This window comes from Pseudomonas syringae CC1557 (assembly GCF_000452705.1).
Taxonomy (GTDB): Bacteria; Pseudomonadota; Gammaproteobacteria; order Pseudomonadales; family Pseudomonadaceae; genus Aquipseudomonas; species Aquipseudomonas syringae_F.
Map to the genome: position 1 here is coordinate 1,818,588 of NZ_CP007014.1, position 115,343 is coordinate 1,933,930.

A 115,343-nucleotide genomic window follows, 5' to 3' on the forward strand; every position below is an offset into this window, starting at 1 on the left:
ACCGCCATGCGCTATGCCGACTGGGCGCTGGGCCAGTTCTTCGAGAAGGCCAAAAAAGAGCCGTACTTCAAGAACACCCTGTTCGTGGTATTGGGTGACCATGGATTCGGCAACAACAAACAGCTGACTGAAATGGACCTGGGTCGTTTCAATGTGCCATTGCTGCTGATCGGTCCAGGCGTCCAGGAGAAGTTCGGCCAGCGCAGCAGCATCGTCGGTACTCAGGTCGATGTAGTGCCTACCATCATGGGGCGTCTGGGTGGCCAGAACCGCAACCAGTGCTGGGGACGCGACCTGTTGAACCTGCCGGAAGGTGACAAGGGGTTCGGTGTTATCAAACCGTCGGGCAGCGAACAGGTGGTCGCAATCATCAATGGCAACCGCATTCTGATCGAGCCGACTGAAATGCCTGCCAAGTTGCTGACCTACACCCTGGGCGCCAATCCGCATGCCGAAGAAGTGCCTGATGCGCCTGACACCCAGGAGCTCAAGCGCAAGCTGGAAAGCTTCCTGCAGACGGCGACCAAGAGCCTTCTGGACAACACGGCCGGTGTCGAGGCCAGCAAGAACCGCAACTGACGAAGACTGACTCGCCGAACTGGCCAGTCATGCTACGGAAAAGGCCCTTGGCATTCACTGCAAGGGCCTTTTGTTTTGCCCGCCATCAGCTAGTGTCCATCGCTGATCCGGTGGAACGAATGCGCTGGTAAAAAGGTCCTTATCCCATAAGCCAGAGTGCCTGGCTTCGTTATGGAGGCATTGATGAAACAGTGGGCCATTTTGTATCTGGACAAGGATGGCGTGCAGCAGCGTCATGTGGCCGCTTTCGAGGCGCGCCCCAGCGAGGAAGAAGTTGCGCAATTGCTGCGCAAGGGTCTTTATCCGTTGACGGACGAACTGGATCTCAACGATCTTGACGGACGCACCGAAGAGCCTACTGTGAAGACGCTCAAGGACCATAACAGTGTGGAGATCATTTCCATTACAGAAGCGAGCTGATCCTCACCGATTAAAAACCTTTTCGTGCCAACCACTTGGCATACGGTCCGCGATAGGGCTAATCTGCAGATGAGGCCATTTTCAAATGGCCTCTGACATCCCGATACCGGGCCTGTGCGCAAGCCCTGTCTGGTCAGCTACATGCTTGATTCCCCACGCCGGATTATCTGTCGTGCGGTGACCACTCATCCCGTGGTCGCCCTGGAAGAGTTGAAACTCTATCTATCGTTGCATAGGAGGACGTTTCATGAGCACAGCCTATCAAGAGGACATCAGCAGTAATGTTCTGCGCCGCATGAAAGAAGGCGGTTTTGATTTTGCGCGAATCTATCCCATCGAGTTCTATGCCATTTTCCCGGACGAGGAACGGGCACGGCAGGCCGCAGAGCAGTTTCGCGGTGAATCCCTCAACACCCAGATAAACGTACGTGATGACGGTGCCTGGCACTTGCAACTGAGCAAAGTGATGTATGCGACGTACGACGGAATCGGTGATTTCGAGCAGGATTTTCAGATGGTGATTTCGCCCATGGATGGAGAAGTCGAAGGTTGGGGTGTCACTCAGGAGATCAGAAGACTGCACGCTTGATATGCGCTGTTTGAACAGGTTGAAACAGAGCACTGATCGGCCTGACCAGGATGACGTCCCGGTCAGGCCGTTTTGTTTTAAATACGTCGCGTGCGCGAATCCGGGCTTTTTTGCCACGACTTGTGTATCACCATGAAAATGTCGGCAAAAAAAAGCCACTCAAACGAGTGGCGCAAAGGGAAGTCTGTTTCGAGAGCGTTTGGTAACGTCGTGGCGGTTCAGGCCTGAAAAAGCTAACGCAAAGATGGCGTTGGGTGCCGTGTTTGCTCGGTTGCTGGCGATTGTGGCGAACTATTGCCGCGTGAGGAAATCAACTCTCGCTATGCTGATCATAGATTTCAAGGTTGAATGACGCATCTGAATGAGGCGTAAGAGAATTGGCTTGGGCGTTTAATGCACAGGAATGGTGCAGAGAATGCCGGTTTTTTATTCAAGTCCTTGATATCAATGCGTTTATGTCGGTGGCACGGGCCTTGCGATGGTCTTGGTGTCCACGGTGACAAGGAGTACGGCATGATCCGCACCTTTTATGACGAGATGTACGATGCTGGCGGTGTTGTTCGCCCGCATTATCGGGAGTTCGCCCGCTGGTTGGGTGATACGCCACCTGAGCTGCTGGCTCAACGCAGGCGTGAAGCCGATTTACTGTTTCATCGCGCCGGGATCACGTTCACGCTCTATGGTGACGAACAGGGCACCGAGCGGCTTATCCCGTTCGATACCATTCCGCGCAGCATTCCCGCGAGCGAGTGGCGCATTGTCGAGCGCGGCTGCATTCAGCGTGTGAAGGCCCTGAACATGTTTCTGGCTGATCTGTACCACGATCAGCGCATCATCAAGGCCGGGATCATTCCTGCCGAGCAGGTGCTGGCCAACGAGCAATATCAGTTGGCAATGCAAGGCCTAAATCTGCACCGTGATCTGTACTCGCACATTTCCGGCGTCGATCTGGTGCGCGATGGCGACGGCACGTATTACGTACTGGAGGACAACCTGCGCACGCCTAGCGGTGTGAGCTACATGCTCGAAGATCGCAAGATGATGATGCGTTTGTTTCCGGAGCTGTTCTCTGCGCAACGCATCGCGCCGATCGATCACTACCCGAACCTGCTGCTCGACACGCTCAAGAGTTCCAGCCATCTGGACAATCCGAGTGTAGTGGTGCTGACGCCTGGCCGCTTCAACAGCGCCTTTTTTGAGCATGCGTTTCTGGCTCGCGAGATGGGCGTCGAACTGGTGGAAGGTGCTGACCTGTTTGTAAGGGATGACCGGGTGTTCATGCGCACCACCGATGGCCCGAAAGCCGTCGATGTGATCTACCGTCGTCTGGACGATGCGTTCCTCGATCCGCTGGCGTTCAATCCCGATTCGATGCTGGGTGTGCCGGGCCTGCTGTCCGCCTACCGCTCCGGCAACGTGGTGCTGGCCAATGCCATCGGCACGGGGGTGGCAGACGACAAGTCGGTCTATCCGTATGTCACCGACATGATTCGTTTCTATCTGGACGAAGAGCCGATTCTCAAGAACGTACCAACCTGGCAGTGCCGCAAGCCGGAAGAGCTGTCACACGTGCTGGCCAACCTGGGAGACCTTGTCGTCAAGGAAACCCAGGGCTCCGGCGGCTACGGCATGCTGGTCGGCCCTGCAGCGACGGCCGCCGAGATTGAATCCTTTCGTGCGCGTCTCAAAGCCAAGCCACATGCCTACATTGCCCAGCCAACGCTGTGCCTGTCGACCTGCCCGACCTTTGTCGAGAACGGCATTGCCCCGCGACATATCGATTTGCGCCCCTTTGTCTTGTCCGGTCGCGAAACCCGCGTCGTACCTGGCGGCCTCACCCGCGTAGCGTTACGTGAAGGTTCGCTGGTCGTGAATTCGTCTCAGGGTGGCGGAACCAAAGACACCTGGGTGGTCGAGGATTAAGGATGCCTGCCAATGTTAAGTAGAACTGCCTCCGATCTTTTCTGGATGTCGCGTTACCTGGAGCGAGCAGAGAATCTCGCCCGAATGCTGGACGTGAGCTATTCGCTGTCGTTGATGCCCCAGGATGGGCGTGGCGACGGGCTGGATGAAATAGCCATGCCACTGCTGATTACCGGAACCCTGGAAACCTATATCGAACGTCATGGTGAACTGCATGCCGAGCGCATGCTGCATTTCTTTGCCCTGGACGCGACCAACCCGGCAAGCATCTACAGCTGCCTGGGCGCGGCACGTGCCAGCGCGCACGCGGTACGCGGCCGGATTACGGCGGACATGTGGGAGAACATCAACTCCACGTGGCTGGAAATCCGTGGCATCGCTCAGCAAGGCCTGACGCGCTACGGCATGAGTCGGTTCTGCGAGTGGGTCAAGGAGCGTTCGCACCTGTTCCGCGGTGCCACTTACGGCACCATCATGCGTAACGATGCCTTTCGCTTCATTCGTCTGGGGACTTTCATCGAACGCGCCGACAACACCATGCGCATGCTCGATGCCCGCTATGAGATGCTCGAATTGCGTGGCCCGCAGGCGAATGCCGCTGCCGACAACTCGGCGGCCGGTTACTACCAGTGGAGCGCCTTGCTGCGCGCACTGTCATCGTTCGAGGCTTACACTGAAGTCTATCGAGACGCCCCTGGCGCACGTCAGGTTGCCGAGCTTTTGCTGTTGCGTGCCGATATTCCGCGTTCGTTGCGCGCCTGTCTGGAAGAGATGGATGTCATCCTCGCCAGCCTGCCAGGCATCAACGGTCGCCCGGCACAGCGCATGGCGGCCGAAATGGACGCGCGACTGCGCTACACGAGCATCGACGAAATCCTCGATGAAGGCCTGCACGAGTGGCTGAACGAATTCATCCCGATGTTGGCCCAATTGGGTGATGCCATCCACATATCGTACCTGGAGGCTGCATGAGACTCTCTATAAGCCACGAGACCACCTATCACTACGATGATCAGGTGCGTTCGAGTATCCAGTACCTGCGCCTGACCCCCCATGACAGCGAGCGCCAGCAAGTGCTCAGCTGGCAGCTGACGCTACCGCGCCCGGTGCGGGCGCAGGTCGACCCGTTCGGCAATATCCTGCACGTGCTGAGTCTGGAAGAGCCGCACGAAGAAATCATTATCGGCGCGCGCGGGCAGGTAGAAATCGACGAAACCTGCGAAGCCGAGCATGAGAGCCAGTCGGCGCTGCCGTTCCTGCGCGTGACGCGCCTGACCGAGCCGGACGAAGCGATTCGCAGCTTTGCGGCAAAAGAGTGTCGCAAGCGCAACGACCGTACCGCACTGATTGATCTGATGCAGGCGTTGAATCAGCACATGACGTACACCCAGGGCGCGACAGAGGTCGATACCTGCGCGGCCCAGGCATTTGCCGGTCGCTCAGGCGTCTGCCAGGACCATACTCACGCGTTTCTGGCCTGCGCTCGTAGTCTGGGCGTGCCGGCACGTTATGTATCCGGTTATCTGTGCAGTGAGGACAGCGAGCATCTGTCCAGCCATGCCTGGGCCGAGGCATGGATCGATAACGCGTGGTACAGCTTCGATGTGACGAACCAGCTGGCGATTCCCGAGCGCCATCTTAAACTGGCCGTCGGGCTGGATTATCTGGATGCCTGTCCGGTGCGTGGCATGCGCCGTGGCGGCGGATCGGAACAGATGCACGCCAAGGTCGTGGTTTCACCCATGACCGGCACGCCCAAAGTGAAGACCAGGGTTCAGGCTCAAAGCCAGCATCAGTAGGGCGAGTGCTGCGCGGATTGATCTGAAGCAATCTGCGCATCGCTAAAGGGTCATGGCCGGACTTATTCCGCAGGGTCGTCAGAGGTGTCGTATAGCGCGTTATGCAACTCTTCGTAGTTGCCGCCGTTGATGACGCTGAAGTAACCCGCCGCCGTCAGTTTGTCCTGCGCCCTGTTAGCCTTGTTGTTATCGCTGCTGAAGATGACAAATACCGTATTGCGGTCGTTGAGTACCTGTTTCATCTGCTTGACCAGCCGCCCCTCATCGACCCGCACGGCGTTCAGCACAGTACCCGCCTCATAGTCGCTCTGGCTGCGCACATCCATCGCCAACTTGCCTTCTTTCAAGGCCGCCACCGCTGCAGCCTGATCCACAACGCCCGCCTGTGCAGCGAAGCTGCCTGCGAGTGCGCATAACGCTATCCATCCGCGCATAAGCCCGTCTCCCTTCATTCGAGTGGAAAGAGTGGCATAGTTGCACGCGGGACGAAAGCGTAGCGGATCAGCCAAACAATCGATTAAGGTTTGGCACGATCAGTAGTAGCGTGGTGGTAAACAGGATGAGTCCTGCCTGACGTACTTTAGAACGTTTGAGTTTGAGCATGGCTGACCGCCTTTTGTTTTTATTCCTGACGATTTAACGCGCCGTATGTTGCAAATAGATGGCGAGTCATCGATTGCTGACACGATTTAGCATTGAACAGACGGGGCCAGTCATCTGACCGCTCCCCCGAGCGCTGAAGGGTTTTTCGTCGCTCTCTCTGTTACAGATATAAACATAGAGCTGACGTGCGCTGGTCCATAGAACCGTTCGGCATTTAAAATTGCTTTATCTAAACGCCTGGTTATCAATATACCCATGCGTGGGGCTACAGCCCTTTGCTAGACACTTCCTGCGAAATTGACTGTTTTGTACCGTTCGTCCGAGTCAGAGTTGTCCTGCATCTTACGCGCGCGCCTTCTGTACGCTCGGCGCTGCTTGATTTAGCAGGGTCTTAAAGGCAGGCTTCGTAGGTTGGCTTTACCTCATTACTGTTTCAGGTCCTCATTTATGTCTTTACGCATCTGTATTCTGGAAACCGATAACCTGCGTCCGGAGCTGGTTGAGCAGTATCAGGGTTACGGACGGATGTTCGAATTGCTGTTTGCGCGTCAGCCAATCCCTACAGAACTGTCGGTATACAACGTGGTGCAGGGCGTTTACCCACCTCAGGACGAGCGCTTCGACGCCTATCTGGTTACCGGCAGCAAAGCCGACTCGTTCGGCACCGATCCCTGGATACAAACGTTGAAGGTCTACTTGCTCGAGCTTTACCAGCGCGGCGAAAAGCTGCTGGGTATCTGCTTTGGCCACCAGTTGCTGGCGTTATTGCTGGGCGGCAAGACCGAACGTGCCACTCAGGGTTGGGGTGTGGGTATCCATCATTATCAGCTGGGAACCGCCACGCCGTGGATGACCCCGAAGATGGACACGCTGACGTTATTGATCAGCCATCAGGATCAGGTCACTGCGCTGCCCGAGAACGCCACGGTGATTGCTTCCAGCGAGTTTTGCCCGTACGCGGCTTATCACATCAACCATCAAGTGCTGTGCTTCCAGGGCCACCCTGAATTCATTCACGAGTTTTCACGCCGCTTGCTGGACCTTCGTCAGGAAGCACTGGGCGAGCAGATTTACCGGCAGGGCGTCGCCAGCCTTGATCATGATCACCACGGGGCCACAGTGGCAGAGTGGATGATGCGCTTTGTGGCGCATCGCTCTACAACCAGCCCGAGCGTTTGAAGCTGGCAAACAATGCTCCGCAGCCACCGAAGATTACGCCGAGCACGATGAAGTAGCCGTAGTGCCAGGTGAGTTCGGGCATGTTTTCGAAGTTCATGCCGTAGATCCCGGCAATTGCAGTCGGGAACGCCAGAATCGCTGCCCAGCCGGCAAACTTGCGCTGCACGATACTTTGTCGTGACGACTCCAGCAGCAGACCGATTTCGATGGTCTGGCTGGCGATGTCACACAGGTTACCGAGGTCTTCCATCTGCCGTTTGACGTGGATCTCGACATCGCGGAAGTACGGCCGCATGTTCTTGTCGATGAACGGAAAACTGAGTCTCTGCAGCTCCTCGCCCACTTCTACCATCGGCGCCACATAGCGACGCATGCGCAACAGGTCGCGGCGCAGCGCGTGGATGTGCTGGATGTCGGACTCGCGCAACGCACCGCCGATCACGCTCTGCTCCAGCAGCTCAAGCTCGGCATGAATGGCTTCTGTCACCGGTTGATAATTTTCGGTGACGAAATCCAGCAGGGCGTACAGCACGAAGTCCTCGCCATGTTCCAGCAGCAGTGGTCTTGCTTCGCAACGCTGACGTACCAGCCCGTAGGACTTGGAGTGCCCATTGCGTGAGGTAATCACGTAGCCCTTGCCGGCGAAGATATGCGTTTCGATGAACAGCAGCTTGCCGTTATCGCGCACCGGCGCATAGGTCACGATGAACAGCGCATCGCCGAAGGTTTCCAGCTTCGGACGACTGTGAACCTCCATGGCATCTTCAAGGGCCAGTTCATGCAGGTTGAACTGCTCTTTCAGGCTGGTCAGTTCCTCTGCACTGGGTTGCTCCAGCCCGATCCAGACGAAATGGTCAGGCTTGGCGGCCCAGGCAGCACCTTCATCAAGAGTGATGTCCCGGACTTTCTTGCCTTTGCTGTAAACCGCTGCTGCAACAACTCGACCCATGGCGCTATCGCTTCTTCAATATGTCAGTGGCGCAAATGATCATGCGCGGTAGCTGATCAGATTGATCAAATGCGGATCAGTTCGCGGATAAACGAAAGCCCGCACAGGCGGGCTTCGGGTCAAGCGTCAAAGCAGGTGCTGTCGATCCTCTTCGATCGCGGCATCCAGTGTATCGAGCAATGCTTTTCTGGCCTTGAGCTTGGTTTTCCTGTGCGCGTTCATGTTGATCTTCTTGAACTGCGCCGCGACCGCCAATGCGGTACTTTGCAGCTCTTCGGCGCTGACCACCTTGTCCAGAAAACCTGCCGCCATTGCCGCTTCGGGATCGAACATTTCGGCGTTGATCACCGAGCGGTTGAACGCTGATTTACGCAGTCGGTCACGGGCCAGCTCGATACCGGCGTGGTGCATGGTCATGCCGATCTGCACTTCGTTCAGGCCGATGCTGAAGGGGCCCGCCACACCGATTCTGTAATCTGCAGACAGCAGCAGAAACGCACCTTTGGCGACGGCGTGGCCGGGGCAGGCGACAATGATCGGGAAGGGGTGCGACAGCATGCGTCGTGCCAGCGTCGAGCCTTTTGCGACCAGGTCAATTGCGGCTTCGGCGCTCGACGTCATGACCTTGAGGTCGTAGCCGCCCGACAGAATGCCCGGCTGACCGGTCAGAATAACGATGGCCCGATCTTTTTCGGCCTGATCCAGTGCGGCGTTGAACGCGACAATCACCTCTGGGGAGATGGCATTGACCTTGCCGTTGTTCAGGGTCAGCGTGGCAACGCCGTCGTCCAGATGGTACGAGACCAGATCACTCATGACGTGATTCCTTTATTGAAGTAGGCAGACGTTACTCATCCACAAAGATCAGGTAAAGCGCTGACTGGCCGGTCACTGAATGGCTTGCTGATCAATGGCCGATTCGCCGGTATACAAGGCCCCGGTCACGGCTGGATATCGTTGAAACCGCAATATTCTTCCCAGTCCATTCCCAGCGCCTCGGCCACCTGGTGATGCGCTTCCAGACGCATGCTCTGCAACTGCTCGGGCGACTCGGCAATCAGTTCCAGCGCCAGTTCCCATGGCTCAATGCCTTGATCTTCTGCCTCGTCTTCGAAGGCCCATTGCACTTGCTGCTTTTGCTCTTCAGGGCTCAGGCTGCTGATTTCATCCTTCAGGGTCGGATGCGTCGCGAGGTATTTCGCCAGCGCGGCTTCGTTCCACTCAAGTGCGTTCATGGCAGGTTCCTCAAACGGGTAGATGGCCGTACGCATCTCGGTGCGGCCTGAAAAGAACGCGTGATTGTGCGGGAGCAGAGGATTGATGTCAGCACCTGGACAGGTTAATCGCTAGAGTGTCAGAGAATCTGCAGCTATCCATTTGAGAGGACATCGACATGATCAAAGTCAGCGTGCTGTATGCGTATGAAGAGGGCGCACGTTTCGACCACGAGTACTACCGTGACAAGCACTTGCCGCTGGTGCAGAAACTCATGGGCGAACATTGCAAGGGCTACAGCGTCGATCGTGGCATTGGCGGTGCTGCACCAGGCTCAGACCCGCTGTATATCGCAATGTGCCACATCTATTGCGATTCCATCGAAGCCTTCGAGGCTGGCATGGGGCCGCACGCCAAAGAGATTAACGGCGACATCATCAACTACACCGATCTGATACCGGAGATACAGATCAGTGAAGTGCGCAAAGAGGTGAGAACGGCGTAACGGTTTATCGAGCGGCTTTCTGGCGAGCCGCGTCCTTGTGTGCAGACGTCCCGCCCGATGGGTCAAAGCACTGACTGTTATAGTTCGGGCTTCTGCATTGGGAAGCGACGCTGGGCGGTGGCGGGCGGTTGCGCTGATAAGCCTTGTAACGTTCTGTTTCGACCACCGTCACGTGAGCGCGACTGCTGACCTTCAGGTACTCGGTGGCCTTGAGGTTGGTCTTGTGGACATAGTCCAGCGGCTCTCCCTCGCGCAGAATCAACGGCGGGCCGGGCCGCTGCAGCGTGCTCTGTACGTTGCTGTCGCACGGAATGGACGCAAAGCTCACCTTGCCTTCAGGTGAAGTGCATTTGAATATTTCGCTGTGTGCTGTACTTGCGCCGAACACTGAGGCCAGCGCCAGCGTTATTGAAAGCCTTTTCATGAATCTCTCCCTAGATAGCGCAAGGCTATCACCTAGCGTCGAATGCTGCCACATCATGCCTTTGCGCGGGAAATGTCCGTTCGTCAGTCGCATTGCACGGCTGCGCCAGTCAGGTCTCTGACTATCAGGTTCTGAATTTTTTTAAATGGAGGCGCATATGACCGGCACCACGCCAGACAGCAAAAACGAGGGCAAGGATAATTTGGGTTTCGACGAAGAGTCGCCGAAGACCGAGGACCCGCAAGTCGACCCGACCGAGCCTGCCAAGACGCCAGCCACTGAAGGTGGTTCCAAGAACGATTATCCGCCGTACACACCTGACAAGTAACGGATCGTTTGCCCCCGGCAAGTGCCGGGGGAATCAAACGCTGTCGCTACACCCCGTTATTTATTCGCGTCCAGATATTCCAGCAAATCGTCCATTCGATCGTCACTGCCCATCCACCACAGTTTCATCCGGGTGCCGGGCACCACGTCGCTCGGGTCCTTGATATAGGTGCGCAGTTCTTCGCGGTTCCAGACCACTCCCGAGTTCTTCATTGCATCGGTATAGACGTAGCCTTCTTGTTGCCCGGCACGCTGCCCGACGATGCCATTGAGTTGCGGGCCGAATGCATGACGCGCGGAAGGGCCGATCTTGTGGCAGCCGGAGCAAAGGCGCGTAAACACCGCTTTCCCGGCCTCTGCATCGCCAGCGCCATAGGCAGTTGGATGTAGCGCCATGAACAGCGCAAATAAAGCGGTCTTCTTCATCGATATCCCAAAGCGGCCAGGCTGCGCAGCCAAAAATCAGCAGATTCTAGCGCATTCACAGGCGATCACTTGTTTACAGGTATCTGCTTCGACATCTCATCAAAGTCGCGTTTGTAGCTCGCCATCTCGGCTGCGCTGATAAAGCTCTGTTCAAGTGCCAGTTTTTTCGACCCGGCTTCGATGGTATCCAGTTGATGCAGGAAGCGCTTTTTCCGCTTGGCTTCAAGCTTTGTCCCGGCGTCATCAATAGACTTGCGAAGCTCCGTCGCTCGCTCATGGACGAAATCCTGGCCTCTGCGATCAACCGTCAATCCGTCGTTTTCGACATAGCCTTCCAGGCCGGTTTTTTTCAAGACCAGTACCAGCGCCTGATCAGGAGTGAACGTGCCCTTGAATTTTTTCACCTTCTTGCTGCTGTCTGCGCCCAGATTCACATTGATCGGGCAGCCAGAACGATGCGCCAGCTGTTGCAGTGCCTCATCCAGGCGTTGCGTCGGCATGTCATAGGCAACTGGGGTCATCTGGCAGGCGGCATAGGCTTGAGCCCCCGCGAGGCAAGTGACGGCGAGGGTCAGGCTTCTCAGGACTTTTTTCATGTTGGGAGATTTGTCATCCGGGTGATACGGCTTGGAAACCATTTTTCTGCAGGTTGGATCGGGCTGCAGATTGCCCGATATTTCACTGCCATCGCAAGGGCATGCCCTCAAATCGCAGACAAAGAAAAGCCCGCGATGGGGGGTAGCGGGCTTAAGGTCTTGCTGGGAATTGAGTTAACAATAAACCCGCGAACGTGAAAAAAGCGTGAACTGCTCGATACAATATCGAAACAAATTTAATCAAGGCTCACCATCCCAGTAATCGACGTTTTCAGTGATCCGCTGATTGGCTGTAAAGGCCCGCGTGCCTTGAATGGAAGCCATTGCCTGATACTTGCCCGAGTCCGGGTATTCACAGATTTCCGGCGACTCCCGGGTGCTGATCGACAGGTATTTAAGCGGAAACTGCGAGGTGTTGATGATCTGGTGCGGGTATTCCGGCCCGGCCGGGATGAACAGCACATCCCCCGCCTTGATGGGTAGCATTTCCCCCGCAACCCGCAGGCTGCCTTCACCCTCGACAATCACGAACATTTCTTCCTGGGCATGATGGAAATGGTATGGGCATGAACGCTTGCCCGGCGCCACGATATCAATCGACGCACCAAGCTTCCTTGCCGCCGTTCCAGTACCCAGCCGCGCAGCTGCGCTTTCATACAACGGCTCGCGAACCTCGTGCGCCAGTGTCGCATCGTTAAAGTTGCGGATCAGGCGAGAAGCCAGATCATGTGCTCGGTCATTCATAATGATGAGGCCCGGAAGGATTCAAGGGTGGGGATGCTGTCTCAGCAGGCTACTTTAGACCATGCATGGACCCTCGGTGACAGCGGGCGAGGGTGTACTAGCGTATTAGTGGCGAATCTTCAACTTGTACGATGAGTGCGGCTGGCGGGGCGTGCAGACCATATCGAGAATGGTTCTGCAAGCGAATTAGTGCGCCGGAGCGCAATTAATCATCTGTCGGACAGGCAATAGGTGTATGGTCGTCGAGTCTACACAGGAGTACCAGCATGGAAAATTTTGGTGAAAGACTGATCGAAGAGCGTCGTAAAAGCGCCCTGAGTCAGAGCGATTTCGCGACCATGGGCGGCGTCCGGGCCAATGCCCAGGCTAACTATGAAATGGGCAAGCGTAAACCCAAGCTGGACTACCTGGCCGCCATCGCCAAAGGCGGAGTGGATGTTCTTTATATAGTGACGGGTAAGCATGTGCCGATGAGTTCGGCAGGCCTGAATGTCAGGGAAGTTGAAGTTATTCAGGACTACAGGAAGCTCAATGATGGCGATCAGCGAGCCTTGGAGCGTATCTCGGCTTCGTTGCCGAAGCATAACAATGTTCCCGCCAGGCCGACGCTGAACCATCAAGTTTCCGAGAATGGAGCTTTGATCTGAAGCTTCAGACTATTACGCAATAGATCTTGAATCCCTCCTTCAATATCCGGCAGTTTGATTTTCCTCAATTCCTGTCATGCAGTGATTATCTCGCTTCCCTTCGTTTTGCCTGAATATGGCTCAGCTTGAGTGTGCGCTACGCCCATAAGTTTTCAATGGGCTGGTTTCTGCTGATCCCATATTCGTCCCATGAGCACTTTTTCAGACCCCAGAAACCACAAAACCCCTGAAATTCTTCAACGAATTCAGGGGTTTTATGTGTTTCAAATATGGCGGTGAAGGAGGGATTCGAACCCTCGATACAATTTCTTGTATACACACTTTCCAGGCGTGCTCCTTAAGCCACTCGGACACCTCACCGTATCTCGGTAACAACGTTGTGTCTGCCGAGGCGCGCTAATGTAGTCGAAAGCCTTTCCTAACGCAAAACTTTTTTTCAGATTTTTCATGTGGTTAAGCAGATAAACGCTTATTCGCCGGCAAAAGGTCCGACCGGGCAGGGCAGCCCGGTCGGGCGCGTGGGGCAGAGGGCCGCTTGCCGTGGGTGAATCAGGCGCTGAAGCCGCCGTCGATGGTCAGGCTGGCGCCGGTGATGTAGCCCGCTTCCGGGCCTGCGAGGTAGGCGACGAAACTGGCGATTTCCTCGCTTTTGCCGTAGCGGGGGATGGCCATCAGCGCCTTCAGGCTTTCGGCGAATTCGCCTTGCGCCGGGTTCATGTCAGTATCGACCGGTCCGGGCTGGACGTTGTTGACAGTGATGCCTTGCGGGCCGAGGTCGCGGGCCATGCCTTTGGTGAGGCCGATCAGTGCCGATTTGCTCATGGCGTAAACCGCGCCACCCGCGAACGGCATGCGGTCGGCGTTGGTGCTGCCGATGTTGATGATGCGCCCGCCTTCTTCCATATGGCGGGCGGCTTCCTGGCTGGCGATAAACACGCTGCGCACGTTGATGGCCAAGGTTTTGTCGAAGTCCTGCATGCTGAATTCGTTGAGCGGAGCGATGGCCAGCACGCCTGCGTTGTTGACCAGAATGTCGAGTCTGCCGAGGGTTTCAGCGGTGGTCTGCACGGCCTGGCGAATGGCTTTTTCATCGGCGCTGTCTGCATGGATGGCCAACGCACGTCCGCCGTTGGCATTGATGCTGTCCTGAATCTCCAGTGCGCTGACTTCGGAGTTGACATAGGTAAATGCTACCGCCGCGCCTTCTTTGGCCAGGCGGTTGACGATGGCAGCACCAATGCCGCGTGAGCCGCCTTGCACCAGAGCCACTTTGCCAGCGAGTTTAAGGTGTTCGATCATGATGTTCTCCTTTGCGCAGGTTTCGTACAGGCCGAAACGTATCGACGATTGCGACCAGAATAGACCCTGATTGCGATAGTCTTCCTGAACCAAAAGTTCGGACGGGTTTGTTATGGATATTCAGGACAACAGCGCGTTGATCCTCATCGACCTGCAACAGGGCATCAATCATCCAAAGCTTGGGCGACGTAACAATCCACAGGCTGAGACGAATGTGGTCGCACTGTTGGACGCATGGCGGCGCTCGGGGCGCCCGGTGATCCACGTCCGGCATTTTTCCACGTCACCTGAATCGGTGTTCTGGCCCGAGCAGTCAGGTGTCGAGTATCAACCGGCGTTCATGCCGCAGGCCGATGAGCGGGAGCTGAGCAAGCAGGTGCCTGACGCCTTTTGCGGGTCGTTTCTGGAAATGTGGCTAAGGTCCGACGGGATCAGGCAGGTAGTGATTGTCGGCGTCATTACCAATAACTCAATCGAATCCACCGCGCGCAGCGGTGGCAATCTGGGGTTTGAGGTCGTGGTCGCACATGACGCCTGCTTCACCTTCGATCAGCAGGATTTCTTCGGCACGCCGCGCAGTGCCGAGGAGGTGCATGCCATGTCGCTGGCCAATCTGCACGGCGAATACGCCACGGTCCTGTCCACGGCGCAAATCCTCCAGCGGGCGGCTGGCGAATAAGCGCCTGGTAGCAGGTTACTTGCGGGTCTTTTTCGGCGCAGCAGGCAGCGGCGCGAAAAGGGCCTGCAGGTCTTCGTCACGAAGCCGCCAGTCACCCGCGGTACGGCCGTCGAGCACGCCTGCGGCCAGCGCTGACTTTTCCCGTTGCAGGCGCTGGATCTTCTCTTCAACGGTGCCGCGCGCGATCATCTTGTAGACGAACACCGGCTTGTCCTGGCCGATGCGATAAGCGCGGTCGGTGGCTTGATTTTCCGCTGCCGGGTTCCACCACGGATCGTAGTGAATCACCGTATCGGCAGCGGTCAGGTTGAGGCCCGTGCCGCCAGCTTTCAGGCTGATCAGGAAGATCGGCAGTTTGCCGCTCTGGAAGTCGTGAATGGGCGTGCGCCGGTCGCGGGTCGAGCCGGTCAGCAGGGCGTAGGCGATACCGCGCTGCTTCAATTCTTCTTCGATCAGGCTGAGCATCGAGGTGAACTGCGAGAACAGCAGGATCTTGCGACCTTCGGCCAGCAGTTCTTCGAACATTTCCATCAGGCTGTTGAGCTTGCCGGAGGTGCCTTGCTTGCTGTTGACCGGCATGTCGTGATTGACCAGCCGCAGGTCGCAGCACACCTGACGCAGCTTGAGCAGTGCTTCAAGAATGATGATCTGACTGCGCGCTACGCCTTTGCGGGTAATTTCGTCCCTGACCTTCTTATCCATGGCGAGGCGCACGGTTTCGTAAACATCACGCTGCGCGTCGTTGAGGTCGACCCAATGGATGATTTCGGTCTTCGGCGGCAGTTCGGTCGCGACCTGTTCCTTGGTGCGGCGCAACAGGAATGGCTTGATGCGCGCATTGAGGTGGTGCAGACGATCCTGGTTGCCGTGCTTTTCGATGGCCGTGCGGTAATTGCTGTTGAATTCCTTGCTGTTGCCCAGCCAGCCGGGCATCAGGAAGTGGAACAGCGACCACAGCTCGCCCAGGTGGTTTTCCAGCGGCGTGCCGCTCAGGCACAGACGCTGACGGGCGTTGAGGTTGCGCGCAGCCTGCGCTGCCTTGCTGTTGGGGTTCTTGATGTACTGCGCTTCATCAAGAATCAGCACGTGGAAGGGCTGTTTTTCGAGCAGTTCCAGGTCTCTGGGCAACAGCGCATAGGTGGTCAGGATCAAGTCGTAATCCTGAAGATTGCCTGCGTCCTGATGGCGATTGGCACCATACAGCGCCAGCACCTTGAGGTCCGGGGTGAAATGCTCGGCTTCGTCCAGCCAGTTGGGGATCAGGCTGGTCGGCATGACCGCCAGCGCAGGGCGGTCGAGGCGTCCGGCCTGCTTCTCCATCAACAGATGCGCCAGGGTCTGTAGCGTCTTGCCCAGGCCCATGTCGTCGGCCAGCACGCCGCCGACTTCCAGCTCGCGCAATGACTGCATCCAGCTCAGGCCTTCAAGCTGGTAAGGGCGCAGTGTGGCGTTCAGGCCATCAGGCAGGCTGACCGGTGCGTCCTTGATGTTGATCAGCCGCTCGGCGAAATGGCGCAGACGGTCGCCGCCCTGCCAGGTCAGCGGCAGGTCTTCGAGCTGGGTCAGGCGCGCAGCATCGGCCTTGCTCATGCGCAGCGCGTTGTTGCCATCCTGGCGCCAGTAGAAATCACCCAGCGTTGCCAGTACCGGCTTGAGCCGGCCGTAGGGGAGGGCAATCTGCACCGGGCTGCCGCCGCTCTGGGTAAAGTGGTTGAGCTGCACCAGCAATTGTTCTTCATCGCCGCGCTTGGCTACGGCGGTAGGGCTCATCAGTTCGGGATGGCTGCGGATCAGGTTGATCAGGATCGGCAGCAGGCTCAGGCGTTCGCCGTTGACGATGATGCCCAGTTCCAGGTCGAACCAGTCGCGCTCGGTCTCTTCTTCGATAACCGCGTACCAGTCTTCCACCGGCGTGACATCGAAGCCGAACTCTTCCTGAATGTCGATTTCCCAGCCTTGTTCGCGCAGGCGCGGCAGGTCATCCAGCACGAAATGCAGCCAGGCCTTGTCGTTGGGCAGTTCGTACATATCACCAGCGCTGTCAGGCAAGGCCTTGCTCTGCCGGGTGGCGACCTTGAAGCCCAGATCGGCCAGCTCCTGGCGCAGCTGCCGCTCTTTCTCGCCCTGGCGGCGTATGCGCAGGGTTTCGGTTTCGGTGTGTTCGATGATGTCGCTTTTCTGGTTCACCAGGTCGCTGCCCAGCGAACTGACCAGAATGCTCACGTTGGTGGTGCCGACTGCGTAATGCTTGCCGTAGGCGAAGGCCAGGGCAGCGCGATGCTGCACATGGCGCTGCATGCGACCGTTACGCGGCTCGTAGGCGCTGAACTCGACGCTGGCCAGAATCAGCCTGGGCCGCGGTTGCAGGTCATCGATCAGGCGTTCCGGAAGCCTTGGCTTTTGCGCGATCTGCCGTTCGACGTGCTGCTCGATTTCTTTCTGGTGCGAACTCAGGGCCGCTTGCAACAACGGCCGGTTTTGCGGGTCCTGCAAAAACAGCAGCGCAGCGACACAGTGTTTGCAATCGTTGCGGACCGGGCAGGTGCATTTGCAGGTCAGGTAATTTTTGTAGCGATCCGGGTCCTTGAACAGCAGGGTCTGGGTATAGATTTCCAGGCCGGAGCCACGGCACGCGGTACGGATGATCTGCGGGCTGGAGTCTTCCAGCACGATGCGTTTTTGCCGGGCATAGTCGCGCCCTCGCTCAAGCGTTCGATCATGGAATAAGTCTGTCCAGGCCGAGGCCAGGACTTTTTCAAGAATGGACGACAAGTTTTAAAAAGCCCTACGCCGCAGCGATACTCAAAAGAAAGGGAGCGCCGCAGCGCCCCTTGCGTACGTAAAAAATCAAAGAGGAGAAACCTTGATCAGCAACGCCAGGCTGCCGTTGTCCAGATAGGTCAGCTCGCCATTTTTCACCCTGGCGGTCTGTTTCAGTCGCTCACTGCTGATGACCACGCCGTGTGGGTCCAGCTGATTGACCCAGAATTGTGCATCAATATCGGTAAAGCGTGCCATCGCCAGACTGACGGTGCCCTCGATGGGGAAATGCCCGAGTTTCTCTTCGCCGCTGGTCACGGCCATTTTCCCCGGCTCGGTGCCGATGTTCTGCTGCCAGGCGCGCTGCATCAGCACCTGATAGTTGCCGCTGCCTTGCAGTTTACTGGCCAGATCATTGAGCGCAGGGCTTCGTTCGCTGCTTGAGTCGATCTTCTGTGCGCCGTTGTCCCAGTTTTCCGGTACGCGTTGGCGTGTCGAGGCGGGCTCGCCGTTCTGGCGAAACAGCACTATCTCGACCTGATACAAACCCTCTGCGAACGCGGTCGGAGCGACCAGCGTCAGCAGCAGGAGCAATGAGCGAAACAGAAGCATGCGTGAATCCTTCAGGCAGTTTTCGGGGTCAGGCGCTCAAACAGCGCTTCGATGGTGTTGAAACGCTCTTCCGGGCGTTCCATGGGCACCATGAATTTGAACAGCGTGGCACCTTCGAATTTGTAGCGGTTGGGCTGGCTCTGGATCAGTTTGATCAGGGTCAACGGATCAACCGGGGTCTCCGTGGCAAACTCGATGCGTCCACCTTGCGGCCCGCCGTCGACTTTCTTGATGCCCAGTTGTTCTGCTTGCAGCTTGAGCAAGGTGATTCGCACCAGGTTCTTGGTCGGCTCCGGCAGCAGACCGAAACGGTCGATCATTTCGACTTGAAGGTCCTTCAGTGCATCTTCATCCGCCGCATTGGCAATGCGCTTGTAGAGAATCAGGCGGGTGTGTACGTCCGGCAGGTAGGCTTCCGGAATCAGCGCTGGCACGCGCAGGTTGATTTCAGGCCCGCCACCCAGTGGCTGATCAAGGTTGGGCTGTTCTCCCTTGCGGATCGCCTTGACCGCGCGTTCGAGCATTTCCATGTACAGCGTGAAACCCACGGCCTGGATCTGGCCGCTCTGGCCATCGCCGAGCAGTTCACCTGCGCCACGGATTTCCAGGTCGTTGGTCGCAAGCACGAAGCCCGCGCCGAGGTCCTGGGTGTTGGCAATTGCTTCCAGACGCTTTTCGGCGTCCGGGGTGATCTGTTTGCGGGGCGGCGTCAGCAGGTAGGCATAGGCCTGGTGGTGACTGCGCCCGACTCGACCGCGCAACTGGTGCAATTGCGCCAGACCGAACTTGTCGGCGCGCTCGATGATGATGGTGTTGGCGCTCGGCACGTCGATGCCGGTCTCGATGATGGTCGAGGCGATCAGCACGTTGAAACGCTTGTGATAGAAGTCGCTCATCACCTGTTCGAGATCGCGCTCGCGCATCTGGCCGTGGCCGATGCCGATACGCGCTTCCGGCACCAGTTCTGCCAGTTCCGACGCGCATTTTTCGATGGTCTTGACGTCGTTGTGCAGGTAATAGACCTGTCCGCCGCGCAACAGCTCGCGCAGCAGGGCTTCCTTGATCGTCGGCTTGTTCTGCTCCATGACGAACGTGCGCACCGACAGCCTGCGCGCCGGCGGTGTGGCGATGATCGACAGATCACGCATGCCCGACACGGCCATGTTCAGGGTGCGCGGAATCGGCGTGGCGGTCAGGGTCAGAATATCGACTTCGCTGCGCAGCGCCTTGAGCTGTTCTTTCTGGCGTACGCCGAAACGGTGTTCTTCGTCGATGATCACCAGACCGAGGTTCTTGATCTTCACGTCATCCTGCAACAGCTTGTGCGTGCCGATGACGATGTCGATCTTGCCCTCGGCCAGATTGGCGACGGCGGCGCTGACTTCCTTGGCTGATTTGAAGCGACTCATCACTTCCACGGTCACCGGCCAGTCGGCAAAGCGGTCGCGGAAGCTGTTGTAATGCTGCTGGGCGAGCAGGGTGGTCGGCACCAGAATCGCTACCTGCCGCCCGCCATGCACGGCAATGAATGCCGCGCGCATGGCCACTTCGGTCTTGCCGAAGCCCACGTCGCCGCAGACCAGCCTGTCCATTGGCTTGGGCGCCAGCATGTCGGCGCGCACGGCGTCGATGGTGGTCTGCTGATCCGGGGTTTCTTCGAACGGGAAGCCGGCGCTGAAGGTCGCGTAATCGGCTTTCGGGTCGGCAAACGCATAGCCTTCGCGGGCTGCCCGACGTGCATAGATGTCGAGCAATTCTGCAGCCACATCGCGGACCTGCTCGGCGGCCTTGCGTTTGGCCTTCTGCCAGGTTTCCGAACCCAGGCGGTGCAGCGGCGCCATTTCATCGTCGCTGCCGGTGTAGCGGGCAATCAGGTGCAGGTTGGCGACCGGGACGTACAGCTTGGCGTCCTCGGCGTAGGCCAGCATCAGAAATTCGGCGACCTGATTTTCGACTTCCAGCGTCGCCAGCCCCAGGTAGCGTCCGACGCCGTGGTCGATATGCACCACTGGCGCGCCTTCGCGCAACTCGGTCAGGTTCTTGATGACCGCGTCGTTGTTGCCACCGTCTGTGCGTTTCTCGCGGCGACGGCGCTGCATGACGCGCTGACCGAACAGCGGGCTTTCCGCGACCAGCGCCAGGGCCGGTTGCTCAAGCAGCAGGCCTTCGTCCAGCGGTGCGATGGTGATTGCCAGGCGATCTTTGCCGTCGACGAAGTCCAGCCAGCCGTCGACTGTCTTCGGGCGCAACTTCAGGCGTTCAAGCAGTTCCAGCAACACTTCCCGGCGTCCGGCGGATTCGGCGGTGAACAGCACGCGGCCGGGGAAGTCGTCGAGAAATTTTGCCAAGGCCGCCAATGGCTGGCTGGCCTTGGCTTCGATGGACAGGTCCGGGAGAGTCTGCGCCGGAAAACGCTCGCGTCCGGCGCCTGCGTCGACGTCCTGCTGGCTGGTAACCACACGGGGCCAGTTTTTCAGGCGCGCGAAGCAGTCTTCTACCGGCAGGAACAATTCGGCTGGCGGCAGCAATGGCCGGGCCGGGTCAACGCGACGCTCTTCGTAACGATTGCGCACGTCGTTCCAGAAGTTCTCTGCCGCTTGCTCGATACCGGGCAGCGAGAACACCTGAGTGTCCTGTGGCAGGTAATCGAACAGGGTCGAGGTTTCTTCGAAGAACAGCGGAATGTAGTACTCGATACCGGCAGGCGTAATGCCGCTGCTCAAGTCCTGAAAGATCGGGCTGCGGCGGAAGTCCACGTCGAAGCGTTCGCGGAAGCGGGCCTTGAAGCGCGTGACTTCTTCTTTCTGTAGTGGGAATTCACGGGCTGGCAGCAGTCGCACCGATTCGACCTTGTCGATGGAACGCTGGGTGTCCGGATCGAAGGTACGCAGGGTTTCGATTTCGTCATCAAACAGATCAATACGGAACGGCAGCTTGCTGCCCATCGGAAACAGATCGATCAGCGCACCGCGCACCGTGAACTCGCCGTGCTCATAAACCGTGTCGACATAGCGATAGCCGCTGGCTTCCAGGCGTGTGCGCATGGCCTCCACGTCGAGCTTCTGGCCGACATCCAGCACCAGGCTGCTGCCGAGCAGAAATTTGGTCGGCGCGAGTCTGTGTAGGGCAGTAGTGATTGGTACTACCAAAACGCCATGCACCAGTTCCGGCAAGCGATAAAGGCTGGCGATGCGCTGGGAAATGATGTCCTGATGCGGCGAAAACAGATCGTAGGGCAGGGTTTCCCAGTCCGGGAAGTGCAGAACCGGCAGCGTGGGTGCAAAAAACTTCAGCTCTTGCTCAAGCCGCTCGGCGCTCTGGCTGTCGGCGGTCAAAAGCAGGGTGAAGCGTTTGGCTGCGCTGGCGGCCTCGGCAATTGCCAGGCTCAGTGCAGCACCGGGCAGATTGCCCCAGTGTTGTTTGCCAGCAGCGGCAGAAAGATGCGGTAGACGCAGAACTGGCACGGAAGGTCAGGCTCCAGGCGTTGCGACAGGGGCGGCGATTGTAACGGGGGAAGGTAGTGGCTGTCAGTTTTCCGGAGTGTTGCCGTGTATTTACGGGCAAAAATTATGTAGTGCCGGATGATCTGACAGCCGCGCATTGCTCATAAACACTGGCGCGGTCATAATGTAGCCCCTTTTTTCAGCCCCTACATGTGGAAGGTTCCCGTGACTCAGAAGCCCGACCAGTGTCTTGGTGAATGGATTGATCGTGAAGCCCTTGCCGAAGCGATGATCCCTCTCATCGGTCAGCTCTACCGCAATAATAATGTGGTGAGTTCGATCTATGGCCGTAGTCTGATCAACCGTTCAGTCATCGCGATTCTCAAGGCTCACCGCTTTGCGCGTCATCGTCAGTCCGATGCGGTTGAGTTGTCCGTACATGAGACGTTCCCGCTTATCAAGGCGATGAGCGAGCTCAAACTGGGTGCCGCTTCGGTGGACCTCGGCAAACTGGCCGTCAAGTTCAAGACTGAAGGCAATGGCCGCACGCCTGAGCAGTTCGTGCGTGAGGAACTGGCTGGTGTAGTGGGTCAGCAGGGCGCCAACCCGCGTAAAGGCACCGATGTCGTGCTGTACGGTTTCGGTCGTATCGGCCGTCTGCTGGCGCGCATCCTGATCGAAAAAACCGGTGGTGGCGACGGCCTGCGTCTGCGCGCCATCGTGGTCCGCAAGGGTGCGGAAAACGATCTGGTCAAGCGTGCCAGCCTGCTGCGTCGTGACTCGGTACATGGCCCGTTCGACGGCACCATTACCATCGATGAAGCGAACAGCACCATCACCGCCAACGGCAACCTGATTCAGGTGATCTACGCCAAGAACCCGACCGAGGTGGATTACACCCAGTACGGCATCAAAGACGCACTGCTGGTGGACAACACCGGTGTATGGCGTGATGCCGAAGGTCTGGGTCAGCATCTGGCGTGCCCTGGCGTTGACCGTGTTGTATTGACCGCGCCGGGCAAAGGCAAGCTGAAGAACATCGTGCACGGCATCAACCACGGCGAAATCACCGCTGACGACAGGATCGTCTCTGCGGCGTCCTGTACCACCAACGCCATCGTGCCGGTGCTCAAGGCGGTCAACGACAAGTTTGGCATCACCAACGGTCACGTTGAAACGGTTCACTCGTACACCAACGACCAGAACCTGATCGACAACTTCCACAAGGGCGATCGCCGTGGCCGCAGCGCCGCGCTGAACATGGTGATCACCGAAACAGGTGCCGCCACTGCGGCCGCCAAGGCGCTGCCTGAACTGGCCGGCAAGCTGACCGGCAACGCGATCCGCGTTCCAACGCCGAACGTGTCGATGGCCATTCTCAACCTCAACCTTGAGAAGCCGACCACCCGCGAAGAAATGAACGAGTACCTGCGCTACATGGCGCTGCACTCGGACCTGCACAAGCAGATCGACTTCGTGAACTCGCAGGAAGTTGTTTCCACCGACTTCGTTGGCTCGCGCCACGCCGGTGTCGTGGATGCCGAAGCCACCATCGTCAACGATAACCGCGTTGTGCTGTACGTCTGGTACGACAACGAATTCGGTTACAGCCACCAGGTGGTGCGCGTGATGGAAGACATGGCAGACGTCAATCCGCCAGCGTTTCCGCAGTAAGCTTCAATTGCATGAGTTGTCCGGTCTGACCGGGCAGCGATAGAAACGGGCCGAACCCTGTGTAAACAGGCTTCGGCCCGTTTTGTTTTTGTAGCGTGTCATGAGAATCTGTCAGGCGATGTTTCTTGCGGCCAGGTCTGCGTCCTGGCATGTAAAGCCCTTATGGACAATGGGAGTGGTAAAGGATGAGCAGTTCGGCCATGGACGGTTCGCAGCAACACCTCAAGACCAGCTTCTTTCTGCTGTTTCTGACGATCTTCATTCCCTTCGGCCTCGGGCATTTCGTTTCCTACCTGTTTCGTACCGTCAATGCGGTGATCTATGTTGATCTGCAAGCTGACCTGAGCTTGCCTGCGAGCAGCCTTGGGCTTCTGACGGGTGTGTATTTCCTGACCTTCGCGGCCGCGCAGATCCCGCTCGGCGTGATGCTCGACCGCTACGGTCCACGCAGCGTGCAGGCACCGATGTTGCTGTTCGCGGTGGCTGGCTCGGTCATCTTCAGTGTCTCCAGTAGCGAGGCAGGCCTGTTGCTTGGGCGTGGTCTGATCGGGCTGGGCGTGGCGGGTTCGTTGATGAGTGCGATCAAGGCGTGTGCCATCTGGCTGCCGATCGAGCGCTTGCCACTCAGCACCGCATGCCTGCTGTCGATTGGCGGACTGGGCGCGATGGCCTCCACCACGCCGCTGCATGTGCTGCTGAGCTGGTTCACCTGGCGGGAGGCGTTTCTGATCCTCGCGCTGCTGACCTTATGTGTCGCTGGAGTCATTCATTTCAGCGTACCCAGAGCCTATGAGACCAAAAATACCCGATACGGCGATATGTTTGCTGCTGTCGGCCAGCTGTACTCATCCTGGGCCTTCTGGCGTCTGGCGCTCTATTCAGTGTGCGCGCATGCCATCTATATGTCGGTGCTTTCGCTCTGGATGGGCCCTTGGCTGCGCGACATGGCCGGGCTGAGCGATTCCGGGATGGCCAGCGTGCTGCTGTTCGGTGCGATTGCGATGGTGGCGGGGTCGCTGGCATTCGGCACAATCACCGATTATCTGCGACGCTACGGCGTCCAGCCGATCATGGTCTGTGGCACCGGCATGCTGATCTTCATCGGCTTTCAGGTGTTGATGGCCAGCGGTCTGCCGGTGTCGCCCTATCTGATTGCCATGGGTTTCAGCTTTTTCGGCACCTCGACCACCATGAACTACGCCATCGTGGCGCAATCGGTGTCGCCAACGCTGGCGGGAAGGGTGAGTTCATCCTTCAATCTGGTGGTGTTCGTGCTCGCGTTTTTTCTGCAATGGCTCATGGGGCTGGTGCTTAACCTGTGGCCAGCCGCGCAGGGTGCCGGTCACCCGCTTGCAGCCTGGCAGTGGTCGCTGGGTTTGATGATTGCCCTGCAATTGCCGGGCGTGCTGCTGTGGCTCAGCTTTCGGCCCTGGAAGCGTAAGGCCTGAAACGCAAAACCCCGGCCCGAGATACCCGGGCCGGGGTTTTTTTGCTTCGCAGGTACAGCGATGAGTCAGGTAGCGGAAGCCGCGACAGGCGCTTCAAGCTTCTGCCCACCCTTGCGGAACAGCACCAGCGTTGCAACCAGCCCCAGCACGGCTGCGCCGGTCAGCCAGATGCCTGGCGCTGCCTTGTTACCCAGCTCGTGAATCAGGTAGGTACAGGCCGCCGGGGTGAAGCCACCGAAGGTTGCAGTCGCCAGGCTGTAGGCCAGCGAGAAACCGGTGGTACGGACGTCGACCGGCATGATCTCGGTCAGCGCCACGACCATGGCGCCGTTGTAAGAGCCATACAGGAACGACAACCACAGTTCGACCATCAGCAGGTTGCCGAAGCTCGGGTGCGCAACCAGCCACGACAGGGTAGGGTAGGCGGTGGCGATGGCCAGTACGGTAGCGGCAATCAGCAGCGGCTTGCGGCCGATGCGGTCCGAGAACGCACCCATGATCGGCAGCCAGATAAAGTTCGACACGCCGACACAGACCGTGACCAGCAAGCTTTCCAGGTCAGTCAGGTTCAGCTCGTTCTTGCCGAAGGTCGGGGTGTAGGCGGTGATCAGGTAGAACGTTACGGTGGTCATGACCACCAGCGCCATGCCGCCGATCACCAGGCCGAAGTTCTGACCGATCGAGCGCACCACTTCACGCAAGGTCGGGCGATGAGTACGGGCTTCGAACTCTGGCGACTCCTCCAGCGAACGGCGGATGATGAAAATGGCCGGTACGATCAGGCAGCCGATCAGGAACGGCACGCGCCAGCCCCATTCACCCATCTGCTCAGGGCTCAGCCAATGGTTCAGGCCCACGCCGAGTAAACCAGCGAAGACCACGGCAGCTTGTTGGCTGGCAGACTGCCAACTGACGAAGAAGCCCTTGCGGCCCGGTGTCGAGATTTCAGCCAGATAGACTGAAACGCCGCCCAGTTCCACGCCAGCCGAGAAGCCTTGCAACAGGCGACCCAGCAGCACCAGCAGCGGTGCTATCACGCCCAGCGTCGCATAACCCGGTACACAGGCAATCAGCAGAGTGCCCATGGCCATCATGGCGAGGGTAATGATCAGTCCCTTGCGGCGGCCGTGACGGTCAATGTAGGCACCGAGGAAGATCGCGCCCAGTGGGCGCATCAGGAAGCCTGCGCCGAAGGTCGCCAGCGAGAGCATCAATGAAGCGAATGCGCTGTCGGAAGGGAAGAAGGTCTTGGCAATGGCCGTGGCGTAAAAGCCGTAGACCATGAAATCGAACATCTCGAGGAAGTTACCGCTGACAACGCGAAAGATCGCTTTGCCCTTACTGGTGGTGGAGGCCATTTAGTTACTCGCTCAGGCTCGTCGGCTTGGAGTCCGTTGTCGTTGTTATCCCGTTTACATCGCCGTTACGTGTGTGCGAATGGCGATGCACACTTGTAACAGTATGTGTAACAGTGCTCAAAAACAACCGTTTCGGCGATTTGCTATCAGTTAACTGACGCTTGACATCTAGGTGCAGTCGAGAATTGCCACTGCACATAGTGGCCATGAGCAGGAAGAAAAAATTCGCCAACCTGCAGGCTCGATGGGAACCATCCAGCCGTTGGCGACCACTTAGTACGTTGTTGTGTTTATCGAGCGCGGCGCTCGCATGTTCACGCAGGGCGCCGTGCACGCTTCTCCCGTCTTGCCCGCCGGCGCAGGTAAGTCGTTTTGAATGATTTTTTAGAGTGCGGGGCACGGATTTGCGCGGGTTTGGCAGAGTTGCAGGGTGCCTGATGTTACTGGCGTGTGGTGGTTGTGCTCAGGAGCGCAAGCTGGAAAGCTTCGGCGGACCGACCATGGGCAGTCATTATTCCGTTGTGTACGTGCGCAACGCCGGACAGCCTGACGCGCAAGTCTTGCGTCCGGAAGTCGAAGCGATTCTGGCCGAGGTCGATCACCAGATGTCACTCTGGCGCAGCGATTCGGATATCGAGCGTTTCAACGGCTTGCCTGCCAATAGCTGCCAGACCATGCCCGAATCGATCCTCAGGTTGGTCAGTGTCGGCGAACAGCTTTCCCGGGACAGTGACGGCGCCTTCGATTTGACGGTCAAGCCGCCGATTGACCAGTGGGGGCTGGCTGCTCATGAGGGCGTTGAGCCGATGCCGTCCACGTCACAAATGGCCCAGGCCCAAGGGCGGGTTGGCTATCGCAACCTGCAGATTGTCGGGCAGCAATTATGCAAGAGTGCCGCAGTCCAGGTTGACCTCAACAGCATTGCCGCCGGGTATACGATCGACCGCATCAGCCAGCGAATGGATGCCCTTGGGCTGCACGATTACCTGGTGCAGGTCGCCGGTGAAGTCAAAGTCAACGGTTTCAAACCCGACGGCTCGCCGTGGCGGGTCACACTGGACGCGCCCGGCGACGATGGGTATGGCGCGCAAAAAGTCTTCCCCCTGAACGGCTATGCTGTTTCGACCTCGGGCGATTACCAGCGTTACGCAGAGCGCAGCCCTGGGCGCACGCCCGATACGCTGGACGCCTTGACCGGCAAACCTGTCGACCATGCGCTGGCGTCGGTGACGGTCATTCATCCTTCGGCGCTGATGGCTGACGGTCTGTCCTCCCTGTTGCTGATTCTCGGCCCTGAGCGCGGCTGGAATTACGCGCAAGAACATAAAATCCCTGCTTTTTTTGTGATTCGTGCCGATAAGCGTTTTATCATCCGCAGCAACGCGTCGTTTGATCGTCTGGCCGTGGAACAGCCGCGCTGATTCAGCGTTCGAATCAGGTATTCCAGAAATTCGTCCAGACAAAAATTGGCCTTCGACGCGACCAAGGGTTAATGTTCGCCGCCTCGGTGTAGCGCTAGACTGCGCCGCGTGATTTAGCCAGAGATGCCAGAGTGGCGCCTCGGTCTGTTTAAGGAGTACGCATGGCTGTCTACAACTACGACGTAGTGGTACTGGGTTCCGGCCCTGCCGGAGAAGGCGCGGCAATGAATGCCGCCAAGGCGGGGCGGAAGGTCGCCATGGTCGACAGCCGTCGGCAAGTGGGCGGCAACTGCACCCATTTGGGCACCATTCCGTCCAAGGCTCTGCGTCACTCGGTCAAACAGATCATTCAGTTCAACACCAATCCCATGTTCCGGGCCATCGGCGAGCCGCGCTGGTTTTCGTTTCCGGATGTGTTGAAAAACGCTGAAATGGTCATCTCCAAGCAAGTGGCCTCGCGCACCAGCTACTACGCCCGCAACCGGGTCGATGTGTTCTTCGGCACCGGCAGCTTTGCCGACGAGACCAGCATCAACGTGGTCTGTCCCAACGGTGTAGTGGAAAAGCTGGTTGCCAATCAGATCATCATCGCCACCGGCTCGCGCCCATACCGCCCGGCCGACATCGATTTCAGCCACAAGCGCATCTACGATAGCGACACCATCCTCAGTCTCGGCCACACCCCGCGCAAACTGATCATTTACGGCGCTGGTGTAATCGGTTGCGAATACGCATCGATCTTCAGTGGTCTGGGCGTACTGGTCGAGTTGGTGGACAACCGCGACCAGTTGCTGAGCTTCCTTGATTCGGAAATCTCCCAGGCACTGAGCTATCACTTCAGCAACAACAATGTGATGGTTCGTCACAACGAAGAATACGAGAGGGTCGAAGGGCTGGATAACGGCGTGGTCCTGCACCTGAAATCCGGTAAAAAGATCAAGGCGGACGCCTTGCTGTGGTGTAACGGCCGTACCGGCAACACCGACAAGCTGGGGCTGGAGAACATCGGCCTCAAAGCCAACGGCCGTGGCCAGATAGAAGTGGACGAGGCCTACCGCACCAGTGTTTCCAACGTCTACGGCGCGGGCGATGTGATCGGCTGGCCAAGCCTGGCCAGCGCGGCGTATGACCAGGGTCGTTCAGCGGCGGGCAGCATGGTCGATAACGGCAGCTGGCGTTACGTCAATGACGTACCGACCGGGATCTATACCATTCCCGAGATCAGTTCGATTGGCAAGAACGAGCACGAACTCACCCAGGCCAAAGTGCCGTACGAAGTCGGCAAGGCGTTCTTCAAGGGCATGGCGCGGGCGCAGATTTCCGGCGAGCGGGTCGGGATGCTGAAGATTCTGTTTCACCGCGAGACGCTTGAAGTGCTGGGCGTGCATTGCTTCGGTGACCAGGCGTCCGAGATCGTGCACATCGGCCAGGCAATCATGAGCCAGCCGGGCGAGGCGAACACGATCAAGTACTTCGTCAACACCACGTTCAACTACCCGACCATGGCCGAAGCCTATCGGGTAGCGGCTTACGATGGCCTCAACCGGCTTTTTTAAGCAACTCCGGCCGGTGGCCTGAGCCGGCCGGGGAGACCGATTTCAGTGATTCCCGAGCGTGGCGGTGGCCAAACCGGGAAAGTCTGTAATCAGGCTGTCAACGCCGAAATCAGCGAGCCTGCGCATCAGTGCAGGTTCGTTGACTGTCCACACCGAGACATGCAGGCCCTGACGCTGTGCTTTCTGCAGGCGCTCCGGGGTACACAGCGTCCAGTTCAAGGCCAGAATCTCACAGCCGTAACTCTGCGCGACCTTCAGCGGGTCGAGCCAGGCGTACTCGGCCACCAGCCCGCGCGAAATGTCCGGTGTCAGGTCCAGGGCGGCGCGCAGCACTTCGCGGGAGCTGGAGGTGATGGTGACCTTGTCCAGCAACCCATGACGCTGAACCATTTCCCGGATGGCCAGCACGGTGTTGGCTGCGCGGGTACGTGAAGCGCTTTTGACTTCCAGCTGCCAATGCTCGAAATCACACTGTTCGAAGAGCTCTTCCAGGCGCGGGATGGGGCAGGGCGACACCCAGCCCGGTCCACCCTTGCGCGCATCGTAGGTCACCAGATCGGCAGCCAGGTGCTCGTTGACCTTGCCGCGCCGGTCGGTGGTGCGTTTGAGGGTCGGGTCGTGGATGACCATCAACTCTCCGTCCAGCGACAGGTGCAGATCCAGTTCACAGCGGCGCACGCCGTGCTTGAGACATTCCTGGAAGCTGACCAGGGTGTTTTCCGGTGCTTCGCCCTTGGCGCCGCGGTGGCCGTAGATAAGGGTCACGTTTACTCCTGGCCTGAAAGGCGTCCACTGCTGATATGAGATAAAACGGCCAGGGCATTCAATTCCCGGATGGCTGGCCTTGTTCCAGTGCCTGACGCCGCTGCTGGGCCTGACGTTGCAGGACGTGGCGCGCGAGCAACTGTCGCTGGGCGTCCGGCAGGTTGACGAATTCGGTGCTGATGTCGAAATGACCGTCGGCCAGTGCATCGCACTGGGAGACTCTGGCGCGCAGCATCAGGCCTGCAGCCTGAGGCATCAGCACCATCTTGATCGACAGCTGTTCGCCCACTGCAAAACCTTGTTGCGAATTGAATTGCATGCCACCTTCGGACAGTTTTACCGGCTGCGGAGCTCCGAGCTTGCCGAGCGCAGTGTGCGCGACGACCTCGCCCAGCAGGTCGATACGCTTGCTCAATGACTTGAGAAAACTGTTCAGCACCCGGTCGCGCTCGTCGAGCTGGCGCATCAAATGCTGCGATTCGAACTCGGCGACATGCAGCTCGCTGAGCAGGTCAAACAGCGTCGAGGTGTCCTGCATGGCATCCTGGCTTGCCTGGTCGGCGGCAGACAGGGGGTTAATTTCCAGTGCGACGCTGTCATTGATACGGTAGTATTCGCGGCGTCCTGCTTCATCTAATGTCGACATGGCGAACCCAAGCTAGCGGCGGTGGTCAGAGAGTTTCGAGTGTAAAGCTGCACGTCAAGGCCCGCCACACGGACGTCCTCATTCCTGCGAACAAAATCCTACATGTTCAGACCTCTTTTTGTATTTATCGGCACGCGCTACACCCGTGCGAAGCGACGCAATCACTTTGTTTCCTTCATCTCCCTGACGTCCATGATCGGCCTGGCCCTTGGCGTAGTGGTGATGATAGTCGTGTTGTCGGTCATGAATGGCTTCGATCACGAAATGCGCACCCGCGTCCTCGGCATGGTACCCCACGCCACCATCGAATCTGCTGACCCGATCACCGACTGGCGTGGCCTGGCCGCGAAGGTTCAGGAAAACCCGCAGGTGCTGGCGGTTGCGCCCTTCACCCAGATGCAGGGTTTGCTGACCCACGACGGCAAGGTGCAGAAGGTGCTGCTCAACGGCATCGACCCGGTTGAGGAACGCAAGGTCTCGATCATCGACCACTTCATCAAGCAGGGCCAGCTCGACAGCCTGTCCCCCGGCAGCTTCGGCATCATGATCGGCGACAAGGCTGCGGCCAAGCTGGGCGTTGGCATCGGCGACAAGCTGACCTTCGTCGCACCCGAGGTGACGGTGACGCCGGCTGGCATGTTCCCGCGCATGAAGCGTTTTGAAGTGACCGGCATCTTTCACGTCGGCGCCGGCGAGATCGACGGCTTTCTCGGGTTGACCAACCTGGACGACCTGGGCCGCCTGCATCGCTGGAAGCCGAATCAGGTGCAGGGGCTACGTCTGAAGTTCGATGATCTGTTCGCTGCGCCACGCACTTCGTGGGAAATTGCCCAGAAGCTGGGCGAAAACAACTTCTATTCCCGTGACTGGACCCGCACCCACGGCAACCTCTATCAGGCCATCCGCATGGAAAAAGCCATGATCGGCCTGCTTTTGCTGCTGATTGTGGCGGTTGCGGCGTTCAACATCATTTCCACGCTGGTGATGGTGGTCAATGACAAAAAGGGCGACATCGCTATCCTGCGCACACTGGGCTCCACGCCACGGCAGATCATGGCGATCTTCATGGTGCAGGGCACGGTGATCGGCGTGGTCGGGACATTGATCGGCGCGGCGCTGGGGATTCTGGCGGCGCTCAATGTCAGTGCCGCCATCTCCATGCTTGAAGGGCTGATCGGCCACAAGTTTCTCAACGCCGACGTGTATTTCATTGATTACCTGCCTTCGCAACTGATGGCCCAGGACGTGTTCCAGGTCTGCGGTGCGGCGTTGGTCCTGAGTTTCCTCGCCACCCTGTATCCCGCCTGGCGTGCTGCGCGCACCCAGCCGGCGGAGGCGTTACGTTATGAGTGAGTCGGGCATGTCTGATAAAGCAGTATTGAGTTGCCGCAATCTGGGTAAATCCTACGAGGAAGGCCCGGAGTCGGTGGTGGTGTTGTCTGGCCTGCAACTGGAGCTGCATCCGGGCGAGCGGGTCGCGATTGTCGGTACATCAGGGTCGGGTAAAAGTACCTTGCTGAACCTGCTGGGCGGACTGGACACGCCTTCCGAAGGCAGCGTCTGGCTGGCAGGCGAGGAGCTGTCGGCACTTGGCGAAAAAGCCCGTGGCCTGCTGCGCAACCGGGCCTTGGGTTTCGTCTATCAGTTTCACCATTTGCTGCCCGAGTTCACCGCGCTGGAAAACGTCTGCATGCCGCTGCTGATCGGCCGCACCGCGATCCCGGAGGCGCGTCAGCGTGCCAGCGCGTTGCTGGCGCGGGTCGGTCTTGGTCATCGTCTGGCGCACAAGCCTTCGGAGTTGTCGGGTGGCGAGCGTCAGCGCGTGGCCATCGCCCGTGCGCTGATCAACCAGCCAGGCCTGGTGATGCTCGACGAGCCTACCGGCAACCTCGACCACCACACTGCACAGGGCATACAGGACCTGATGCGTGAATTGAGCACGTCGTCGCGCACCGCGTTCCTGATCGTGACTCACGACATGAGCCTTGCCCGGCAGATGGACCGCGTTTTACGTCTGGAAAACGGTCACCTGGTCGACGCTTGATTCAGCGGCCCGGCGCTATTCATCGCGCCGGGTTATACATTTTTAAGACGCTATTTTCACGGTGCTTCGCGAATGTTCAGACCGTTACCCATCTTCATCGGCATGCGCTATACCCGCGCCAAGCGCCGCAAAAGCTTCATCTCGTTCATTTCGATGACCTCGATGATCGGTTTGGCACTGGGCGTGCTGGCCATGATCGTGGTGCTGTCGGTCATGAACGGTTTCCAGCGCGAAATGAGCTCACGGATTCTGGGCATGGTGCCGCATGCGGTAATCGCCGGTAATGCGCCGGTGGATGACTGGAAGCCACTGGCTGCTGCTGCGCTGAAAAACCCGGAAGTCACCGCTGCCGTGCCGTTCACTGACATGGAAGGCATGCTGTCTTACAAGGGGTCGATGCAGCCGATCCAGATCAGCGGCGTCGATCCTGCGCTGGAGCATGAGGTGTCGATCGTTACCCGGCACATTACCCGCGGCAGCATCGAGGACCTGAAACCGGGCGAGTTCGGTGTGGTGCTGGGTGATCTGACTGCGCGGCGCTTTCGCTTGACGATCGGCGACAAGCTGACCCTGATTGTGCCGGAAGTCAGCAGCGCACCGGGTGGTATCACGCCACGCCTGCAACGCCTGACGGTGGTCGGTATTTTCAAGGTTGGCGCAGAGCTGGACGGTTCCATGGGGCTGATCAACATTGCCGATGCCGCGCAGATGCAGCGCTGGCAGCCTGATCAGGTCCAGGGCGTGCGGTTGGCGCTGAAGGACTTGTACAAGGCGCCTCAGGTGTCTACGGCCATTGCCGCCGGGCTGGGTGACGGCTATCACGCCGATGACTGGACGCATACCCAAGGCAGCCTGTTCAGTGCGATGAAGATGGAAAAGACCATGATCGGTCTGTTGCTGCTGATGATCGTCGCCGTGGCGGCGTTCAACATCATTGCCACGCTGATCATGGTGGTCAACGACAAGGGCGCAGACATTGCGATCCTGCGCACCATCGGTGCCACGCCTCGTCAGATCATGGCGATCTTCATGGTTCAGGGCACGGTGATCGGTATTGTCGGCACGTTGATCGGAGGTGTTCTGGGCATTATTGCCGCCTTGAACGTCAGCAGTCTGGTGGGCTGGATCGAACGGGTCAGTGGTCAGCATATCTTCAGCTCTGATGTGTACTTCATCAGCAACCTGCCTTCCGAATTGCAAGGCGGCGATGTGCTGCTGATCTGCAGCGCCGGTTTCATTCTGAGCTTCCTTGCCACCGTCTATCCGGCCTGGCGTGCGGCGCAGATCCAGCCTGCGCACGCGTTGCGTTACGAGTAAGGCGGCAGCCTGATTGCGGGTCATTGCAGCGCTTTATTTCGCGTCGCAATGGCTCGCGGGCTGAAGCGGATTTTTCGCTGAAAGCCCGCTGCAAACCCTATAAACTCGCCGCGTTAATCCACCCGATCCAGGTATCGCCATGCATCCCGCAGCCGAACACTCGCCGCTGGGCAAGTCCAGTGAGTACATCGCTACCTATACGCCGTCCCTGTTGTTTCCGATCCCGCGCGCCGCAAAATGGGCCGAGCTGGGGCTGACCGCGCAGACGCTGCCGTACACGGGTGTCGATTTCTGGAACTGCTACGAGCTGTCCTGGCTGCTGCCGTCCGGCAAGCCGGTGGTCGCGATTGCCGAGTTCAGCATTCCGGCCGACTCGCCGAATATTATTGAATCGAAGTCTTTCAAGCTGTACCTCAATTCGCTGAACCAGACTGCTTTCGATGGCGTAGCACAAGTACAGACGACGCTTGAAAAGGATTTGTCAGCGGCCGCAGGCAAGCCAGTGGGCGTGCGTATTCGCAGCCTGGCGGAAATCGAAGGGGAGGGTGTCGCGGCATTGCCGGGTGTGTGTATCGACGATCTGGACATCACGGTCAGCAGCTACGACCGGCCGCAGCCTGAGTTGCTGCGCTGTGACGAGTCACAGGTGGTCGAAGAGCGCGTGCACAGTCATCTGCTCAAATCCAACTGCCCGGTCACCAGCCAGCCCGACTGGGGCAGTGTAGTGGTCGACTATCGCGGTGCGGCGCTGGATCACGCCAGCCTGCTGGCGTACATCGTCAGCTTCCGCCAGCACTCGGACTTTCACGAGCAGTGCGTAGAAAGAATCTTTCTCGACCTGCAGCGTCTGCTCAAGCCGGAGAAGCTGACCGTCTACGCACGCTACGTGCGCCGTGGCGGGCTGGACATCAACCCGTACCGCAGTACTGAAGTGCTCGACGTGGATAATCGCAGACTGGCGCGGCAGTAGATTCGTTCCGTGCCAATGCTCTGCACAGGGTCTGCATCCCTTGCGACGCAGAGCGTCGAGAATTACGTTCCCACGATAGCTCCAACTATCGTGCGACGCTCCGCGTCGCATGCCGTTCAGGACGCTCCGCGTCCTCTTGCGACGCAGAGCGTCGAGAAATGCGTTCCCTCGCTGGAGCGTGAGGAACGATAATCCCGACTATCGTGCGACGCGCTGCCTCCTCTTGGCGAGGCTGTGCCATCCACGCAGCGCCTGATCAAATCCCGATATTACCCAGCGTCTGTACGATGTTGCGCAGTGTGCCGGCGATACCTGGATGCTCCAGCTCAAAACGTTCTACAGCCAAATTCACGCCATCGGAGAGGCTGCTGTCCTGCTCTTGAGTCGCTTGCTCCAGCTGAATTTTTGTTTCAATTTGTTGCATGAGTTCGTGCAGGTTTTCGCGCTCGGATTCCGAAAGCGGCGGGTTGTGCTCAAGTTGCTCGCGCAGTGTATTGAGTTGTTCTTGAAGTTCGCGGGCAGGCATGGAGTGCTCCTTGATTGATAAGTCTGTCTCATGGACTTCGCTGTGCCGCTAAAGGTCCGTCATGACTCAAGACTAATCCAGTAATCTCCTTGATGCATATGTATCAAGGCTTTTCGCCTTTGCTGCGCCGCAGGGTGATATCCGCCAGGCAAGACTCAAGTTCGCCCAAGTGATCAATGACCGAGTGCACGCCCAGCGCATAGAGCTTGAGCGTCGCCTGCGCACGTCGCTGTTCACGTTGCGAGTCGCTGAGCGCTTGCCATTGTGCGGGAGACAGTCCGCACAGCGGTCCGCAAGACGCCAGGCCAATGGTCCACAGCCCTGCGTTCAGGCCGGACTGCAACAGGCGCGGGTCGCCGCTGATAAGCACGCAGCCATCCAGTTGCGGGACGTTCAACGCCATCAGTGCCATCCAGCAGGCGTCCGGCGCAGGCCATTTCGCTGCCGGGCGAGGCGCGGAAATGATCCAGCTGTCCAGCGGTGCGGCGAGGGGGGTGCTGACGGTTTCAGGCAGTTCATCAAGCCAGGCACAAGGCTGACCCTGATCACGCAGGGTTTTCAGGATATCCAGCGCGCCAGGTGTGGGCTGACTGTGCTCAGGCCCCGGACGCTCTGTGGTTCCGGCCTGCGCACCAAAATCCACCAGGCAGCCGCTAAGGCCGAACAGCAGGGCGGGGAAAGTCGGCAAAGGCTTGAGGACCGGCGCGAGCATGGGCAAATCTCTGAAATATCCAGCACGCTACTGCGCTTGTATGACAGTTGGATGACGGCGCGATGACCAGGTTTATCCGCACTGCTTTGCTGACAGACCTGCCTTATTCGTAACAGAAGGCTTTATACTCTCGGCGTTAGCGTGTGGGGCGTAGCACCCGCGTCATTATTTCGATATCTCGATCAGGAGTGTCAGCTATGCCCGTGACTGGTGCAGGCTTTATAAAACGTTTGGCGCAACTTTCGCTGTGCGCGGGCATTGCGCTGGTACCGGTGGTCGTTCAGGCCGCTGAAGACGATCCATGGGAAGGCATCAACCGCTCCATTTTCAGCTTCAACGATACCCTCGACAAGTACACCCTCAAGCCACTGGCGAAGGGTTATCAGTACATCGCCCCGCAATTCGTGGAAGACGGTATACACAACTTCTTCAACAACATTGGCGACGTTGGCAATCTGGCCAACGACGTGCTGCAAGCCAAACCTGCTGCGGCGGGTGTCGACACTGCGCGCATGATTTTCAACACCACCTTCGGGTTGCTGGGCTTTATCGACGTGGGTACCCGCATGGGCCTGCAACGCAACGATGAAGACTTCGGTCAGACGTTGGGCTACTGGGGCGTGCCAAGCGGCCCGTTCGTCGTCATTCCGTTGCTGGGGCCGAGCACCGTGCGTGATGCGTTCGCCAAGTACCCGGACACCTACACCTCTCCATACCGCTATATCGATCATGTCCCGACCCGCAATACGGCGCTGGGCGTCAATCTGATCGACACGCGTGCCAGCCTGCTGTCTGCAGAGCGCATGGTCAGCGGTGATCGCTACACGTTTATCCGTAACGCCTACTTGCAGAACCGTGAGTTCAAGGTCAAGGATGGCAAGGTCGAAGACGACTTTTAATTTTCGGCTTGAAAGTGCGTGACCAAACCAATAAAGGCGACCTAGGGTCGCCTTTATTATTTTTGCGTATTTGTGAACCCGTTCCGCCTCAAATCAGTTCATCGAGACGATGGACAGCCCCAGTTTTTGCCCGCCGCCTTCTTCATCATTCACCCAGACGACCTCCGTTTCGGCCTCTAAACCCTTCAGCGCCGCATGATCGGAGTCGATACGCACGCTGAGTTTGTCGCCCACCTGGAAGGAGCGAGGTGCCTGAACCTGCATGCCCGAGCTGGAAAGATCAATGCATACGGCAGGAATGACCTGGCCTGCGTGGATTAGATTAACCTCTGCATCAACACGCATGCGTATGTAATCCCGTTTTTCCTCATAGTCGCGATCAGTTCGACTCATGTCAGTCCCTTCGTTTTAGTTGCTGATTAATCAGTTCTTATAACTCTCGGTGATTTGTGATGTAAAGAGCACCTCGTGAGGGGCGGAGCATGCTTGAAACACCCGTCGGATGGGAGTACCGTCTGCGCCTTGAAGGGCACCTCTGAACATGACGCGCACGCGGTGTTGCGTACATGACATTGCAGAGAGGCTAGAAGCGAATCCAGTAAGCGGGTTCCGGTGATTCCGGGCCGCCTACGCCAACCTGATCTGGCGCCGTTTGCCCACATGCCAAAAACCAGTGCCACGCTGCTGATTATCGATGACGACGAAGTAGTGCGCGCGAGCCTCGCCGCCTATTTGGAAGACAGTGGCTTCAGCGTCCTCCAGGCTAGCAATGGCTTGCAGGGAATACAGATATTCGAGCAGGAAAAGCCCGATTTGGTGGTGTGCGACTTGCGCATGCCGCAGATGGGTGGGCTTGAGCTGATTCGTCAAGTGACCGTCAGCGCTCCGCAGACCCCGGTCATCGTGGTTTCCGGTGCCGGCGTGATGAGCGATGCGGTAGAAGCGTTGCGTCTGGGCGCTGCCGACTACCTGATCAAGCCCCTTGAAGATCTGGCGGTACTCGAACATTCAGTGCGTCGCGCCCTGGATAGGTCGCGCCTGCTCAACGAAAACCAGGTCTATCGCGAGAAGCTGGAAAAAGCCAATCGCGAGCTTGAAGCCAGCCTGCACCTGTTGCAGGAAGATCAGGATGCGGGTCGGCAAGTTCAGATGAACATGCTGCCGATTACTCCCTGGTCAATTGACGAATTCCAGTTCGCTCACCAGATTATTCCCTCGCTGTACCTGTCCGGTGACTTCGTCGATTACTTTCGGGTCGACGAAAGGCGCGTTGCCTTCTATCTGGCCGATGTTTCGGGGCATGGGGCGTCTTCGGCATTCATCACGGTGCTCTTGAAGTTCATGACCACCCGTCTGCTGTTCGAATCGAAGCGTGGCGGAACGCTGCCTGAATTCAAACCGTCGGATGTGCTCGGGCATATCAATCGTGGGCTGATCAGTTGCAAACTGGGCAAGCATGTCACTATGGTGGGCGGGGTAATCGATGAGGACGCGGGTACGCTGACCTACGCGGTTGGCGGCCATCTGCCGCTGCCGGTGCTGTACACCGAGGGGCAGACGCGCTATCTGGAAGGCCGCGGTCTTCCGGTCGGGCTGTTCAATGAAGCGACCTATCAGGACCACGAGATGGAACTGCCGGCGTCCTTCAGTCTGACCATGTTGTCTGATGGCATACTGGATCTGTTACCCGGTGATACACTCAAAGAGAAAGAAGCCGTGCTTCCCGAGTTGGTGAAGACGGCTGGCGGCAGCCTGGAAGGCTTGCAGCGGGTTTTTGAATTGGCAACGCTAGGGGAGATGCCGGATGATATCGCCTTGTTAGTGTTAAGCAGGAATCTTGAATGAGTACCGGTAGAATCCAGTTCGCCGAGCAGGAAGGCACCTTCGTTCTGAAGTTCGTGGGCGAAGTGCGGTTGACGCTGTGTTCGGCCCTGGATGCGACTATCGAGCGAATCTTCACCGCGTTGAATTTTTCCGCAGTGGTGATCGATCTGACCGAGACTCGCAGCATCGACAGCACCACATTGGGCCTGCTGGCCAAGTTGTCGATCCTGTCCCGTCAAAAGGTCGGCCTGCTGCCGACCCTGGTCACCACCCACGAAGACATCACGCGCCTGTTGCAGTCCATGGGCTTCGATCAGGTGTTCAATATTGTTGACCGGCCGCTGCCGCGTCTTGAGTCCCTGACCGATTTGCCGTCGCAGGATCAGTGCGAAGAGGTGGTCAAGGCCAAGGTGCTCGAAGCGCACAAGATCCTCATGGGCCTGAACGACTCCAACCGCGAAGCATTCCACGACCTGGTCAATGCGCTTGAAGGGCAACGCTAGGCAGTCCCGCTAAATCGCAGGCAGCAAAAAGGGCGACACCCGCGAGGGTGCCGCCCTTTTTTGTATCAGGCTTTTTTGGCAGGAAGCAGCGCTTCCAGTTTTTCCTGATCACGAGCGAACTGACGAATGCCTTCGGCCAGTTTCTCGGTGGCCATCGCATCTTCGTTGGAGTTCCAGCGGAACTGGCTCTCGGTCAGGCTCTGACGTGGCTCACCTGCATTGCCCGGAGCGAGTTTGCGCTGCAGTGTGCCGGTGTCTTCGGCCAGTTGCTTGAGCAGTTCAGTGCTGATGGTCAGGCGGTCACAACCGGCCAGTTGTTCGATCTGGTTCAGGTTGCGGAAGCTGGCACCCATTACGACTGTTTTGAAGTCGTTGGCCTTGTAGTAATTGTAGATGCGCGTTACAGACTGCACGCCTGGGTCCTCTGCACCGGTGTAATCGGTGCCCGACGACTTTTTGTACCAGTCGTAGATACGGCCCACGAACGGCGAGATCAGGAATACGCCAGCTTCAGCACACGCGACAGCCTGAGCGAAGGAAAACAGCAGCGTCAGATTGGTCTGGATACCTTTTTTCTCAAGGTATTCGGCAGCGCGGATGCCTTCCCAGGTCGACGCAAGCTTCACCAGCACGCGATCATTTTCGACACCGGCGGCGTTGTACAGCCCGATCAGGCGTTCACTGCGTTCAATCAGCGCGTTGGTGTCAAAGGACAGTCGAGCGTCCACCTCAGTGGATACGCGGCCCGGTACGACCTTGAGAATCTCCTGGCCGATGGCAACCGCGAAATGGTCGCATGCCAGCCCTATGTCGCCTTTGCCGCGTGCGAATGCTTCTTCGAGCATCGCTTTGTTGCTTTCACTCGACGCTGCCTTGAGCAGCAGAGAGGGGTTTGTGGTTGCATCTTGAGGCTTGAGGCTTTTAATAGCGCCAAAATCGCCGGTATCGGCAACAACGGTGGTGAAGTTCTTGAGTTGATCCAGCTTGGAAGTCATGAGCGTGCTCTGTCCTGTGCGGTTGGATGACATTACCCGAGCGCTGCCGCCCACTCAAGGCCGCAGCACGTAATGCCTGCGGATGGAGGGCGTCGAGGGTCGGCATAGTCTTGAAAACCATTGTCGAGACTGTTTTGGAGCCTATAGCAGACTGCTTGTTCCCTTGATCTTTATTTTGCCCCTCATGCATGACAGGCAGGGGCGCGCGAATCTGGTGTTGAAGGGAGTATTGGGGTAAAGATGCAGCCTCCATAGCGATGATCTGAAGGAACCAGCATGCATCCACAACGCGCCTCCCTAACCGCCGCAATCGGCTTTTCGCTGCTTTCTCTGAGTGCAATGGCGGCGAGTGCAATGGCCGCCGATTTGTCCGCTGATCAATTACTTGAACAGGCTAAGGCTGAGCAGCAGTCCTACCTTGCCACGGTCAGGCAATTGGTGGATGTCGACACCGGCACCGGTCAGGCGCCTGGCCTGAAGGTCATCAGCGCGCTGCTGGTCGAACGTCTCAAGGCATTGGGCGCCGACGTCACCACCACGCCAGCCGACCCGTCTGCCGGTGACAATATTGTCGGCACGTTCAAAGGCAGTGGTACGAAGTCCTTTCTGTTGATGGTTCATTACGACACGGTATTCGGCCCCGGCACGGCCGCCAAGCGACCATTCAGGCTCGACAGCGAACGCGCCTACGGCCCTGGCGTTGCGGACGCCAAGGGCGGTGTGGCGATGATTCTGCATTCGCTTAAACTGCTGCAGGATCAGAAATTCAAGGAGTTTGGCACGCTCACCGTGCTGTTCAATCCGGACGAGGAAACCGGCTCCAGCGGGTCAAAAAAAGTCATTGCCGAACTGGCCCGCCAGCACGATTACGTCTTCTCGTATGAGCCGCCTGACAAGGACGCCGTCACCGTAGCCACCAATGGCATCAACGGCCTGATTCTCGACGTCAAAGGCAAGTCCTCACACGCGGGTTCTGCACCCGAAGCAGGGCGCAACGCGGCCATGGAGCTGGCGCACCAGATGCTGCAACTCAAGGACCTCGGCGACCCGGCCAAGGGCACTACGGTCAACTGGACGCTCATCAAAGGCGGAGAGAAGCGCAACATTATCCCGTCCAGCGCCTCAGCCGAAGCGGACATGCGCTATTCCGACCTGAGCGAGAGCGACCGGGTACTGGCTGACGGCGAACGCATCGTGAAAAACACACTGATCGATGGCACTGAAGTGACATTGCGCATGGAAAAGGGCCGTCCACCGCTGGCGAAAAATCCGGGCTCTGAACAGTTGGCAAAAACGGCGCAGGCGCTCTACGGGAAAATAGATCGCACTGTCGAACCCATCGCCATGCGCTTCGGCACCGATGCAGGTTATGCCTACGTGCCTGGCAGCGCAAAGCCCGCAATACTTGAAACGATGGGTGTCGTCGGTGCTGGTCTGCATGCCGACGACGAATACATCGAGCTGTCGAGCATTGCGCCCAGGCTGTACCTGACCGTTGCCTTGATCACTCAGTTGTCACGGGATGATTCAACGCCGTAGGCGTCCATTCTGGATAAAAGGGCAGGGCTGGAAAATCTATCCGGCCCTGCTTGCGCGTCAACCTTCGAACTGGTGGTAGACCTTGGCAATGACCTTCCATGTTCCGTCAATCCTGATCAGCGTCAGGTAGTCATTGTAATCGGCACCTATCGCGTCTTTCTCCATATCGACCCTTACAACAGCGGTCGTAGGAGTGATCGCCAGCACGTCAAGCCGGGTCACGATATCCGGTGCTTTACCATTGCTCTGGACGAACGAGTAAAGATTGCTGATCGGGCCGCCCAGTAGTTGGCCGTTCGTGAAACCGTACATCACCGCATCGGTATGAAACGCTTCGGCGATGGTTTCGACGCTGCCAATGCGCAAGCCTTCGACATACTTTGCCGCGGTGGCGATGACGGCGTTGTAATCCTCAGTGGGCACGGCTTTGATGTTTTTGCTCATGGGGTTATGACTCCTGAAGTAAAGCTCGGGTTGTAGGATCGGGGGGTTAACAGACGTGCCTGCTCTTCACCAATCCTGCCGGGTCGGCGAAATGGCAATTTCATTGACACAGCGGCCGGACAGATAACGAAATGCAGGCCTGCGAACGTCTCAGTAATTGCCTGATGGCCAGTCTGTGTAGCCAGATGCTCCGCCGCCGTAATACGTCTCGCGCGGCGCTACTGTCAGTTCGGCGCCAAGGCGCAGGCGCTGGACGAGATCCGGATTGGAAATGAACAGCCGACCGAAGGCGACTGCATCGATGATTCCCTGGCTGCGGCGCTCGATGGCCATCTCCAGGTCGTAGTTGTTATTGCCGATAAAGAAACCTTTGAAGCGCGCGCTCAACGCGTCCATGTCGACACCTTCCGGCACATCTCGCGACGTAGCGGTGGCGCCTTCTACGAAATGCAGATAGGCCAGGTTGAAAATGTTCAGTTGGTCGATCAGATAGCCGTGCAGCGCCATCACATTGCTGTCCGGTGGGGTGTTGCCAGCGTCCGGCGTGACGGGTGACAGACGGATACCGACACGGTCGCTGCCCCAGATATCGACGATCGCCTGAGTCACTTCAAGCGTCAGTCGTGCGCGGTTTGCTATCGAGCCGCCGTATTGGTCAGTACGCTGATTGGTGGAGTCGCGCAGGAACTGGTCGAGGAGGTAGCTGTTGGCCGAATGTACTTCCACGCCGTCGAACCCGGCACGCTTGGCATTTTCGGCTGCGAGCCTGTATTGCTCGATGATCCCCGGAATTTCCGAGCTGTGCAGCGCGCGTGGCATCGAAACAGGTACGAAACCGTCGACGGTGTACGTATTGCCCTCGGCGGCGATGGCCGACGGCGCGACCGGAGCCTGACCGTCCGGTTGTAGATCGACGCTGGAAAAGCGTCCTACATGCCATAGCTGACAGACGATTTTTCCGCCTGCGGCATGCACTGCGTCGGTAACTTTTCGCCAGCCCGCCACCTGCTCTTCACTCCATATGCCTGGCGTGGCGGCGTAGCCTCGGCCCTGAGGGGAGATGTTTGTCGCTTCAGCGATGATCAACCCGGCGCTGGCGCGTTGGGCGTAATAAGTAGCATGCAGTTCACCAGGAACACCGTCTTCGGCATAACGGCTGCGGGTAACAGGTGCCATGAAGATGCGATTGGCGACTTCAATTGAGCCCAGTTGAGTGGCAGAGAATAAATCTGTCCGGGTGCTGTTATCGATCATGATTAATTCCTAATAGACCAGTCGTCTAGTTTTGATTCAAAAAAAAGCCCGCGCTATTGCAGCAGGCGTTTGCTCATGTTCATGGCGGTTTCAAAAGCGTCAGCAGACTTGTTGACCTTCACCAGCAGCGAGGCGCCCAACCACAGTTGGTAGAGCGACTCGGCGAACGCCCGTGTGTCGTCGACGGCATGAAGACTGCCGTCTGCTACGGCCATTTCGACGCATGTGTGCATCCGCTGGATAATCTTCGCTGTGCCTGATTTAAGGACTATGCGCATGTCCTCGGACAAATCGCACACTTCAGCACCCAGCTTGACCACCAGGCATTTACCTTCCGGAAGATCGTTGCCTTGTGTCTCTATCCAGTAATGGAAGTAGGCCAGCAGCCGTTCTGCGCCGGTTCCCGGGAGCGCCATGAGGGTATCCACACGAGACATATACTCGGCGAAGTATTCTTCGAGCAGCGCCTGGCCGAACTCTTCCTTGGACCGGAAGTAGTGGTAGAAAGACCCTTTCGGCACCCCTGCAGTGCTCAGCACTTCGGCGAGCCCGACGGCGGTATAGCCTTTGTTTGTCATTAGCGATCTGGCGACATCAATGATGTGCTGCCGCATGTTCTGGATTGGCTTTTTCATAATGGCGGCCATGCTAAACCTGAATAGACCAGTCGTCTAGTAGAATTTTGTTGATTGAATCTGAATCGAAAGGCCTTTCCGACTGGCTGGGGTGACGGCAGTCAGGCGCCGAGGTGCGTATTCGAGATTGACCTGAAGCCTGATAAACGATTAACTGTATATGCATACAGTTAATCATAAAAGGCTCACGTCATGAGTGTTACCTTCCTTGGCCCGTTGTCGGCAGAGGGCATCAAGCTTCCGTTCATTCCCATGTCATCCAAAGGTTCCTGGTCGCCTGTCGTGGAGAAACATGTATCAATCGCCGAGGGGTGTGAGGTCCGTGAGCCGCACGCTTACCTGGCCAGGATCGAGGATGAGGGCATGCTCGGGGTCGGCATCTGCACGGGTGACATGCTGGTGGTCGACCGTAGTCAGTATGCGGAGCATGGGGATATCGTTGTTGCGTCACTTAATGCCCGGCAAATCTGCCGCCGTCTGTACATGCGTGGCGAGTTCGTGATTCTGCAGTCCGAAAACAGCGATTACCCCGCGCTGCAGGTGACGGATAACGATGACCTGATCATCCTCGGTGTCGTTACTTACAGCATGAAAAATCTGCTCGAAGGGCGAGATGCCGGGGTCAATAAATAGTTGACTGCCTATGACTCGGCCTTGCTTTAAGCGTCCCTGCATGGTCTGCTGCTGGCCATCTTGGCTCCATTAGAGAAATGACCACATGCAGGAAAGAATCGACCAATTGCGGCTTGCAAAGGCGCTCCAGGGCGACATAAGCGACTTGGTAAGAGCGCTCGACGCAGCCAGCACGCGCGCAGACGTGGAAGCTGAAGCAGCGCTGCAAATCGAATTCATTCACGGGCTCGAGAAAACCAGAAAGCTGCGGGCTGCCGATGCCGAAGCGCTTTACATCATTTTTGACGATGCGGTTCAGGCTCGTTTGCAAGCGTTGGCTGAATAAAACCCGACGCTGTCAGTCTGCTCCATTCGCACCGCTGATTCATGAACCGCTTGCAGCGTAATATTCATCCTTTACCCTGAGCGCATTGACTCGGCCCGTCCCGTTGAGAATGTGACCAAAACACCACCCAACCGTCCTATTTGCCGGAATAAGTGCTTTATTTGCACCCCCGGAGATGCCATTCGCTCGACTCTTAAAGGATCAGGTTGCCATGCGCTTATCGGGCTTCATCCTCAAAAATATCGAACCCATCGTGCAGGAGTGGACCGACTTTGCTCATACGATGGCAACGCCTGGCGAGCCTCTGGATACCAAAGAGCTCAGGGATCATGCCGAGCAGATGCTCCGGGCTATTGCCACGGACCTGCAAACTGATCAGTCCTCCCAGGAGCAGGTCGACAAATCGCAAGGCCAGTTGGTATCGGACGACCAGACTGCTGCAAAAACCCATGCGATTACCCGACTGATGTCTGGTTTTACCATTGACCAGGTGGTGTCGGAATTTCGCGCACTACGTGCCAGTGTCATCAAGCAGTGGATGATACAAGAGACCGCTAATACGAAATTACAGATGGAGGACATGATCAGGTTCAACGAGGCAATCGATCAGGCACTCGCAGAATCCATCTCCAGTTACACCAGCGCGGTTCAGGCTTCGCGCAATATCTTCCTCGGCATTCTCGGTCACGACTTGCGCACTCCCTTGAGCGCGATCCTGTTGGGTGCGGATGTTCTGTTGCGCACCAGCGACCTGGGCGCGCGCGCGACCAAGGTTGCTTCAAGGATTTACTCAAGCGTGAAACGCGCCAGCCAGATCGTCGGCGACCTGCTGGATTTCACGCGCTCACAGATCGGCCCCGGCATCCCGTTGAAAAAGACCGAGATAGACGTCCAGCCCATCTGCGCGCGCATCGTAGACGAGTCCCGCACGGTCAACCCCGAGGCCGACATCCGCCTGACGTCCAGCGAGCATGTCATTGCTAACGTTGATGGCGACCGGCTGGAACAGGTGTTCTCCAACCTCATCGGCAACTCGATACAGCACGGTAACAGCAGTGACCCCGTAGAGGTTACACTGGCGGTTTCTGGCGACACCCTCCAGTTTACCGTTCACAACACCGGCAACCCGATCCCCGAAGACGTCCTGCCGTTCATCTTCAACCCGATGGGACGCTACTCGCCCGAGCAGGTCACCGACAATGGCCCGTATTCAAGCCTGGGTCTCGGCCTGTTTATCGTTTCCAAAATAGTCGACGCCCATGGCGGGCGGATTGAGGTGACATCGAAAGCGGAGCTGGGGACGACGTTTGCAGTGTTTATTCCGTTGAAAGGGGAGTGATAGATGCTGGTTATCATCACAGGACGAACTATTCCTTGGACAGCGTAAAAGAGAGCCCATGTACAAGGACGTTACTCTGAGCTTCTGGCATGGACTCAATAAGATTTTGCTTTTAAATCATAGGGATAAGGAAGTTTTCTGTTTTTATAGCCTATGTATTTCGAGGTGTTCTGTCTTTATTGCTGTGATTTTTCAGGTCATTTGCATTGTGGTGAGAAGCTGAAACGCGCGGTGCCGTATTTGACACAGGTCAACAACTAATTTGCGTAAAACTTGTCTACACTCTACCGAATGATATGGCCAGCAGAGGACGCACCATGTATTCAAAGTCCGATATCCAGCGAGTGCTTGAAACAGCTTTTCTGCCGTCCAGGTGCGAATGCGTCGTAGCGGAGAACGAAAGCTTTTCCGTGAAGCTTCTCAACCCCGACTCCGGTGATATCCAGCTGTATGTGACGGGTATGCCTCTGGCCGAGCTATCCACCAGCAGATCCATAGCGCGGTTGGTGCTCTCCCTGAAAGAGCAGAGAGACCTGATGGGGCAAATGTCATTGTCCATGAGGCGAATGGCGTAGGGCTGGGACGAATAGCTTGGTATTTCGTACACGAAGCCATCAGGTGCTATTTGAGCGCCTATCCATACTGTCATAGGGATAGTCACTTCCCTGCCGGGGCGTTGGTTAAGTGTTTGCTACATATTAGCCATGGCAGCAAAACGGGCTTGCTGCCACCGGAACCCACTTGTAAAAAGTCATCTTCGATAAGTGCGAACGTAAAAAGCAAATCAAAACCGGCCAGCCAGGCCGGTTTTTTTATGTCTGCGCGTCGACCCTGAGAGTTCGCTCTTGGGTGCGGATAGCCTTCGCAATCAGCGGTACTGCAATGGCACATCCGAGGTAAGCAAACATGTTCCAACTGCTGAACAGAAGCATCAGCACATCCTTTCGGGTCATTGGATCAGTTACCAAACCAAATTTGATCACTTGCCAGCCGCTTGCCAACCCGACCGCCACGCCACAAGAAAATACCAGCACCATGGACGCCCTTGATGCCCACAACTTTAATTTTCCTAAAATTTTCAGGCGGTCCGCTGGATCTATCAGAATCATTGCGGCTGTGCCTCTGATGATGTTGACCAGCGCAGCAATTGCCGCAAGTATTGGCCAGTACTCTTTGAATAACTCCATATCATTGCTCCGATTGCGATTATTAAAACGTCAAACCAACGCATACATATTGGACCAAGTGTCGCTCCTAGGCACCGTTCACAGGTTTGGAGAAGCGAAATGACAACCGAGCAGCAAGCGCTGGAAAATATGCTGGTCTGGTTAGTGGTGGTGCTCGCCATCGTCGGCAGTGTGGCCGGTGAAATGTGGCGAGCGGACAAGTAGGGAATGCGCGGCTAGGCGCTGGCTCGCCGACTCGCTGTAAGCTCGGATGCCTGTGTGTCATGCAGTTTTTCGGCGGTAATGCTGCTGTACGCAGCAGACCGCGGGCAGATCCGGATGCTTGACTGCAATGGCAGGGGCGAATGTGGCGATTGGGGGCGGCTCGGCGGTTGTGGGTGGAGTATTCGAGGCCTTGATCGTTCAGGCTGGCCTGAGTCAGAGATTCAGGCCAGCCATGTACGGGTCTTATACACCCAGTCGTTTGGCCTCGGCCTCTCGGCGCGCTTTGCGCTCTTCCTCGTTTTCGGGCAGGTAAATTCTGTCTCCGTCTACGTTTGGTGATAGTGCCTGGACCAAGAGCAGTATGCAGAACAACACGATCCCACCGAGGCTAGCCTTGACCAATGCGGTTACCCAAAAGCCCTTCAACGTATCGTGAAGTGTCGCGGCTGTCTGGCTAAGCGTGAGCGTATGGTCGTCACCCAACACAAGGAAATTAAGTGCAAGCAACACGGCCATGGCGAAGCCTATGTTCATGTTGATCATATCCTCATCGTGTGCTGTCTGCTTTTTATCGAGAATTTCGAGCATTACCTTATCCCGGTCGATCAAGGCCTGGTCTCGCACTCTGGAGGTCCAGCGGATATTTGGATCGGTTTGCTGATTATTTTTATTTGGCCATCTCATTGAAACGTATATCGGAATTGTCAAAAGCAAGTGCCGCAAAGCTGGGAAGAGCAGCGTCATCATGAACGCGAACAAACCCAAAAATACGAGCGCGTTACCCCCACTAACCTCGGGCGCATCAAGCCTGGAAAAAGCTCCGAGCAGATTTTTGTGAAAGAAAACCATGAGGCAGGAGTCTAGCGCCAGGATGAACGAGATGAGCAGCATGAAGTGCCGCATCTCTACTGCTTTTTCGATAAAAGATGTGGTGGTGGCAAGTGCTTTCGACATGCCTGAAGCTGAGTCGGCCATGAACGTCCCTTTACAGTTGATTGATCGAGCGCCGCATCATGCCTGTAGCCGCTGCGCCGTTCAAACAACCAGCCCATACGGCTACCGCTGGCAGCAAGATCGCGCCGAATATACAAGGGGGGCATCCAGATTACTGTGCGGGCGAACTACTACGTTTGCGGGAGGCGTTGGGTCTCGACGTTCTTGCGCACCCCGAGCTGCTAGAGATGCCGCAATACGCCGTGATGCCAGAAGAGTGGTTCTGGTACAGGACTGAGCTTAATGCCCTAGTGGACAAAGGTGACTTCCTGACAATCACCAGCGCATCAATGGCGGCACTAATGGCCTGGCAGATCGGCAAATGCTTTAAGAGCGTGCCTTTAAGGTTTTGGCCTCATCTAGCTATGGGCCGTTCAGCCCTGAGCGGAAAGAGTCACTGCAGTAGATAGAAAAAGAGCGACCAGTCGAGATGCGTCAACATCACGGCTGGTCACTGTCCCCGCAGATTACCCCTGCAAGTCCAGCCAAGGCTCTCGCTTCGTGCACAAAGCGGAGCGAGCCTGGAAACTGTCTATATATACAGTAAAGGTCTTGCTTTCTATGTCCACACCTATCATTCCTTGGATGGGCGGCAACCGCCGCCTCGCCGACCGTCTCATCCCGCTGTTCCCACCCCACGAATGCTATGTTGAAGTGTTCGCAGGCGGTGCGGCCCTCTACTTCATGCGTCCCCAGTCAGCTCCCGTTGAGGTCTTGAATGACATCAACGGCGATCTGGTGACGCTGTATCGCGTCGTCCAAAACCACCTTGAAGAATTCGTCCGCCAATACAAATGGGCACTCAGTTCGCGCCAGGTATTTGAGTGGCAGAAGATGGCGCGTCCCGAAACCCTCACCGACATCCAGCGCGCCGCCCGGTTCTTCTATCTGCAGAACCATGTCTTTAAGGGCAAGGTGAGTGGGCAGACATTTGTCCCGGGCATCAACCTGCTGTGGATCGAGGAAAACCTATCTGCGGCTGGGCAGCGTTTGTCAGGTACGTACGTGTAGAACCTGCCGTGGTTCGAATGTGCCGAGAGCTATGACCGGTCTCACACAGTCCACTACATGGATCCGCATTGCTGGCAGACGGCTGGGTATGATGTGGATTTTCCGTTTGAGAATTATGAATTGATGGCCGAGTTCATGCGACGGCGTAAGGGGAAGGTAATGGTTAGCGTCAACGACCATCCTGACATCCCGCGTGTGTTCGATGGGCTCTATTTTGAGATGCTAGATATCGTACTCGTACACGAGTGCTAATCAGCGTCAAGGGAAGTCCGAAGTCAGCGGTGAGTTGATCATCATGAATTGGGAGCCTGATGCATTAGGTGGTTTGTTCTGACGTATTGACTCGAATGTGACCTCTGTGATTCCGTTGGCGACACAGGTTAGTGATAGAGTAGGCCAATGCTAGCTAGGTCAAGGATGAGTCGGTATGAATGATTTTTGCACGGCTGAGTCTAATGAAAGCCCCACATGGGGGGCATTCGATCTGTTCGTTTGGAAGCTGGTGCCAGAGAGCTTTGGCGGCGGTCCCGGTTATATTCAGCGCTTCAAAGATGCTTGGGTGACTCATAACAAGCAGTTCATCAAGGCGTCAGCCGTAAAATACTCACTGCCCATAGAGCTTCTCGCCGGTGTGTGTTGGATAGAAGCTGGGGGCGATCCCAATTTTGTTGATCGAGCTGCATTCGAGGTCCGAGCTTTCGATCATTTGGGAAACTTGCCAACTACAATCACTTCGCCACCCGCTAAAACCAGTTTTGGTTGGGTCAGTGTCCAGCTAAGAACAGCAGCGGTTACATTGGGGCTCGATCCTGAAACTATGAATATTAGCCAGTTTAGGAATCTGTCTAAATGCCTAGAGCAAGATATCTATAATATTGATCTGGCTGCAATGCATCTTAGGATGCTGGCCGATCATGATAATTTTAAGTCTGTTGGTATGGATGAGGTACGCATTATCGGCGCTCGCTATAATCGGGGGACGAGTTTGTCTATTGATGAAATCAAAGAGAATACAAGCTACGGGGATTTTATTGTCAAGCGGTGGAGCCTTTTCAATAGGCTGGTAAGGTGAGGCATATGACGGCGAAAGGAATAGTGGTAAGAGTTTTTTTATATATGGTTCTTTTCTCCTGTCTGCTAACATATATGCTTCTGCAAGGGTCGCAATATGATTGGATGGAGCCAAGTGCAATTACTCCTCACATTGAAGATAGTTCAAATAACAGGGGGGTCGTTAGAGGTATTGCTGTAGCGATTTCGATTTTTATCCAGTGCGTAATTTATCTGGCCTGTTCTAGGAGGGAAGCTGTAATAACCTCTGTATTGTTTGCGGTTGTACTAACTGTTTATTGGTGATCGGTATGCCCGCTTCATAGCTAGGCGGGCTTGCCAAAATTCATAAGTTTGAATTTTATGCGAATGGCTTATTCGCAGTCCTGTCCCATCCGCCTGAAACGATCCCTGCGTTCCCTCCGTCGGCCCGACGCTGCTGTGAATATTCGAATTTTATTCGCCCATAATTAAGGGTGATCTGTTCTATAGGAAGACCTGCGTGTTCGGCACCATTTCCGCTAACGCTAGATATCAAAACTTGTTCTAGGACTATATCCAAATATTTAAATTTCTCAGTCCCTGCTCGGTGTACACGGATAGTCACTTTATTAATATGCGATCCACGGCAGCATAACTCAAATAATTTTGGCGTTGCTCTGTCTATATATTTACTCACTCTAAAGTCGCCTAGGGTCACGCCCCCAGCACTTGCGCCGCCGCTAGAACTGGCGGTTGTACTGATCGACTGAACAGCGTCGTAATGGTAAGACAACAGCTCTACCCAGCCCTTATGGGCGTCGTCCAGAGACTCGCCTTCTACGCCGTCCACCTGCATAAATGCGTCGAAAGACATATCAGCTTCCTGCTTGAAAATTGAGGGCTTAGCCTAACTTATGGAGCCCGTCGATTGCCAGCATGCTTTAAACCGGCGTCTGGAGTGATAGCTGCAAATACTCCGTTTCATTTAGGCCGCGTCGCTGTCGGACGAATCAGACCCTGCCCTTGATTCCGCACGTTGCCCACAGCCTTGCCAACCTTGTACCACTCGAACTCGTCAACTGGCGTGCAACATTCCCGCGCAATCTCGGCTGCACGCGCAGGGTCAGTTGCATAGTCAGCCCATTTGCGGGCCGAGCACTAAAAGTCGCCTGTCATGGATGTCGACCATCCCCTGATCACTGGCGGCGGTTATGATCACGAATCCGTCGCCCTCGTGGGGCTCAAGACCTGGATGAACGTAAGCGCTCCATGAACCCCACATTCAACGCACTCAATTGATACCGGATGCTGTGCTCCCGATTTCTTTCTGGAGCCCATTCGCCATGATGTGACCCGACGTCAAGGTCGAAAAAGTCTATCTCTACCCCAAGCCCGTCGACTTCCGAAAATCAATCGATGGCCTGGCCGCGCTGGTCGAGTTGGATATCAAAGTTGCAGTATTCGATTCGGTGCTTTTCGTCTTCCTCAATAAATCCCGCAACCGCGTGAAAATCTGTAAGCGCTCCACAAAACCCATCTAGCCAAAGATGGTCGGCGCGTTTAGGAATGCAATTGAAGCGTGCCGTCTTGCCCAGTGGGCGAGCCTTCTCGTACTCATCAAGGCATCGGTCGATTATCTGCTTGATGCTGATGGCTTTGCGGTGTTTCCGGTCTATACGCTCGATCACACCCGGGGCGTTTAGCTCTGCTTCATGTTTCTTGATCCAGGCTTGGGCAACCCGCATACGTTCGAAAGCCTGCCTTTCCTGTTAAACTGCCCGCCATCCCAAACAACCCGTATATGCACCGTGAAACCGGTGGTTTCGCCTCTGCGTTTACGTGCTGTCACCATGCCCGCATCGAATGGCTACATTTCCAGCAAACGAACAAACCGGGCTAAAAACAGCTGCACTCAAGATCACTACACATGACACCTGAAAGCCTTGAAACCCCTGTAACCATTGGCCAACCAGCCGCAATGCTATCCCGACGCTTCTCCGTCGCACCGATGATGGACTGGACTGACCACCATTGCCGCTACTTCATGCGTCTGCTCTCGAAGCACGCATTGCTGTACACCGAGATGGTCACCACCGGTGCCTTGCTGCACGGCGACCGGGAGCGGTTTTTGCGTCATGACGAGACCGAGCATCCGCTTGCGTTGCAGTTGGGCGGCAGTACGGCGACGGACTTGGCTGCGTGTGCGCGGCTGGCTGAAGAGGCGGGCTATGACGAGGTCAATCTGAATGTCGGCTGTCCGAGTGATCGGGTGCAGAACAACATGATCGGTGCGTGCCTGATGGCGCATCCGGAGTTGGTCGCGGATTGCGTGAAGGCGATGCGCGATGCGGTTGGTATTCCGGTCACGGTCAAGCATCGGATCGGCATCAATGGCCGTGACAGCTATGCCGAGTTGTGTGATTTCGTCGGCAAGGTGCAGGAGGCCGGTTGCCAGAGTTTTACTGTGCATGCGCGCATCGCGATTCTGGAGGGGCTGTCGCCTAAAGAGAATCGCGATATTCCGCCGCTGCGTTATGACCTGGTTGCGCAGTTGAAGACAGACTTTCCTGATCTGGAAATCGTCCTCAACGGCGGCATCAAGACGCTGGAGCAGTGCAGTGAGCATTTGCAGACGTTCGATGGGGTGATGCTGGGCCGCGAGGCTTATCACAACCCGTATCTGTTGGCGCATGTGGATCAGCAGTTGTTCGGCAGCACGGCACCGGTCATCAGCCGTTACGACGCGCTGGAGTTGATGCGGCCGTACATTGCGGCGCATATCGCCAGCGGCGGCAACATGCACCACGTCACCCGTCATATGCTCGGTCTCGGTCTGGGTTTCCCTGGCGCGCGGCGCTTCCGTCAGTTGCTGTCGGTTGATATCCACAAGGCGGAAAATCCGATGCTGTTGCTGGATCAGGCGGCGGCGTTTCTGCAAGGTCATTGATTGCACGCAACGGCTGCTGATCTGGATCAGAAGAGCCGCTTTTTCCAGTAGCGGCGTTGCTGTGCTCGGGCTATGTTGTGGGCATAACCCAATAAGGAAATGCCCATGCACAAAGTCCTGGTTCCTTTCGACGGCTCGGAGCACGCGATGCGTGCCTTGGGCTATGTCATTGAGCTGTCTGGCGATCTCACCAAGCCGCTTGAGGTGCACGTGCTGAACGTGCAGGCCAGCCCGATCGATTACAGCCTTTATCTGGCACCGGACATGATTGAGGGCGTCAAGGCCGGCCTGACCAATGAAGGCAAGCGGGTGCTGGATGATGCGGTGGCGTTGCTGACTGCTGCTGGTGTGCCGTTTCAGGCGCATGTCGACTTGGGCAACGTGGCCGAGCAGGTCGAGGCCGAGGTGCAGCGGCTTGGTTGCGATGCCGTGGTGATGGGCACTCGCGGGCTGGGCAACTTCGGTGGCCTGCTGTTGGGCTCGGTGGCCACGCGAGTGATCCATGAAGTGTCAGTGCCCGTGACGCTCATTAAATAAGGTATGCCCCTCACTGCTGCGCAGGCACGCGTGTCTGGCGCAGCAACTCGATGTTTTCCGGTGGCACCAGCTTGCGCAGGGATTTGTACAGTGCGCGGGTTTCCAGCAGGTTCCAGATGCGCAGCATGGTCTCCAGTGCATCCAGCGGCTTGCTGATGAAGTCCCGTGCGCCCAGTGCCAGCGCGCGCAGGCGTGTGTCGCGGGTCGCATCGGCAGTCAGGACCATGATGGGCAAATAATCATTGGCCGGAATGCGGCGGTTGAGCTGTTCCAGCACCGCAAAGCCGTCAAACTCGGGCATGTGCAGATCCAGCACCACCAGGTCCGGCTCGAAGCTGTTGAACAGGTCCAGCGTGCGCAACGGCTCGGTGCTGCTCAGCACATTGGTCAGCCCCTCCCGGGCGAGCAGTTGTTCCATCAGATCGAGATTAGGCCGCTGGTCATCAATGATCAGAATGCGGAAGTCTCCGGTCATAGGGGCTCCGGTAAGTAGTGGTCGAGGAGGGCGAGGAACACCGGCACCTGGATGGGCTTGGTCAGAACGGCTGTAGCACCGGCGTTTTTCAGCTCGCGTTGGGTGCTGTCACTGGCATCGGCGGTGATCATCAGCACCGGTGTGTTAGCGGTCGCCGGCAAGCGTCTCAGGCGTTGCAACACTTCCAGGCCTTTGATATCCGGCAGGTTTAGGTCCAGCAAAATCAGCTGCGGTGCATGTTGACGGGCCAGATCCATTCCCAACTGCCCCTGCATGCTCGACAGCAACTGGATGCCCGGCCTGCGCTGCAACAGGGTTTCGATCAGCGCCATGCTCGACAGGTTGTCTTCGATGCAGAGCAGCTTGCCATGCCATGCCGGTCGTGCAGGAGGGCGCGGTGCAGGCAGCAGGTCGGGTTGGCGCTGCGTCGGCAGGGCGGCTTTCTGCACCTGCACAACGGGCAATTCCAGCGTGAACCGGCAGCCTTCGCCCCGCACGCTGTGCACCGACAGGTCGCCGTGCATCATTTCCAGCATGCTTTTGCTCAGCGCCAGCCCAAGCCCGGTGCCTTCCACGCTAGGATCGGCGTTGAGTCGTTCGAACGGCTTGAACAACTGATTGAGAAGTTCTGGCGCAATTCCGTAGCCGCTATCCACCACGCTCACAGCGACCCGCTCCGCCGATTGCTCGACTTCGATGCGCACCTGACCGTTGGGTCGGTTGTACTTGATGGCGTTGGACAACAGATTCAGTAACACCTGAATCAGACGCTGACGGTCTGCGACTACGCCCAGTTCGTCGGAGAGTGGCGGCAACGCCTGTAATTCGATAGTGGCATCGGCGGCCATCGGCGAAACCAGCACTAACGTTTCCTGAAGGACGTTCGACAGCTGCACCGGTTCCAGGCTGAGGGAAAGGTGTCCGGCTTCGATTCTGGCGATGTCGAGCACTTCGTTGATCAGTTTCAGCAAGTGTTGACCGGCGCGCATAATATGCCCGACTTGTGGGCGCTGACTGGCAGGCGAGTCCATCTCCAGCAATTGGGCGAAGCCCAGAATGGAGTTCAGCGGTGTGCGCAGTTCATGGCTCATGCGCGACAGAAACTCACTTTTCGCCCGGCTGGCGCGTTCGGCTTCTTCACGCGCGGTGCCCAAAGCGATTTCAGCAACGCGACGATCACTGATGTCTCGGGTGATCTTTGAGAAACCGCGCAGTTCATCATTGCTGTCGTATTGCGCCGTGATCACCACGCTGGCCCAGAAACGGCTACCGTTCTTGCGCCGTCGCCAGCCCTCTTCGGTGTATCGTCCGTTGACCGTGGCTTCGTTCAGCGCCATTTCCGGGTGTTGCGGACACTCCTCGGGCAGATAAAAAACCGAGAAGTGCTGACCAATGATTTCCTGTTCGGTGTAACCCTTGATGCGCTCGGCACCTGCGTTCCAGGTGATGACATTGCCGGTGCGGTCCAGCGCAAAAATGCCGTAATCCTTCACACCTTCAATGATCAGGCGCAAACGCTCTTCGTTGTCGCGCAGCGCTCGTTCGCGTTCGGCCAGTAACTGACCGGCTTCAACCAGTCGAGTACCAAGCTGGCCGATCTCGTCTTTTTCAGGAGGCTGCGACAGCAAAGGTTGTCCGAGGGCCAGGCGCTGGGCATTGCGCTGCACCTGATGAACCCTGGCCACGATACCTTTGGACAGCATCAGGACGGCGAGAATGGCGCCGAATATTCCGCAGGCGGCGGCCAGCAGGGTTGAGCGCAGCAGGTGTTCCCGATTGGCCGCTGCCGCTTCGGTACGCTCAGCCAGCAACGCGTCTTCGCGCTCGCGCATGACGCTGATCCGCTCGCGTAACTGGTCGAGCACGTATTTGTTCTCGATCAGGATGCTGGAAACGGTCTCCTGGCCCTTCAAGCTCAGCGAGCGGAGTTTTTCCAGGCCGTCGACCTTGGTGCGGATAAGCGGCTCGATGGCTTTCAGGTGATCGCGCATCTGCTGATCACGTATGTTGGCATCGAGGCGTACCAGCGCCGCCTCGATTCTGGGCTGGGCGTTGATGTAGCCGGGCAGAAAGTCTTCACGACGGGTCAGCAGGTAGCCGCGTACGCTGGCTGCACCTTCGGCGATCTGGGTATGCAGCGTCTGAATATCGCCCTGCACCAGCAACACCCGGCGCACGTCTTCTTCTGCCTGCGCGGTCTGGCGTTCAGCGATATAGATCAGTATCAGGGAAAACATCAGCATCGCCAGCGGCAGGGAAATCGCCACCAATGCCTTGCCGCGCAACGGCAGGTCTTCCCAGTGACTGCTGCCGGTGGCTGTCATCGCCAGTCGCTCGTCGACTGGCTCACCAGGCCTAACGCTATGCCGCGCACAGCGGCCTGGGTGCGGTCCGAAGCGCCCAGCTTGCCGATGACTTTTTCAACGTGTGCCTTGGCGGTGCCGGTCGTGATACCGAGCTTTTCGCCGATTTCCCGATTACTGAAGCCGCCCGCAACCAGCCCTAGCACTTGGCGTTCGCGAGGGGTCAGGGCTTCCGGTGTGCTTGCGCCACTCGTGTTGCGCTCGGTCATGCGTCGCAGCAGGCGGGCACTGACCGCACTGTTGAGGGCTTCTTCGCCGCGTGCCACGCGTTGCAGGCCGGCAATCACTTCATCGCGGCTCGCGTCCTTGAGCAGATAACCCACCGCCCCCGCGCTGATCGCGGCCTCCAGGTGATCGGTGCTGTCGTCCATGGTGAAAATCACCACTTTCAGGCCGGGCATGCGTTGTTGAAGAATCCGCGCAGCGCCCAGCCCGTTGAGCACCGGCATGCGGATGTCGAGGATCGCAATGTCCGGTTGCAGCTCCTGGCACAGGTCAATGGCTTGCTGGCCGTCTGCCGCCTGGCCGACGACTTCGAATTCTGGATGGCCCGCCAGCAGTGAGACGAATCCGGTGCGGGTCACCTCATGATCGTCTGCCAGAACCAGTCGCACGGTCTGAGTCATGTTATTGCCTTGTCTGCGGTAAAAGGGACGAGGGTGCGCAGCCGGGTGCCGCGTCCGGGACGGCTGATGCAAGTCAGGCGGCCGCCCAGAAGGCTGGCGCGTTCCTGCATGGCAATCAGGCCCAGCTTCTGGACGCCAGCGCCGTTGAGTGGTTTCTCGGCGACGAAACCACGGCCGTTGTCTTGCAGCCTTAGTGAAATGTTGCCGTCACTCAGTTCCAGCGCCAATTCTACGCTGCTGGCGCTGGCGTGTTTGAGCACATTGTTAATGCCTTCCTGAGCAATGCGAAACAGAGCGATTTCCAGATGACTGGGCAGGCGTGTCAACGAGCGCGACGTCCATTGCACGGCGATTCCCGCTTCACGCAGGCGATCAGCTTCCTTGTCGACGGCCTGCCAAAGGCCGAAATCATCTAGCACGGCCGGTCGCAGGCCACTGATCAACTGTCGTCCTTCACCGACGCAATGCTGCGCCAGTTTGAGGATGGCTTGCAGGTCGGCGTCCAGTTGCGCTGGCAGCTCCGGGCAGCGACCGGCGAAACCCTGCAAGCGCTGGTGCAGGCCGGCGAGGGTCTGGGCCAGGCCGTCATGCAGGTCGTAGGCCACGCGTTTACGCTCGTCCTCTTGTGCGGTGAACAGTTGGCGAACCAGTTGCGACATGGTTCTCTCGCGGGCAACCAGCGCTTCGAGCAGGCGGTTGTTCTCCAGATGCGCGGCGAGCAGGGTGGCGAGCAGCTGCAGGGATTCGATGTCTTCGTTGTCGGGCGCGCTGATGGCGACGCTGTTGGCCAGCAGCAGGGTACCGAACGAGCCATCGTCAGCCCCGCGCAGTGGCAGCAGCAGCACGCAAGGCATGTCGGTGCCGGGCCGTTCAAGCCATTGCGGGCCAATGGCCAGAGGGTCGGCAGCTGTTTCAAGGGTACTCAGGCATTCGGCACTGCCATGGCTGGCGGTTTTCTGCACCCCGTTGTCGGCTCCCCATTCCAGCAGCAAACCGTGATCCATGGCCACGAACGCGCAAGCGCGCTGCAACACGCGCTGGCGCATGGCTGTGGGTGGCAACTGGGTAAGTTCCTGGCCAGTGTCGACCAGCAACCGAAGACGTGCTGCACGACTTTGCGACTGGCGATACTGGTTACGAATGGCCAGCGCGCTTGCCGGATCGTGTGGTGGGCTTTGCATGGAGACTCCAGCAAGGGGTGATGGCCGCGCGGGCCCAACATAAGTGGCGTTATTAGAACTGTATCAGGAGGCGAAGCCCATCTGCCGATTGGCATACACAGATAACCCCGGTTGGCCGATGGCGGGGAGAGGCGCGGCGGGCAAAGTGGCACTCACTGAATCCCTGAACAGATCCCCGTAGGAGAGTAGCGATGAAAACGAAATTGACCGCCCTGGCCCTGATGCTGGCTGTGAGTGCACCGATGGTTCAAGCTGCTGCCGAGCCGTCCGGCTACACCTACCGCATGGTGGCCGAGACGCCGAACAACGTGAACGACAAGGAAATCGCCGGTCTGTTTGATCGCTGGAACAAGGCCCTGCAAACCGGAAACTCCACTACCGTCTCATCGTTGTATGCGTCGGACGCGGTCCTGCAGCCTACTGTCTCCAACAAGGTGCGTGCCACTCCTGCAGAGATCAAGGACTACTTCGATCACTTCCTGGCGCTCAAGCCGGTCGGCGAGATCAACTACCGGGAGATTCGTCGCCTGGGGCCTGATGCCGCAGCGGACAATGGTGTTTACACCTTCACCCTGACAGCAGCGGACGGCAAGAAGACTAAAGTGCAGGCGCGTTATTCGTTCCTCTACCACCGCGTCGGTAACGAGTGGAAGATTCTCAACCACCACTCTTCGGCGATGCCGGAAGTGCAGCCTGAGTATCAGGTCAGCCGCTGATCCATCGTCTAAAAGGCTGAAACAAAAAATCCGGAGCCATGGCTCCGGATTTTTTTCGTCTGCCTGAACTGCCTGGGGTCAGGCTTCGGCGCTGGCACCGTTGACTTTGCGGCAATGAATCAGCGCATCGCGGATCATGAAGTTGACCAGCGTCGGTGACACACCCAGTTCCTTGGCGATGTCCTTCTGCGGTACGCCGTGCAGGCGATACATTTCGAACGCATAGCGCGTACGCGGCGGCAGCTCGCTCAGGGCATCGGCAATCTTCTCCAGGCTGGTGAAGTTGATGTGCGAGATCTCCGGTGATGCACCCTGAATCACCACATTCAGCCCCTCGGCCTCGGGGCCGGTGTATTTCTGCTCCAGCGCCTGCTTGCGGTAATGATCAATAGCCAGGTTGCGTACGATCTGAAACAGATAGCTGAGCTGAGCCTTGAAGGTCAGCGTGGCCTGCGGCGCGGAACGCAATCTGAAGAACGCATCCTGCACAACGTCTTCAGCGCGCGAACGGCAGCCAACGATGCGGGCGGCGATCTTGACCAGCAGCAGGTAGTTGTCGACAAATGCCTGGAGTAAGGGTGAATCGCACTTGCCTGTGAATACGTGTTCCGTCATGGAATTCACCTTGCTACAAAGTCTATGGGGGGAGGGCTGCATGAAGGAGCAGCGCTGTCACATGGGGCAACAAATTAACCTTAATGATAATTATTGTCAAATGCGAAAGCAAATCAGCGCACTTTAAAAGGGTAGGCTCGCGGGTCTCGTGCTCGCAACGGGTACCTCTCCCTAATTATTTGCAGACGCCATCCGTTCTCATGGGTGACAGGCCCGACCACGGTTGCGGCCAGGGAAAACCTCAGGAGAACCCTATGCGTTTCGATCATGCGCCTCGGCGCTTTTACATCTGCGCTCACAGCTGGACGGTTTTTTTATGAGCGCGCCCGTGAGCCTGACGCTGTTCTGCCTGCCGTTTTCTGGCGCGAGCGCGATGTTCTACAGCCCTTGGCGCCGTAAAGTGCCCGAGTGGCTGAACGTGCGACCGCTGGAGCTTCCTGGTCGTGGCATGCGCATGGATGAGGCGTTGCAAACCGACATCGTGCAACTGGCCAGTCAACTGGTTGACGAAATCAGTGCCGAGCTGGACAAGCCTTATGCGCTGTTCGGTCACAGTCTGGGTGGGTTGCTGGCCTTCGAACTGGCGCATGCGTTACGAGATCGGGGTCTGCCCCCGCCGTTGGCGCTGTTTGCCTCGGCTACCGCTGGCCCGGCGCGCCGCGATGTCAGCGAATACGCGGTCGCCAAGACCGATGAGCAACTGATCGCCCGGTTGCGCTCACTCAACGGCACCAGTGAAAACGTCATCGGCAACGAAGAGCTCATGCAGTTGATGCTACCGATCCTGCGCGCCGACTTTTTGCTCTGTGGCAGCTTCGTGTATGGCGAGCGCGAACCACTGAGCGTGCCGATCCATGTCTTTGGCGGCAAGCAGGACCGCGTCAGCGTCGAGGAGCTGCTCGACTGGCAGCAGGAAACCTGCACCGGCTTCTCGCTGGACATGTTCGAAGGTCACCACTTCTACCTGGTCGACGAACAAGCGCAATTGCTTCGCCACTTGCGGCGCTACTCCGAGCAGCATCTGGCCCGCTGGCGCAACAGCGTGTCGCGGCAGTTGAACCGGGCCGCCGGTTGACCGTTTTTGCCTCAAGCGCACCCGCTCTACAGCGTGCGCTTCTTTCTTGAAATTCAGATCCTATCTGGCACGCCGAATCTAGCAGGAACCCCATCATGGATGCGTTTGAACTCCCCGACACCCTGGCCCAGGCCCTTCAGCGTCGCGCTTCGCAAACGCCTGATCGTCTGGCCCTGCGTTTCCTCAGCGACGAGGAAAGCCAGGGTCTGGTGTTGACCTACCGTGATCTGGACCTGCGCGCACGGACCATCGCCGCCGCGCTGCAAGGTCAGACCGTGCCGGGGGATCGGGCGATTCTGCTGTTCCACAGCGGGCCGGATTATGTCGCCGCATTTTTCGGCTGCCTGTATGCCGGGGTCATTGCGGTGCCGGCCTACCCGCCGGAATCCAATCGCCGTCATCATCAGGAACGGCTGCTGTCGATCATTGCCGATGCCGAGCCACGGCTGGTGCTGACCGGCTCCGATGTGCAGCCTGCCTTGCTGCAGATGGATGAGCTGGCTGCTGCCGATGCGCCGCCACTGCTTTGTGTCGATACGCTGGACAGCGCGTCGGCGCAAGGCTGGCAAGGGCCGCATCTGCAAGCCGACGATATCGCTTTCCTGCAGTACACCTCAGGTTCGACTGCTTTGCCCAAGGGCGTGCAGGTCAGTCATGGCAATCTGGTCGCCAATGAGCTGTTGATCCGCCACGGCTTCGGCATCGACGTCAACCCGGACGACGTGATCGTCAGCTGGCTACCGCTGTACCACGACATGGGCTTGATCGGCGGCTTGTTGCAGCCGATTTTCAGCGGGGTGCCGTGCATCCTCATGGCGCCTGCCTACTTCCTCACTCGGCCGTTGCGCTGGCTGGAAGCGATCAGCGAATACGGCGGCACCATCAGCGGCGGGCCAGACTTCGCCTACCAATTATGCAGCGCACGGGTCAGTGATTCGGCGCTGGAGCGGCTGGACTTGAGCCGTTGGCGCGTGGCGTATTCCGGCTCCGAGCCAATCCGCGAAGACAGCCTGAATGCGTTTGCCGAGAAATTCGCCAGCTGCGGCTTTACGCCGGACAGCTTCATGGCGTCTTACGGGCTGGCCGAAGCGACGCTGTATGTGGCCGGAGGCAAGCGCGGCAAGGGTATTCCTTCGCTGCGCCTGAATGCGCAGGCGCTGTCGCGCAACGTGGCCGAGCTGGGTGACGGGCAGCCGGTCATGAGCTGCGGCAGCGGCCAGCCGGGGCATGGGGTATTGATCGCCGATCCCGTCACGCTGCAGGCTCTGGACGAAAACAGTATTGGCGAAGTCTGGGCCAGCGGGCCGAGCATCGCCCATGGTTACTGGCGCAACCCGCAAGCCACCGCTAACACCTTCGTCCAGCATGACGGCCAGATCTGGCTGCGCACTGGCGATCTGGGTTTTCAGCGCCACGGCGAGCTGTACATCACCGGACGCTTGAAAGACATGCTCATCGTGCGCGGCCACAACCTGTACCCGCAGGACATCGAAAAGGTGATCGAGCGCGAAATCGACGTGGTGCGCAAAGGTCGGGTTGCCGCGTTCGCCGTCAATCAGGATGGCAGCGAAGGCATTGGCATTGCCGCCGAAATCAGTCGCAGCGTGCAGAAAGTTTTTCCGCCCGAAGCACTGATCAAGGTCATCCGGCAGACTGTGGCCGAGGCTTTTCAGGAAGCGCCGAGCGTTGTGGTACTGCTTAATCCGGGCGCATTGCCGAAGACCTCCAGCGGCAAATTGCAGCGTTCGGCCTGCCGCACCCGACTGGCCGACGGCAGCCTCGACAGCTACGCGGTATTTCCTGCGGCTGATACCGCTCTTCAAAACAGTGCACGAAGCGCTGGTTCGGACCTGCAAGCGCAGATCGCCAGCGTCTGGTGCGAGCAGTTGCAGTGCGAGCAGGTCAGCGCCGACGACCATTTCTTTCTGCTGGGCGGCAACTCGATTGTTGCGACTCAGGTCGTGGCGAGGTTGCGCGAGACGCTGGGCATCGACCTGAACCTGCGCCTGCTGTTTGAAGCGCCTACTTTGTCAGCCTTTGCTGCCCGGATCGAAGCGCTGCAGATCACCGCAGAGCAGGGCGACAACCCGACGCAGAACGCTATCGTCCGTCTTCCGGGCAACGAGCATCTGCCGCAATCGCTGGCGCAGAACCGCTTGTGGTTCCTCTGGCAACTGGACCCGGCCAGCAGCGCCTACAACATTCCCGGCGGGCTGCACCTGCGTGGCGAGCTGCATGTCGAGGCATTGCGCAGCAGCTTCCAGCGCCTGATCGAGCGCCATGAATCGCTGCGCACGCGTTTCTACGAGCAGGACGGCGTGGCCCTGCAACGCATCGATGCGCCCGGCGAGTTTCAGTTGCACCGCATCGACATCAGCGACCTGTCAGGCGATGAACGCCAAGCGCGTGCGCTGGCGATTCGCGAAGAGCAGGCGCGCCTGCCGTTCGATCTGCAAAACGGCCCCTTGCTGCGCGTCACGCTGCTGCAACTGGATGAGGAAGAGCATCAGTTGCTGGTTACGCTGCACCACATCATTGCTGATGGCTGGTCGCTGAATGTGCTGATCGATGAGTTCTCGCGCCTCTATGCATCGGCCGTTCAGGGCCAGAGCCTGGAACTGGCGCCTTTGCCACTGCGTTACGCTGACTACGGCCAGTGGCAGCGCGAATGGCTGGCGCGGGGCGAGGCCGAGCGCCAGCTCGACTACTGGAAACAACAGTTGGGCGATGAACAGCCGACGCTGATGCTGAACACAGACCACCCGCGTTCGCTACGCCGTCAACACAGCGCCTCGCGCTACAGCGTGCGCCTGAGCGCCGAGCTGAGTGCCGCCGTGCGGAACACTGCGCAAGCCTGGCAATCGACGCCGTTCATGCTGTTGCTGGCCGGTTTCCAGACCCTGTTGCATCGCTACAGCGGGCAGACCGACATTCGCATCGGCGTGCCCGGTGCCAACCGTCCGCGCCATGAAACCCAAGGCCTCATCGGCTTCTTCATCAACACCCTGGTGCTGCGTGCGCAACTGGACCCGCGCCTGCCGTTTTCGACGCTGCTGGCCCAGACCCGCCAGGCCGCACTGGACGCCCAGGCGCATCAGGACGTGCCGTTCGAACAACTGGTCGAAGCCTTCCCGCACGCCCGTGAGCACGGCTTGTTTCAAGTCATGTTCAACCATCAGCAGCGCGACCTCGGCGCCTTGCGTCGTTTGCCGGGTCTGCTCGCCGAAGAACTCCCGTGGCACAGCCGCGAGGCCAAGTTCGACCTGCAATTGCACAGCGAAGAAGACCGTAACGGTCGCCTGAACCTGTCCTTCGACTACGCCGACGAGTTGTTCGAGCGCGATACCATCGTGCGTCTGGCCAAGCACTATGTGCAGTTGCTGACCCAGGTCAGCCAGCAGGCGCAGGTCGCGCTGGGCGACGTGCAGTTGCTCAACGCTGAAGAGCTGGCCGAACAAGCGCAGTGGAGCGCGGCACCCTGCGCGCCTGCGCAGGTGTGGTTGCCAGAATTACTGGAACGTCAGGTGCTACAGACCCCGGAACGCATTGCGCTGGTGTGGGAGGGCGGCAGCCTCGATTTCGCCGACCTGCACGCGCAGGCCAACCGCCTGGCGCATTACCTGCGTGACAAGGGTGTCGGCCCGGATATCAAGGTGGCGATTGCCGCCGAGCGTTCGCCGCAACTGTTGATCGGGCTGCTGGCGATCCTCAAGGCCGGTGGCGCCTACGTGCCGCTGGACCCGGATTACCCGACTGATCGGCTGGCCTACATGCTGCAAGACAGCGGTGTCGAGTTGCTGCTGACCCAGAGCCATTTGCTCGGCGATCTGCCGAGCGCCGAGGGCGTCTGCACGCTGGCCATGGACACGCTGCACCTGGACAACTGGCCGATCAGCGCGCCGGGCCTGCACCTGCACGGCGACCATCTGGCCTACGTAATTTACACCTCGGGCTCGACCGGTCAGCCCAAAGGCGTCGGCAACACCCACGCGGCGCTGGTCGAGCGCCTGCAATGGATGCAGGCCACCTATGCGCTGGACGAAAGCGATGTGCTGATGCAAAAGGCCCCGATCAGTTTCGATGTGTCGGTGTGGGAATGTTTCTGGCCGCTGATCACCGGCAGTCGTCTGCTGCTGGCCGGCCCCGGTGAACACCGCGACCCGCACCGCATTGCCCAACTGGTCAACGAATACGGCGTGACCACGCTGCATTTCGTGCCGCCACTGCTGCAACTGTTCATCGACGAGCCACTGACGCAGCACTGCAGCAGCCTGCGTCGCCTGTTCTCCGGTGGCGAAGCGCTGCCGAGCGAGCTGCGTAATCGGGTGCTGGAGCAACTGCCGAACGTGCAACTGCACAACCGCTATGGCCCGACCGAAACCGCGATCAACGTCACCCACTGGCAGTGCCGGCTTGCCGATGGTCTGCGTTCGCCAATCGGGCGTCCGCTGGGCAACGTGCTGTGCCGGGTGCTGGACAGCGAATTCAATCCGCTGCCACGCGGGGTTGCCGGCGAGCTGTGCATCGGCGGCATCGGTCTGGCGCGTGGCTACCTGAACCGTCCGGGCCTGACTGCCGAGCGCTTCATCGCCGATCCGCTGGGGCAAGCGGGTGAGCGCCTGTATCGCACCGGGGATTTGGTACGCTGGACCTCCGATGGCGCGCTGGAATACCTCGGCCGCCTGGATCAGCAGGTCAAACTGCGCGGCTTTCGTGTCGAACCGCAGGAAATCGAAGCCCGATTGCTGGCTCAACAGGGCGTAGGCCATGCCGCCGTGCTGGTTCGCGAAACCGCTGCTGGCCCGCAACTGATCGGCTACTACACCGCCGAAGCCGGGCAGGACGTTCAGGCCGAGCGCCTCAGATCGGCACTGGCCCTGGAGCTACCGGATTACATGGTCCCGGCGCAACTGGTGCGCCTCGACAGCATGCCGCTGAACCCGAGCGGCAAGCTGGATCGCCGCGCCTTGCCCGAGCCGCAGTGGCAGACCCGCGAGCACGTCGAGCCGCACACGAATCTGCAAAAACAGATCGCCACTATCTGGCGTCAGGTGCTGGGCGTGCCGCGTGTCGGCCTGCGCGATGACTTTTTCGAACTGGGCGGGCATTCGTTGCTGGCCACACAGATCATTTCCCGCGTGCGTCAGGCCTGCGACATCGACCTGCCGCTGCGCGCTCTATTCGAAGCCAGCGAGTTGGGCGCGTTTGTCGAACAGGTGCAAACCATTCAACAGTCGGGCGCACGCAGCAGCCTGCAACCGATTGCCCGTGTCGACCGCAGCCAGCCGGTACCGTTGTCCTATTCGCAGCAGCGCATGTGGTTCCTCTGGCAGATGGAGCCGGACAGCCCGGCCTACAACGTCGGCGGCATGGCGCGCCTGAACGGTGTGTTTGATATCCAGTGTTTCGAGGCCGCGCTACAAGCCTTGATCATGCGTCACGAAACCTTGCGCACCACCTTTCCGAGCGTCAACGGCGTGGCCTGTCAGAAAGTCTCTGAACAGACCGGCCTGAGTGTGCAATGGCAGGACTATTCAGCGCTGCCTGTTGACGTCCGTCAGCAGCGCCTTCAGGCGCTGGCTGACAGCGAGGCGCATCAACCTTTCGACCTGGAAGCCGGGCCCTTGCTGCGCGCCTGTCTGGTCAGGGCCGCCGAGCTGGAGCATTACTTCGTCCTGACCCTGCACCACATCGTCACCGAAGGCTGGGCGATGGATATTTTCGCCCGCGAACTGGGCCTGCTCTACGAAGCGTTTCTTGAAGGTAAACCGTCTCCGCTGGAGCCGCTGGCGGTGCAATACCTCGATTACAGCGTCTGGCAGCGTCAGTGGATGGAGGCGGGCGAGCGTCAGCGCCAACTGGATTACTGGACCGCACAACTGGGCAACGAACACCCGCTGCTGGAACTGCCCGGCGACCGCCCGCGTCCGCCCGTGCAAAGCCATCAAGGCGAGCTGTACCGCTTCGATCTGAGTCCCGAGCTGGCCGCCAAAGTACGCGCCTTCAATGCGCGTAATGGCCTGACCCTGTTCATGACCATGACCGCCACGCTGGCAGTCTTGCTCTACCGTTACAGCGGCCAGAATGACCTGCGCATCGGCGCACCGGTGGCCAACCGCATTCGCCCGGAAAGCGAAGGGCTGATCGGCGCGTTCCTCAATACCCAGGTGCTGCGCGTTCAGCTCGATGGGCAGATGAGCGTCGCACAGCTGTTCGAACAGGTGCGCCACACGGTCATCGAAGGCCAGTCGCATCAGGACTTGCCGTTCGATCACCTGGTCGAAGCTCTGCAACCGCCACGCAGCGCCGCCTACAACCCGCTGTTCCAGGTGATGTGCAACGTGCAGCGTTGGGAGTTCCAGCAAAGCCGCGAGCTGGCGGGCATGACCGTCGACTACCTGGTCAACGATGCGCGTGCCACCAAGTTCGACCTCAACCTGGAGGTCACCGAGCTGGATCATCGTCTGGGTTGCTGCCTGACTTACAGCACTGATCTGTTCGACGAACCGCGTATCGCGCAGATGGCCGGGCACTGGCTGAACCTGCTGCAAGCGCTGCTCGTCGATCCGCAGCAACGCCTGAGCGAACTGCCGTTGTTGCAGGATGCCGAGCGTCAGCAGTTGCTCGACAGCCTCGGCGTCGAAGCCGGCGGGCAACGTCTCGATCAGTGCCTTCACAGCCTGTTCGCCGAGCGGGCCCGGTTGCGGGCAAATGCACCGGCGCTGACCTTTGCCGGCGAAACCCTGAGCTACGCCGAGCTGGACGCCCGCACCAACCAACTAGCATGGATGCTGCGCGAGCGCGGTGTCGGCCCGCAGGTGCGTGTCGGCCTGGCCTTGCCGCGCTCGCTGGACATGGTGGTCGGCCTGCTGGCGATCCTCAAGGCCGGTGGCGCCTACGTGCCGCTGGACCCGGAATACCCGCTGGAACGCCTGCATTACATGATCGAAGACAGCGGCGTCGGCCTGCTGCTGAGCGACCGAGCGCTGTTCGCAGCGTTAGGCGAGTTGCCTGCCGGTGTTGCCCGTTGGTGCCTGGAAGACGATCAGCCGTCGCTGGCGTCTTTCTCGTCCGATGAACTGCCGTTTATCAGCCTGCCGCAGCATCAGGCGTACCTCATCTATACCTCCGGTTCGACCGGCAAGCCCAAAGGTGTAGTGGTGTCTCATGGCGAAATCGCCATGCACTGTCAGTCGGTGATCCGTCGTTTCGACATGCGCCCTGACGACTGCGAGCTGCACTTTTATTCGATCAATTTCGACGCCGCCACCGAACGTCTGCTGGTGCCGTTGCTCAGCGGTGCACGTGTGGTATTGCGCGCCCAGGGCCAGTGGGACGCCGAAGAAATCTGCACGCTGATTCGCGAGCAGCAGGTCAATATTCTCGGTTTCACGCCCAGCTACGGCAGCCAGTTGGCGCAGTGGCTGGCGACTCAGGGCCAGACCTTGCCGGTGCGCATGTGCATCACCGGCGGCGAAGCGCTGACTGGCGAACACTTGCAGCGTATCCGTGCGGTGTTCCAGCCCGAGCTGTTGTTCAATGCCTACGGCCCGACCGAAACCGTGGTCATGCCGCTGGCCAGCCTGGCCCCGCAACAGCTGGAGGAGGGCGAAGCCAGTGTGCCGATTGGCCGTGTGGTCGGCGCGCGGGTTGCCTATATTCTCGATGCTGATCTGGCGCTGGTGCCGCAGGGTGCCAGTGGCGAGTTGTACATCGGTGGCGCTGGTCTGGCGCAGGGCTATCATCAGCGCCCCGGCATGACTGCCGAGCGTTTCGTGGCCGATCCGTTCGCCACTAACGGTGGGCGTCTGTACCGCACCGGCGATCTGGTGCGCCTGCGTGCCGATGGGCTGGTGGAGTACCTGGGGCGTATCGACCATCAGGTAAAAATTCGCGGTTTCCGCATCGAACTGGGTGAAATCGAAACCCGTTTGCTGGAGCACCAAGCGATCCGCGAAGCCATCGTGTTGGCGCTGGACACGCCGTCGGGCAAGCAACTGGCAGGCTATCTGGTCAGCGATGTGGCCGGGCAGGGCGATGAGCAACAGGCACAACTGCGTGAATCGCTGAAGGCGCACCTCAAGGCGCAACTGCCGGATTACATGGTGCCGACGCACTTGATTCTGCTTGCCAGCATGCCGCTGACCGCTAATGGCAAACTGGACCGACGCGCCTTGCCTGCGCCGGACCCGGAGCTCAATCGTCAGCACTACATCGCGCCTGCCAGCGAGCTGGAGCAGCAACTGGCGGCGATCTGGTGTGCGGCGCTGAACGTGGAGAAAGTCGGCCTTAATGACAATTTCTTCGAGCTGGGTGGCGATTCGATCCTGTCGATTCAGGTGGTCAGCCGGGCACGGCAGGCGGGTATCCATTTCAGCCCGCGTGACCTGTTCCAGCATCAGACTGTGCAAACCCTCGCGGCCGTCGCGACCACCCGCGAACTGATTCACGCCGAGCAGGGGCTGCTTGAAGGTGTGTCCGCCCTGACGCCGATTCAGCACTGGTTCTTCGCCACGCCGATCCCGCAGCGTCAGCACTGGAACCAGTCGCTGGTGCTGGAGCCGGTCAGCGTGCTCGATCCGCGTGTTCTGGAGCAGGCATTGCGCGCCGTACTGGAACAGCACGACGCCCTGCGCCTGAGCTTCACCGAACACGACGGCAAGTGGCAGGCCGAACACCGCGCGGTCACCGCAGAAACCCTGTTGATTCAGGCGCGGGTCGCGGATCTGGACGAATGTGCGGCTCTGTACGCCGACACCCAGCGCAGCCTCGATCTGCAAAACGGCCCGCTGCTGCGCGCCTTGCTGGTCGACGGGCCGCAGGGCCAGCAACGGTTGCTGATGGTCATTCACCATCTGGTGGTCGACGGCGTTTCGTGGCGTGTGCTGCTCGACGATCTGCAAACGGCTTATCGTCAATCAAGCGAAGCCGCGCCCGTGCGCTTTGCAGCGAAGACCAGCGCCTTCCGCGACTGGGCCGCGCGCTTGCAGGCTTATGCGGGCAACGAGTCGTTACGTGAAGAACTGCGCGTATGGAAACGCCAGCTGGGCGGTCCTGCGGCGCAGTTGCCGTGCCATAACCCGCAGGGCGGCCAGCAGAATCGCCACGCGCAGACCGTCAGCGTGCGGCTGGATGCCGAACGCACCCGGCAACTGCTGCAACAGGCCCCCAGTGCCTACCGGACTCAGGTCAACGACCTGCTGCTGACCGCCTTGGCGCAAGTGGTCTGCCGCTGGAGTGGGCAGCCTTCGACCTTGATCCAGCTAGAAGGTCACGGCCGCGAAAACCTGTTTGACGACATCGACCTGACCCGCACGGTGGGCTGGTTCACCAGCGCCTATCCGCTGCGCCTGACTCCAGCGCTGGCTGCCGACGCGGCACTGGGGGACTCGATCAAGGCCATCAAGGAACAGTTGCGCAAAGTGCCGCACAAGGGGCTGGGCTATGGCGTGCTGCGCTACCTGGCCGACAGTGCCAGCAAAGCCGCCATGCAGGCGCTGCCGGTCGCACCGATTACCTTCAATTACCTCGGCCAGTTCGACCAGAGCTTCGCCAGCGATGCACTGTTCCATCCACTGGAAGAGTCGGCGGGTGCCGCTCACGATCCGCATGCGCCGTTGCCCAACGAACTGAGTATCGACAGTCAGGTGTACGGCGGCGAACTGCTGCTGCGCTGGACCTTCAGCGCCGAGCGCTACCAACCCGCCGCTATCGAAGCGCTGGCGCAGGATTACCTGACTCAGTTGCAGGCGCTGATTGCCCATTGCCTGAGCGATGGCAGCGGCGGCCTGACGCCTTCCGACTTCCCGCTGGCCGATCTGGATCAGGCGCAACTGGACGCGCTGCCGGTCCCGGCAAACCACATTGAGGACGTCTACCCGCTGACCCCGATGCAGGAGGGCATGCTGCTGCACACCCTGCTGGAGCCGGGCACCGGCCTGTATTACATGCAGGACCGTTACCGCATCAACAGCGCGCTGGACCCGCAGCGTTTCGCTCAGGCCTGGCAGATGGTCATCGCCCGTCACGAAGCACTGCGTGCCTCGTTTTGCTGGGACATCGGCGAAAGCATGCTGCAGGTCATCCACAAACCGGGCAGCAAGCCGATTGATTACCTGGACTGGCGTGACGTGCCGTCAGACCAGCAGGAGCCTCGCTTGCAGGCCCTGCTCAAGTCCGAGCGCGAGACCGGTTTCGATCTGCTCAAGCAGCCGCCGTTCCACCTGCGTCTGATTCGCGTCGACGAGGCGCGCTACTGGTTCATGATGAGCAACCACCACATCCTGATCGATGCCTGGTGCCGCTCGTTGCTGATGAATGACTTCTTCGATATCTACACTGCGCTGGGCGAAGGTCGTGACGCACAATTGGCACCTGCGCCACGTTATCGTGATTACATCGGCTGGCTGCAACGCCGCGGTCTGGCGCAGGCGCGTGACTGGTGGCAGCACAACCTGCGTGGCTTCGAACGGCCGACGCCGATCACCAGCGACCGTCCGTTCCTGCGCGAACATGCGGGTGACAGCGGCGGCATGGTGGTGGGTGACTGCTACACCCGCCTTGATGAACGCGACGGCGCACAGCTGCGCGAACTGGCCCAGCAGCATCAATTGACGGTCAACACCTTCGCTCAGGCGGCGTGGGCCTTGACTCTGCGGCGCATGAGCGGTGATCGCGACGTGGTGTTCGGCGTGACTGTGGCCGGGCGGCCGGTTGAGCTGCCGCAGATGCAGCGCACCGTCGGGCTGTTCATCAACACCATCGCGCTGCGGGTCGGCATGCCCGGTGACGAGCAGCGCTGTACGGTTCGCGATTGGCTGAGCCAATTGCTGGACAGCAACATGCAGTTGCGCGAGTACGAATACCTGCCGCTGGTGACCATTCAGGAAAACAGCGAGCTGCCCAAGGGCCAGCCGCTGTTCGACAGCCTGTTCGTGTTCGAAAACGCGCCGGTGGAGGTCTCGGTGCTGGACCGTGCGCAAAGCCTCAACGCCACCTCGGATTCCGGTCGTACCCACACCAACTACCCGCTGACGGCCGTCTGCTATCCGGGCGACGACCTTGGCCTGCACCTGTCCTACGACCAGCGTTATTTCGATGAATCCACCGTGCAGAACATGCTTGGCGAATTCAAACGCCTGCTGCTGGCGCTGATCGAAGGTTTCCATGGCGACATGGCCGATCTGGCACTGGTCAGTGAGCAGGAGCGCACCTTCCTGCTTGATGGCTGCAACCAGAGCGACCACGCTTACCCGCTGGACAAGAGCTACGTTGAACTGTTTGAAGCGCAGGTCGCGGCGCATCCCCAGCGCATTGCGGTCAGCTGTCTGGATCGTCAGGTCAGCTATGCCGAGCTGAACATCACCAGCAATCGACTGGGGCATGCTCTGGTCGAGGCCGGTGTCAGGTTTGATCATCCGGTGGCGTTGCTGGCCGAACGCGGGCCGGAACTGCTCGGCATGATCATCGGCAGCTTCAAGGCCGGTGCCGGTTACCTGCCACTTGACCCGGCGCTGCCGAATTCGCGTCTGAGCGGCATCATCGGCCAGAGCCACACGCCGGTGCTGGTGTGCAGTGCGCAGTGTCTGGAGCAGGGCAGGGCGTTGCTTGACGCGCTGCCCGAGGTGAGCCGGCCGCTTCTGCTGGTCTGGGAAAACGTGCAGCAGAGCGAGTCAGCGCAGCACAACCCCGGCCGCTACAGCGCGCCGGACAACCTCGCTTATGTGATTTTCACATCAGGCTCCACCGGGCTGCCGAAGGGCGTGATGGTCGAACAGCGCGGCATGCTCAATAACCAGTTGAGCAAGGTGCCGTACCTGAGCCTGAGCGAAACAGACGTGATCGCCCAGACCGCTTCGCAAAGCTTCGACATTTCGGTCTGGCAGTTCCTCGCCGCGCCGCTGTTTGGCGCCCAGGTGGCTATCGTGCCGAACGACATCGCCCGCGATCCACAAGCGCTGTTGGCGCATGTGCAGGCGCAGCGCATCAGCGTGCTGGAAAGCGTGCCGTCGCTGATTACCGGCCTGCTCGCCGAAGAGTCCGCCACGCTGGACAGCCTGCGCTGGATGCTGCCGACCGGCGAAGCCATGCCGCCGGAGCTGGCCAGCCAGTGGCTGCAACGCTACCCGCAGATCGGGCTGGTGAATGCCTATGGCCCGGCTGAATGCTCTGATGACGTGGCGTTCTTCCGTGTCGATGCGGAGTCGACGCGCAGTACGTATCTGCCGATCGGCTCGCCGACCGACAACAATCGTCTGTACCTGCTCGATGACGCGCTGGACCTGGTGCCGCTGGGCGCAGTCGGAGAGTTGTGCGTCGCCGGAGCGGGTGTCGGGCGCGGTTATGTGGCTGATCCATTGCGCACCGTGCCAGTCTTCATACCCAACCCGTTTGGCTCACCCGGCGAACGCCTGTACCGCACCGGCGACCTGGCAAAGCGGCGTAAGGACGGCGTGCTGGAGTACGTCGGCCGGGTCGACCATCAGGTGAAGATTCGCGGTTATCGCATCGAGCTGGGCGAAATCGAAACCCGCCTGCTGGAGCATCCTGCCCTCCGCGAATCGGTGGTGCTGGACATCGACGGGCCGCTGGGCAAGGTGCTCGCGGCGTATCTGGTGCCGCGCTCTGCAACGCAGGATCACGATGCGTTGCGCGACGCGCTGAAAAGCCACCTCAAGGCCAGCCTGCCGGACTACATGGTGCCGGCGCATCTGGTGATTCTGGAGGCGATGCCACTGACGCCGAATGGCAAGCTCGACCGCAAGGCCCTGCCTGCGCCGGACGTCAGTCTGTCGCAGCAGGATTATCAAGCGCCGCAGACCGAAATGGAGCAGCAACTGGCGAGCATCTGGGCCGATGTGCTCAAGGTCGAGCGCGTCGGGATCACCGATAACTTCTTCGAGCTGGGCGGCCATTCGCTGCTGGCTACGCAGGTGGTGACTCGTGCGCAGAAGCTGTTGCAGCGTAACGTGCCATTGCGGGCAATGTTCGAATTCAACACCGTTCAGGCGTTGGCCGAGCATCTGCAAAGCCTTGGTGAGCCGCAGGTAGATGAGCAGAAGTTTGATCGGCTGACGGACTTGATGGCGGAACTGGAAGGGCTCTGACCGGCCTCCGGTCGGCGCGCTGGCGTTGCGGATAAAAAACTCGTTACCGGGTGTAAATCCGCAGCTCGCTGGCGCGTTTTCAATGCAAGGAATAAACGCCTGAACCGGCATGGCCAACCATCATGCATCAGGTCATTAACGCAGCGTATTGAGGGTTGCACAGATGTCAGTCGCTACCAGGTTTATCGATGATCAGTTGACCCGGATTACGCCGGCAGCGGCTGAGACGCTCTACCAGTTCGACGAATCGCCATTGCTCGCGCGGCAGAATCGTCAGGAATCGAATGCGCGCAGCTATCCTCGGCGCATTCCGCTGGCGCTCAAGCGCGCCAAGGGGATTCACGTCGAGGACGTCGAAGGGCGGCGCTTTATCGATTGCCTGGCAGGCGCCGGCACGCTGGCGTTGGGGCATAACCACCCGGTGGTGATTGCAGCCATTCAGCAGGTGATCGCCGATGAACTGCCGCTGCACACCCTGGACCTCACCACGCCAGTGAAAGACCAGTTCGTTCAGGACCTTTTCGGCCTTCTACCGCCAGCGCTGGCTCGCGAGGCAAAGATTCAGTTCTGCGGCCCGACCGGCACCGATGCAGTGGAAGCTGCGTTGAAACTGGTACGCACGGCCACCGGGCGCAGCACTGTATTGTCGTTTCAGGGTGCCTATCACGGCATGAGCCAGGGCGCGTTGAGCCTGATGGGCAGCCTGGGGCCGAAAAAGCCGCTGGGTGCCTTGCTCAGCGCGGGCGTACAGTTTCTGCCGTATCCCTACGATTACCGCTGCCCGTTCGGGCTGGGCGGTGAACAGGGCGTGCGCGCCAACCTGCATTACCTGGAAAACCTGCTGAATGACCCGGAAGCGGGCGTGCAGTTGCCCGCAGCGGTCATTCTGGAAGTGGTGCAGGGCGAGGGCGGGGTGATCCCTGCCGACCTCGACTGGTTGCGCGGTGTGCGCCGCATTACCGAAAAGGCCGGTGTGGCGCTGATCGTCGATGAAGTGCAGAGCGGCTTTGCCCGTACCGGCAAGATGTTCGCCTTCGAGCATGCCGGGATCATCCCCGACGCAGTGGTCATGTCCAAAGCCATCGGTGGCAGCCTGCCGCTGGCGGTGGTGGTCTATCGCTCGTGGCTCGACACCTGGTTGCCGGGTGCGCATGCCGGGACGTTCCGTGGCAATCAGATGGCAATGGCCACCGGTTCGGCGGTCATGCGCTACCTTCAGGAACACAATATCTGCGAGCACTCGACGGCCATGGGCGCTCGGCTGGTCGGTCATCTGCAAACATTGCAACGCGATTTTCCGCAACTGGGCGACATTCGTGGTCGTGGGCTGATGCTCGGCGTCGAGCTTGTCGATCCAGCCGGCTTGCCAGACGCGCAAGGTCATCCACCGGTGTTTGGCCGCCTGGGCCCGCTGATCCAGCGCGAATGCCTCAAGCGCGGGCTGATTCTGGAACTCGGCGGTCGGCACGGCAGCGTGGTGCGCTTCCTGCCACCGTTGGTGATCACCGCCGAGCAGATTGACGAAGTGGCCGCAATTTTCGGTCGCGCGCTTAATGCCGCCGTCGCACAGCTTTAATTTTTCGACGTAGCGATACGTTCAATCCCTATAGCTGCTGTGAATTGGCACAGCAGCGCTGAACACACACGGAGAGCAGCAATGACTTCAGTATTCGATCGGGAAGACATCGTCTTTCAAGTCGTGGTCAACCACGAAGAACAGTACTCTATCTGGCCCGACTACAAGGCTGTTCCCAACGGCTGGCGTACGGTTGGCAAAAGCGGCTTCAAGAAAGAATGCCTGGCTTACATCGAAGACGTCTGGACCGACATGCGCCCCCTGAGCCTGCGCCAGAAGATGGAAGCGCAGACGGCCTGATTGAAGGGTTACCGACGATCGTGCCCATGCTCCACGCAGTGATCGTGCGACGCAGAGCGTCGGCATGCCGTTCCGGACACTCCGCGTCCTCTTTGCGACGCAGAGCGTCGCGACCTGCATTCCCACGCTGGAGCGTGCGGAATGATAACCTCAACTATCGTGCCGATGCTCCGCGCAGTGATCGTGCGACGCTCCGCGTCGGCATGCCGTTCCGGACGCTCCGCGTCCTCTTTGCGACGCAGAGCGTCGCGACCTGCATTCCCACGCTGGAGCGTGCGGAATGATAACCTCAACTATCGTGCCGATGCTCCGCGCAGTGATCGTGCGACGCTCCGCGTCGGCATGCCGTTCCGGACGCTCCGCGTCCTCTTTGCGACGCAGAGCGTCGCGATCTGCATTCCCACTGGAGCGTGAGGCACGATAACCTTACCCCTTGCCAGCCAGCACCTTGATAATCCCCTGAATATCCCCCTGCAACTCGACCAGCGGATCAGCGCCATCAATTCCCAGCACCAGGAGCTTGCTGCCCGCCGCCTCGATCGCAGCCTTGACCGGTTCTGGCGGTTGACGGTGATCAAGCACCAGCGCCACGTCGTTATCCTTGAGAGTGGCGCTCAGCTTGCCCAACGCCTCGGGCGTCCACTGCTCGTCGGTCAGCACCTGGCTGTCGATCAGCTCCAGATTCAGCCCGCTGATCAAATAGCCAAAGCGATCTGACAAACTCACCACACTCAAATTATCAGCACCGGCCAGCGCCGCTTCACTGCTGGCGCTGAGCTTGAGCAACTGCTGCTTGAACGCCGCCAGATTGGCCTCGATCTTCGGCTTGGCGGCCGGTGCCAGGCGCACCAGATCCGCCGCCAGCACGTCCGCCATACGCCCCATGTTATTGCTCGCCAGCCACGGCTGGCTGTTCAGCCCGTCAGTGCCTTGACCCGGCTGCACGGCGATCCCCGGCAAACTGCCGTCCACCGGCCGTGCCGCATCAATCTCGACAATGCGGATGTTGCTGCGCCGGGCGTTCGGGTAAAGCGGGTCATCGGCCCAGATCGAACGCAAGCCGATCACCGCGTCGGCGTTGTTCGCCAGCCCACGCAAGGCATCAGCGCCACGCCCGGTGAAATACGCGGTCTGGCGCGAACCGGGCAGGTTGGCAGCGGCCGCGCGCTCCAGCACCACGCCGCTGTCCTTGAGCAACATCTCGCCCAGCCCATAGGTGATCGGCAGGCTGGCCAGCACTCGTACCGGTTGTTCGCTTTCGGTTTTGGTATCGGCGGCATGTAGGCTGTTGCCGAACAGTCCGGTCATGGCCAGCGCCAGGGTCAATGTGCGTAACGTAAGCATTTATCCAATATTCCCTTTCAGGCTCGGCAGCGTGCCGCGAGCGATGGCGGCCAGGGCGAAAGCAATGCCCGCCACCAGAATGATTGCCGCGCCGGACGGCACCGGCAGGTCGAAGACGATGGGCAGCAGGATGCCGCACAGGGTGCTGATGGTCGCGATGGCCACCGAGATCCAGAAGAAGCCTTTCAGCGACTGGCTCAATAACCTCGCTGCCGCCGCCGGAATCACCAGCAGCGCACCGACCAGAATCGCGCCGATGACTTTCACCGCAGCGACGGTGATCAACGTCACCAGAATCACAAACAGGTAATCCAGGGTCTTTACCGCCACGCCACGTACGGCGGCCAGTTGCGGGTTGAAACTGGCCAGCATGATGCGGTTATACAGCGGCAGGCTAAGGCCCATGACCAGCGACCCGACGATCAGCAGCACCAGCAGGTCATTGCCGTTGACCGTCAGCACCGAGCCGAACAGCACGTTTTCCAGAATGTGCACGTTGATCTTGCCGGCCAGCACCAACAGCAGGCTCGCGCCGAGTGCCAGCGACACAGAGAGGAACACCCCGATCAGCGTGTCCGGTGCCAGCCCGGTGCGGTTGCGCAGGTAATTGAGGACGATGCCGAACAGCAGGCAGTAACCGAACAGGGCACCATACGGGCCGGTATAGGGTTCGCCGAGCAAAATGCCGATGGCCACGCCGGTCAGTGCCGCATGGCCCACTGCTTCGGAGAAAAACGCAAAGCGCTTGACCACCACCAGCGTGCCCAGGCCGCCCAGCACCGGGCCGATCAACAGTCCGGCCAGCAGGGCATTGACCACAAAGCCGTAGGCCAGCGCTTCCGGCAGATAACCGGATGACGCCAGGCCCTGTATGAACAGGCGAAACGTTTCGTAATCCATCACGCAGCGCTCCCGTTAACGACATCCGCAGTGCGAGGATGAGCAGAAAACAGCGTCAGCAGGCGCTCCGGCGTCAGGGCCGTGGCGGCGGGCTCGTCGAACAGTACCCGCCGATTGAGCCCGGTCACCTGATCAGCCAGCCGCCGCACGGCGTCCAGATCGTGCTCGATCCACAGCACCGTGATGCCGCTACGCCGCCAGTCACCGAGCAAGCGCTCGAACACTTGAATACCCGCTTCGTCGAGCGCCGACATCGGTTCATCCAGCACCAGCAATTGCGGCGCAGGGATCAACCCTTGTGCGAGCAGTACGCGCTGCCGTTCGCCGCCGGACAGCGCGCCCATGCGCCGTTTGCGCTTGTCCTGCATGCCGACCCTTTCCAGCGCCTCGCCAATCGCCGCCGCATAGTGCTTCGACAGGCCGAGAAACGCCGGACGTCGCTGACACATGGCCGCCATGAAATCGTCCACGGTCATGGGCAGCCCCCGGTCGAACTCCAGCGCCTGCGGCACATAGCCGATCAGACCCGGTGCGGCCGGCCATTGCAGGCTCAGTTGACCCTGATGCGGGGTCTGGCCGAGCAGCGTCTTGATCAGCGAACTTTTGCCGCCGCCGTTCGGCCCGACCAGCGCGTGGACGCTGCCGGCGCGCACGTTGAAATGAACCTGATCGAGAATCGTGGTGCGCCCGAGGGTCAGGCTCACCTGGTTGAATTCGATGCCCGGCCCCTGGCGGATGATGTCGAGGTGCTGTGCAGCCGTCATGCGCCGGACTCCTGGATTGCCCGCACTACCGTGTCGAGGTTGCCGGCCATTTCCTTCTCGTACTTGTCGGCGGTGTATTCGCCATAGGAAATGTGCGACAGCGGGTAGAGCTTGACCCCGGATTCGCGCTGGATGGTGTCGACGTAGGTGGACGGGAAGTCCATCTCCGAGAAGATCACCTTCACGTCCAGTTCGCGCAGTTGGTCGATGGTTTTTTTCAACTGGCTCGGGCTGGGCTCGATGCCATGTGCTGGCTCGACCACCGCCGTCACTTCCAGGCCGAATTCGCGCAGCAGGTAGTCGTAGGCGGCATGCACTGTGGCCACGCGCAGGTCGGCGTTGGGGGCCTTGGTCAGCTTGGCCAGAGCGTCGGCGCGCATCTGCCGCAGGCGCTTGCCGTAGGCGCGGGCATTGGTGGTGTAGGTTTTGGCGTTGTCCGGGTCCAGTTTGCCCAGCTCGCGGGCAATGTTGTTGACCTGGGCGATGGACGCACTGATCGACAGGAACGTGTGCGGGTTGACCACTTTGCCCGCGCCGCGCGCCGCTACCCCGGTGGCGGCCAGCAACGGCACGTCGGCGTTGGCCTCGATGGTCTTGATGTTCGGCGTTTCACTGGCCGCGATCATGCGGTCGGCAAAATCGTCATGACCCACGCCATTGAGCACGATCACGTCCAGCGAGCCGATGCGCTTGATGTCTTCGGCGCGCGGTTCGTAGGCATGCGGGTTGAAACCGGCCGGGATCAGCGGCACCACCTCGGCCTTGTCCCCGACAATGTTGCTCACGTAGCTGTAATACGGGTGCAGAGTGATGCCGATACGCAGGCGCTTGGCCGGGTCGGCGGCGTAGCTGGAGGGCGCGAGCACGGCGGCAAACAGGCTCACCAGCAGAACGCGAAGAAAAGGGCGACGTTTGAATGAAATAGGCATGGGCAAGCGGTCTTCTTTCAAAGGAATGCGAAGTTTCAGTGCGGGTGCTGACGGGTCACGCCAGCATCGAATTGCGCGATGACCTGCTTCCAGCCTGCATCGATCAGGACCTTGTCGCCGAGGTCGCTGACAGCGGTTATCGAGGCGCTGCGGTTGATCCAGATGTCGGGCTGCTCGCCCGAATCGACACGCATCAGAAACGACCCGGCCACGCTCGGCGTCTGGCTCAGGCCCAGGTAGGACTGACCGACCATTTGCCAGGCATGACCGCCCCGGCTGACCGAACTGGCGTCCTGGGCGAACGGCGCGAAGCCTTCTTCGCCCAGTTGCTGTGGGGTGATCGGCGTTTGCTGCTCGGCTGCCAGCAGGCGGATTTCGTCCAGCGTCACGCGCAGGTCGGCGTAGATGCCCTGTTCGGCAGCGGTCAGGTCGCGGCGTGCATCGAGCTGATGGCTGGCAACGCTCTGCACGTCCTGCTTGTCGCGGTGCAGGCTGACCACGCTTGCCGCAGCGGCCAGGATCAGCAGGCACAGCAGCAGAACGTACAGGGTTTCATGCCCGGCACCTGCCGGACGGATGATGTGTCGGGTCGGCGCACTCATGGGCTTGGGATATCCGCCTGATCGATTTCCACCACATGCCCGGGACCGGCGTCGAACAGCACGTAGAACTCGGAAGCCGGGCGCTTGAAGGTCACGGTCGAGTCCTCGCCGAGCTTGCCGGGTACCAGAATGGTTTCGTCGTAGCCGATCACGTCGAGGGTCACTCCCGGCGCGCCGCTGCCGTCGGAAAAACCGCCGGTGCAGCGGATTTGTTCGTTATCGATCTGTTTGCATTCGCACATCGGGTTGTGCGCCAGAGCGTTGCCGCTCAGGCCGAGCAGGCACAGCGCACTGGCCGTCAGCCAGCGCAGGGAAGGGCGGGCACTCATGGTTTGGCTCCTTGTTTCTTCAGCCACGCGACCGTAGTCGGCGAAGCCTGTTGCAGAGGGATGGAAGTCTGATGCACGGCGCCGTCCCAGCCTTCCATGGTGATCCACAGGTCTGAATCGGGGCTGGTGGTTTCCGGAATCTGCATGAACGCACTCATGCGGTAGCCGCCGCCGAAGAAAATCACCCCGGCAGTGCGCAGGCTGCGCGGTTTGCCGATGCGCAGGTAAGTGGCCTTGACGCGGTCGATGCAGGTGCTGCACAACGCGGCGTTGAAGCTTTTCATATAGCCCGACGGGCCGGACAGGCGCGGGGCTTCGCTGCGGTCTTCTGCCAGGCGCAGGCTCCACGGGCCGACCTGAATCTCGCCGACCTCGCGCTGGCCAAGGCCCTGATCGCCGCGATCCAGCGAGACGTCGGAGAAATACTTGGGCATGAAACCCAGCGGGATCAACACCAGCAGCACGTTGATGTGAAAGCGCCACTTGTGCCAGAAGCGGCTGAGCGACGAAACAGGTGGTGCGACAGCGACCTTGCTCACAGGCTGTTCTCCGGGGTGCGGGCCGTCAGCGGCGAGGTGTTTATCTCCGGGGTGTATGCGGCAGGCCTGGCTCGGGCTTCACGCTTGAGTGCATTGATCGTTGCTATCGCAGTGCGCTTGCTCCAGATCAACAGACCGCTGAGCACCATCATGCTCAGCAGCAGGCCGAAGAACGCCCAGATCAGCTTGATCCAGATACCGCCAAAGTCGCCGGTGTGCAGCGGGCGCATGGATTCGGTGACGAACTCCAGCTTGTTGCGGTCCGACAACAGGTGCGAAGCGGCTATTTCACCGCTGTACGGGTTAATTTCAGCGGTCTGGAACATCAGCGGATACCAGCTGCGCCCGCCCACCTGCATGTTGCTGTAGGCATTGAACGGCGGAGTGATGAAGCTGGCCTCAAGACCCGGAATCCGCTCTTTGGCGATTTCCACGGCCTTCGCCAGGCTGATGGTCGGCGCCGGGCTGCCGTCGGCAGTCAGCGGCACGGCGTTGTGCGGGATGATCGAGGCGACCTGGGATTTGCTGGAAATACTGATCTGGTTATCGCCAAGAATCGCCTGAATCAGAAACCAGGTGCCGGTGATGGAAATCACTGCGATGAACCAGATCGACCACACGCCACTGAGCCGATGCAGATCGCCCCAGAAGATCCGTGGGCCTTGGCTGAAACGCACGGGCTTGAAGAAACCGCGCCAGAATTTCTTGTAGACCACCAGCCCGGTCACCAGCGAAGCCAGCAGCGGCAGACCGAGAATCGACACCAGGTACCAGCCCCACGAGTAACCATTGGTGAACGGCACCAGCCACCAGCCGTGCAGGGCGCGTGTGAAACGGCGGAAATCGAACGATGGCGTGAGGCCTTGAATCACCCCGGTGTAAGGGTTGACGTACGCCGGGACCGAGCGTCCGTCCGGGTAAGTGACGAACACACTCAGGGCGAAATAGTCGCCGTCGGGTTGCATGATCGTGCCGACGATCAGCTCAGGTTCGTTGCGTTCGATGGTGGCGCGAATCTGTTCGAAATTCATCCGTTGCGCATCGTCGGAGGGGCGGTTGTCGCGCATCTCCGGGTTGGCCAGCCACATGATTTCCTTGCTGACCACCGCCAGCGTGCCGGTCACGCAGACGATCAGCACGAAGAACCAGATGGGCAGGGCAAGCCAGCTGTGGACGAGAAACCAGATTTTTGAGCGGGACTTCTTCGACATGGATAAGCAATCTCGATTCACGGTATTGAGCGGCCATCAGGCTGGGCGCTCTGTGCACACGCGGGCAAATAAAGCCCCGCATTCAATTAAAGACGAATGAGAATGAGATTCCTCTAGGAATATTTTGCGTTTAAATGAAAAAAATTGTTTCAGAGGCATCGAAGGTCAGGCGCAGCGGGCTCGAAATGACGCGAGACGGCTAATTTTCCAGCCGGGAAGTACGTTCAATCTGCACATGGGTGTTGCGCCAGGCCGCAGGGGTTCGGGCGCTTTTGCCACCAAGGGAGAGACATCATGAGTCATGCGTTGAGTTTGGATATCCGGCCGCTGCTGGCAGGGGCGGGCAGTTTGCCCATGGTGGTGCAGGCGCCCGAGCCAGGTCTGGACTTGATGGAAGCGCTGGGCGAGTTCAAGCCGCTGGTGGCTGAGCACCTGTACAGCGCGGGCGGCATTCTGTTTCGCGGCTTCGAAGTCGGCGGGGCTGAAGTGTTTCGTGAATTCGCGGCGGGTTTCGGTGATCCGCTGCTTAATTACGAGTTTGGCTCCACGCCGCGCAGCAACGTGACCAAGGGCGTTTATACCTCGACCGAATACCCGGCGCATCAGAGCATCCCGCTGCACAACGAGCAGGCCTACACGCTGGATTGGCCGATGAAAATCTGGTTCTACAGCATGATCGCGGCGCAGACCGGTGGTGAAACGCCGATTGCCGACAGTCGGGAAATCTACCGGCGCATTCCGGCGCGCATCCGCGATCGCTTCATCGACAAAAAGCTGATGTACGTGCGCAACTACGGCAACGGGCTCGATGTGGAATGGAGTCAGGTGTTCAATACCGAAGACGAAAGCGTGGTCGAGGCCTATTGCCGGGCACACAACATCGAATGCGAATGGAAAGACGACGGCGAGCTGCGCACCCGGCAGATCTGCCAGGCCGTTTCTCGCCATCCGGTAACGCAGGACACGGTCTGGTTCAACCAGGCGCACCTGTTCCACATCTCCAACCTGCAACCGGAAGTGCGCGAAACCCTCCTGGACGTCGTGGACGAGGAAGACCTGCCGCGCAACGTCTATTACGGCGACGGCTCGCCTATCGAAGAAAGCCTGCTGGACGAAATCCGCGGCGTGCTCGACGCCTGCACCGTCAGCTTCCCGTGGCTGGAAAACGACGTGCTGATGCTCGACAACATGCTCACCGCCCACTCCCGCGCGCCGTTTACCGGCAAACGCAAAGTGGTGGTCGCCATGGCGCAGGGGCATTCGGATAAGTAAGCGCCGTCAGATCACCGTGGCTTTAGCCCACCTGCTCTAAAAGGCTTTTCGACCGCGATGGCACTGACGACGCAGAGTGCGACGTTAGTGACGGCTGAGTCCTGGCGCTGATCCGGGGTAACTCGGCAAGGATGCCGAGTTAGCTGCACCGGGCCATGGATGGCCCGTTGCGGCGACCCCCGGATCAGTGTCAGGACGAAGGAACCCGACGAAGTCGGGCCGGAAACCGGAGCGAAGGGGTTTGCCTACTTTGGCCCCATCAAAGTAGGTCGCCGAGGGGCGAAAAGGTGACTTGAGCCGGACACCCATATACCTGACAACACAGAGCCGCTGTGTGACGCAGAGCGTCACGAAAGGCATTACCACGCAGAGCGTGGGAACGAGGGTCGGGATAGCCGGCTTGATTATCGTGCCTGCACTCCGAGTAGGCATGCAGTTCTGGATGCCCTGCGTCTTCTCTTGAGTCTGCGGTGCAATGCAGAGCCACACCTGAGAAACCTTTCTAAATATTTCCCCGCCAATTCGTTCTTGTTGATACGACCCCGCCTGACGGTCAGCCCCATTCAGCAAGGATTCGACCCATGAACCCCGAACACGCCCAGAAACTCGCTCGTCGTTTTGTCGAGTTGCCCCTTGAAAAACGTCGCCTGTTTCTCGACGGCATGCGCAAGGAAAACATGGATTTTGCGTTGTTCCCGATTCCTTGCTGCGAAGGGCTGGCCGAGCGCGACGGGCTGTCTTATGCCCAGCAACGCATGTGGTTTCTCTGGCAACTGGACCCGCACAGTGCGGCCTACAACCTGCCGATGTCGGTGTGCCTGAACGGTCCGCTGGAGCTGCCGCTGCTGGAACGGGCTTTCAGTGTGCTGGTCGAGCGGCATGAAAGCCTGCGCACCACCTTCGGTCAGGAGGGCGACCAGGCGTTTCAGCGCGTTGCACCGCCAGCGCCGGTCAGCATCCGCCTGACCGATCTGAGCGATTTGCCGACCGAGCAGCGCTGGGCAAGTGCGCGTCAGGCCATGGCCGAACAGGCCGTGCAAACCTTCGACCTGCAGCGCGGGCCACTGTTTACCGTGCAGGTATTGCGCCTCGCCGAACAGGAACACCTGCTGCTGCTCAACCTGCATCACATGATCACCGACGGCTGGTCGATGAACGTGCTGATCGACGAATGGCTGCGCGGCTACGACGCCTTGTTGGCCGGCAAGCCGCTGCCATTCCAGCCGCTGATCGTGCAGTACCGCGACTATGCCGTCTGGCAGCGCAGCTGGCTGGAGGCTGGCGAACAAGAGCGTCAGCTGGAGTACTGGCGCAAGCATCTTGGCGAAGAACACCCGGTACTTGAACTGCCCACGGACCGACCGTACCCGGCACTGCCCAGCCATGACGGCGCTCGCCTGGAACTGGCGCTGGAACCCGAGCTGCTGCGCAACCTGAAAATCCTCGCACAACGGCAGGGCGTCACGCTGTTCGTGGTGCTGCTGGCGACCTTCAAAAGCCTGCTGCATCGCTACAGCGGGCAGACCGACATTCGCGTCGGCGGCCTGATCGCCAACCGCACCCGCAGTGAAACCGAAGGGCTGATCGGCTGCTTCATCAACACGCAAGTGCTGCGCAGCGAAGTCACCGCACAGACGCGCTTTGTCGATCTGTTACAAACTGTGCGCAATGCCTCGACCGGTGCCCAGGCGCATCAGGAATTGCCGTTCGACGCCATCATCGACGCCTTGCAGCCTGAACGCAGCCAGAGCCATAACCCGCTGTTCCAGGTGATGTTCAATCACCAGCCGGTGGTGGCCGATCTGCTGGACAAACAGCTGAGCGGCGGCCTGCGCGTGGCCAATCTGCCCGCCGAGCAACAGGCACTGGCCCAGCGCTCGCACGCCGCTGCCAGCGACCTGATGCTCGCCACCAGCGGCGAAGGCGAGCAACTGAACGCAGCCTTCACCTATGCCACCGACATTTTCGACGAATCGACCATCGTTCGTCTGGCCGCACACTGGCGCAACCTGCTGACGTCGGTCTGTGCCGATCCGCTGCAAACCATCGCCGAGCTGTCGATGCTGGCGGCCGACGAGCGCAGGCACCTGCTGGCTGTCGACAGCGTCAGCAAAGCCGACACCGCAATCCCCGCGCATCGCCAGTTTGAGGCGCAGGTACTGCACACGCCAAACGCCCCGGCACTGATCCTCGCCCGTGAAGGTCAATCGCCGAGCCTGACTTACGTCGAACTGAACGAGCGCAGCAACCGTCTGGCCTGGCAACTGCGCGAGCACGGTGTGGGGCCGGACGTGCTGGTCGGCGTCGCGCTGGGCCGTTCGCTGGACATGCCGATGGTGCTGCTGGCTGTGCTCAAGGCGGGCGGTGCCTACGTGCCGCTGGACCTCAGCACGCCGAGCGAGCGTTTGCGTCATGTGCTGCAAGACAGCGGCCTGAAGCTGCTGCTGACCCACAGCGAACAGCTGACCAGACTGCCTGAAATGGCTGACATTCAATGCCTGTGCATCGATCAGATGAACAGTGAAGCCGCCAGCACACAAAACCCGCAAGTCGCAATCGATTCGGCCAGTCTGGCCTATGTGATTTACACCTCCGGCTCGACCGGCCGACCCAAGGGCGTGGCGATCAGTCATGGCGCATTGGCCGAGTTCGTCACGCTGGGCGCGGACTACAGCGACCTGCGCGAAGGCGACCGGGTCCTGCAATTCGCCACCCACAGTTTCGATGGCTTCGTCGAGCAGTTCTACCCGCCGCTGTGTCGCGGCGCGGCGGTGGTCATGCGTGATGAGCGTCTGTGGGACAGCGCCACCTTCCATCAAGCCATCGTCGAGCACAACGTGACCCTTGCTGACTTGCCTGCGGCTTACTGGCTGACCCTGGTTCAGGATTTCGCTGCCAGCCCGCCTGTGCATTACGGCGCGCTGCGGCAGGTTCACGTCGGCGGCGAAGCGATGGCCGTCGAAGGTCTGCGGCTGTGGCAACAGGCCGGACTTGGTCATGTTTGCCTGCTCAACACCTACGGTCCGACCGAGGCCACGGTGGTGTCGAGTATCCACGATTGCAGCGCGCTGACCCCGGAACAGGTGTCCTGGCGCGGCGTGCCGATCGGCAAAGGGCTGGCGGGGCGTCGGCTGTACATCCTCGACGATCAACTGAACCTGCTGCCGCAAGGCGCGGTGGGCGAGCTGTATATCGGTGGGCCCGGTCTGGCGCGCGGTTATCACGCCCGGCCGGGCCTGAGCGCCGAGCGTTTTGTCGCCGATCCGTTTGTGAGCGGTGAGCGTCTTTACCGCACCGGAGACCGTGCCCGACTGCGCGCTGACGGCGCTATCGAGTACATCGGTCGGGTCGATCATCAGGTGAAAATCCGCGGTTTCCGCATCGAACTGGGTGAAATCGAGTCGCGCCTGCAGCAATGCACGGGGGTGCGTGAAGCGGTGGTGCTGGCCGTCTCGCTGTCAGGCAGTACGCAACTGGTGGCCTATGCCGTGCCGAACATTACGGCGATCCGCGACAGCGAACAACTGGCACTGCGCCAGAGCATCCGTACCCAACTGCAAGCCAGCCTGCCGGACTACATGGTGCCGACACATGTGCTGCTGCTGGCGGAACTGCCGCTGACGCCCAGCGGCAAACTGGACCGCAAGGCCTTGCCTGCGCCCGATGCAAGCCAGTTGCAGGCCCGGTATCGCGCACCGCACAGCGAAGCGGAAACCTGCCTCGCCGCCATCTGGCAGGAAGTCCTGCACGCCCGCAGGTCGGGCTGGACGACCACTTCTTCGAGCTGGGCGGTCACTCGCTGCTCGCCGCGCAAGTGATTGCCCGGATCAAGACCCGACTGGGCGTCAGCCTGCCGCTGCGCGTCCTTTTTGAGAAACCGCTGCTGAGCGACCTCGCTGCCGAAGTGGCACTGCTGACCGACAACACAACGGATAACGACTGGAGCGACATGGACCAGTTCATGGATTCACTGGAGGAATTTGGCGCATGACCGGGTCCACTGCTGCACGTATTGCCAAACGTTTTGTCGGCTTGCCCCTGGAACAACGCCGCCAGTTCCTCGCCCGCCTGCGTGAGGAAGGCAAGGATTTCAGCCTGTTGCCGGTGCCGGTCAGTCGCCATGACTTCACCGCGATCCCGCTGTCATTTGCTCAGCAGCGCCTGCTGTTCCTCTGGCAGCTTGACCCGCTGAGCGACGCCTACAAAATGACCACCGGCCTGCGCCTGAAAGGAGCTTTGAACGAGTCGGCATTGCGGTGCGCTTTCGATCATCTGATCGAGCGCCACGAAGTGCTGCGCACTGTGTTCGAGATCGAAGGTGCCCAACCGCGGCAAGTGCTGCTGCACGATCAGAACGTGGCCCTGGACAGCATCGATCTGTCTGGTCTGGCTGATACAGCACTGCGCGATGCCGAACTGGCACTGCACGTCACCACACTCACCAGCCAGCCGTTCGACCTGCGTAAAGGCCCGTTGCTGCGCGCGCACCTGTTCCGCCTCGCCAGCGATGAGCATGTGCTGGTGGTGAACATGCACCACATCGTCTCCGACGGCTGGTCGATGGACGTGATGATTCAGGAGTTCGTCCACTGTTATCAGGCGTATTGCGAAGGTCACGAACCGAGTCTCCCGGAGCTGCCGCTGCAATACGCCGACTACGCCATCTGGCAGCGTCGCTGGCTGGAAGCGGGCGAGGGTGAGCGGCAACTGGATTACTGGCGCAATCAATTGGGTGACGAGCAACCGCTGCTGGACGCTGCGCAGGACTTCCCGCGCCCCGTGACGCAGAGTTTTCAGGGCGAGCACCTGCACTTTGATTTCGGCGTCGACCTGTCGCGTCAGCTCAATACGTTTGCCCGCAGCCAGGGCATGAGTCTGTTCATGTTGGTGCTGGCCGGTTTCTCCTTGTTTTTGTCGCGCAAGGCCGGGCAACGTGACATCCGCATCGGCGTGCCCAATGCCAACCGAGGCCGGGCTGAAACCGAAGGGCTGATCGGCTTCTTCATCAATACCCAGGTGCTGCGCTGCCACGTGGACGAGCGCCTGAGCTACCTCGATTTACTGGCGCAGATTCGTGACACGTCGTTCGGTGCGCAGGCGCATCAGGACGTGCCGTTCGAGCAACTGGTGGATCACCTGGCCCCTGAGCGCAGCCTGGGGCATAACCCGTTGTTCCAGGCCAAGTTCAACCAGAACGTGGTCCTCAAGCAGAAAACCGCACTCAGGCTGGCGGGGTTGGAGGTCAGTGAGTACGCCTTTGAAAAACACGGCGCGCATTTCGATCTGGCGCTGGACATTACCGACGACGGCACGCTGATCCACGGCGACATGACCTACGCCAGCGACCTGTATCGGCGTGCAACCGTCGAGGGCTTCATCCCCGAATTGCTCGACCTGTTCAAGACCCTGCTCGCTGCGCCGAGTGCGCCACTGTTCAGCCTAGGCGCGCTGGCGATCGAGCCTGTGCGGGACGCGCGCGAACCCGCGCCCTGTGTGTTGCAACTCTGGGACCGTCAAGTCCAGACGCAGCCTGAGGCGCTGGCCGCCCGCTGTCTGGATCGCACCCTGAGTACACGCGAGCTGGATCAGGCAGCCAATCAACTGGCTCATCACCTTGTCCGGATGGGTATCGGCGAAGGCCAACCGGTCGCGGTATTGATGGATCGCTCGCTGGACTGGCTGACGGCCGTGCTGGCGATTTTCAAGGCCGGTGGCGTGTACATGCCGCTGGACGTCAAAGCCCCCGATGCGCGGCTGCAACACATGCTCAGTAATGCCCAGGCGAAAGTGCTGTTGTGTGCCGCAGGCGATTTACGTCAGACATCGCTGAACGTTACCGGCTGTCAGGGCCTGGCCTGGATGCCTGCGCAGTGGCAGGACTTGCCGAACAGCTGTCCCGAGCGCGCGTTGTCGGCCGAGTGATTCACACCTCGGGTTCGACCGGCCAGCCCAAAGGCGTACTGGTCAGCCAGGGCGCGCTGGCCAGTTACGTGCGCGGCCTGCTGGAGCAGTTGCAACTGGCCCCCGAGGCGAGCATGGCGCTGGTTTCGACCATCGCCGCCGACCTTGGCCATACCGTGCTGTTCGGCGCGCTGTGTGCGGGGCGCACGCTGCATGTACTGACCGAATCCCTGGGGTTCGACCCGGACGCTTTTGCGGCCTATATGGCCGAGCATCAGGTCGGCGTGCTGAAAATCGTGCCCGGCCACCTGGCCGCGCTGCTACAGGCCAGCCGAGCCGCCGACGTGTTGCCGCAGCATGCGCTCATCGTTGGCGGCGAAGCCTGCTCGCCCACGCTGGTCGAGCAGGTGCGTCAGCTCAAACCGGTTTGCCGGGTGATCAACCACTACGGCCCGAGCGAAACCACCGTCGGCGTGCTGACGCATGAGGTGCCTGTCTCGCTCCCACAGGACCCTCTGCGCAACGTGCCGGTCGGTGCGCCGTTGCCGGGGGCCAGTGCTTACGTGCTGGATGACGTGCTGAACCCGGTCGGCACTCAAGTCGCAGGCGAGCTGTAGCCAGCCGGCACTGACCGCCGAGCGCTTCGTGCCGGACCCGTGTGCGCAGAATGGCGCGCGGGTTTACCGCAGCGGCGACCGCATGCGGCGCAATCATCAGGGGCAACTGGAATTCATCGGCCGTGCCGACGATCAGGTGAAAGTGCGCGGCTATCGCGTCGAGCCTGCAGAAGTGGCGCGGGTGCTGCTCGGCCTGACTTCGGTGGCAGAAGCCAGCGTATTGCCGTTGCCCCTTGACGGTGATGAATCGCGTCTGCAACTGGTCGCGTATTGCGTGGCGGCAGCCGGTGCGAGCCTTGATAGCGAACGCCTGCGCGAGCAACTGGCTGCGCGCTTGCCCGACTACATGCTGCCGGCGCAGATTCTGCTGCTGGATAAACTGCCGCTGACCGCCAACGGCAAACTCGACAAGCGCGCCTTGCCCAAACCGGGTGTGGTCAAACAGCATTACACCGCACCGGTCGGCGAGATCGAGGAAAAACTCGCTGCGGTCTGGGCCGACGTACTCAAGCTGGAGCAGGTCGGCAGCACCGACAACTTCTTCGAACTGGGCGGCGATTCGATCCTCAGCCTGCAAATCATCGCCCGTGCCAAGCGCCAGGGCATCAAGCTCAGCCCCAAGCAGTTGTTCGAGAAACAGACCATCGGCCAACTGGCCTCTGTCGCCAAATTGATCGAGAAAAAGCCTGCTGCTGCGGTAGAGCAAGTCAACGGCTCGCTGCCGTTGCTGCCGATTCAGGCGCGCTTCTTCGAACTGGACATCCCCCAACGTCAGCACTGGAATCAGGCGCTGATGCTAAAACCCCTGCAAACGCTGGATGCGACTCACCTTCAAGCTGCACTGGCCGCGCTGATCGAACAGCACGACGCGCTGCGCCTCGGTTTCACCCAGCAAGATGGCCAGTGGCGAGCCACATTCGGCGCGCTGAACACCCGCGACCTGCTCTGGATTCATGAACTGGACAGCATTGAGCGCCTGCCGGAACTGGCCACTGAAGCGCAACGCAGCCTGGACCTGAAAAACGGCCCGTTGCTGCGTGCGGTACTGGTCAACCTGCCGCAAGGTGAACAACGCGTGTTGCTGGTCATCCATCACCTGGCGGTGGACGGCGTGTCCTGGCGGCTGTTGCTGGAAGACTTGCAACAGGCCTACGTCGCCCTGGCGGCAGGCCAGCCGCTGGCGCTGGCGGCCAAAACCACGTCGCTCAAGTACTGGGCCGAGCGATTGCAACACTACGCGAGCGGCGCAACGCTGGCCGCCGAGCGTGAATACTGGCTGCGCGCCTTGCAGGGCGATGATCAGCCGCTGCCGCGTGACAAGCCCGAGGGCACGATGCGTAATCGCGACGCGGCCCATGCGTCGTCGTGGCTGAGCAAGGACCTGACCCACAAACTGCTGAAAGTCGCGCCTGCCGCCTACCGCACACAGGTCAACGACTTGCTGCTGACGGCGCTGGCACAAGTGCTGTGCGAGTGGAGCCAGCAGTCGTCGGTGCTGATCCAGCTGGAAGGCCACGGCCGCGAAGACCTGTTTGAGGATATCGATCTCAGCCGTACCGTGGGTTGGTTCAGCAGCCTGTTCCCGGTCCGCCTTACGCCGCAAGTCGCGCCGGGTGCAAGCCTGTGTGGCATCAAGGAACAGTTGCGCGCGGTGCCGAACAAAGGCATTGGTTACGGCGTATTACGCTACATGGGGGATCCGGGTTTTGCGCAGCAACTCGAGGCTTTGCCACAGGCGCGGGTGACGTTCAATTATTTAGGCCAGTTTGACGGCAGCTTCAACGAGCGCGAAGGCACGTTGTTTGTGCCGAGCGCCGACAGTGTCGGTACTGCGCTGTGCGAAGACGGCCCGCTAGGCAACTGGCTGAGCCTTAACGGCCAAGTGTTCGACGGTCAGTTGCAACTGGACTGGAGCTTCAGCCGCGAGGTGTATCAGGCCTCGACCATCGACACCCTGGCGCGCCGTTACGAGCAGGCGCTGACCACGTTGATTGAGCACTGCCTGGCCGGGCATCAGGGCGTCACGCCATCGGACTTCCCGCTGGCGCGTCTGACCCAGACGCAACTCGACGCGCTGCCGATTGCTGCGGTCGAAATCGACGACATTTACCCGCTGTCGCCGATGCAGCAGGGCATGCTGTTCCACTCGCTGTTCGAAGAGGGCGCGGGCAATTACATCAATCAGTTGCGGGTAACTGTCACCGGGCTGAATGTGCCGCGCTTCCAGAGCGCGTGGCAGGCAGCGGTCGATAGTCACGACGTGCTGCGCAGCCGCTTTTTCAGTCAGAGCGAACAGTCGCTGCAAGTGGTACAGCGTCAGGTGACGCTGCCTTTTGTCGAGCTGGATGCGCGTGGCAACCCGGGAAGCTGGCTGGACGACTGGGCGCAGGCCGATCGTCAACAGGGCTTCGATCTGGCGCAGGGGCCGCTGTTGCGTCTGGCGGTGGTACGCACGGCCGCTGACAGCTGGCAACTCGTCTACACCAGCCATCACATCTTGATGGACGGCTGGAGCAGCTCGCGCCTGCTGGGCGAAGTGCTGCAACGCTACAGCGGCCATACGCCGCCGAAACAGGCAGGACGTTATCGCGATTACATTCAATGGCTGCAGCAGCAGGACGTCGCGCTCAGCGAGCGCTTCTGGACCGCAGAACTGGCCGAACTGGATGAGCCGACCCGCCTGTTGCAAGCGTTCAAGTCTTGCGCAGAAGGGCAGGGCTACGGCGACTACATCCAGTTGATCGATGCCGACGGCACCCGACGTTTGAGCGAGTTCGCCCGCGAGCAGCGCGTGACCCTCAATACGCTGGTGCAATCCGCATGGTTGTTGCTGCTGCAACGCTACACCGGCCAGAGCTGCGTGACGTTCGGCGCTACGGTGGCCGGACGTCCGGCTGACCTGCCGGGCGTCGAGGAACAACTGGGGTTGTTCATCAACACCCTGCCAGTGATCGCCAGCCCGCGTCCGGAACAGACCGTCGGCGACTGGGTGCAGCAAGTGCAGGCGAAAAATATCGCCCTGCGCGAGCATGAACACACAGCGCTTTACAGCATTCAGCGCTTGGCGCGTCACAGTGGCGAGGCGTTGTTCGACACCATTCTGGTGTTCGAAAACTACCCGATGTCCGAGGCCTTGCAGCGTGCGCCGGACGGCCTGGTCTTCAGTGGCCTGCGCAATCAGGAACAGGCGCATTACCCGCTGACCCTGGTGGTCGAGGCCAATGACGTGCTGTCGGTACGTTTCAGCTACGACCGGCAACACTTCAGTGCCGAAGGCATTCTGCAACTCGCGGCGCATTTCGATCATCTGCTGCAAAGCCTCAGTGCATCGGCAACGACGCGTCTCGGCGAACTGGCACTGCCCGTCGCCTGGACGCAGAGCGTGCAGCGATATCCGAGCGAGCAGTGCGCCCATCAACGTATCGAAACCCAGGCTGAACGTACCCCGCAAGCCATCGCCCTGAGTTTCGCTGCCGAGCAACTGAGCTATCAGCAGCTCAACCGCCGCGCCAACCAGCTGGCCCACAAACTGCGGGCGCAGGGCGTCGGCCCGGATGTTCGCGTCGGGCTGGCTGCCGAGCGTGGTCTGGAGATGATTGTGGGCTTGCTGGCGATTCTCAAGGCCGGTGGCGCGTACATGCCGCTGGATCCGGATTATCCGCAGGATCGTCTGAGCTTTCTGATGCAGGACAGCGGTATCGAGTTGTTGCTGACTCAGGCGCATGTGCTTGAGAGGTTACCGATTCCAGAGCAGGTGCAGACGCTGGATCTGGCTGACGCGCTGAATGATTACAGCGCCGAAAACCTGCCCAACCAGACCTCGCCGGACAACCTGGCTTATGTGATCTACACCTCCGGTTCGACCGGCAAACCCAAAGGCACCTTGCTGACTCATCACAACCTGATGCGCCTGTTTGCTGCCACCGACGACTGGTTTGCTTTCAGCGAAAAAGACGTCTGGACGCTGTTCCATTCCTTTGCCTTCGATTTCTCGGTCTGGGAAATCTTCGGCGCGTTGCTGCATGGCGGTCGACTGGTGATCGTGCCCCGCGACGTGACCCGTTCGCCGGAAGCGTTTCATGCCTTGCTGGTTGAACAGCAGGTTACGGTGCTCAACCAGACACCGTCGGCGTTCAAACAGCTGATGCGTGTGGCCTGCGATTCGCCGTTGCCGATGCCGTTACAGAAAGTCATCTTCGGCGGCGAAGCGCTGGACGTTGCCAGCCTGACACCCTGGTTCGAACGTTTCGGCGATCAGACGCCGCAACTGATCAACATGTACGGCATCACCGAAACCACCGTGCATGTCACTTACAGGCCTATAACCCAGGCCGACACACAAAGCCCGGGCAGCCCGATTGGCGAGGCGATTCCGGATCTGTCGTGGTACGTGCTGGACGCTGATTTCAACCCGGTAGCTCAGGGTTGCAGCGGCGAACTGCACATCGGTCACGCCGGTCTGGCGCGGGGTTATCACCACCGCGCAGCGCTGACCGCCGAGCGCTTTGTGCCAGACCCGTTTTCCAACGATGGCGGTCGTCTTTACCGCACCGGCGACCTGGCGCGTTATCGCGCTGCCGGAACCATCGAGTACGCCGGGCGTATCGACCACCAAGTGAAAATTCGTGGCTTCCGTATCGAACTGGGCGAAATCGAAGCGCGGCTGCAAGCGCACCCGGCAGTACGCGAAGTGATCGTGCTGGCGCTGGATGGGCAATTGGTGGCGTATCTGGTTCCGACCCAGCCTGATCAGGATCAGCACACGCTGCGTGAAACGCTGAAAGCCGAACTCCGGGCACATCTGCCGGATTACATGGTGCCGACCCACTTCATCGTCCTTGATCACCTGCCGCTGACCGCCAACGGCAAGCTGGACCGCAACGCGCTGCCTGCGCCGGATGCCAGCCAGTTGCAGGCGGCCTACGTCGCGCCACAAGGTGAGCTGGAGGAACAGTTGGCGGCGGTCTGGGCCGATGTGCTGAAAGTCGAGCAGGTGGGGCGCAACGACAATTTCTTCGAACTCGGCGGGCATTCGCTGCTGGCGGTGCAGATGCTGGTGCGAGTACGCGAACAGTTGCAGCGCGAGGTCAGCCTCAAGGCTCTGTTCGAACAGCCTGTGCTGGCGGACTTCTGCGCCACGCTGCAAGAAAAAAATGGCGAAAGTGACCATGCACTGGACGAATTGACTAAATCGCTGGAGGCACTCAAACGTTTATCAGCGGAGGAAATTGATAATTTGATTGCTTAGCAGGAGAGACCCCAGTGCAACAGTTGCTTGACTCCGTTAAATCGCTGTCCGCCCGTGAACGCAAGGCGCTGGCGATCCTGCTCAAGCGCCAGGGGGTGAATCTCTACGGGGTCACGCCAATTGCCAGGCGCGAGACGCAGGCACCGTCTGCGCTCTCGTATGCACAGCAGCGGCAATGGATCATCTGGCAACTGGAGCCGCACAGCGCGGCCTACAACATTCCGCTGGCGCTGCGCCTGCATGGCGCGCTGGATGTCGAGGCGCTGCGGCGCAGCGTCGAACAACTGATCGAACGTCACGAAACCTTGCGCACCACCTTCGAACAGCAGGGCGATGAGGCGTTGCAGGTAGTGCATCCGGCGTCGCCTTTCGCGCTGGGTGTCGATCAACTGGCGGCTGGCGAAACGGTCGAGCGCTATGTGGATCAGGAAGTCCAGCGGCCTTTCGATTTACAGCACGGGCCGCTGTTACGGATCAGGCTGCTCAGGCTGAGCGAGCAGGAACATGTGCTGGTGCTGACCCAGCACCACATTGTCTCCGATGGCTGGTCGATGCCGATCATGGTCGACGAGCTGATGCAGTGCTATCAGGCTGCCACGCTGGGCCGCGAGGCCGAACTGGCACCGTTGCCGATCCAGTACGCCGACTACGCCCTCTGGCAGCGCAACTGGCTGGAAATGGGCGAGCAGGAACGCCAACTGGATTACTGGACGCAGCAACTGGGCGAACAACAGCCGATTCTGGAACTGCCCACTGATCGACCGCGCCCGGCGCTGCGCAGTTACGAAGGCGCACGGCTGAATGTCGAGCTCGACGCCGCGCTGCTGAACAACCTCAAGGCACTGGCACGTCAGCAGGGCATCACTCTGTTCATGCTGTTGCTGGCTTCGTTGCAAACGCTGCTGCACCGCTACAGCGGTCAGGCCGATATACGCGTCGGTGTGCCGGTTGCCAATCGCACGCGTAGCGAAACCCAGGGGTTGATCGGTTTCTTCGTCAACACCCAGGTACTCAAGGCCGAGTTCGCCGCGCAGACCACCGTCGCCGACTTGCTGCAACAGATCAAACACACCGCCGTGCAGGCGCAGGCCCATCAGGACCTGCCGTTCGAACAACTGGTCGAAGCCTTGCAGCCGCAGCGCGACCTGAGCCGCAGCCCGTTGTTTCAGGTCGCCTACAACCACCAGAGCGAAGGCCACAATCAGGCCCGCGAGCTAGCCGGTCTGCGCCTGGACTATCAGGTGTCAGACAAACACACCGCGCAGTTCGACCTGACGCTGGACACCTGCGAACGCCAGAATGGCCTTGCCGCCTCGTTGACCTATGCCACCGACCTGTTCGCCGCCGCAACCATCGAGCGCATGGCCGGGCATTGGCGCAACCTGCTGAACGGCATGTGCCGCGACGTCAATCAGCGCATCACTGACCTGCCGTTGCTGAGCGTTGAAGAGCAGCAGAACACCCTGCGCGACTGGAATCAGAACCTAACGTTCTACCCGAGCGAGCAGTGCGCCCATCAGCGCATCGAAACCCAGGCCGAGCGCACGCCACAGGCCATCGCCCTGAGTTTCGCTGCCGAGCAACTGAGCTATCAACAGCTCAACCGCCGCGCCAACCAGTTGGCCCATAAACTGCGGGCGCAGGGCGTCGGCCCGGATGTTCGCGTCGGTTTGGCCGCCGAACGCAGTCTGGAGATGATTGTGGGCTTGCTGGCGATCCTCAAGGCCGGTGGCGCGTACGTGCCGCTGGACCCGGATTATCCGCAGGACCGTCTGAGCTTTCTGATGCAGGACAGCGGTATCGAGTTGTTGCTGACTCAGGCGCATTTGCTTGAGCGGTTACCGATTCCTGCACACGTTCAGACCTTTGACCTGGCGGAGGCACTGGACGGTTACAGCACGGAAAACCTGCCGAACCAGACCTCGCCGGACAATCTGGCTTATGTGATCTACACCTCCGGCTCTACCGGCAAACCCAAAGGCACCTTGCTGACCCAGCACAACCTGATGCGCCTGTTTGCTGCCACCGACGACTGGTTTGCTTTCAGCGAAAAAGACGTCTGGACGCTGTTCCATTCCTTTGCCTTCGATTTCTCGGTCTGGGAAATATTCGGCGCGTTGCTGCATGGCGGTCGACTGGTGATCGTGCCCCGCGACGTGACCCGTTCGCCGGAAGCGTTTCATGCCTTGCTGGTTGAACAGCAGGTCACGGTGCTCAACCAGACACCGTCGGCGTTCAAGCAGTTGATGCGCGTGGCCTGCGATTCGCCGTTGCCGATGCCGTTACAGAAAGTCATCTTCGGCGGCGAAGCGCTGGACGTTGCCAGCCTGACACCCTGGTTCGAACGTTTCGGCGATCAGGCGCCGCAACTGATCAACATGTACGGCATCACCGAAACCACCGTGCATGTTACTTACCGACCGATAAGCGAGGCCGACACACAACACCCGGCCAGCCCGATTGGCGAGGCGATTGCGGACCTGTCGTGGTACGTGCTGGACGCTGATTTCAACCCGGTTGCCCAGGGTTGCAGCGGCGAACTGCACATCGGCCATGCCGGTCTGGCGCGGGGTTATCACCACCGCGCCGCGCTGACCGCCGAACGCTTTGTGCCCGACCCGTTCTCCAGCGACGGCGGCCGTCTGTACCGCACCGGCGACCTGGCGCGTTATCGCGCTGCCGGAACCATCGAGTACGCCGGGCGTATCGACCACCAAGTGAAGATCCGTGGCTTCCGTATCGAACTGGGCGAAATCGAAGCGCGGCTGCAAGCGCACCCGGCAGTACGCGAAGTGATCGTGCTGGCGCTGGATGGGCAATTGGCGGCGTATCTGCTGCCGACCCAGCCTGATCAGGATCAGCACACGCTGCGTGAAACGCTGAAAGCCGAACTCCGGGCACATCTGCCGGATTACATGGTGCCGACCCACTTCATCTTCCTCGACCACATGCCGCTGACCGCCAACGGCAAGCTGGACCGCAACGCGCTGCCTGCGCCGGATGCCAGCCAGTTGCAGGCGGCCTACGTCGCGCCACAAGGCGAGCTGGAGGAACAGTTGGCGGCGGTCTGGGCCGATGTGCTCAAGGTCGAGCAGGTGGGGCGCGGCGACAACTTCTTCGAACTCGGCGGCCATTCGTTGCTGGCTACTCAGGTGATCTCGCGTATTCGTCAGCAACTGGACGTCGAGTTGTCGTTACGCGACCTGTTCGAAGCGCGCGATCTGACGGCCTTCGCGCAGGCGGCGGGCAATGGGCAGGGCAATGACGCGCCACGCTTCGTCAAGGCCGATCGCGCTCAGCCGCTGGGCCTTTCCTATGCACAGCAGCGCCAGTGGTTTCTCTGGCAGCTTGATCCTGAAAGCACGGCTTACATCATTCCTGCGGCCCTGCGCCTGAGCGGCTCGCTGGACATCGCGGCGCTGGAGCACAGTTTCAGCGCGCTGATCGCCCGTCACGAAACCCTGCGCACGACCTTTCGCCAGCAGGGCGAGCAGGCGGTGCAGGTTGTCCATGCGCCACGCGCCCTGACCCTGACAGTCGAAAACGTGCCCGCGGGGCAGACCCTTGAAGCCTGCGTGCAGCAGGAAATGCAACGCCCGTTCGATCTGGAGCACGGGCCGCTGTTGCGGGTCCGCCTGTTGAATCTGGCTGCTGACGAGCACGTGCTGATCCTGACCCAGCACCATATCGTCTCCGATGGCTGGTCGATGCCGATCATGGTCGATGAGCTGGTGCGCTTGTACGAAGGCTACAGTCAGGGCCGTGAGGTGCTGCTCGCCGAATTAGACATGCAATACGCCGACTATGCGCTGTGGCAGCGCAACTGGATGGAGGCCGGTGAGCAGGCGCGTCAGCTGGAGTACTGGAAGCAGCAACTGGGCGACCAGCAACCGATTCTGGAGCTGCCCGCCGATCATCCACGCCCGCCCGTGCAAAGCCATGCCGGTGCGCGGCTGACAATCGAGCTTGCGCCCGCGCTGATCGCTGACTTGAAACAGGCCGCGCGGCAGCAGGGCGTCACACTGTTCATGCTGTTGCTCGCGTCGTTCCAGACCCTGCTGCACCGTCATAGCGGTCAGCCGGACATTCGCGTTGGCGTGCCGATTACCAACCGCACCCGTGCAGAAACCGAAGGCCTGATCGGTTTCTTCGTCAACACCCAGGTATTGCGCGCCGGGTTTGATCTGCAAACCACCTTCAGCGAGCTGCTGCAACAGGTCAAACACACCGCGCTGCAAGCCCAGGCGCATCAGGAGCTGCCGTTCGAACAACTGGTCGAAGCCTTGCAGCCACAACGCAGCCTCAGCCACAGCCCGCTGTTTCAGGTGATGTTCAACCACCAGAGTCAGGCCAGCGCCGAAGTGCGCGCACTGCCGGGCTTGCAGGTTGAAGCGCTGGTGTCGGAGAACTATCCGGCGCAGTTCGACCTGACCCTGAACACCGCCGAGCATGACGGCGGCCTGAGCGCAGGCCTGACCTACGCCACCGCGCTGTTCGAGCGCAGCACCATCGAGCGCATGGCCGGACACTGGCTGGCGTTGTTGCAGGCCATCTGCACCAATGTCAGCCAGCGCATCGCCGACGTGCCGATGCTCGACGCTGCCGAACAGCAGCAGATTGTCCGCGACTGGAACGCCACGGCTGCGCAGTTCCCGAGCGAACACTGCCTGCACAGCCTGATCGAAGCGCAGGTAGCAGCCACGCCCGATGCCCGGCGCTGATCTTTGCTGCCAAGCAACTCAGCTACACGCAACTCAACGCCCGTGCCAATCAGCTCGCGCACCGCTTGCGCGAAGCAGGCGTCGGCCCGGACGTGCTGGTGGGCATCTGTGTCGAGCGCAGTCTGGAACTGGTGATCGGTTTGCTGGCGATCATCAAGGCCGGTGGCGCTTACGTGCCGCTGGACCCGGATTATCCCGAGGATCGGCTGGCGTACATGATGCAGGACAGCGGGATTGCCTTGCTGCTGACCCAAAGCGCATTGCTGGAACGCCTGCCGGTTCAGGTTCAGAGCATTTGCCTGGATCAGGAGGGCGACTGGCTGGAGGGTTATAGCACTGCCAACCCGGTCAACCTGACTCATCCGCAGAATCTGGCTTACGTGATTTACACCTCCGGTTCGACCGGCAAGCCAAAGGGCGCGGGCAATAGCCATCGTGCGTTGGTCAACCGCTTGCACTGGATGCAAAAGGCCTACGGGCTGGGCGGCAGCGATACCGTTTTGCAGAAAACCCCGTTCAGCTTCGACGTGTCGGTCTGGGAATTCTTCTGGCCGCTCATGACCGGCGCTCGCTTGGCGGTAGCGTTGCCGGGCGATCATCGCGATCCCGAGCGACTGGTGCAGACCATTCGCGAGCATCAGGTCACGACCCTGCACTTTGTGCCGTCGATGCTCCAGGCGTTTCTGACCCATCCGCAGGTGGAAAGCTGTGACAGCCTGCGTCGAGTGGTGTGCAGCGGCGAAGCGCTGCCTGCCGAGCTGACCGGTCAGGTGCTTAAGCGTCTGCCACAGGTGGGGTTATTCAATCTGTACGGTCCGACCGAAGCGGCTATCGACGTGACCCACTGGACTTGCAGCACCGACGATGTGCTTAGCGTGCCGATTGGTCGCCCCATCGATAACCTGAAAACCCACATTCTGGACGACGGTTTGCTGCCTGCCGCACAGGGCGTTGCGGCAGAGCTGTACCTGGGCGGCGTCGGTCTGGCGCGGGGTTATCATAAGCGTGCAGCGCTGACCGCCGAGCGTTTTGTGCCGGACCCGTTCGACGAGCAGGGCGGCGGCAGGCTGTACCGCACCGGCGATCTGGCGCGTTATCGCGACGAGGGCGTGATCGAGTACGCCGGACGTATCGACCATCAGGTGAAGATTCGTGGTCTGCGTATCGAACTGGGCGAAATCGAAGCCAGCCTGCTGGAGCACGACAGCGTTCACGAAGCGGTGGTTATCGACGTCGACGGCCCGTCCGGCAAGCAACTGGCGGCGTATCTGGTGGCTGAGCACAGCGGCGATCAACTGCGTGATGCGCTCAAGGCGCATCTCAAGGAATCGTTGCCCGATTACATGGTGCCGACCCATTTCATTGTCCTGGACAGCATGCCACTGAGCGCCAATGGCAAGCTGGATCGCAAGGCCCTGCCGAAACCGGACGCCAGCCAGTTACAGCGCCAGTACGTCGCGCCATCCACTGACCAGGAACAGCAGATGGCGGCGATCTGGGCCGATGTGCTGAAAGTCGAGCGTGTCGGGCTGAGCGATGATTTCTTCGAACTGGGCGGCCATTCATTGCTGGCGACGCAACTGATTTCCAGAATCCACACCGGCCTTGGGATCGACATCCCGCTGCGCCTGATTTTCGAGAAACCGCAATTGAACGAATTTATTCAGGCTTTCGCCAGCAGTGGCCTGTCGCTGACCGAGGACGGCTTGTCCGATATCGAAAAAATGATGAATGAAATGGCGGGTATCTGACATGGACAAGTCTGCAGCAGAGCGTATCGCCCAGCGTTTTACGGAGTTGCCCGTTGAACAGCGCCGCCAGATCCTCGCCAAAATGCACGAGACCGGGCAGAGCTTCAAGCTGCTGCCTATCGCCGTGACCCGGCATGCCGCAGCGCGTATCCCGCTGTCCTACGCCCAGCAGCGCATGCTGTTTCTCTGGCAGATGGAACCGGACAACGCCGCTTACAACGTGCCCATGGCCGTGCGCCTCAACGGCCCGCTGGACCGGCAGGCATTGAGCGCCGCGCTGGATCAACTGGTGCAGCGCCACGAAACCCTGCGCACCCGCTTTGTGTCCGAAGAGGGCGCGTTTTATCAGGAGATTCTTGAGCAGGCGACTGTCGCCCTTGAATTCGCCTCGACTCAGCCCGCCGACATCGAACGTCAGGTGCGTGCGGAGCTGCAAAAGCCCTTTGACCTGCTGAGTGGCACGCTGCTGCGGGTCAAACTGTTCCAACTGAGCGAAACCGAGCACGTCCTGACGGTGTGCATGCATCACGTGGTGTCCGATGGCTGGTCTGGTGAAGTGCTGATTCGTGAGTGGGTGCAGCTGTATCAGGCACAAGTTTCCGGGCAGCCCGCGCAATTGCCTGCGCTGGCGATTCAGTACGCCGACTACGCCATCTGGCAACGCGCCTGGCTGGAGGCCGGGGAGGGCGAGCGACAACTGGATTACTGGAAACAGCAATTGGGTAGCGAACATCCGCTGCTGACGTTGCCGCTGGATCACGAGCGTCCGCTGCAACCGAGCCAGCGCGGGGCGACTGTGCGTGTCGACCTGCCGGAACAACTGTCCGCACAGCTGAAAATCCAGGCGCGCAACAATGGCCAGACCGTGTTCATGCTGATGCTGGCAGCGCTGTCGGTGATGCTGTCGCGCTTCAGCGGCCAAGCCGACATTCGCATCGGCGCGCCCAATGCCGGGCGCACCCGCAGCGAACTGGAAGGCCTGATCGGCTTCTTTATCAACACCCAGGTGCTGCGCGTTCAGGTGGACGAGCGGCAGAGCTTTGCTGAGCTGCTGGATCAGGTGAAACAGGTGGTCACCGGGGCCCAGTCGCATCAGGAACTGCCCTTTGAACATCTGGTGGATGCGCTGGCCCCGGAACGCAACCTGGGCCACAACCCGCTGTTCCAGTTCAAGATCAATCAGCACGTGCTGAGCGCTGATGACAGTGGGCAAAGCGTGTCGGGGCTGACCGTCGACGAGTTTCCGATGGGCAGCAGTGATGCGCGCTTTGATCTGGCCTTTGACTTTAACGATACGCCGGGCGGTATTCGCGGCTATTTCACCTACGCCACCGACCTGTTCGAGGCGCAGACCATCGAACGCATGGCCGACGCGCTGCGTGGCGTGCTGCAAGCACTGGTCGTGGATGCTGATCAGCGTCTGGCCGACCGGCCGCAAACGGTCTTGTTGCCCGGCATTGAGCAAACCACTGATTTTGCCTGTGACGATTTTCTCAGCCTTTGGCAACAGGGCCTTGAAGCGGGTGGCGACAACACCGCCTTGCGCGTTGGCCAGCAGGTGTTGAGCTTTGACGAACTTGAAAGACGCAGTAACCAGTTCGCCCGCTACCTGCACGCACAGGACATCAACCCGGGCATGACCGTTGCGCTGTGCCTGGATCGCTCTGTGGAATGGGTGGTCAGCCTGCTGGCGGTGCTGAAACTGGGCGCGGTGTACCTGCCGCTGGACAGCGCACAACCTGCCGAGCGCCTGCAACAGCTGGCCCGTGACAGCGGCGCCGTGTTGCTGATTCATGCACCCGACGATGACAAGGCCGCGCAGCTTGGCGTGTGCCCGGTGCTGGCTTTCGATGCCACGTTGTGGGCCGATGTCGACAGCGGTGCGCTGAACGTTCAGGTCATGGCCGAGCAAGCGGCTTACATCGTTTACACCTCTGGCTCCACCGGGCAGCCCAAGGGCGTGGTGATCAGCCACGGTGCGCTGGCCAACTATGTGCAGGGCGTGCTTGAGCGCCTGTCGCTGAAGGACGGCGCGAGCATGGCGATGGTCTCGACGGTTGCGGCGGACCTGGGCCATACGTTGCTGTTCGGTGCGTTGGCCTCCGGTCGCCCGCTGCACCTGCTGTCCCACGAGCAGGCGTTCGACCCTGATGGTTTCGCCCGCTACATGGCCGAGCATCAGGTCGACGTCTTGAAGATCGTGCCCAGCCATTTGCAGGGCTTGCTGCAAGCTGCCAACCCGGCCGACGTGCTGCCGAGCCAGTTACTGATTCTCGGGGGCGAGGCCAGCTCGTGGGCGTTGATCGAACAGGTCCGCGCGTTGAAACCGGGCTGCCGCATCGTCAATCACTACGGCCCGACCGAAACCACGGTCGGCATCCTCACCCATGAAGTGGCCGAGCGTCTGAGTGGCTGCCGCAGCGTGCCGGTCGGCCAACCGCTGGCCAACGGCAAGGCGCGAGTGCTCGACGCCTATCTGAACCCGGTCGCCGAGCGGGTGGCGGGCGAGCTGTATCTGGGCGGTCAAGGGCTGGCGCAGGGTTATCTGGGCCGTGCGGCGATGACCGCCGAACGCTTCGTGCCGGACCCGGATGCCAATGGTCAGCGCCTGTACCGGGCAGGCGACCGTGCGCGCTGGGTGGATGGCGTGCTGGAGTACCTGGGCCGTGCTGATGATCAGGTGAAAATTCGCGGTTACCGGGTCGAACCGGGCGAAGTCGGCCAGTTGCTGCAAACCCTGAACAACGTGGCCGAAGCCGTAGTGCTGGCCCAGCCGCTGGAAAGCGACGCGACACGTCTGCAACTGGTGGCGTATTGCGTCGCGGCAGCCGGTGCGAGCCTCAATGTTGAGCAGCTACGCGAGCAACTGGCGGCACGCCTGCCGGAATACCTGGTGCCTGCGCAGATCCTGCTGCTGGACAGGTTGCCGCTGACCGCCAATGGCAAGCTCGACAAGCGCGCCTTGCCCAGGCTGGGTGTGGTCAAACAGCGGTACACCGCGCCGGTCGGCGAGATCGAGGAAAAACTCGCTGCGGTCTGGGCCGATGTACTCAAGCTGGAGCAGGTCGGCAGCACCGACAACTTCTTCGAACTGGGGGGCGATTCGATCCTCAGCCTGCAAATCATCGCTCGCGCCAAGCGCCAGGGCATCAAGCTCAGCCCCAAGCAGTTGTTTGAAAAACAGACCATCGGTCAGTTGGCTTCTGTGGCTAAATTGATCGAGAAAAAGCCCGCCGCTGTGCTGGAACAGGCCAGCGGAGTCCTGCCGTTGCTGCCGATTCAGGCGCGCTTCTTCGAGCTGGAGATCCCCCAGCGTCAGCACTGGAATCAGGCGCTGATGCTCAAGCCCCTGCAAATGCTGGATGCGGCCCACCTGCAGGCGGCACTCACCGCGCTCATCGAACAGCATGATGCACTGCGCCTCGGTTTCACTCGGCAAAACGACGTTTGGCAAGCCACGTTCGGCGCTTTAAACACGCGTGACGTGCTGTGGACCCATGAACTGGACAGCGTCGAGCGACTGGCCGAACTGGCCGACGAAGCACCACGCAGCCTGGACCTGAAAAACGGCCCGTTGCTGCGTGCGGTACTGGTCAATCTGCCGCAGGGCGAACAACGCCTGTTGCTGGTGATTCATCATCTGGTGGTGGACGGGGTTTCATGGCGAGTATTGCTGGAAGACCTGCAACAGGCGTATCTCGCCATCGCGGCAGGTCGGCCTGCGGCGCTCCCGGCGAAAACCAGCTCGCTGAAAAGCTGGGCCGAGCAGTTGCAGGCCTATGCGCAGAGCCCGGCGCTGGAGCAGGAGCTGGGTTACTGGCAGGCGCAGTTGCAGGACGTCAGTGACGCCTTGCCGTGTGATCATCCACACGGCGGCCAGCAACAAAAACACGCGCTGTCAGTGGTCACGCAACTGAATGGCGAGCTGACCCGGCAACTGCTGCAAGACGCCCCCGCGGCTTACCGCACGCAGATCAATGACCTGCTGCTGACTGCGCTGGCGCGGGTTGTCAGTCGCTGGACCGAGCAGCCGCATGCGCTGATTCGTCTGGAAGGGCATGGCCGCGAAGACCTGTTCGAGGCGCTGGACATCACCCGCACGGTGGGCTGGTTCAGTAACCTGTACCCGGTCAGGCTTACCCCACAGACCACGCTGGCCGATTCGCTCATGACCATCAAAGAGCAATTGCGCGCAGTGCCTGACAAGGGCATTGGCTACGGTGCGTTACGTTATCTGGGCAGCGAGTCGGCGCGGCAGACCTTGCAGGCGTTACCTCAGGGCAGCATTGTGTTCAATTATCTGGGCCAGTTCGACGGCAGCTTTGACGCACAAGGCGCGCTGTTCACGCCGTCGGCCGACAGCAGCGGCGCGTCGCAGAGTGCCGACGCGCCGTTGGCGGCGCCGCTCAGCATCAATGGTCAGGTCTACGGCGGCGAGCTGCGCCTGAGCTGGACCTTCAGCGGCGCGGTATTCGAACGTTACACCGTGCAACGGCTGGCCGACGAATACACCCTTGAGCTGCAACAGTTGATTGCGCATTGCACCACCGAAGGCGTGGCCGGCGTTACCCCGTCGGACTTCCCGCTGGCGCGCCTGACCCAGTCGCAGCTAAGCCGTTTGCCGATCCCTGCCGGACAGATCGAAGACATCTACCCGCTGGCACCGATGCAGCAGGGCATGCTGTTCCACACCCTGTTCGAGCAGGAGGCGGGCAATTACATCAACCAGATGCGCGTCGAGGTCAGCGGGCTGGACGTGCCACGTTTCCGCGCCGCCTGGCAGGCGACACTGGACGCCCATGAGGTGCTGCGCAGCGGTTTTGTCAGCCATCTGCAGCAGTCGCTGCAAGTGGTGTTGCGCGATGTCAGCATGCCGTTTGTCGAACGGGATGCCCGTGCGCAATCAAACGAATGGGTTGACGACTGGGCGAGCGCCGATCGCCAGCAGGGCTTCGATCTGGCCCAAGGGCCGTTGCTGCGCCTGGCCGTGTTGCGCACTGGCGAGCAGACGCATCAATTGATCTACACCAGCCATCACATTCTCATGGACGGCTGGAGCAGCTCGCGCCTGCTGGGCGAAGTGTTGCAACGCTACAGCGGCCAGACACTGCCGAGGCAGGTCAGCCGTTATCGTGACTATATCGAATGGCTGCAACGCCAGGACGCCGGGCTCAGCGAGCGTTTCTGGACCGGCCAGCTTGCTGAACTGGATGAGCCGACGCGGCTGGTTCAGGCCTTCAAAGCGCCTGATAGCGGGCAGGGGCATGGCGATTATCTGCAACTGATCGACGCCGACAGCACCCGTCAATTGAGCGAGTTTGCCCGCGAGCAGCGTGTCACCCTCAACACGCTGGTGCAGTCGGCCTGGCTGCTGGTGCTGCAACGCTACACCGGCCAGTCCAGCGTGACCTTCGGCGCGACCGTTGCCGGGCGTCCGGCTGATTTGCCGGGCGTCGAAGAGCAACTGGGGCTGTTCATCAACACGTTGCCGGTGATCGCCAGCCCTCGCCCGGAACAGTGTGTGGCGGCCTGGGTGCAGCAGGTGCAGGCGAAAAACATCGCCCTGCGTGAGCATGAACACACACCGCTGTACGAGATTCAACGCTGGGCCCGCAGCGCTGGCGAGGCGCTGTTCGACACCATTCTGGTGTTCGAAAACTACCCGGTGTCCGAGGCCCTGCAACAGTCCGCGCCGCAAGGGCTGGTGTTCGGCGGCCTGCACACGCAGGAACAGACTCATTACCCGCTGACCCTGGTGGTTAATTTGGGCGAAGCCCTGTCGCTGCGTTTCAGCTATGCGCGTCAGTACTTCAGCGAGCCGCAGATGGCGCGCTTGTCAGCGCATTTTCGCCAGGTTTTGCAGGCTCTGGTGCGGGATCCGCAGGCGGCGATTGGCGAACTGGCGTTGCTGGATGATCACGAACAGCAGCAGATTGTCCGCGACTGGAACGCTACCGCCGCTGAATTCCCGAGCGAACACTGCCTGCACAGCCTGATCGAGGCTCAGGTCGTGGCCACGCCCGATGCCCCGGCACTGATCTTTGCTGCCGAGCAAATCAGCTATGCGCAACTCAACGCCCGCGCCAATCAGCTCGCGCACCGCTTGCGCGAAGCAGGCGTCGGCCCGGACGTGCTGGTGGGGATTTGCGTCGAGCGCAGCCTGGAACTGGTGATCGGTTTGCTGGCGATCATCAAGGCCGGTGGCGCTTACGTGCCGCTGGACCCGGATTATCCCGAGGATCGGCTGGCGTACATGATGGAGGACAGCGGGATTGCCTTGCTGCTGACTCAATCGGCATTGCTGGAGCGTATACCGGTTCAGGTTCAGAGTATTTGTCTGGATCAGGAGGGCGACTGGCTGGAGGGTTACAGCACTGCCAACCCGGTCAATCTGACTCATCCGCAGAATCTGGCTTACGTGATTTACACCTCCGGTTCGACCGGCAAGCCCAAAGGTGCAGGCAACAGCCATCGTGCGTTGGTCAACCGTTTGCACTGGATGCAAAAGGCCTACGGGCTGAGCGAATCCGATACCGTTTTGCAGAAAACCCCGTTCAGTTTCGACGTGTCGGTCTGGGAATTCTTCTGGCCGTTGCTGACCGGCGCACGTCTGGCGGTAGCGTTGCCGGGCGATCATCGCGACCCCGAGCGGCTGGTGCAGACCATTCGCGAGCATCAGGTCACGACGCTGCACTTTGTACCGTCGATGCTCCAGGCGTTTCTGACCCACCCGCAGGTAGAACGCTGCGACAGCCTGCGCCGTGTGGTGTGCAGCGGCGAAGCGCTGCCTGCCGAGCTGGCCGGTCAGGTGCTCAAGCGTCTTCCGCAGGTTGGGTTATTCAATCTGTACGGTCCGACCGAAGCGGCAATCGACGTGACCCACTGGACCTGCACAAACGACGACGTGCTCAGCGTGCCGATTGGTCGGCCGATCGATAACCTGAAAACCCACATTCTGGACGACGGTTTGCTGCCTGCCGCACAAGGCGTTGCGGCAGAGCTGTATCTGGGCGGCGTCGGTCTGGCGCGGGGTTATCACAAGCGGGCGGCGCTGACCGCCGAGCGTTTTGTGCCGGACCCGTTCGACGAGCAGGGCGGCGGCAGGCTCTACCGCAGCGGCGATCTGGCGCGTTATCGTGACGAGGGCGTGATCGAGTACGCCGGGCGTATCGACCATCAGGTAAAGATTCGCGGCCTGCGTATCGAACTGGGCGAAATCGAAGCGCGCCTGCACGAGCATGCAGCTGTGCGCGAAGCCAATGTCATCGACATCGATGGGCCTTCCGGCAAGCAATTGGTGGCGTATCTGGTGGCGACGGAGGCGGGTCACGAGTCGCAAGGCTTGCGCGAAGCCTTGAAGGCGCACCTCAAGGCTCATGTGCCGGATTACATGGTGCCGACATACCTTGTTTTTATTGATGTGATGCCGCTGACCGCCAACGGCAAACTGGATCGCCGCGCACTGCCGAAACCGGACGTAGCCCGGTCGCAGCAGGGCTACATCGCACCGCGTACTGACTTCGAACAGCGTCTGGCGGCGCTCTGGGAGCAGGTGTTGCAGGTCGAGCGGGTCGGGCTCAACGACAACTTCTTTGCGCTGGGCGGGCACTCGTTGCTGGCGGTTTCGCTGGCCGGGCGGATTCGTGAGACGTTCGATATCTCCATCAAGCTGCATGATTTTCTGCTGATGCAGACCCTCGGTGAACTGGCCGATTTCATGCGTGCCGATGAGGCTAAGGTCAAATCAGGGGTCATCGCCATGAACGCCAACCGTTCCGACAACACGCCATTGTTCTGCCTGCCACCCGGCGGCGGCGGAACGTACTCGTACTACCCGCTGGCCGGTAAACTCAACGACAGCCGTCGGGTTTATGGGCTGGTCAACAAGGCCTACGTGGTGCCGGGCTGGTTCGATACGTCCTGGCAGGAAATGGTCGACTACTACGTCGAACAGATCCGCATGACCCAGCCGCACGGGCCTTACAACCTGCTGGGCTGGTCGATGGGCGGAGCGCTGGCCATCGAGGTGGCGCATGTGCTTGAGGAGGAAGGCGACACGGTGACTTTCCTCGGGCTGGTGGACACGCAACTGCCTACGTCGGTCGGGATGAAGTGGGTCGAGGAAGCGCCAGAAGTCACCACGCAGAAACAGGGCGAAAACTACTACCACAGCCTGATCAAGAGCTTGCAGGCCTTTGTACCGGGCTTGCAGGAAGACACGATTGTGGGGCTGATCGAAACAGCCCGGCATTCGCTGGCCAGCGAGGACGAAGTGATTGACTGGGTGGTCGACAAGGTTGCACGGGAGGCCGGAATCAACGCCGACCACCTGCGCAGCATATTCCAGGACATCGCCGTGCAGGATGAGATCGAAACCGGCTACCAACTGCTGGAATCAAATGCGCAGTTGAGCCAGGCGTTTACCCTGAAAAAGCTCAACGTGCAGGCCGACTGCTGGTGGGCCGGGCAGAGCCGTGAGCACGGGCAGATTGCGCGAGCTGAAGCAGTGCTGCTCGAACAGTGCTCGGTGAACGGGCTGCGCAGCTCGACGATTATTGATCAGCGGCATGACAACGTGGTGATTGCGCAGGCGTTACTGGACGGGGTTGCGGCGCAGATCGTGTGACGCAGAGCCTCACACACGGCGTTCCCACGCTGGAGTGCAACGATAGTGTTCGGGCTCACACTTATCGTGCCCACGTGGGCATGCGGTTCTGGACGCTCTGCGTCCGCTCTCGAGTGCAAGGAACGAGCGCGGGTCTGCTAAAAATCACCACGCAGGGTCAATACGTAGTTGCGTGGGTCGCCGTAGTAGTTGCCGCGGTCGATGTCGCCGGTGGCCTTGTAGTATTTACGATCCAGCAGGTTGTTGCCGTTGAGTGCCACCGACCAGTGCTCGTCGATTTTCCATGAGGCTCGCGCGTCCCAGATGGCGCGGCCGGGGTTGTCGATGGGCTGGGTCGACTCGTGCTCCGAGTAGCCGCTCTGCGCCGAGACACCGCCGCCAACGGTCAGCCGCCGCCAGTTGCCGGGCAGGTTGTAGCTGCTGGACAGGCGCAGCATGTGCCGGGGCGTTTCTGCCGAAATCGATTGTCCGTCGCTGCCACGCGTGAGGTTGAAGGTGTAACCGGCAATGGTCTGCAACCCGGGCAGCGGCTCGCCGCTGATCTCCATGTCGAAACCCTTGCTGCGCCGCACGTCGCCATTCAAATAGCAGGTGCCGTAAGCGTCGTTGCCGAGGCATTGGCCCGCATGGGCGTCGTCTTCGACCGCCACGTCTTTCTGCTTCACATAGAACAGTGCAAAAGACACGTTCAGGCGCTTGTCGAACAGCTCGCCCTTGATACCGGTTTCATGGCTGGCACCGATGGCCGGGTCGAGAAACGCGCCGGATGCCGTGCGATAACTGCTTTGCGGCAAAAAGATATCGGTGTAGCTGGCGTACCACGACCAGTCCTTGTCCAGATCGTAGATCACACCCATGAACGGCGTGACCTGGTTGTCCTCCCGGGCGCGGGTGGTCACGCCTGCGGACTGGCTCTGATAGTCATACCAACTGACTCGACCGCCCATGACCAGGCTCAACGACTCGGTCAGGCTCAGGCGCAGGTTGCTGTAAACGCCGTAACGCTTGTCACTGTAGTCAGTGCTGCGCGAGGCCGGGCGCGCAGGTTCTGCGATGGCGTTGTGGTCGGCGTTGAAAATGTCCAGCGGCTGATTGGCGTTGACCGTGGCGTAGCGGGAATCGCGTTTCTGCTCAGACCCGTTGCCGCCGACCGTCAACTGATGAGTCAGGCCAAAGGCTTCGAAGCGGCCGTCCAGATGGCCATCGACACCGTTGCTCTGAATCGTGTCCGAGCGAAACAGGGTTTTGACCAGCCGCGAACCGCTCTGTGTCGCAGGGTCGATGGTGCCTTGGGCGTAGGCGACTTTCTGATCGAACGAGCCTTCCGAATGGGTCGCCGACAACGTACCGCTCCAGTGCTCGTCAAAACGGGTTTCCAGCTCACTGAACACTTCGTCCGTTCGGGTCTGATGGCGGTTCCAGTCCTGAGCCAGAGACGTAGATCGCGGTAGATCTATGGCCTTGCCGTTGCTGTAGCGGGGCAGGCCGAAAATCGAAAAGCCTTTTGTGTCCGCGCTTTGATGACGCAGGCCGAGGGTCAGGGTGGTGTCTTCGCTCAGGTCGGTTTCCAGAATGCCGTACAGCAACGGCGCGGTTTTTTGCAGCCCGTCGATGAAGGTGCCACGGTCTTCGTAAGACGTTACGAAACGCCCGCGAACGCTGCCTTGCTCGTTGAGCTTGCTGCTGCCGTCCAGATCGACGCGGTACTGGTCCCAGCTGCCGGCGCGCGTGGTGATCGAAAACTGCGGTATGGCCGTTGGTCGCTTGCGCACCAGATTGACCGCGCCACCGGGGTTGCCCACGCCGATCAGCAATCCGGCAGCGCCGCGCAGCACTTCGACGCGGTCGTAGATTTCCATATCAGGGGTCATCCAGCCAGTGACGCTGTAACCCTGACCTGCCACGCCGTCGATGGTGTAACTTTCATCCTCTAGGGCAAAGCCGCGGGAGCTGAACACATGCGAGCCGAAATTGCGTTGCGAAAAAGTGATGCCGGGCGTTTGCGCCATCACTTCATCCAGGCCGGTAAGGTTCTTGTCGTCCATCAATTGTCGGGTGATGACGGTGACCGACTGCGGGGTGTCGCGCAATGACTGCGAGGTCTTGTTGATGCTGATGCCGGAGGCCGCGTAAGAGCCGCTGCCCTCGGTGCTCATGCCGAACTCACTGCCCTTGATCGTCACCGGTTTGAGGCTCATGGGTGGTGCCGAGGCTGCGACGCCCAAGGTTAGGGTATTGGCTTCAAGGCTGTGCGCCACACCGGCTTTTTTCAGCAGGTCCATGGTCGCCTGCTCAGGCGTCAACCTGCCGTGCACCGGGCTGCTGAGCTTGCCGTTGACGTCCTCGGGGTTGTAGAGAATTTGCAGATCGCCTTGACGCCCCAGTTCTTTAAGGGCGCTGCTCAAGGCCTGTGCGGGGATATCGAACTCGAATTCTTCCGCGAGGGCCTCGCCCTGAAAAACCAGTGCCAACACCAGTCCCATCCCGCCCATACGCAGGCCACGCGTTTTCACACGCCCTGTGCGCTGACGGTTGGAGGGTGATTGCATGGGAGGGTGACTCGTGGAAAGCGAGGGTGAAGGATAATGTATTTGCTCAGTTTGGTCGTGCGCAGTGGTCTGTATCACAAGCCGACACCGGGTCGCACATCAGATCGGACGCAGAGCGTCCAGAAAGGCATGCGACGCAGAGCGTCGCACGATAGTTGAGATTACCGTTCCTCACACAGGGGCACGATCTGCGGAGCCAGACTCAGGTCAGAAATCACCGCGCAACGTCAGAACGTAGCTGCGTGGTTCGCCGTAGACGTTGGAGCGGTCGGTGGCGATCGAGGTGGTGTAGTACTTGCGGTCGAACAGGTTTTCGGCGTTGAGCGACACCTTCCAGTTCTCATCCAGCTTCCACGACGCTCGGGCATCCCAGATGGCTCGACCGGCGACACCCAGCTCTTTGTTGGACGGCACTTCGTAGCCCGAATCCACCGATACGCCAGCGCCCAGGGTCAAGCGGTTCCAGGCACCCGGCAGGTTGTAGCTGGTGTTGAGGCGCAGCATGTGTTTCGGCGTTTCGTACGCCACATCCGAGTCGCCGTTGTTGCGCAGCATGTTGAAGGTATAGCCGCCGAACACTTGCAGCCCCGGCAGCACTTCGCCGCTGGCTTCGACGTCGATACCCTTGCTGCGACTGATGCCGTCCTGCAAGTAGCAGGAGCCGTCGGAACTGGTAGGGCAGGTTGTAAAGTTATCCAGAGCCGCGAGATCCACAGCCGCCACATCTTTCTGTTTGATGTAGAACAGCGCCATCGACAGGTTCATGCGCTTGTCGAACAGTTCACCCTTGAAACCGGTTTCGTAGTTGGAGCCGATAGCTGGGTCCAGCGGTGAGCCACCAGCAGTGACGTAGTTGGCTTGCGGCGTGAAGATGTCTGCATAGCTGGCGTACCACGACCAACTGTCGTTGATGTCGTAGATCAGGCCCGCGAACGGCGTGAATTCCTGGGTCTGTTTGGACTCGTAATCCTTTGCTGCACCGGTTTTGACATCGTACTTGTAGTCATACCAGCTCAAGCGAGTGCCGAGTACCACACTCAACGGTTCGCTCAGGTGAATGCGCGTGTTGGCGTACAGGCCCGCGCGCTCTTCGGTGGTGTCGATATCGGTTTGCCAGGCCGGACGCGCGGGTTTGGCGAAAGCGTTCTGGTTGACGTCGAAGATGTTGATCGCGGTCCGTCTCGTCACCGTAGCCTGATGCGTGTTGGCCTCCTGCTTCGACCAGTCGGCACCCAGGGTCACTTGATGTTCAAGGCCGAAAGCGTTGAAGTTGCCTTCCAGTTGACTGTTCAGACCGAAACTGTCGACCTCGTCCTTGCGAAACAGTGTGCCTTGAAAGTTGGAGCCCGCCAGCGTCGTGGGGTTTACCGTGCCTCGCGCATACGCAATATTCTGATCAAACCCACCCTGCGAATACGTCAACGAGGTCTTGCTGATCCAGTCGTCATTAAAACGATGCGCGACTTCGGTAAACACCTCGGTCATGTCGCTCTCATGGCGGTTCCACTTCTGCGCCAGGTTGGTCGAGCGTGACAGGCCCAGTGACTGGCC

The 115,343-nt window shown here is 59.7% G+C and carries 81 protein-coding genes, 1 tRNA gene and 6 pseudogenes (2 of these 88 cut by a window edge); 46 read left to right on the forward strand and 42 right to left on the reverse strand.

Annotated features, from left to right (window positions below):
• The 6 genes from N018_RS08555 to N018_RS08580 form a co-directional block, all read left to right on the forward strand.
• Nucleotides 1-579 carry the 3' end of an LTA synthase family protein gene (locus tag N018_RS08555; RefSeq protein WP_025389333.1) on the forward strand. The gene continues 1,509 nt to the left of window position 1, outside the view, so the window shows 579 of its 2,088 coding nt (coding positions 1,510-2,088); the start codon falls outside the window, past its left edge; the stop codon is at nt 577-579.
• 183 nt (nt 580-762) lie between these two features.
• Nucleotides 763-999, forward strand: a complete 237-nt coding sequence (locus N018_RS08560) for a hypothetical protein (protein WP_024644210.1) — start codon at nt 763-765, stop codon at nt 997-999.
• A 247-nt stretch (nt 1,000-1,246) separates the two neighbouring features.
• Entirely contained in the window at nt 1,247-1,588 is a 342-nt protein-coding gene (locus tag N018_RS08565; protein WP_005617305.1) for a ribonuclease E inhibitor RraB, read from the forward strand.
• A gap of 513 nt (nt 1,589-2,101) precedes the next feature.
• Complete coding sequence (locus tag N018_RS08570; RefSeq protein ID WP_024644211.1) at nt 2,102-3,511, forward strand: circularly permuted type 2 ATP-grasp protein; 1,410 nt, start codon at nt 2,102-2,104, stop codon at nt 3,509-3,511.
• A gap of 12 nt (nt 3,512-3,523) precedes the next feature.
• On the forward strand, nt 3,524-4,483 hold the full coding sequence (locus N018_RS08575) for an alpha-E domain-containing protein (protein WP_024644212.1): 960 nt from the start codon (nt 3,524-3,526) through the stop codon (nt 4,481-4,483).
• Nucleotides 4,480-5,310, forward strand: coding sequence for a transglutaminase family protein (locus N018_RS08580; protein ID WP_024644213.1), 831 nt, complete (start codon nt 4,480-4,482; stop codon nt 5,308-5,310). The genes N018_RS08575 and N018_RS08580 overlap by 4 nt, the downstream gene beginning before the upstream one ends.
• 62 nt (nt 5,311-5,372) lie before the next feature.
• Here N018_RS08580 and N018_RS08585 read toward each other — a convergent pair whose 3' ends face one another.
• Nucleotides 5,373-5,744, reverse strand: a complete 372-nt coding sequence (locus tag N018_RS08585) for a rhodanese-like domain-containing protein (protein ID WP_024644214.1) — start codon at nt 5,742-5,744, stop codon at nt 5,373-5,375.
• Between the two features lie 616 nt (nt 5,745-6,360).
• On the opposite strand from N018_RS08585, the gene N018_RS08590 reads away from it, so the two are divergent.
• Nucleotides 6,361-7,092, forward strand: coding sequence for an amidotransferase (locus N018_RS08590; RefSeq protein ID WP_024644215.1), 732 nt, complete (start codon nt 6,361-6,363; stop codon nt 7,090-7,092).
• Here N018_RS08590 and N018_RS08595 read toward each other — a convergent pair.
• The 3 genes from N018_RS08595 to N018_RS08605 form a co-directional block, all read right to left on the reverse strand.
• Nucleotides 7,070-8,041: a magnesium and cobalt transport protein CorA gene (locus tag N018_RS08595; protein ID WP_024644216.1), complete on the reverse strand. Its 972-nt coding sequence runs from the start codon at nt 8,039-8,041 to the stop codon at nt 7,070-7,072. The two genes, N018_RS08590 and N018_RS08595, sit on opposite strands and share 23 nt — an antisense overlap.
• 126 nt (nt 8,042-8,167) lie before the next feature.
• Nucleotides 8,168-8,857: a crotonase/enoyl-CoA hydratase family protein gene (locus N018_RS08600; RefSeq protein WP_025389334.1), complete on the reverse strand. Its 690-nt coding sequence runs from the start codon at nt 8,855-8,857 to the stop codon at nt 8,168-8,170.
• A gap of 125 nt (nt 8,858-8,982) precedes the next feature.
• Nucleotides 8,983-9,276: a DUF6388 family protein gene (locus N018_RS08605; RefSeq protein WP_024644218.1), complete on the reverse strand. Its 294-nt coding sequence runs from the start codon at nt 9,274-9,276 to the stop codon at nt 8,983-8,985.
• A 158-nt stretch (nt 9,277-9,434) separates the two neighbouring features.
• Between N018_RS08605 and N018_RS08610 the strand changes: the two genes are divergently transcribed.
• Nucleotides 9,435-9,761 (forward strand): EthD family reductase, encoded by a 327-nt coding sequence (locus N018_RS08610; RefSeq protein ID WP_024644219.1) that lies wholly within the window; start codon nt 9,435-9,437, stop codon nt 9,759-9,761.
• 4 nt (nt 9,762-9,765) lie between these two features.
• Here the strand turns inward: N018_RS08610 and N018_RS08615 are convergent, their stop codons facing one another.
• Nucleotides 9,766-10,185, reverse strand: coding sequence for an iron ABC transporter substrate-binding protein (locus N018_RS08615; protein WP_024644220.1), 420 nt, complete (start codon nt 10,183-10,185; stop codon nt 9,766-9,768).
• Between the two features lie 157 nt (nt 10,186-10,342).
• Between N018_RS08615 and N018_RS08620 the strand changes: the two genes are divergently transcribed.
• Nucleotides 10,343-10,513, forward strand: a complete 171-nt coding sequence (locus N018_RS08620) for a DUF6021 family protein (protein WP_032632489.1) — start codon at nt 10,343-10,345, stop codon at nt 10,511-10,513.
• A gap of 56 nt (nt 10,514-10,569) precedes the next feature.
• Here N018_RS08620 and N018_RS08625 read toward each other — a convergent pair whose 3' ends face one another.
• The 3 genes from N018_RS08625 to N018_RS08635 all read right to left on the reverse strand — a co-directional run bounded on the left by N018_RS08625 (nt 10,570) and on the right by N018_RS08635 (nt 12,278).
• The gene (locus tag N018_RS08625) at nt 10,570-10,938 is read right to left on the reverse strand and encodes a c-type cytochrome (RefSeq protein WP_024644221.1); all 369 of its coding nucleotides are present in this window, start codon (nt 10,936-10,938) and stop codon (nt 10,570-10,572) included.
• Nucleotides 10,939-11,003: 65 nt separating this feature from the next.
• Complete coding sequence (locus N018_RS08630; RefSeq protein WP_024644222.1) at nt 11,004-11,534, reverse strand: hypothetical protein; 531 nt, start codon at nt 11,532-11,534, stop codon at nt 11,004-11,006.
• 240 nt (nt 11,535-11,774) lie between these two features.
• A complete protein-coding gene (locus tag N018_RS08635; RefSeq protein WP_024644223.1) occupies nt 11,775-12,278 on the reverse strand; it encodes a cupin domain-containing protein in 504 nt (167 codons plus the stop codon).
• Between the two features lie 266 nt (nt 12,279-12,544).
• Here N018_RS08635 and N018_RS08640 point away from each other — a divergent pair, with 266 nt between their 5' ends.
• A complete protein-coding gene (locus N018_RS08640) occupies nt 12,545-12,925 on the forward strand; it encodes a helix-turn-helix domain-containing protein (RefSeq protein WP_025389335.1) in 381 nt (126 codons plus the stop codon).
• A 270-nt stretch (nt 12,926-13,195) separates the two neighbouring features.
• Here the strand turns inward: N018_RS08640 and N018_RS08645 are convergent.
• Nucleotides 13,196-13,285, reverse strand: a tRNA-Ser gene (locus N018_RS08645).
• 189 nt (nt 13,286-13,474) lie between these two features.
• Nucleotides 13,475-14,224, reverse strand: a complete 750-nt coding sequence (locus tag N018_RS08650; protein ID WP_025389336.1) for a 3-oxoacyl-ACP reductase family protein — start codon at nt 14,222-14,224, stop codon at nt 13,475-13,477.
• Between the two features lie 112 nt (nt 14,225-14,336).
• Here N018_RS08650 and N018_RS08655 point away from each other — a divergent pair, with 112 nt between their 5' ends.
• On the forward strand, nt 14,337-14,903 hold the full coding sequence (locus N018_RS08655) for a cysteine hydrolase family protein (RefSeq protein ID WP_025389337.1): 567 nt from the start codon (nt 14,337-14,339) through the stop codon (nt 14,901-14,903).
• A gap of 15 nt (nt 14,904-14,918) precedes the next feature.
• Here the strand turns inward: N018_RS08655 and N018_RS08660 are convergent, their stop codons facing one another.
• The 3 genes from N018_RS08660 to mfd all read right to left on the reverse strand — a co-directional run bounded on the left by N018_RS08660 (nt 14,919) and on the right by mfd (nt 21,739).
• Complete coding sequence (locus N018_RS08660; protein WP_025389338.1) at nt 14,919-17,675, reverse strand: DEAD/DEAH box helicase; 2,757 nt, start codon at nt 17,673-17,675, stop codon at nt 14,919-14,921.
• A gap of 75 nt (nt 17,676-17,750) precedes the next feature.
• Nucleotides 17,751-18,275 (reverse strand): CsiV family protein, encoded by a 525-nt coding sequence (locus tag N018_RS08665; protein ID WP_024644228.1) that lies wholly within the window; start codon nt 18,273-18,275, stop codon nt 17,751-17,753.
• An 11-nt stretch (nt 18,276-18,286) separates the two neighbouring features.
• On the reverse strand, nt 18,287-21,739 hold the full coding sequence (gene mfd, locus N018_RS08670; protein WP_025389339.1) for a transcription-repair coupling factor: 3,453 nt from the start codon (nt 21,737-21,739) through the stop codon (nt 18,287-18,289).
• Nucleotides 21,740-21,928: 189 nt separating this feature from the next.
• Here mfd and N018_RS08675 point away from each other — a divergent pair, with 189 nt between their 5' ends.
• Together N018_RS08675 and N018_RS08680 are read left to right on the forward strand one after the other, a co-directional pair.
• The gene (locus N018_RS08675; RefSeq protein WP_024644230.1) at nt 21,929-23,392 is read left to right on the forward strand and encodes a glyceraldehyde-3-phosphate dehydrogenase; all 1,464 of its coding nucleotides are present in this window, start codon (nt 21,929-21,931) and stop codon (nt 23,390-23,392) included.
• 185 nt (nt 23,393-23,577) lie between these two features.
• Nucleotides 23,578-24,840: an MFS transporter gene (locus N018_RS08680; protein WP_025389340.1), complete on the forward strand. Its 1,263-nt coding sequence runs from the start codon at nt 23,578-23,580 to the stop codon at nt 24,838-24,840.
• A gap of 65 nt (nt 24,841-24,905) precedes the next feature.
• Here N018_RS08680 and N018_RS08685 read toward each other — a convergent pair whose 3' ends face one another.
• Nucleotides 24,906-26,198, reverse strand: coding sequence for an MFS transporter (locus tag N018_RS08685; RefSeq protein WP_025389341.1), 1,293 nt, complete (start codon nt 26,196-26,198; stop codon nt 24,906-24,908).
• A gap of 437 nt (nt 26,199-26,635) precedes the next feature.
• Here N018_RS08685 and N018_RS08690 point away from each other — a divergent pair, with 437 nt between their 5' ends.
• Nucleotides 26,636-27,619 carry an FAD:protein FMN transferase gene (locus N018_RS08690; RefSeq protein ID WP_025389342.1) on the forward strand — a complete coding sequence of 328 codons (984 nt, stop codon included), beginning with the start codon at nt 26,636-26,638 and terminating at the stop codon, nt 27,617-27,619.
• 161 nt (nt 27,620-27,780) lie between these two features.
• The gene (sthA, locus tag N018_RS08695; protein ID WP_025389343.1) at nt 27,781-29,175 is read left to right on the forward strand and encodes a Si-specific NAD(P)(+) transhydrogenase; all 1,395 of its coding nucleotides are present in this window, start codon (nt 27,781-27,783) and stop codon (nt 29,173-29,175) included.
• Between the two features lie 42 nt (nt 29,176-29,217).
• Here sthA and N018_RS08700 read toward each other — a convergent pair whose 3' ends face one another.
• A complete protein-coding gene (locus N018_RS08700) occupies nt 29,218-29,940 on the reverse strand; it encodes a glycerophosphodiester phosphodiesterase (RefSeq protein ID WP_024644235.1) in 723 nt (240 codons plus the stop codon).
• A gap of 58 nt (nt 29,941-29,998) precedes the next feature.
• Nucleotides 29,999-30,586, reverse strand: a complete 588-nt coding sequence (locus N018_RS08705) for a PilZ domain-containing protein (protein WP_025389344.1) — start codon at nt 30,584-30,586, stop codon at nt 29,999-30,001.
• A 102-nt stretch (nt 30,587-30,688) separates the two neighbouring features.
• On the opposite strand from N018_RS08705, the gene N018_RS08710 reads away from it, so the two are divergent.
• The 4 genes from N018_RS08710 (at nt 30,689) to queF (ending at nt 34,917) form a co-directional block, all read left to right on the forward strand.
• The gene (locus N018_RS08710; RefSeq protein WP_024644237.1) at nt 30,689-31,939 is read left to right on the forward strand and encodes a lipoprotein-releasing ABC transporter permease subunit; all 1,251 of its coding nucleotides are present in this window, start codon (nt 30,689-30,691) and stop codon (nt 31,937-31,939) included.
• Between the two features lie 7 nt (nt 31,940-31,946).
• Complete coding sequence (gene lolD / locus N018_RS08715) at nt 31,947-32,630, forward strand: lipoprotein-releasing ABC transporter ATP-binding protein LolD (protein ID WP_195757171.1); 684 nt, start codon at nt 31,947-31,949, stop codon at nt 32,628-32,630.
• Nucleotides 32,631-32,702: 72 nt separating this feature from the next.
• Nucleotides 32,703-33,947: a lipoprotein-releasing ABC transporter permease subunit gene (locus N018_RS08720; RefSeq protein WP_025389346.1), complete on the forward strand. Its 1,245-nt coding sequence runs from the start codon at nt 32,703-32,705 to the stop codon at nt 33,945-33,947.
• 139 nt (nt 33,948-34,086) lie between these two features.
• Nucleotides 34,087-34,917 carry an NADPH-dependent 7-cyano-7-deazaguanine reductase QueF gene (gene queF, locus N018_RS08725; protein ID WP_024644240.1) on the forward strand — a complete coding sequence of 277 codons (831 nt, stop codon included), beginning with the start codon at nt 34,087-34,089 and terminating at the stop codon, nt 34,915-34,917.
• A 256-nt stretch (nt 34,918-35,173) separates the two neighbouring features.
• Here queF and N018_RS08730 read toward each other — a convergent pair whose 3' ends face one another.
• Nucleotides 35,174-35,443, reverse strand: coding sequence for a DUF4404 family protein (locus tag N018_RS08730; RefSeq protein WP_025389347.1), 270 nt, complete (start codon nt 35,441-35,443; stop codon nt 35,174-35,176).
• A 103-nt stretch (nt 35,444-35,546) separates the two neighbouring features.
• On the reverse strand, nt 35,547-36,155 hold the full coding sequence (locus N018_RS08735) for a phosphatase (RefSeq protein WP_025389348.1): 609 nt from the start codon (nt 36,153-36,155) through the stop codon (nt 35,547-35,549).
• A gap of 197 nt (nt 36,156-36,352) precedes the next feature.
• On the opposite strand from N018_RS08735, the gene N018_RS08740 reads away from it, so the two are divergent.
• Complete coding sequence (locus tag N018_RS08740) at nt 36,353-37,054, forward strand: MlaA family lipoprotein (RefSeq protein ID WP_024646082.1); 702 nt, start codon at nt 36,353-36,355, stop codon at nt 37,052-37,054.
• A 93-nt stretch (nt 37,055-37,147) separates the two neighbouring features.
• Here the strand turns inward: N018_RS08740 and N018_RS08745 are convergent, their stop codons facing one another.
• Nucleotides 37,148-37,447, reverse strand: coding sequence for a PilZ domain-containing protein (locus tag N018_RS08745; RefSeq protein ID WP_024646083.1), 300 nt, complete (start codon nt 37,445-37,447; stop codon nt 37,148-37,150).
• A gap of 267 nt (nt 37,448-37,714) precedes the next feature.
• Here N018_RS08745 and rssB point away from each other — a divergent pair, with 267 nt between their 5' ends.
• On the forward strand, nt 37,715-38,899 hold the full coding sequence (gene rssB, locus N018_RS08750; RefSeq protein WP_024646084.1) for a two-component system response regulator RssB: 1,185 nt from the start codon (nt 37,715-37,717) through the stop codon (nt 38,897-38,899).
• Nucleotides 38,896-39,381 (forward strand): anti-sigma factor antagonist RssC, encoded by a 486-nt coding sequence (rssC, locus tag N018_RS08755; protein ID WP_024646085.1) that lies wholly within the window; start codon nt 38,896-38,898, stop codon nt 39,379-39,381. Before rssB ends, rssC begins: the two co-directional genes overlap by 4 nt.
• Nucleotides 39,382-39,446: 65 nt before the next feature.
• Here rssC and tal read toward each other — a convergent pair whose 3' ends face one another.
• Nucleotides 39,447-40,376 carry a transaldolase gene (gene tal / locus N018_RS08760; protein WP_025389349.1) on the reverse strand — a complete coding sequence of 310 codons (930 nt, stop codon included), beginning with the start codon at nt 40,374-40,376 and terminating at the stop codon, nt 39,447-39,449.
• Nucleotides 40,377-40,652: 276 nt separating this feature from the next.
• Between tal and N018_RS08765 the strand changes: the two genes are divergently transcribed.
• Nucleotides 40,653-41,915: a M20/M25/M40 family metallo-hydrolase gene (locus N018_RS08765; protein WP_025389350.1), complete on the forward strand. Its 1,263-nt coding sequence runs from the start codon at nt 40,653-40,655 to the stop codon at nt 41,913-41,915.
• Between the two features lie 57 nt (nt 41,916-41,972).
• On the opposite strand, the gene N018_RS08770 is transcribed toward N018_RS08765, so the two are convergent.
• From N018_RS08770 to N018_RS08780, 3 genes are all read right to left on the reverse strand, one after another.
• Nucleotides 41,973-42,359 (reverse strand): nuclear transport factor 2 family protein, encoded by a 387-nt coding sequence (locus N018_RS08770; protein WP_025389351.1) that lies wholly within the window; start codon nt 42,357-42,359, stop codon nt 41,973-41,975.
• 150 nt (nt 42,360-42,509) lie between these two features.
• A complete protein-coding gene (locus N018_RS08775; protein ID WP_025389352.1) occupies nt 42,510-43,613 on the reverse strand; it encodes an alkene reductase in 1,104 nt (367 codons plus the stop codon).
• 53 nt (nt 43,614-43,666) lie between these two features.
• A complete protein-coding gene (locus N018_RS08780) occupies nt 43,667-44,248 on the reverse strand; it encodes a TetR/AcrR family transcriptional regulator (RefSeq protein ID WP_025389353.1) in 582 nt (193 codons plus the stop codon).
• A gap of 192 nt (nt 44,249-44,440) precedes the next feature.
• Here N018_RS08780 and N018_RS08785 point away from each other — a divergent pair, with 192 nt between their 5' ends.
• The 4 genes from N018_RS08785 (at nt 44,441) to N018_RS08800 (ending at nt 47,120) form a co-directional block, all read left to right on the forward strand.
• Nucleotides 44,441-44,881 carry a LexA family protein gene (locus tag N018_RS08785; RefSeq protein WP_025389354.1) on the forward strand — a complete coding sequence of 147 codons (441 nt, stop codon included), beginning with the start codon at nt 44,441-44,443 and terminating at the stop codon, nt 44,879-44,881.
• A gap of 85 nt (nt 44,882-44,966) precedes the next feature.
• The gene (locus N018_RS08790; RefSeq protein ID WP_024646092.1) at nt 44,967-45,206 is read left to right on the forward strand and encodes a hypothetical protein; all 240 of its coding nucleotides are present in this window, start codon (nt 44,967-44,969) and stop codon (nt 45,204-45,206) included.
• Nucleotides 45,207-45,417: 211 nt separating this feature from the next.
• Nucleotides 45,418-46,545: a sensor histidine kinase gene (locus tag N018_RS08795; protein WP_024646093.1), complete on the forward strand. Its 1,128-nt coding sequence runs from the start codon at nt 45,418-45,420 to the stop codon at nt 46,543-46,545.
• A 317-nt stretch (nt 46,546-46,862) separates the two neighbouring features.
• A complete protein-coding gene (locus N018_RS08800; protein WP_024646094.1) occupies nt 46,863-47,120 on the forward strand; it encodes a DUF1652 domain-containing protein in 258 nt (85 codons plus the stop codon).
• A 237-nt stretch (nt 47,121-47,357) separates the two neighbouring features.
• Here the strand turns inward: N018_RS08800 and N018_RS08805 are convergent, their stop codons facing one another.
• Nucleotides 47,358-47,732, reverse strand: a complete 375-nt coding sequence (locus tag N018_RS08805) for a hypothetical protein (protein ID WP_024646095.1) — start codon at nt 47,730-47,732, stop codon at nt 47,358-47,360.
• Between the two features lie 99 nt (nt 47,733-47,831).
• Here N018_RS08805 and N018_RS27970 point away from each other — a divergent pair.
• A pseudogene (locus N018_RS27970) lies at nt 47,832-48,090 on the forward strand (phage holin family protein); the annotation flags it as partial.
• An 89-nt stretch (nt 48,091-48,179) separates the two neighbouring features.
• Here N018_RS27970 and N018_RS08815 read toward each other — a convergent pair.
• The gene (locus N018_RS08815) at nt 48,180-48,911 is read right to left on the reverse strand and encodes a hypothetical protein (protein WP_025389355.1); all 732 of its coding nucleotides are present in this window, start codon (nt 48,909-48,911) and stop codon (nt 48,180-48,182) included.
• Between the two features lie 114 nt (nt 48,912-49,025).
• Here N018_RS08815 and N018_RS27975 point away from each other — a divergent pair.
• The 3 genes and pseudogenes from N018_RS27975 to N018_RS08830 form a co-directional block, all read left to right on the forward strand.
• Nucleotides 49,026-49,260: pseudogene (locus N018_RS27975) on the forward strand (glycoside hydrolase family 19 protein); the annotation flags it as partial.
• A gap of 230 nt (nt 49,261-49,490) precedes the next feature.
• Nucleotides 49,491-50,274 (forward strand): annotated as a pseudogene (locus N018_RS08825) (DNA adenine methylase).
• Nucleotides 50,275-50,367: 93 nt separating this feature from the next.
• Nucleotides 50,368-51,012 (forward strand): hypothetical protein, encoded by a 645-nt coding sequence (locus tag N018_RS08830; RefSeq protein ID WP_025389356.1) that lies wholly within the window; start codon nt 50,368-50,370, stop codon nt 51,010-51,012.
• 339 nt (nt 51,013-51,351) lie between these two features.
• On the opposite strand, the gene N018_RS08835 is transcribed toward N018_RS08830, so the two are convergent.
• Both N018_RS08835 and N018_RS27980 read right to left on the reverse strand, forming a co-directional pair.
• Complete coding sequence (locus tag N018_RS08835; protein WP_025389357.1) at nt 51,352-51,846, reverse strand: Hcp family type VI secretion system effector; 495 nt, start codon at nt 51,844-51,846, stop codon at nt 51,352-51,354.
• Between the two features lie 107 nt (nt 51,847-51,953).
• A pseudogene (locus N018_RS27980) lies at nt 51,954-52,236 on the reverse strand (SOS response-associated peptidase family protein); the annotation flags it as partial.
• Between the two features lie 166 nt (nt 52,237-52,402).
• On the opposite strand from N018_RS27980, the gene N018_RS27985 reads away from it, so the two are divergent.
• The 3 genes from N018_RS27985 (at nt 52,403) to N018_RS08855 (ending at nt 54,456) form a co-directional block, all read left to right on the forward strand.
• Nucleotides 52,403-52,513 (forward strand): hypothetical protein, encoded by a 111-nt coding sequence (locus tag N018_RS27985; protein WP_229631454.1) that lies wholly within the window; start codon nt 52,403-52,405, stop codon nt 52,511-52,513.
• 386 nt (nt 52,514-52,899) lie between these two features.
• On the forward strand, nt 52,900-53,919 hold the full coding sequence (gene dusA / locus N018_RS08850) for a tRNA dihydrouridine(20/20a) synthase DusA (protein ID WP_025389359.1): 1,020 nt from the start codon (nt 52,900-52,902) through the stop codon (nt 53,917-53,919).
• 105 nt (nt 53,920-54,024) lie between these two features.
• Entirely contained in the window at nt 54,025-54,456 is a 432-nt protein-coding gene (locus N018_RS08855; protein WP_024646101.1) for a universal stress protein, read from the forward strand.
• Nucleotides 54,457-54,466: 10 nt separating this feature from the next.
• On the opposite strand, the gene N018_RS08860 is transcribed toward N018_RS08855, so the two are convergent.
• Genes N018_RS08860 through N018_RS08875 form a run of 4 tightly spaced genes read right to left on the reverse strand, consistent with a single transcriptional unit; the run spans nt 54,467 to nt 59,101 of the window.
• A complete protein-coding gene (locus tag N018_RS08860; RefSeq protein WP_024646102.1) occupies nt 54,467-54,931 on the reverse strand; it encodes a response regulator in 465 nt (154 codons plus the stop codon).
• Complete coding sequence (locus N018_RS08865) at nt 54,928-57,255, reverse strand: ATP-binding protein (RefSeq protein ID WP_025389360.1); 2,328 nt, start codon at nt 57,253-57,255, stop codon at nt 54,928-54,930. The genes N018_RS08860 and N018_RS08865 overlap by 4 nt, the downstream gene beginning before the upstream one ends.
• Nucleotides 57,252-57,920 (reverse strand): response regulator, encoded by a 669-nt coding sequence (locus tag N018_RS08870; protein WP_024646104.1) that lies wholly within the window; start codon nt 57,918-57,920, stop codon nt 57,252-57,254. Before N018_RS08870 ends, N018_RS08865 begins: the two co-directional genes overlap by 4 nt.
• Entirely contained in the window at nt 57,917-59,101 is a 1,185-nt protein-coding gene (locus tag N018_RS08875; RefSeq protein ID WP_025389361.1) for a sensor histidine kinase, read from the reverse strand. The genes N018_RS08870 and N018_RS08875 overlap by 4 nt, the downstream gene beginning before the upstream one ends.
• Before the next feature lie 191 nt (nt 59,102-59,292).
• On the opposite strand from N018_RS08875, the gene N018_RS08880 reads away from it, so the two are divergent.
• Nucleotides 59,293-59,817: an SgcJ/EcaC family oxidoreductase gene (locus N018_RS08880; RefSeq protein WP_024646106.1), complete on the forward strand. Its 525-nt coding sequence runs from the start codon at nt 59,293-59,295 to the stop codon at nt 59,815-59,817.
• 78 nt (nt 59,818-59,895) lie between these two features.
• Here N018_RS08880 and N018_RS08885 read toward each other — a convergent pair whose 3' ends face one another.
• On the reverse strand, nt 59,896-60,432 hold the full coding sequence (locus N018_RS08885; protein ID WP_024646107.1) for an RNA polymerase factor sigma-70: 537 nt from the start codon (nt 60,430-60,432) through the stop codon (nt 59,896-59,898).
• A gap of 316 nt (nt 60,433-60,748) precedes the next feature.
• Between N018_RS08885 and N018_RS08890 the strand changes: the two genes are divergently transcribed.
• From N018_RS08890 to N018_RS08905, 4 genes are all read left to right on the forward strand, one after another.
• Nucleotides 60,749-61,507, forward strand: a complete 759-nt coding sequence (locus tag N018_RS08890) for a thioesterase II family protein (RefSeq protein ID WP_025389362.1) — start codon at nt 60,749-60,751, stop codon at nt 61,505-61,507.
• A gap of 95 nt (nt 61,508-61,602) precedes the next feature.
• The gene (locus N018_RS08895) at nt 61,603-74,613 is read left to right on the forward strand and encodes a non-ribosomal peptide synthetase (protein WP_025389363.1); all 13,011 of its coding nucleotides are present in this window, start codon (nt 61,603-61,605) and stop codon (nt 74,611-74,613) included.
• 163 nt (nt 74,614-74,776) lie between these two features.
• The gene (locus N018_RS08900; protein WP_025389364.1) at nt 74,777-76,189 is read left to right on the forward strand and encodes an aspartate aminotransferase family protein; all 1,413 of its coding nucleotides are present in this window, start codon (nt 74,777-74,779) and stop codon (nt 76,187-76,189) included.
• Between the two features lie 81 nt (nt 76,190-76,270).
• Nucleotides 76,271-76,489 (forward strand): MbtH family protein, encoded by a 219-nt coding sequence (locus N018_RS08905; RefSeq protein ID WP_024644006.1) that lies wholly within the window; start codon nt 76,271-76,273, stop codon nt 76,487-76,489.
• 426 nt (nt 76,490-76,915) lie between these two features.
• Here the strand turns inward: N018_RS08905 and N018_RS08910 are convergent, their stop codons facing one another.
• Genes N018_RS08910 through N018_RS08945 form a run of 8 tightly spaced genes read right to left on the reverse strand, consistent with a single transcriptional unit; the run spans nt 76,916 to nt 83,107 of the window.
• Entirely contained in the window at nt 76,916-77,833 is a 918-nt protein-coding gene (locus tag N018_RS08910) for a metal ABC transporter substrate-binding protein (protein WP_025389365.1), read from the reverse strand.
• Nucleotides 77,834-78,733: a metal ABC transporter permease gene (locus N018_RS08915; protein ID WP_003406943.1), complete on the reverse strand. Its 900-nt coding sequence runs from the start codon at nt 78,731-78,733 to the stop codon at nt 77,834-77,836.
• Nucleotides 78,733-79,497, reverse strand: a complete 765-nt coding sequence (locus tag N018_RS08920; RefSeq protein WP_025389366.1) for a metal ABC transporter ATP-binding protein — start codon at nt 79,495-79,497, stop codon at nt 78,733-78,735. Before N018_RS08920 ends, N018_RS08915 begins: the two co-directional genes overlap by 1 nt.
• Nucleotides 79,494-80,426, reverse strand: coding sequence for a metal ABC transporter substrate-binding protein (locus N018_RS08925; RefSeq protein WP_024643510.1), 933 nt, complete (start codon nt 80,424-80,426; stop codon nt 79,494-79,496). Before N018_RS08925 ends, N018_RS08920 begins: the two co-directional genes overlap by 4 nt.
• A 35-nt stretch (nt 80,427-80,461) precedes the next feature.
• A complete protein-coding gene (locus N018_RS08930; RefSeq protein ID WP_025389367.1) occupies nt 80,462-81,028 on the reverse strand; it encodes a DUF6162 family protein in 567 nt (188 codons plus the stop codon).
• On the reverse strand, nt 81,025-81,357 hold the full coding sequence (locus N018_RS08935; RefSeq protein WP_004664615.1) for a hypothetical protein: 333 nt from the start codon (nt 81,355-81,357) through the stop codon (nt 81,025-81,027). The genes N018_RS08930 and N018_RS08935 overlap by 4 nt, the downstream gene beginning before the upstream one ends.
• Nucleotides 81,354-81,896 carry a hypothetical protein gene (locus N018_RS08940; RefSeq protein ID WP_025389368.1) on the reverse strand — a complete coding sequence of 181 codons (543 nt, stop codon included), beginning with the start codon at nt 81,894-81,896 and terminating at the stop codon, nt 81,354-81,356. Before N018_RS08940 ends, N018_RS08935 begins: the two co-directional genes overlap by 4 nt.
• Nucleotides 81,893-83,107 carry a PepSY-associated TM helix domain-containing protein gene (locus N018_RS08945; RefSeq protein WP_025389369.1) on the reverse strand — a complete coding sequence of 405 codons (1,215 nt, stop codon included), beginning with the start codon at nt 83,105-83,107 and terminating at the stop codon, nt 81,893-81,895. Before N018_RS08945 ends, N018_RS08940 begins: the two co-directional genes overlap by 4 nt.
• Nucleotides 83,108-83,401: 294 nt before the next feature.
• Here N018_RS08945 and N018_RS08950 point away from each other — a divergent pair, with 294 nt between their 5' ends.
• The 7 genes and pseudogenes from N018_RS08950 (at nt 83,402) to N018_RS08970 (ending at nt 111,243) form a co-directional block, all read left to right on the forward strand.
• Nucleotides 83,402-84,379, forward strand: a complete 978-nt coding sequence (locus N018_RS08950) for a TauD/TfdA family dioxygenase (protein WP_024643515.1) — start codon at nt 83,402-83,404, stop codon at nt 84,377-84,379.
• 581 nt (nt 84,380-84,960) lie between these two features.
• Nucleotides 84,961-88,370: pseudogene (locus tag N018_RS08955) on the forward strand (amino acid adenylation domain-containing protein).
• Nucleotides 88,367-90,301 carry a condensation domain-containing protein gene (locus tag N018_RS28355; RefSeq protein ID WP_324294018.1) on the forward strand — a complete coding sequence of 645 codons (1,935 nt, stop codon included), beginning with the start codon at nt 88,367-88,369 and terminating at the stop codon, nt 90,299-90,301. The pseudogene N018_RS08955 and the gene N018_RS28355 overlap by 4 nt, the downstream one beginning before the upstream one ends.
• Complete coding sequence (locus N018_RS28360) at nt 90,250-90,897, forward strand: AMP-binding protein (RefSeq protein ID WP_324294019.1); 648 nt, start codon at nt 90,250-90,252, stop codon at nt 90,895-90,897. Before N018_RS28355 ends, N018_RS28360 begins: the two co-directional genes overlap by 52 nt.
• An 82-nt stretch (nt 90,898-90,979) precedes the next feature.
• Complete coding sequence (locus tag N018_RS08960) at nt 90,980-96,145, forward strand: amino acid adenylation domain-containing protein (RefSeq protein WP_438826900.1); 5,166 nt, start codon at nt 90,980-90,982, stop codon at nt 96,143-96,145.
• 14 nt (nt 96,146-96,159) lie between these two features.
• A pseudogene (locus tag N018_RS08965) lies at nt 96,160-102,617 on the forward strand (amino acid adenylation domain-containing protein).
• Nucleotide 102,618: 1 nt separating this feature from the next.
• A complete protein-coding gene (locus tag N018_RS08970; protein ID WP_025389370.1) occupies nt 102,619-111,243 on the forward strand; it encodes an amino acid adenylation domain-containing protein in 8,625 nt (2,874 codons plus the stop codon).
• Nucleotides 111,244-111,380: 137 nt separating this feature from the next.
• On the opposite strand, the gene N018_RS08975 is transcribed toward N018_RS08970, so the two are convergent.
• Both N018_RS08975 and N018_RS08980 read right to left on the reverse strand, forming a co-directional pair.
• Nucleotides 111,381-113,792, reverse strand: a complete 2,412-nt coding sequence (locus tag N018_RS08975) for a TonB-dependent siderophore receptor (protein ID WP_025389371.1) — start codon at nt 113,790-113,792, stop codon at nt 111,381-111,383.
• Between the two features lie 207 nt (nt 113,793-113,999).
• Nucleotides 114,000-115,343: the 3' portion of a TonB-dependent siderophore receptor gene (locus N018_RS08980; protein ID WP_025389372.1), read on the reverse strand. It continues 897 nt past the right edge of the window; the window shows 1,344 of its 2,241 coding nt (coding positions 898-2,241); its start codon lies off the right edge, out of view; its stop codon occupies nt 114,000-114,002.

What these genes read in the sequence shown, in the direction of transcription:
- N018_RS08680 (WP_025389340.1), top strand. Translation starts at nt 23,578, where the DNA reads ATGAGCAGTTCGGCCATGGACGGTTCGCAGCAACACCTCAAGACCAGC.
- N018_RS28355 (WP_324294018.1), top strand. Translation starts at nt 88,367, where the DNA reads ATGACCGGGTCCACTGCTGCACGTATTGCCAAACGTTTTGTCGGCTTG.
- N018_RS08580 (WP_024644213.1), top strand. Translation starts at nt 4,480, where the DNA reads ATGAGACTCTCTATAAGCCACGAGACCACCTATCACTACGATGATCAG.
- N018_RS08570 (WP_024644211.1), top strand. Translation starts at nt 2,102, where the DNA reads ATGATCCGCACCTTTTATGACGAGATGTACGATGCTGGCGGTGTTGTT.
- N018_RS08795 (WP_024646093.1), top strand. Translation starts at nt 45,418, where the DNA reads ATGCGCTTATCGGGCTTCATCCTCAAAAATATCGAACCCATCGTGCAG.
- N018_RS08665 (WP_024644228.1), bottom strand. Translation starts at nt 18,275, where the DNA reads ATGCTTCTGTTTCGCTCATTGCTCCTGCTGCTGACGCTGGTCGCTCCG.
- N018_RS08720 (WP_025389346.1), top strand. Translation starts at nt 32,703, where the DNA reads ATGTTCAGACCGTTACCCATCTTCATCGGCATGCGCTATACCCGCGCC.
- N018_RS08640 (WP_025389335.1), top strand. Translation starts at nt 12,545, where the DNA reads ATGGAAAATTTTGGTGAAAGACTGATCGAAGAGCGTCGTAAAAGCGCC.
- N018_RS08925 (WP_024643510.1), bottom strand. Translation starts at nt 80,426, where the DNA reads ATGCCTATTTCATTCAAACGTCGCCCTTTTCTTCGCGTTCTGCTGGTG.
- N018_RS08905 (WP_024644006.1), top strand. Translation starts at nt 76,271, where the DNA reads ATGACTTCAGTATTCGATCGGGAAGACATCGTCTTTCAAGTCGTGGTC.
- N018_RS08775 (WP_025389352.1), bottom strand. Translation starts at nt 43,613, where the DNA reads ATGATCGATAACAGCACCCGGACAGATTTATTCTCTGCCACTCAACTG.
- N018_RS08895 (WP_025389363.1), top strand. Translation starts at nt 61,603, where the DNA reads ATGGATGCGTTTGAACTCCCCGACACCCTGGCCCAGGCCCTTCAGCGT.
- queF (WP_024644240.1), top strand. Translation starts at nt 34,087, where the DNA reads ATGCATCCCGCAGCCGAACACTCGCCGCTGGGCAAGTCCAGTGAGTAC.
- N018_RS08885 (WP_024646107.1), bottom strand. Translation starts at nt 60,432, where the DNA reads ATGACGGAACACGTATTCACAGGCAAGTGCGATTCACCCTTACTCCAG.
- N018_RS08930 (WP_025389367.1), bottom strand. Translation starts at nt 81,028, where the DNA reads ATGAGTGCGCCGACCCGACACATCATCCGTCCGGCAGGTGCCGGGCAT.
- N018_RS08610 (WP_024644219.1), top strand. Translation starts at nt 9,435, where the DNA reads ATGATCAAAGTCAGCGTGCTGTATGCGTATGAAGAGGGCGCACGTTTC.
- N018_RS08800 (WP_024646094.1), top strand. Translation starts at nt 46,863, where the DNA reads ATGTATTCAAAGTCCGATATCCAGCGAGTGCTTGAAACAGCTTTTCTG.
- N018_RS08745 (WP_024646083.1), bottom strand. Translation starts at nt 37,447, where the DNA reads ATGAGTCGAACTGATCGCGACTATGAGGAAAAACGGGATTACATACGC.
- sthA (WP_025389343.1), top strand. Translation starts at nt 27,781, where the DNA reads ATGGCTGTCTACAACTACGACGTAGTGGTACTGGGTTCCGGCCCTGCC.
- N018_RS08615 (WP_024644220.1), bottom strand. Translation starts at nt 10,185, where the DNA reads ATGAAAAGGCTTTCAATAACGCTGGCGCTGGCCTCAGTGTTCGGCGCA.
- rssC (WP_024646085.1), top strand. Translation starts at nt 38,896, where the DNA reads ATGAGTACCGGTAGAATCCAGTTCGCCGAGCAGGAAGGCACCTTCGTT.
- N018_RS08625 (WP_024644221.1), bottom strand. Translation starts at nt 10,938, where the DNA reads ATGAAGAAGACCGCTTTATTTGCGCTGTTCATGGCGCTACATCCAACT.
- N018_RS08705 (WP_025389344.1), bottom strand. Translation starts at nt 30,586, where the DNA reads ATGTCGACATTAGATGAAGCAGGACGCCGCGAATACTACCGTATCAAT.
- tal (WP_025389349.1), bottom strand. Translation starts at nt 40,376, where the DNA reads ATGACTTCCAAGCTGGATCAACTCAAGAACTTCACCACCGTTGTTGCC.
- N018_RS08830 (WP_025389356.1), top strand. Translation starts at nt 50,368, where the DNA reads ATGAATGATTTTTGCACGGCTGAGTCTAATGAAAGCCCCACATGGGGG.
- N018_RS08945 (WP_025389369.1), bottom strand. Translation starts at nt 83,107, where the DNA reads ATGTCGAAGAAGTCCCGCTCAAAAATCTGGTTTCTCGTCCACAGCTGG.
- N018_RS08675 (WP_024644230.1), top strand. Translation starts at nt 21,929, where the DNA reads ATGTGGAAGGTTCCCGTGACTCAGAAGCCCGACCAGTGTCTTGGTGAA.
- N018_RS08960 (WP_438826900.1), top strand. Translation starts at nt 90,980, where the DNA reads ATGCGGCGCAATCATCAGGGGCAACTGGAATTCATCGGCCGTGCCGAC.
- N018_RS08780 (WP_025389353.1), bottom strand. Translation starts at nt 44,248, where the DNA reads ATGAAAAAGCCAATCCAGAACATGCGGCAGCACATCATTGATGTCGCC.
- N018_RS08950 (WP_024643515.1), top strand. Translation starts at nt 83,402, where the DNA reads ATGAGTCATGCGTTGAGTTTGGATATCCGGCCGCTGCTGGCAGGGGCG.
- N018_RS08710 (WP_024644237.1), top strand. Translation starts at nt 30,689, where the DNA reads ATGTTCAGACCTCTTTTTGTATTTATCGGCACGCGCTACACCCGTGCG.
- lolD (WP_195757171.1), top strand. Translation starts at nt 31,947, where the DNA reads ATGTCTGATAAAGCAGTATTGAGTTGCCGCAATCTGGGTAAATCCTAC.
- N018_RS08585 (WP_024644214.1), bottom strand. Translation starts at nt 5,744, where the DNA reads ATGCGCGGATGGATAGCGTTATGCGCACTCGCAGGCAGCTTCGCTGCA.
- N018_RS08595 (WP_024644216.1), bottom strand. Translation starts at nt 8,041, where the DNA reads ATGGGTCGAGTTGTTGCAGCAGCGGTTTACAGCAAAGGCAAGAAAGTC.
- N018_RS08785 (WP_025389354.1), top strand. Translation starts at nt 44,441, where the DNA reads ATGAGTGTTACCTTCCTTGGCCCGTTGTCGGCAGAGGGCATCAAGCTT.
- N018_RS08970 (WP_025389370.1), top strand. Translation starts at nt 102,619, where the DNA reads ATGGACAAGTCTGCAGCAGAGCGTATCGCCCAGCGTTTTACGGAGTTG.
- N018_RS08910 (WP_025389365.1), bottom strand. Translation starts at nt 77,833, where the DNA reads ATGCTTACGTTACGCACATTGACCCTGGCGCTGGCCATGACCGGACTG.
- N018_RS08740 (WP_024646082.1), top strand. Translation starts at nt 36,353, where the DNA reads ATGCCCGTGACTGGTGCAGGCTTTATAAAACGTTTGGCGCAACTTTCG.
- N018_RS08565 (WP_005617305.1), top strand. Translation starts at nt 1,247, where the DNA reads ATGAGCACAGCCTATCAAGAGGACATCAGCAGTAATGTTCTGCGCCGC.
- N018_RS08620 (WP_032632489.1), top strand. Translation starts at nt 10,343, where the DNA reads ATGACCGGCACCACGCCAGACAGCAAAAACGAGGGCAAGGATAATTTG.
- N018_RS08590 (WP_024644215.1), top strand. Translation starts at nt 6,361, where the DNA reads ATGTCTTTACGCATCTGTATTCTGGAAACCGATAACCTGCGTCCGGAG.
- N018_RS08765 (WP_025389350.1), top strand. Translation starts at nt 40,653, where the DNA reads ATGCATCCACAACGCGCCTCCCTAACCGCCGCAATCGGCTTTTCGCTG.
- N018_RS08855 (WP_024646101.1), top strand. Translation starts at nt 54,025, where the DNA reads ATGCACAAAGTCCTGGTTCCTTTCGACGGCTCGGAGCACGCGATGCGT.
- N018_RS08915 (WP_003406943.1), bottom strand. Translation starts at nt 78,733, where the DNA reads ATGGATTACGAAACGTTTCGCCTGTTCATACAGGGCCTGGCGTCATCC.
- dusA (WP_025389359.1), top strand. Translation starts at nt 52,900, where the DNA reads ATGACACCTGAAAGCCTTGAAACCCCTGTAACCATTGGCCAACCAGCC.
- N018_RS08600 (WP_025389334.1), bottom strand. Translation starts at nt 8,857, where the DNA reads ATGAGTGATCTGGTCTCGTACCATCTGGACGACGGCGTTGCCACGCTG.
- N018_RS08975 (WP_025389371.1), bottom strand. Translation starts at nt 113,792, where the DNA reads ATGCAATCACCCTCCAACCGTCAGCGCACAGGGCGTGTGAAAACGCGT.
- rssB (WP_024646084.1), top strand. Translation starts at nt 37,715, where the DNA reads ATGCCAAAAACCAGTGCCACGCTGCTGATTATCGATGACGACGAAGTA.
- N018_RS08835 (WP_025389357.1), bottom strand. Translation starts at nt 51,846, where the DNA reads ATGTCTTTCGACGCATTTATGCAGGTGGACGGCGTAGAAGGCGAGTCT.
- N018_RS08900 (WP_025389364.1), top strand. Translation starts at nt 74,777, where the DNA reads ATGTCAGTCGCTACCAGGTTTATCGATGATCAGTTGACCCGGATTACG.
- N018_RS08815 (WP_025389355.1), bottom strand. Translation starts at nt 48,911, where the DNA reads ATGGCCGACTCAGCTTCAGGCATGTCGAAAGCACTTGCCACCACCACA.
- N018_RS08875 (WP_025389361.1), bottom strand. Translation starts at nt 59,101, where the DNA reads ATGCAAAGCCCACCACACGATCCGGCAAGCGCGCTGGCCATTCGTAAC.
- N018_RS08860 (WP_024646102.1), bottom strand. Translation starts at nt 54,931, where the DNA reads ATGACCGGAGACTTCCGCATTCTGATCATTGATGACCAGCGGCCTAAT.
- N018_RS08650 (WP_025389336.1), bottom strand. Translation starts at nt 14,224, where the DNA reads ATGATCGAACACCTTAAACTCGCTGGCAAAGTGGCTCTGGTGCAAGGC.
- N018_RS08560 (WP_024644210.1), top strand. Translation starts at nt 763, where the DNA reads ATGAAACAGTGGGCCATTTTGTATCTGGACAAGGATGGCGTGCAGCAG.
- N018_RS08735 (WP_025389348.1), bottom strand. Translation starts at nt 36,155, where the DNA reads ATGCTCGCGCCGGTCCTCAAGCCTTTGCCGACTTTCCCCGCCCTGCTG.
- N018_RS08770 (WP_025389351.1), bottom strand. Translation starts at nt 42,359, where the DNA reads ATGAGCAAAAACATCAAAGCCGTGCCCACTGAGGATTACAACGCCGTC.
- N018_RS08920 (WP_025389366.1), bottom strand. Translation starts at nt 79,497, where the DNA reads ATGACGGCTGCACAGCACCTCGACATCATCCGCCAGGGGCCGGGCATC.
- N018_RS08865 (WP_025389360.1), bottom strand. Translation starts at nt 57,255, where the DNA reads ATGACAGCCACCGGCAGCAGTCACTGGGAAGACCTGCCGTTGCGCGGC.
- N018_RS08730 (WP_025389347.1), bottom strand. Translation starts at nt 35,443, where the DNA reads ATGCCTGCCCGCGAACTTCAAGAACAACTCAATACACTGCGCGAGCAA.
- N018_RS08790 (WP_024646092.1), top strand. Translation starts at nt 44,967, where the DNA reads ATGCAGGAAAGAATCGACCAATTGCGGCTTGCAAAGGCGCTCCAGGGC.
- N018_RS08575 (WP_024644212.1), top strand. Translation starts at nt 3,524, where the DNA reads ATGTTAAGTAGAACTGCCTCCGATCTTTTCTGGATGTCGCGTTACCTG.
- N018_RS08890 (WP_025389362.1), top strand. Translation starts at nt 60,749, where the DNA reads ATGAGCGCGCCCGTGAGCCTGACGCTGTTCTGCCTGCCGTTTTCTGGC.
- N018_RS08870 (WP_024646104.1), bottom strand. Translation starts at nt 57,920, where the DNA reads ATGACTCAGACCGTGCGACTGGTTCTGGCAGACGATCATGAGGTGACC.
- N018_RS08655 (WP_025389337.1), top strand. Translation starts at nt 14,337, where the DNA reads ATGGATATTCAGGACAACAGCGCGTTGATCCTCATCGACCTGCAACAG.
- N018_RS08805 (WP_024646095.1), bottom strand. Translation starts at nt 47,732, where the DNA reads ATGGAGTTATTCAAAGAGTACTGGCCAATACTTGCGGCAATTGCTGCG.
- N018_RS08880 (WP_024646106.1), top strand. Translation starts at nt 59,293, where the DNA reads ATGAAAACGAAATTGACCGCCCTGGCCCTGATGCTGGCTGTGAGTGCA.
- N018_RS08635 (WP_024644223.1), bottom strand. Translation starts at nt 12,278, where the DNA reads ATGAATGACCGAGCACATGATCTGGCTTCTCGCCTGATCCGCAACTTT.
- N018_RS08935 (WP_004664615.1), bottom strand. Translation starts at nt 81,357, where the DNA reads ATGAGTGCCCGCCCTTCCCTGCGCTGGCTGACGGCCAGTGCGCTGTGC.
- N018_RS08685 (WP_025389341.1), bottom strand. Translation starts at nt 26,198, where the DNA reads ATGGCCTCCACCACCAGTAAGGGCAAAGCGATCTTTCGCGTTGTCAGC.
- N018_RS08605 (WP_024644218.1), bottom strand. Translation starts at nt 9,276, where the DNA reads ATGAACGCACTTGAGTGGAACGAAGCCGCGCTGGCGAAATACCTCGCG.
- N018_RS08690 (WP_025389342.1), top strand. Translation starts at nt 26,636, where the DNA reads ATGTTACTGGCGTGTGGTGGTTGTGCTCAGGAGCGCAAGCTGGAAAGC.
- N018_RS08630 (WP_024644222.1), bottom strand. Translation starts at nt 11,534, where the DNA reads ATGAAAAAAGTCCTGAGAAGCCTGACCCTCGCCGTCACTTGCCTCGCG.